The organism is Desulfosarcina widdelii, from assembly GCF_009688965.1.
GTDB lineage: Bacteria > Desulfobacterota > Desulfobacteria > Desulfobacterales > Desulfosarcinaceae > Desulfosarcina > Desulfosarcina widdelii.
The window spans coordinates 3513448-3628790 of sequence record NZ_AP021875.1; the positions used below are offsets into that span (position 1 = coordinate 3513448).

General features: G+C 55.0%; 94 protein-coding genes, 1 pseudogene and 1 riboswitch (2 of these 96 only partly in view). Of the genes and pseudogenes, 59 read left to right on the forward strand and 36 right to left on the reverse strand.

All coding sequences use genetic code 11. The features are described from left to right. Positions 1-715: the 3' portion of a DNA-formamidopyrimidine glycosylase gene (gene mutM / locus GN111_RS16295; protein WP_155304760.1), read on the forward strand. It extends 122 nt beyond the left edge of the window; 715 of the gene's 837 nt are visible here — the last part of the coding sequence; the start codon falls outside the window, past its left edge; the stop codon is at positions 713-715. Positions 716-727: 12 nt separating this feature from the next. Here mutM and GN111_RS16300 read toward each other — a convergent pair whose 3' ends face one another. Then, positions 728-994: a hypothetical protein gene (locus GN111_RS16300; RefSeq protein ID WP_155304761.1), complete on the reverse strand. Its 267-nt coding sequence runs from the start codon at positions 992-994 to the stop codon at positions 728-730. Positions 995-1295: 301 nt separating this feature from the next. Between GN111_RS16300 and GN111_RS16305 the strand changes: the two genes are divergently transcribed. Together GN111_RS16305 and GN111_RS16310 are read left to right on the forward strand one after the other, a co-directional pair. Continuing rightward, positions 1296-2540, forward strand: coding sequence for a beta-ketoacyl-[acyl-carrier-protein] synthase family protein (locus GN111_RS16305; protein ID WP_170302331.1), 1245 nt, complete (start codon positions 1296-1298; stop codon positions 2538-2540). Continuing rightward, complete coding sequence (locus tag GN111_RS16310; RefSeq protein ID WP_155304763.1) at positions 2537-3754, forward strand: beta-ketoacyl-[acyl-carrier-protein] synthase family protein; 1218 nt, start codon at positions 2537-2539, stop codon at positions 3752-3754. Before GN111_RS16305 ends, GN111_RS16310 begins: the two co-directional genes overlap by 4 nt. A 679-nt stretch (positions 3755-4433) precedes the next feature. Here GN111_RS16310 and GN111_RS16315 read toward each other — a convergent pair. From GN111_RS16315 to efpL, 3 genes are all read right to left on the reverse strand, one after another. Further along, positions 4434-5549, reverse strand: coding sequence for an IS110 family RNA-guided transposase (locus GN111_RS16315; RefSeq protein ID WP_155304764.1), 1116 nt, complete (start codon positions 5547-5549; stop codon positions 4434-4436). A 231-nt stretch (positions 5550-5780) separates the two neighbouring features. After that, a complete protein-coding gene (locus GN111_RS16320) occupies positions 5781-6701 on the reverse strand; it encodes an HD-GYP domain-containing protein (RefSeq protein WP_155304765.1) in 921 nt (306 codons plus the stop codon). Positions 6702-6746: 45 nt separating this feature from the next. Then, positions 6747-7319 carry an elongation factor P-like protein EfpL gene (efpL, locus tag GN111_RS16325; protein WP_155304766.1) on the reverse strand — a complete coding sequence of 191 codons (573 nt, stop codon included), beginning with the start codon at positions 7317-7319 and terminating at the stop codon, positions 6747-6749. A gap of 615 nt (positions 7320-7934) precedes the next feature. Here efpL and GN111_RS16330 point away from each other — a divergent pair. From GN111_RS16330 to GN111_RS16385, 13 genes are all read left to right on the forward strand, one after another. Continuing rightward, complete coding sequence (locus tag GN111_RS16330) at positions 7935-8759, forward strand: hypothetical protein (RefSeq protein ID WP_197740567.1); 825 nt, start codon at positions 7935-7937, stop codon at positions 8757-8759. Between the two features lie 105 nt (positions 8760-8864). Beyond that, positions 8865-10877 carry an amidohydrolase family protein gene (locus GN111_RS16335; RefSeq protein ID WP_155304767.1) on the forward strand — a complete coding sequence of 671 codons (2013 nt, stop codon included), beginning with the start codon at positions 8865-8867 and terminating at the stop codon, positions 10875-10877. Between the two features lie 61 nt (positions 10878-10938). Then, complete coding sequence (locus GN111_RS16340; RefSeq protein WP_155304768.1) at positions 10939-12243, forward strand: serine hydrolase domain-containing protein; 1305 nt, start codon at positions 10939-10941, stop codon at positions 12241-12243. Between the two features lie 138 nt (positions 12244-12381). Continuing rightward, on the forward strand, positions 12382-12855 hold the full coding sequence (locus GN111_RS16345; protein ID WP_155304769.1) for an ecotin: 474 nt from the start codon (positions 12382-12384) through the stop codon (positions 12853-12855). 157 nt (positions 12856-13012) lie between these two features. Next, positions 13013-14650: an amidohydrolase gene (locus GN111_RS16350; RefSeq protein ID WP_170302332.1), complete on the forward strand. Its 1638-nt coding sequence runs from the start codon at positions 13013-13015 to the stop codon at positions 14648-14650. Positions 14651-14751: 101 nt separating this feature from the next. Continuing rightward, positions 14752-16044 carry a serine hydrolase domain-containing protein gene (locus tag GN111_RS16355; RefSeq protein WP_197740568.1) on the forward strand — a complete coding sequence of 431 codons (1293 nt, stop codon included), beginning with the start codon at positions 14752-14754 and terminating at the stop codon, positions 16042-16044. 45 nt (positions 16045-16089) lie between these two features. Next, positions 16090-16860, forward strand: a complete 771-nt coding sequence (locus tag GN111_RS16360) for a BamA/TamA family outer membrane protein (RefSeq protein ID WP_155304772.1) — start codon at positions 16090-16092, stop codon at positions 16858-16860. A 94-nt stretch (positions 16861-16954) separates the two neighbouring features. Further along, positions 16955-17197 (forward strand): hypothetical protein, encoded by a 243-nt coding sequence (locus GN111_RS16365; protein WP_155304773.1) that lies wholly within the window; start codon positions 16955-16957, stop codon positions 17195-17197. A gap of 63 nt (positions 17198-17260) precedes the next feature. Beyond that, entirely contained in the window at positions 17261-18535 is a 1275-nt protein-coding gene (locus GN111_RS16370; RefSeq protein WP_197740569.1) for a dicarboxylate/amino acid:cation symporter, read from the forward strand. A gap of 110 nt (positions 18536-18645) precedes the next feature. Beyond that, complete coding sequence (locus tag GN111_RS33395) at positions 18646-21033, forward strand: hypothetical protein (protein ID WP_170302333.1); 2388 nt, start codon at positions 18646-18648, stop codon at positions 21031-21033. Continuing rightward, entirely contained in the window at positions 21033-21596 is a 564-nt protein-coding gene (locus GN111_RS33400) for a L,D-transpeptidase family protein (protein WP_170302334.1), read from the forward strand. The genes GN111_RS33395 and GN111_RS33400 overlap by 1 nt, the downstream gene beginning before the upstream one ends. 38 nt (positions 21597-21634) lie before the next feature. Then, positions 21635-22501 carry an alpha/beta hydrolase gene (locus tag GN111_RS16380; protein WP_155304775.1) on the forward strand — a complete coding sequence of 289 codons (867 nt, stop codon included), beginning with the start codon at positions 21635-21637 and terminating at the stop codon, positions 22499-22501. A gap of 141 nt (positions 22502-22642) precedes the next feature. Next, positions 22643-24166, forward strand: a complete 1524-nt coding sequence (locus GN111_RS16385; protein ID WP_170302335.1) for an RNA-binding domain-containing protein — start codon at positions 22643-22645, stop codon at positions 24164-24166. A 12-nt stretch (positions 24167-24178) separates the two neighbouring features. Here the strand turns inward: GN111_RS16385 and GN111_RS16390 are convergent, their stop codons facing one another. Further along, positions 24179-25762 (reverse strand): L,D-transpeptidase family protein, encoded by a 1584-nt coding sequence (locus tag GN111_RS16390; RefSeq protein WP_170302336.1) that lies wholly within the window; start codon positions 25760-25762, stop codon positions 24179-24181. Between the two features lie 661 nt (positions 25763-26423). Here GN111_RS16390 and GN111_RS16395 point away from each other — a divergent pair. Continuing rightward, the gene (locus tag GN111_RS16395) at positions 26424-26723 is read left to right on the forward strand and encodes a hypothetical protein (protein ID WP_155304778.1); all 300 of its coding nucleotides are present in this window, start codon (positions 26424-26426) and stop codon (positions 26721-26723) included. A gap of 39 nt (positions 26724-26762) precedes the next feature. On the opposite strand, the gene GN111_RS16400 is transcribed toward GN111_RS16395, so the two are convergent. The 4 genes from GN111_RS16400 to recD2 form a co-directional block, all read right to left on the reverse strand. Continuing rightward, positions 26763-27764, reverse strand: coding sequence for a GNAT family N-acetyltransferase (locus GN111_RS16400; protein ID WP_170302337.1), 1002 nt, complete (start codon positions 27762-27764; stop codon positions 26763-26765). Between the two features lie 158 nt (positions 27765-27922). Next, a complete protein-coding gene (purB, locus tag GN111_RS16405; protein ID WP_155304780.1) occupies positions 27923-29275 on the reverse strand; it encodes an adenylosuccinate lyase in 1353 nt (450 codons plus the stop codon). A gap of 90 nt (positions 29276-29365) precedes the next feature. Continuing rightward, the gene (locus GN111_RS16410) at positions 29366-30529 is read right to left on the reverse strand and encodes a Fic family protein (RefSeq protein WP_155304781.1); all 1164 of its coding nucleotides are present in this window, start codon (positions 30527-30529) and stop codon (positions 29366-29368) included. Between the two features lie 113 nt (positions 30530-30642). Continuing rightward, positions 30643-33189, reverse strand: coding sequence for an SF1B family DNA helicase RecD2 (recD2, locus tag GN111_RS16415; protein ID WP_231715762.1), 2547 nt, complete (start codon positions 33187-33189; stop codon positions 30643-30645). Between the two features lie 124 nt (positions 33190-33313). Here recD2 and GN111_RS16420 point away from each other — a divergent pair, with 124 nt between their 5' ends. The 18 genes from GN111_RS16420 to mnhG all read left to right on the forward strand — a co-directional run bounded on the left by GN111_RS16420 (position 33314) and on the right by mnhG (position 54004). Then, positions 33314-34114 (forward strand): class I SAM-dependent methyltransferase, encoded by an 801-nt coding sequence (locus tag GN111_RS16420; RefSeq protein WP_155304783.1) that lies wholly within the window; start codon positions 33314-33316, stop codon positions 34112-34114. 140 nt (positions 34115-34254) lie between these two features. Continuing rightward, the gene (locus tag GN111_RS16425; protein WP_155304784.1) at positions 34255-35163 is read left to right on the forward strand and encodes a serine/threonine-protein kinase; all 909 of its coding nucleotides are present in this window, start codon (positions 34255-34257) and stop codon (positions 35161-35163) included. Positions 35164-35170: 7 nt separating this feature from the next. Further along, positions 35171-37654, forward strand: a complete 2484-nt coding sequence (locus GN111_RS16430) for a nucleotidyl cyclase domain-containing protein (protein ID WP_155304785.1) — start codon at positions 35171-35173, stop codon at positions 37652-37654. A gap of 47 nt (positions 37655-37701) precedes the next feature. Further along, a complete protein-coding gene (locus tag GN111_RS16435) occupies positions 37702-38688 on the forward strand; it encodes a 4Fe-4S dicluster domain-containing protein (protein WP_155304786.1) in 987 nt (328 codons plus the stop codon). Then, entirely contained in the window at positions 38685-39143 is a 459-nt protein-coding gene (locus tag GN111_RS16440; RefSeq protein WP_155304787.1) for a FeS-binding protein, read from the forward strand. The genes GN111_RS16435 and GN111_RS16440 overlap by 4 nt, the downstream gene beginning before the upstream one ends. A gap of 178 nt (positions 39144-39321) precedes the next feature. Continuing rightward, the gene (locus tag GN111_RS16445; RefSeq protein ID WP_197740570.1) at positions 39322-41121 is read left to right on the forward strand and encodes a putative Na+/H+ antiporter; all 1800 of its coding nucleotides are present in this window, start codon (positions 39322-39324) and stop codon (positions 41119-41121) included. Between the two features lie 34 nt (positions 41122-41155). Continuing rightward, positions 41156-41695, forward strand: a complete 540-nt coding sequence (locus GN111_RS16450; protein ID WP_155304788.1) for a DUF2889 domain-containing protein — start codon at positions 41156-41158, stop codon at positions 41693-41695. 281 nt (positions 41696-41976) lie between these two features. Next, positions 41977-43770, forward strand: coding sequence for an AMP-dependent synthetase/ligase (locus GN111_RS16455; protein WP_155304789.1), 1794 nt, complete (start codon positions 41977-41979; stop codon positions 43768-43770). A gap of 84 nt (positions 43771-43854) precedes the next feature. Next, on the forward strand, positions 43855-44313 hold the full coding sequence (locus GN111_RS16460) for a phosphate-starvation-inducible PsiE family protein (protein ID WP_231715763.1): 459 nt from the start codon (positions 43855-43857) through the stop codon (positions 44311-44313). A 37-nt stretch (positions 44314-44350) separates the two neighbouring features. Beyond that, a complete protein-coding gene (locus tag GN111_RS16465) occupies positions 44351-47047 on the forward strand; it encodes a UPF0182 family protein (protein ID WP_155304790.1) in 2697 nt (898 codons plus the stop codon). Between the two features lie 372 nt (positions 47048-47419). Continuing rightward, positions 47420-48250 carry a universal stress protein gene (locus GN111_RS16470; RefSeq protein WP_155304791.1) on the forward strand — a complete coding sequence of 277 codons (831 nt, stop codon included), beginning with the start codon at positions 47420-47422 and terminating at the stop codon, positions 48248-48250. A 1-nt stretch (position 48251) separates the two neighbouring features. Then, on the forward strand, positions 48252-50525 hold the full coding sequence (gene mbhE / locus GN111_RS16475; RefSeq protein WP_231715764.1) for a hydrogen gas-evolving membrane-bound hydrogenase subunit E: 2274 nt from the start codon (positions 48252-48254) through the stop codon (positions 50523-50525). Next, positions 50522-50944: a Na+/H+ antiporter subunit B gene (locus GN111_RS16480; protein ID WP_231715765.1), complete on the forward strand. Its 423-nt coding sequence runs from the start codon at positions 50522-50524 to the stop codon at positions 50942-50944. The genes mbhE and GN111_RS16480 overlap by 4 nt, the downstream gene beginning before the upstream one ends. Before the next feature lies 1 nt (position 50945). Next, positions 50946-51332 (forward strand): Na+/H+ antiporter subunit C, encoded by a 387-nt coding sequence (locus tag GN111_RS16485; protein WP_155304792.1) that lies wholly within the window; start codon positions 50946-50948, stop codon positions 51330-51332. Then, entirely contained in the window at positions 51329-52828 is a 1500-nt protein-coding gene (locus tag GN111_RS16490; RefSeq protein ID WP_155304793.1) for a Na+/H+ antiporter subunit D, read from the forward strand. Before GN111_RS16485 ends, GN111_RS16490 begins: the two co-directional genes overlap by 4 nt. Continuing rightward, entirely contained in the window at positions 52825-53298 is a 474-nt protein-coding gene (locus tag GN111_RS16495; protein WP_155304794.1) for a Na+/H+ antiporter subunit E, read from the forward strand. The genes GN111_RS16490 and GN111_RS16495 overlap by 4 nt, the downstream gene beginning before the upstream one ends. Beyond that, positions 53295-53615 (forward strand): MrpF/PhaF family protein, encoded by a 321-nt coding sequence (locus GN111_RS16500; protein ID WP_155304795.1) that lies wholly within the window; start codon positions 53295-53297, stop codon positions 53613-53615. The genes GN111_RS16495 and GN111_RS16500 overlap by 4 nt, the downstream gene beginning before the upstream one ends. After that, positions 53612-54004: a monovalent cation/H(+) antiporter subunit G gene (gene mnhG, locus GN111_RS16505; RefSeq protein WP_155304796.1), complete on the forward strand. Its 393-nt coding sequence runs from the start codon at positions 53612-53614 to the stop codon at positions 54002-54004. Before GN111_RS16500 ends, mnhG begins: the two co-directional genes overlap by 4 nt. Positions 54005-54052: 48 nt before the next feature. Here the strand turns inward: mnhG and GN111_RS16510 are convergent, their stop codons facing one another. After that, positions 54053-54985 (reverse strand): universal stress protein, encoded by a 933-nt coding sequence (locus GN111_RS16510; protein ID WP_155304797.1) that lies wholly within the window; start codon positions 54983-54985, stop codon positions 54053-54055. Between GN111_RS16510 and GN111_RS34595 the strand changes: the two genes are divergently transcribed. The 8 genes from GN111_RS34595 to GN111_RS16550 all read left to right on the forward strand — a co-directional run bounded on the left by GN111_RS34595 (position 54984) and on the right by GN111_RS16550 (position 69262). Beyond that, positions 54984-55610, forward strand: a complete 627-nt coding sequence (locus tag GN111_RS34595) for a hypothetical protein (protein WP_231715766.1) — start codon at positions 54984-54986, stop codon at positions 55608-55610. The genes GN111_RS16510 and GN111_RS34595 overlap by 2 nt on opposite strands. A 65-nt stretch (positions 55611-55675) precedes the next feature. Then, positions 55676-56740 (forward strand): magnesium/cobalt transporter CorA, encoded by a 1065-nt coding sequence (corA, locus tag GN111_RS16520; RefSeq protein WP_155304799.1) that lies wholly within the window; start codon positions 55676-55678, stop codon positions 56738-56740. A 283-nt stretch (positions 56741-57023) separates the two neighbouring features. Further along, on the forward strand, positions 57024-57599 hold the full coding sequence (locus GN111_RS16525) for an acetate uptake transporter (RefSeq protein ID WP_155304800.1): 576 nt from the start codon (positions 57024-57026) through the stop codon (positions 57597-57599). Between the two features lie 209 nt (positions 57600-57808). Continuing rightward, positions 57809-58288, forward strand: coding sequence for a cache domain-containing protein (locus GN111_RS16530; protein WP_155304801.1), 480 nt, complete (start codon positions 57809-57811; stop codon positions 58286-58288). Between the two features lie 224 nt (positions 58289-58512). Further along, positions 58513-64242, forward strand: coding sequence for an alpha-2-macroglobulin (locus GN111_RS16535; protein ID WP_155304802.1), 5730 nt, complete (start codon positions 58513-58515; stop codon positions 64240-64242). Beyond that, a complete protein-coding gene (pbpC, locus tag GN111_RS16540) occupies positions 64239-66569 on the forward strand; it encodes a penicillin-binding protein 1C (RefSeq protein WP_155304803.1) in 2331 nt (776 codons plus the stop codon). The genes GN111_RS16535 and pbpC overlap by 4 nt, the downstream gene beginning before the upstream one ends. Before the next feature lie 12 nt (positions 66570-66581). After that, positions 66582-67826 (forward strand): MFS transporter, encoded by a 1245-nt coding sequence (locus tag GN111_RS16545; RefSeq protein ID WP_155304804.1) that lies wholly within the window; start codon positions 66582-66584, stop codon positions 67824-67826. Positions 67827-68485: 659 nt separating this feature from the next. Beyond that, positions 68486-69262, forward strand: a complete 777-nt coding sequence (locus GN111_RS16550; RefSeq protein ID WP_155304805.1) for an alpha/beta fold hydrolase — start codon at positions 68486-68488, stop codon at positions 69260-69262. Positions 69263-69323: 61 nt separating this feature from the next. On the opposite strand, the gene GN111_RS16555 is transcribed toward GN111_RS16550, so the two are convergent. The 18 genes and pseudogenes from GN111_RS16555 to GN111_RS16640 form a co-directional block, all read right to left on the reverse strand. Beyond that, positions 69324-70337 carry a zinc-dependent alcohol dehydrogenase family protein gene (locus tag GN111_RS16555; RefSeq protein ID WP_155304806.1) on the reverse strand — a complete coding sequence of 338 codons (1014 nt, stop codon included), beginning with the start codon at positions 70335-70337 and terminating at the stop codon, positions 69324-69326. A gap of 29 nt (positions 70338-70366) precedes the next feature. Next, complete coding sequence (locus GN111_RS16560; protein ID WP_155304807.1) at positions 70367-71749, reverse strand: IS4 family transposase; 1383 nt, start codon at positions 71747-71749, stop codon at positions 70367-70369. Positions 71750-71883: 134 nt separating this feature from the next. Further along, entirely contained in the window at positions 71884-72441 is a 558-nt protein-coding gene (locus GN111_RS16565) for a DUF2889 domain-containing protein (protein WP_155304808.1), read from the reverse strand. Between the two features lie 26 nt (positions 72442-72467). Continuing rightward, on the reverse strand, positions 72468-73958 hold the full coding sequence (locus GN111_RS16570; protein ID WP_155304809.1) for a 4-hydroxyphenylacetate 3-hydroxylase family protein: 1491 nt from the start codon (positions 73956-73958) through the stop codon (positions 72468-72470). A gap of 69 nt (positions 73959-74027) precedes the next feature. Next, a complete protein-coding gene (locus GN111_RS16575; RefSeq protein WP_155304810.1) occupies positions 74028-75149 on the reverse strand; it encodes a CaiB/BaiF CoA transferase family protein in 1122 nt (373 codons plus the stop codon). Between the two features lie 20 nt (positions 75150-75169). Continuing rightward, a complete protein-coding gene (locus GN111_RS16580; protein WP_231715767.1) occupies positions 75170-75331 on the reverse strand; it encodes a universal stress protein in 162 nt (53 codons plus the stop codon). A 4-nt stretch (positions 75332-75335) separates the two neighbouring features. Continuing rightward, positions 75336-76937, reverse strand: a complete 1602-nt coding sequence (locus tag GN111_RS16585; RefSeq protein WP_155304812.1) for a class I adenylate-forming enzyme family protein — start codon at positions 76935-76937, stop codon at positions 75336-75338. 46 nt (positions 76938-76983) lie between these two features. Further along, a complete protein-coding gene (locus tag GN111_RS16590; protein WP_155304813.1) occupies positions 76984-78270 on the reverse strand; it encodes a TRAP transporter large permease in 1287 nt (428 codons plus the stop codon). Between the two features lie 281 nt (positions 78271-78551). Then, positions 78552-79976 (reverse strand): annotated as a pseudogene (locus GN111_RS16595) (IS5 family transposase); the annotation flags it as partial. A gap of 123 nt (positions 79977-80099) precedes the next feature. Further along, entirely contained in the window at positions 80100-80483 is a 384-nt protein-coding gene (locus GN111_RS16600) for a TRAP transporter small permease (RefSeq protein ID WP_155304814.1), read from the reverse strand. Positions 80484-80573: 90 nt separating this feature from the next. Further along, on the reverse strand, positions 80574-81584 hold the full coding sequence (locus GN111_RS16605) for a TRAP transporter substrate-binding protein (protein ID WP_170302338.1): 1011 nt from the start codon (positions 81582-81584) through the stop codon (positions 80574-80576). 113 nt (positions 81585-81697) lie between these two features. Beyond that, the gene (locus GN111_RS16610) at positions 81698-82456 is read right to left on the reverse strand and encodes an SDR family NAD(P)-dependent oxidoreductase (RefSeq protein ID WP_155304816.1); all 759 of its coding nucleotides are present in this window, start codon (positions 82454-82456) and stop codon (positions 81698-81700) included. Between the two features lie 113 nt (positions 82457-82569). Continuing rightward, on the reverse strand, positions 82570-84165 hold the full coding sequence (locus GN111_RS16615; RefSeq protein ID WP_155304817.1) for a sodium:solute symporter family protein: 1596 nt from the start codon (positions 84163-84165) through the stop codon (positions 82570-82572). A 192-nt stretch (positions 84166-84357) separates the two neighbouring features. After that, the gene (locus tag GN111_RS16620; protein ID WP_155304818.1) at positions 84358-86019 is read right to left on the reverse strand and encodes a long-chain-fatty-acid--CoA ligase; all 1662 of its coding nucleotides are present in this window, start codon (positions 86017-86019) and stop codon (positions 84358-84360) included. A 124-nt stretch (positions 86020-86143) separates the two neighbouring features. Then, positions 86144-87376: a thiolase family protein gene (locus GN111_RS16625; RefSeq protein ID WP_155304819.1), complete on the reverse strand. Its 1233-nt coding sequence runs from the start codon at positions 87374-87376 to the stop codon at positions 86144-86146. A gap of 71 nt (positions 87377-87447) precedes the next feature. Next, entirely contained in the window at positions 87448-88299 is an 852-nt protein-coding gene (locus GN111_RS16630) for a 3-hydroxyacyl-CoA dehydrogenase family protein (protein WP_155304820.1), read from the reverse strand. 59 nt (positions 88300-88358) lie between these two features. Next, positions 88359-90206 carry an acyl-CoA dehydrogenase gene (locus GN111_RS16635; protein WP_170302339.1) on the reverse strand — a complete coding sequence of 616 codons (1848 nt, stop codon included), beginning with the start codon at positions 90204-90206 and terminating at the stop codon, positions 88359-88361. 45 nt (positions 90207-90251) lie between these two features. Then, positions 90252-91043 (reverse strand): enoyl-CoA hydratase/isomerase family protein, encoded by a 792-nt coding sequence (locus tag GN111_RS16640; protein WP_155304822.1) that lies wholly within the window; start codon positions 91041-91043, stop codon positions 90252-90254. A 350-nt stretch (positions 91044-91393) separates the two neighbouring features. Between GN111_RS16640 and GN111_RS16645 the strand changes: the two genes are divergently transcribed. From GN111_RS16645 to GN111_RS16660, 4 genes are all read left to right on the forward strand, one after another. Then, positions 91394-92026, forward strand: a complete 633-nt coding sequence (locus GN111_RS16645) for a TetR/AcrR family transcriptional regulator (RefSeq protein WP_170302340.1) — start codon at positions 91394-91396, stop codon at positions 92024-92026. A 138-nt stretch (positions 92027-92164) separates the two neighbouring features. Further along, on the forward strand, positions 92165-94102 hold the full coding sequence (locus GN111_RS16650) for a DUF294 nucleotidyltransferase-like domain-containing protein (RefSeq protein ID WP_155304824.1): 1938 nt from the start codon (positions 92165-92167) through the stop codon (positions 94100-94102). Positions 94103-94109: 7 nt separating this feature from the next. Then, complete coding sequence (locus GN111_RS16655; RefSeq protein WP_155304825.1) at positions 94110-94880, forward strand: 3'-5' exonuclease; 771 nt, start codon at positions 94110-94112, stop codon at positions 94878-94880. A gap of 836 nt (positions 94881-95716) precedes the next feature. Continuing rightward, positions 95717-96361, forward strand: a complete 645-nt coding sequence (locus GN111_RS16660) for a spondin domain-containing protein (RefSeq protein WP_231715794.1) — start codon at positions 95717-95719, stop codon at positions 96359-96361. 198 nt (positions 96362-96559) lie between these two features. Here GN111_RS16660 and GN111_RS16665 read toward each other — a convergent pair whose 3' ends face one another. The 3 genes from GN111_RS16665 to GN111_RS16675 are packed head-to-tail and all read right to left on the reverse strand — an operon-like array spanning position 96560 to position 98241. Next, positions 96560-96892 (reverse strand): polyphosphate kinase 2 family protein, encoded by a 333-nt coding sequence (locus tag GN111_RS16665; protein ID WP_331457728.1) that lies wholly within the window; start codon positions 96890-96892, stop codon positions 96560-96562. After that, on the reverse strand, positions 96876-97703 hold the full coding sequence (locus GN111_RS16670; RefSeq protein ID WP_155304828.1) for a 5'-nucleotidase, lipoprotein e(P4) family: 828 nt from the start codon (positions 97701-97703) through the stop codon (positions 96876-96878). Before GN111_RS16670 ends, GN111_RS16665 begins: the two co-directional genes overlap by 17 nt. Continuing rightward, positions 97687-98241 (reverse strand): hypothetical protein, encoded by a 555-nt coding sequence (locus GN111_RS16675; protein ID WP_155304829.1) that lies wholly within the window; start codon positions 98239-98241, stop codon positions 97687-97689. Before GN111_RS16675 ends, GN111_RS16670 begins: the two co-directional genes overlap by 17 nt. Before the next feature lie 318 nt (positions 98242-98559). Between GN111_RS16675 and GN111_RS16680 the strand changes: the two genes are divergently transcribed. From GN111_RS16680 to GN111_RS16725, 10 genes are all read left to right on the forward strand, one after another. Further along, a complete protein-coding gene (locus tag GN111_RS16680; RefSeq protein WP_155304830.1) occupies positions 98560-99363 on the forward strand; it encodes a DUF3786 domain-containing protein in 804 nt (267 codons plus the stop codon). Positions 99364-99558: 195 nt separating this feature from the next. Beyond that, positions 99559-99765: a hypothetical protein gene (locus GN111_RS16685; protein ID WP_155304831.1), complete on the forward strand. Its 207-nt coding sequence runs from the start codon at positions 99559-99561 to the stop codon at positions 99763-99765. Positions 99766-99776: 11 nt separating this feature from the next. After that, positions 99777-100607: an amino acid kinase family protein gene (locus tag GN111_RS16690; protein WP_155304832.1), complete on the forward strand. Its 831-nt coding sequence runs from the start codon at positions 99777-99779 to the stop codon at positions 100605-100607. Positions 100608-100865: 258 nt separating this feature from the next. Further along, on the forward strand, positions 100866-101768 hold the full coding sequence (locus tag GN111_RS16695) for a LuxR C-terminal-related transcriptional regulator (protein WP_231715768.1): 903 nt from the start codon (positions 100866-100868) through the stop codon (positions 101766-101768). 181 nt (positions 101769-101949) lie between these two features. Beyond that, positions 101950-103134: a class I SAM-dependent methyltransferase gene (locus GN111_RS16700; RefSeq protein WP_155304833.1), complete on the forward strand. Its 1185-nt coding sequence runs from the start codon at positions 101950-101952 to the stop codon at positions 103132-103134. A gap of 207 nt (positions 103135-103341) precedes the next feature. Beyond that, positions 103342-103728 carry a pyridoxamine 5'-phosphate oxidase family protein gene (locus GN111_RS16705; RefSeq protein ID WP_155304834.1) on the forward strand — a complete coding sequence of 129 codons (387 nt, stop codon included), beginning with the start codon at positions 103342-103344 and terminating at the stop codon, positions 103726-103728. Positions 103729-104090: 362 nt separating this feature from the next. After that, entirely contained in the window at positions 104091-105041 is a 951-nt protein-coding gene (locus tag GN111_RS16710; protein WP_155304835.1) for a YbgA family protein, read from the forward strand. A gap of 212 nt (positions 105042-105253) precedes the next feature. Further along, positions 105254-107464 carry a catalase/peroxidase HPI gene (katG, locus tag GN111_RS16715; RefSeq protein ID WP_155304836.1) on the forward strand — a complete coding sequence of 737 codons (2211 nt, stop codon included), beginning with the start codon at positions 105254-105256 and terminating at the stop codon, positions 107462-107464. Between the two features lie 111 nt (positions 107465-107575). Then, positions 107576-107782, forward strand: coding sequence for a hypothetical protein (locus GN111_RS16720; RefSeq protein ID WP_155304837.1), 207 nt, complete (start codon positions 107576-107578; stop codon positions 107780-107782). Between the two features lie 360 nt (positions 107783-108142). Further along, positions 108143-108343 (forward strand): cold-shock protein, encoded by a 201-nt coding sequence (locus GN111_RS16725; protein ID WP_155304838.1) that lies wholly within the window; start codon positions 108143-108145, stop codon positions 108341-108343. A 56-nt stretch (positions 108344-108399) separates the two neighbouring features. On the opposite strand, the gene GN111_RS16730 is transcribed toward GN111_RS16725, so the two are convergent. The 5 genes from GN111_RS16730 to GN111_RS16745 form a co-directional block, all read right to left on the reverse strand. Further along, entirely contained in the window at positions 108400-108789 is a 390-nt protein-coding gene (locus GN111_RS16730) for a hypothetical protein (protein WP_155304839.1), read from the reverse strand. A 22-nt stretch (positions 108790-108811) separates the two neighbouring features. Next, positions 108812-110734, reverse strand: coding sequence for an ATP-binding protein (locus tag GN111_RS16735; protein ID WP_170302341.1), 1923 nt, complete (start codon positions 110732-110734; stop codon positions 108812-108814). Between the two features lie 227 nt (positions 110735-110961). Beyond that, positions 110962-112164 (reverse strand): FAD-dependent oxidoreductase, encoded by a 1203-nt coding sequence (locus GN111_RS16740; protein WP_231715769.1) that lies wholly within the window; start codon positions 112162-112164, stop codon positions 110962-110964. A 15-nt stretch (positions 112165-112179) separates the two neighbouring features. Beyond that, positions 112180-112314, reverse strand: a complete 135-nt coding sequence (locus tag GN111_RS34215) for a hypothetical protein (RefSeq protein ID WP_269433842.1) — start codon at positions 112312-112314, stop codon at positions 112180-112182. Positions 112315-112418: 104 nt separating this feature from the next. Next, positions 112419-113453 carry a DUF933 domain-containing protein gene (locus GN111_RS16745; RefSeq protein WP_155304841.1) on the reverse strand — a complete coding sequence of 345 codons (1035 nt, stop codon included), beginning with the start codon at positions 113451-113453 and terminating at the stop codon, positions 112419-112421. 156 nt (positions 113454-113609) lie between these two features. Next, positions 113610-113795: riboswitch (cobalamin riboswitch) on the forward strand. A 210-nt stretch (positions 113796-114005) separates the two neighbouring features. Here GN111_RS16745 and GN111_RS16750 point away from each other — a divergent pair. Together GN111_RS16750 and GN111_RS16755 are read left to right on the forward strand one after the other, a co-directional pair. Beyond that, positions 114006-114887 (forward strand): sirohydrochlorin cobaltochelatase, encoded by an 882-nt coding sequence (locus GN111_RS16750; RefSeq protein ID WP_155304842.1) that lies wholly within the window; start codon positions 114006-114008, stop codon positions 114885-114887. A gap of 46 nt (positions 114888-114933) precedes the next feature. Beyond that, on the forward strand, positions 114934-115343 hold the 5' end (the start) of the coding sequence (locus tag GN111_RS16755) for a FecCD family ABC transporter permease (RefSeq protein WP_155304843.1). It continues 658 nt past the right edge of the window; only the first 410 of its 1068 coding nucleotides appear in the window; it begins with the start codon at positions 114934-114936; its stop codon lies beyond the right edge, outside the window.

The following is a 115343-nucleotide window of genomic DNA, read 5'->3' on the forward strand; positions in this document are numbered from 1 at the left end:
CAGCTTTCGGCGCCGCATTCAAGGCTGCCGGATTCTACGCATCAACCGCCGGGGCAAGTACATCATATTGCACCTGTCAGAAGGCCTGACCCTTTTGATTCACCTGCGAATGACCGGCCGCTTGAACTGGACCCGCCGGGACCGGGCGTTCAATGCCCATGAACACGTCATTCTAAAAATCGGTCCTCGCCATGAACTGCGATTCCAGGACACCCGCAAATTCGGGAGAATCGTCTTGACCGATGCGCCGCAGGCGGTTCTTGGCAAACTCGGCCCCGAACCGCTGGGCAAAAACTTTACCCGGGCGCGTTTTTTCAGCATGCTTCAGGCCCGAAAACGCCAACTCAAGCCGCTTCTGCTGGATCAGACCTTTCTGGCAGGTCTGGGCAATATCTACGTCGACGAAGCCCTGTGGCAGGCCGGCGTCCATCCCTGTCGCCGGTCCGACACCCTGGACCGGAAGGAAACCGATGCCCTGCATCGGGCCATCCGAAAGGTGTTGAACCAGGGGCTGAGAAATCAGGGCACCTCCCTGGGCAGCGGCCAGGGCAACTTTCATGCGGTGGGCGATCGTCCGGGACGCAATGCGGACAAACTCAACGTGTTCCGCCGAACCGCCGCCCCCTGCCCGCGCTGTTGTGCAACCATCCAACGCATTATCGTGGGGCAGCGCTCCAGCCACATCTGTCCGGTTTGTCAGAAGGCGCCGGGGTGATTCGGGTAACAATCAACGGAACAAATACAAAACAACCACCAGAACCAGAATGGCCAGGCCCATCCAGACCACTCGTTTTTTGGTGAACAGCGGCGGCGATGTGGAGGAAGCGGCCCTGTCCTTGGCTTTGAATGCCCGGATGCGCTCGATCTTTTCCCGTTCTTCCTCGATCTCCTGGCGCCGGTGACCTTTGTCCCTTCGATCAAATGGCCCCGACCGCCGGTCTTCGGAAACGAAGATGTGCTTATGTCTCCGGTCGGTGATTTTTCTTCTTTCCATCGGTCTCTCCCTACAGGGCCCAAAAGAGTATCGGGGGAACAGGGTTTGGGCGCCACAATATCAAACAATGGATGCCACGCCACGGGGGGTCGACAGCCTTAAAGGCAGGTACTTACAATAAAAGCACTTCTCCGCCGGTTGTCAACTGCAAACTGGATCGTGTCTGTTGATGGAAGACATCGGTGGCCTTCGAATTATTGACTTTCCAGAGGACTTCCGATTAAATCCTGGCGCGCCACGCCGCCACACGCAGGCGGGACTGAAGGTTATAAATTCCGAGAAAAAAGATATCCGATTCAAGATGAAATCAGATCGTGTCGTTGTTACAGGTCGTGGCACCGTCAATGCCATCGCCGAAAATATAGATGACTTTGCCGCCGCTCTGAAAAATGGCAAATGCGGCATCGGCCCGGTCACCCTTTTCGATACCGACGGATACCGTACCCGCATTGGGGCCCAGGTTAACGGTTTCGATGCCCGGCAGCACATTCCGACCGCCTACTCCCTCAAACGTATGTCCCGGTCGGACTGTATGGCCATGGCGGCCGCCTTACAAGCCCTGGCCGAAGCCGGTCTGCTGCCCATGGAAGAGCGAAGCACCGCGCGGACCGGCGTAGTCATTGGCGGCGGCGCCGGCGGCATGCTGGAGTGCGAGCCGGTCTTCGCCCGCTACCTGGAAACCGGCGCCGATCGGATGCCGGTCTCGTCCTTTGCCGCATTCTCCTGCGCTTCGTCGGCGGACCACATCGCCACCCACCTGAAACTATTCGGCCCTCGCACCACCTTTATGACCGCCTGCTCCTCCGGCGCTACGGCCATCGGGTTCGCTCGGGACCTGATCCGCAGCCATGCCGCCGACATCATGGTTTGCGGGGGAACGGAGCCGTTGTGCCGCATAACCTATTCCGCCTTCAACGCCCTGCAGGCCGTGGACCCCGAGCCCTGCAAGCCATTCGACCGCAACCGCCAGGGGCTTACCCTGGGAGAAGGCGCCGGCATCGTGATCCTGGAATCGCTGGACCACGCCCGCAAGCGGGGCGCGCCAATCTACGGAGAAATCCTCGGCTGCGGAATTACCTGCGATGCTCACCACATGACCGCCCCCGACATCGAAGGTGCCGGTGCCGCGGCAGCCATGGCGGCGGCCCTGGCTGATGCCGGCATCTCGGCCGATCGGGTGGACTACATCAACGCCCACGGCACCGCCACTCCCGCTAACGACCGCATGGAAGCCCATGCCATCGAACGGGTGTTCGGCAATCGAGCCCGGCACATCCCGGTGAGTTCCACCAAATCGATGATCGGCCACACCCTTGGAGCCGCCGGGGCCATCGAGGCCGTAGCCTGCCTGCTGGCCATCGAGCGGGATTTCATTCCGCCCACCATCCACCACAATGCTACCGACGACGATTGCCCCCTGGACGTCGTACCGAGCCATTCGCGGCCGGCGCGATCAGACACGGTGCTCTCCAATTCATTTGCCTTCGGCGGCAACAACACCGCCCTGGTTCTGGGGCGATTTACCGAAAACGGCGGTGATCCATGAGCCGGCGGGTGGCAGTTACCGGAATGGGGCTGGTGAGCCCCCTGGGCATCGGCCGGGAATGCTTCGCCGAAGCGCTGTTCGGCGGCGTCGGCGGCATCGGTCCCATCGAAAACTTCGATGCCGAAGTATTCAAATCAAAGTGCGCAGCGGAAGTTCGCGATTTTTCGGCCAAGGACTTCATCTCCCCGCGGCTCCTGCGGCGCATGGACCGCCTTTCCCAGATGGTGGCCGCATCGGCGCGCATGGCCATCGAAGACGCAGGCGTGGACCTTGCCTCCTCAGACCGGGACCGCATGGGCATCGTCATGGGCACGGCCTTTGGCGCAACCGATGTCGCCTCCCGGTTCGCCGGCACCCTGTTCACCGAGGGTCCCCGCCGGGTCAACCCGATCCTGGTGCCCAACACGGTGATGAACGCCCCGGCCGGCCACACGGCCATCGAGTTGGGACTGCGGGGGATCAACACCACCCTGAACCATCGGGAGGGCTCGGCGGAAACGGCCATTGCCTGCGCAGCCATGCAGATTCGCGAGGGTCGGGCGGATATGATTCTCACCGGCGGCGGGGACATTCTCTCGCCCTTTTTCTTCTCGGTCCTGGAGCGGTTCCGGGCCCTGTCGCCCCAAAACAACGGTGAAGAAGCGGCGCGCCCCTTCGACCGCCGGCGCAACGGACCGGTGGCGGGTGAAAGCGTGGGTGTACTCTGCCTGGAACCGCTGGAATCGGCCCGCGCCCGGGGAGCGACCGTCTATTGTGAAATCGCCGGGTGGGGAATGAGCGGCGCACCCGCGCCGGCCAACGACTGGCCCGACAATCCGGACGGCATGCTGCGGGCCATGCAGGCGGCCATGGCCATGGCCGGCGTGGATCCTGAATCCATCGATGCGGTTTCCGCCGCGGCCAGCGGCGGCGTTCGGTCGGATCGGTTGGAAGCCCTGGCCCTGGAGCGGTGTTTCACCGGCACCCGTCAGCCTGTGGTGACCAGCATCAAGGGCGCCTTGGGAGAGAACTTCGCCTCTGGAGGCATCCGAACGGCAGCCATGGCGCTCGGCATCCATAGCGGCAAGGTGCCGCCCACCCTTGGGTTGACGGAGCCCATCACGCCTCTGGCCATGGTATCGGCTGACAGCCGGGAGATGTCTGTCGGTTACGGTTTGGTAAATGCCTGCGCGTCCGGTGGGACTTGTGTCAGTCTGCTTTTAAAAAAGCCGTGACAGCATCGTAAAAATCCCGATATCTGCGTTACGCTTCAGCCCTCGTCACTGCGGAGTACGTTTATGTACGCCTCATTCCTCGAAACTCGCAAGCCTTGATCTCGGCCTTTTTACAAAGCCGTCCGAAATTCAACTTTTTAGATTTCATCGATGTTGGTTAGTGTTCATCCAGAAATAGGAAAATTTGGTCGAGATCGAGGCGCCCGAAAAATTTTAGCTCGGGTTTTACCGCAGACGCCCCGAAGGAAGTGCCCTTGGGGTGTATATAGTTGATATTTCGAGGATAAAATTTTTCGCGCAACAAAGATATCGGGCAAATTGGTCATTTCTGGACGGACACTGATATGGTTGACAGTTGTCAAGAGAGAAAAGAACTTCCTGCCAACTGTTTTTCAGCGGTCCTTGTCAGGGTTATGTTCCAAGGCACCCAAAGGGGCGGAACCGGTGTTGCGACGGTTGATCACTCTGATATTCGCGGGTTGGGTACCGCATGACTTAGCTTCGTCGCGGAGCTGCCTCGGTCTAGTTTCGGGAGTTCGGCCATACGGCTTATCCATTAGTGTCCTCGAGGGTTCTCCTGACCGTGGTTGCGCCCCTGTGGCTGCCTTGGAACTTTGTTCGATTCGTGCGTTAAACGGTCTCCGTTGGTTACATATTGTTCTTTGACTATTCGTTGCCGTTAGGCGTTTGCCGGGGCTTCGATTTCATTGGCGATGGCCCACATAAATCCACACAGCTCCCGTGCGATGGCCGTTACGATCACCTGTTTGGCTTTGCCTTTATTCCACAGGTGCCGGTAGCGCGAACAAAGCCGGAGCTGGGCTTTCCATGCAATGTCACAAACGGATTCAGATAGGTCTTCTTGCCGTTTTAGCAAGGCCCGACTGACTCGGGCCGGAAGCCGGTAGGACCACGCCGCCTCGGCCAGGATACGGCGTACATGCCCATTGCCGGCCTTGGTAATCGAACCTCGTTTTGTCTTTTGGCCACTGGAATGCTCCGACGGCACCAGACCCAGGTAGCTCATCAACTCGGAAGGTGTATGGAACCTTTTCAGGTCGCCAATTTCGGCAACGGTTGTGGCAGCCACGATGGTCGAGACACCGCGCATGCTTTGAAGGGCTTGAACGATCGGGAAGAGCTGCCAATCAGGCAAAAGTTGTTGGATCTGTTCGGTCAGCCGTTGCACGCGTTCTTTGCATTGGTTCACGGTACCGATATACTCTTGCAAGACGACCTGTTGGGATCGATGGGGCATCTTGATATCGGACAGCCAGCGTATATGGGCCTTGCTCCACGGCGATCCGCCCGTATATCGTATACCATTGCGCAGGAGAAAAGACAGCAGGCGTTGCTTACTTCTTTTCTCGTCGCCTTTGGTATCTTCCCTGGCGCGGGTCAAATCTCGGATGGCTTCGTCTTCTGCTCGGGGAACATAAACAGCAGTCAGGTCACCGGAACGATGCAATCGTGCCAGCATCATGGCATCCCGGCGATCATTTTTGATCTGTTTGCCACTTGGCTTGGGAATCCTGGACGGCGCTACCACCGAACAATCCAAGCCTTGAGCGGCAAGGTGGCGATAAATCTCATAACCGCAGGGGCCGGCTTCGTAGACAAAGTGCAATTTCTTATCGGTACTGACCAGTCTTCGAACCACTTTGTCCAAAGCTGCCAGGGTTCCATCGATTTTGCCGTAGTGCCGTATTTGGCCCTTACGGCCTTCTTCAGCGATTGCGATGTCGATGGAATTTTTATGGACGTCCATACCGATAAATATGCTATAATTTGTCATGACCTGCCTCCTTGGTTTTGGCTCTGTGTTGGGGTTTGCAAATGACATCTAACATAACCCACGTTTGCAAGGATGGCAGGTCTTTTTCTATCAATAAGCTTGCCGGCGTCAGCGAAATTCATCATGGCTGAGAATGGGCCCACAAAAGCTCGTCGGAGGCCATGATGAATTTTCGCGGAAGGAACCTACCGGCTCGCCGTATTACTCGGTCTAAACTGTCAACCATTATGTCTAGTGAGGGCCGTTCTTCTCGTTTGGTTGCGTAGTGCCGTAGACGTTGTCCTCCGGCGGAGCGCCCCGTTCTTCGGCAGATAAGACGCACTGGCTGAAATGCGGCCGGGAACGGCGATTCAGGGCCACGAGCACCCGGACCACGGTATGGCTGATACTGCCGGTTTCGGCCTGGCGGATCATCTCCTCCAGGGCGGTGCGGTTGTCGTAGGAGGACTTTCGGTAAGGCCGCGGAGATATCAGCGCGTCGTAAACATCGCTGACCATGATGATGTCGGTCGTAAGACTGTCCATGGCGATGCCCAGCGGATATCCGCTGCCATCCTTGCGTTCGTGATGGTCCCGGGCCACCCTGGCGGCAAGAATATCGGGATCTCGGAAATAGTGGCTTAAGAGTACGTAGCCTGCCAGTGTGTGGTGGTGGAGATGTTCGAGCTCGGACGGTGTAAGCGGCGTCTCCTTGGTGAGAATTTCAATCGGGACGCACCGTTTGCCGATGTCGTGGACGGGACCGGCCAAAACCTCCTGGATCATGGCCGTCCTGTCGGCGATCAACTCACGGGTGATGAGAATGGAGAGGGCGAAAACCAGCAGGGTGTGACGATAGGTATAAAAATCCAGCTTACGAAAGTGGTATAGCGCTTCCAGCAGCGGCTCGGGCATGGTCACCTCCCCGGCAATATCCAACAAGGCGCGCATGCGGTCAGTACCTTTGAAAATCACATCATAAGGCGGTGCGGCGAAAAAGTCGTTCAGATCCGATCCCACCTGATAAAAATCCATCAGACGACAGGTTCCAATGGATGCAGTCGCAACGCAGGCCACGGACTGCATCGCCTCCCGGCTGAGAACCGTTCCGGCATCCAGCAAAAGATCTCCACGATGATCGGTCACCGAATGGGTGAGTCGATACTCCGACATGATCGATTCCTTTCCGTCGCGGGTGCCGACTTACAGGTGCAACCGTCAGCTTTTTACACGGCTCATGTACTGGCCGGTTTCCGTGTTGACGCGAATGATTTCCCCCGCGGTCATGTATTCGGGAACCAGAACGGAAACGCCGTTGGAAAGCTCGGCCGGTTTGTTGCGGTTGGTGGCGGTGGCCCCCTTGATAGCCGGGGCGGTATCTACGATCTCAAGATCGATCGTCTGCGGCAGTTCGATGCACAACGGATGTCCGTCCCGGAGCAGTGCCGTGATGCCCTCCAATCCGTCCACCAGCCACTGAATCTGCCCTTCCAGGGCTTCCTCTGAAAGCGTGTATTGCTCATAGTTCTCACTGTCCATGAACGTGTAGAGGTTCTGATCCCGGTATAGGAAACTGACCCGACGCTTGTCGACCGTCATCTCCTCCAAATTGTCGTTTCCCTTGTAAGTCTGATCGAGTTTCTGTCCACTGATCAGAGAGGCGTAGCGAACCTTGTACAGGGTGTTGGCGCCCCGCGCCGACGGGGTATGGACGTCGATCTGCTTGACCTGATAGGGGTGGTTGTCGATATTAATGATATGGCCTTTCTGAAGATTGCTGGCTTTGGGCACGGTGGTTCTCCTGTGAATGAATCGGTTTTAAAACTGGCCGGATATTCCGATCCGCGGCCATCGGTAGGCAGCCGCAGAATTGCGGCAGCTTTCTTATAGCGCTTATTCGGTTTCAGGGCAATATGGCAATCATGTCCAACGATGGGCAAAAGGTGCTTGATCAATACTCCGTGCTATGAGATTTATACTTTTATCTTGAAATCCTTTCTGCACCGCAGCACCCGTAATTCATTTTTTATATCGATGTGGCAACAACTCAGGAAAAAAAGCGGAATGAGACAACCTTCAATCTGAGGTCAGGGCAGCCATCCGAACACCATCCAGACGATCCGCCCTGCCCGAACTGCATCGTCGATATCCAGGATCAGCCGCGTGTTAGGGTGTGGCCGGGCTATTTCTTTTAATGTGCTGCTAACTTCTTATTGGTACGCATTTTTAATTGCATCTTTAAAATTTATGATATCGTAAAAAGTCGCAAAAGCGTCATGCCGGACTTGATCCGGCATCCAGGACATATTGAAAAGACTGGATTCCGGCCTTCGCCGGAATGACGAAAATATGGAATTGGTTACTTTTTACGAACCTGTCAAAATTATATCCGGAAAGGTAGTGAACATGAAATTTCATTTGTTTTTCAATCTAGTAACCGGAATCATTCTTGCTGTCATGACGGTTTTTCCCTCGCCCGCCCTCGCCGAGACATCTGAAAGTGAACTCGACGAACTCGCCAAAGAGCTGGCCAATCCTGTTGCGGACCTGGCTTTTCTTCCGTTTCAATCCAATTACGACACGAACATCGGCCCGGAGGACCACGGTTACCGTTTCACCCTGAACATTCAACCGGTGTTGCCGTTTGAACTCAATGAGACATGGAATCTGATTTCCCGGACCATCCTTCCGGTTATTCATCAAGAGGATATCTATCCCGGTGCCGGGAGTCAGACCGGCTTTGGCGACACCGTGCAATCCCTCTTTTTTTCGCCCCGCCCCGGCCCCAGCGGTGTGATCTGGGGTGCCGGGCCGGTTTTCCTGTTGCCCACGGCAACAGATGATCTGCTCGGAACCGAGAAATGGGGTGCGGGTCCAACAGCGGTCCTCCTCAAACAGACCGGTCCCTGGACCTATGGTGCTTTAGCCAACTACATCGAGTCCTTCGCCGGAAAAGGCGGTCGCGCAGACGTTTCATCGACGTATATCAACCCGTTCGTTTCCCGGGTGTTCCACGGCGGCTGGACCCTCGGCCTGCAGCTCGAACACACCATCGACCATGAAAACGATCAGGATACCGGCCAATGCTCCATGTTTCTGTCCAAGGTCACGCAAATCGGTGGTCAGATGTTCAGCTTCACCGTTGTACCCAAGTACTGGTACGAGGACTCCGCATCGAGTCCTGAAGGCTTCGGATTTCGGTTTTCCGTTTCAGTTTTGTTCCCCCGGTAATGCAGGGAAATTCCCTTCCACAACAAAAGACAGAGTCAAAACCGCTTTTTGGAAGCCTGACCTCAAGCGGGATCGTTTCCAACCATTTCAACAAGGAGGAACACGATGTCAGAAAAACATGAAAAGGAACATGGTTGCAGTCATCAGGGCGGCTGTGGCTGTACGCCACCCCTGTTTGTCAACATGGTCGAAAAGGCCGGATTGGCGCTGTCGCGGCGTGATTTCATCAAGGGGACGACGGCGGTAGGCGGAATGTTTGCCATCGGCGGCCTTGCATCCCCCATGTTTGCCGGCTGCAAGGGCGGCGAAAAAGACAAACCCGCCGAGGCCGTCGCAAAGGACATCGCCGAGGCCATTTACCACGGCGGTCCGATCCTGACCATGGTCAGGGACGGCGACCGCGCGGAGGCCCTGGCGGTAAAGGACGGGCGGATCATGGCTGTGGGCGCCAAAGCCGACATCATGGCCAGAAAGGGAGATGCCACCAAGTTGATCGATCTGGGCGGGAAAACGCTCATGCCGGGGTTTTACGATCCCCACTCCCATGTAGTTTTGCAGTCAGTCAAGTTTGCCACGGCCAATCTCGATCCCATTCCCATCGGCAAGATCGGCTCCATCGCCGATATCCAGCAAACCTTGCGCGAATGGATCAAAGAAAAGAAACCTGCCCCCGGAAAGTGGGTCATCGGCTGGGGCTATGACGATACCGGCATCAAGGAACAGCGCCACCCGACCCGTGAGGACCTGGATGCGGTGTCCACCGAGCACCCGATTCTGCTGATGCACATTTCCGCCCATCTGATGGCCGGCAACAGCAGGCTCATGGAAGAGATCGGCGTCACGAAGGACACCAAGGATCCCGAGGGCGGGGTCATCCAGCGCAAGTCCGGAAGTAACGAACCCAACGGCGTGCTGGAAGAAAATGCCATGCTTCTGGTGCTGAAAAAGATACCTGCGCCTTCGCCGGAGCAGGCCATGGCTATGCTCGAAGAGGGGTTGCGTCACTATGCCAAGGCGGGAATCACCACCGCCCAGGACTGCGCCAGCGGCAAGGGCACATGGCAGCTTCTGGCGGCCATGGCACAGGCGAACAAGCTGCCCATCGATGTCAACGCCTGGGCGCTGTACAAGGGGGTTGACGACGCCACCTTCGATGCCATTGCGGCCCATAAAAACGACAACGGCCGCCTGAGACTGGGAGGTGTCAAAATTGTCCTGGACGGTTCTCTCCAGGGCTATACGGGTTACCTTTCCCGGCCCTACCATGTCCAGCCCGGCAAAACCCAAATCGCCACCGATCATTGCGACAGCGAGGAGGCTGAAAGCCTCTTCGTCAGCCCGGACAATCAAACCGACATATCGGAAGATCTGCAGGCGCCCGGTGAAGGCCATCGCGGCTACCCCAGCATGACTCAGGAACAGGTCGATACCTGGGTCCGGCGCTGCGATACCGCCAACGTTCAAATTCAGGCCCACACCAACGGGGACGCCGCCACGGACATGCTCATCGCGGCCGTGAAAAAGGCCCGGACGGACAAGCCCCGGCCGGAATTGCGTACCACCATCATCCACGCCCAGACCATGCGCGAGGATCAACTCGATTTCGCGGCCGAACATGGCCTTACGCCTTCGTTTTTCCCGATCCATGTTTATTTCTGGGGCGACCGCCATCGCGACCTGTTCCTCGGACCGGAGCGGGCAGCGCGCATCAACCCCTCCCGCTCGGCCCTGGACCGAAATATCAAGATCACCCTGCACCATGACGCGCCGGTGGCGGGCATCGACATGCTGGCGGTGGCCTGGACCGCTGTCAACCGCATGACCTCCGGCGGCAAGGACCTGGGGCCGGAGCAGCGCATTACGCCTTTCGAGGCTTTCCGTGCTATCACCGCAGATGCCGCCTGGCAGAATTTCGAGGAAGATCGCAAGGGCACGCTGGAAGCGGGAAAACTGGCGGACCTGGTGGTGCTCTCGGACGACCCGCTTTCCATCGATCCCATGAAGATCAGGGATATTCGGGTGTTGGAAACCATCAAGGACGGGCAAAGCATCTTCTCGGTCAAATGTAGAGCAACCGCTACGAAACCAATAAAATTTATTACGTTGGGACTAAGATAACCAGGGGCGATATACAAAAATTAGATCATGCGGGATTCAACGGCTTACAAGGAGACTGCCAATGCTAAAATCCCTGTTTTTTTGTTTTCTTTATCTGCTGTCTATTACTACTGCTTGCGCTCAGGAGCCCGAAGCGGCATCCAGACGGCCCGTTAATCCACTTTTTAAGGAATTTACAGCGGAAGAGTCGCACGGGTATATGAAAAATTTCGTCCTGAACGATGCACTTGCTGCGGGACGCGCCGCAATCTGGTTTGGCACGAACGCCGCACAGGTGCTTCCGACAGCGATTGTGCCCAATCGGCAAGCCGCCAGAGCATTGCAGTCCGAGCTAATGCCTCAGATCGGCAAGGTCACCACGACCACAAGCCTGGGTGAGATGATCCTTGATCAATTCCTCTATCATCCGAAAAGTTACGCGGAAGCGTTCATCGTCGTTCACAAGGGCCGTATCGTCTTCGAACAATATCCCGGCATGAAGGCGGCAGATGCCCATGTGACGTCTTCGGCCGCCAAAGTATTTGCATCTCTTCTGATTGATCTTCTCATTGAAGAGGGGAAGATCGACGAGCAGAAGACCATGGCCGATTATGTTCCCGAATTTGCAGGAACCGTCTGGGCCCCGATCAAAGTCATTGACGTTATGGATATGACCACGGGCCTGGATCCTGTTGACGGACCCGAGCATTTTGCCAACCCTGACACCGTTACCGCACGAATGCTAAGAGCTGAGCTTGGCGAGCCTTACAAGGGGAACGTCGAGACCCTGCTCGATGTCATGAATTCGGCAAAGCCTGTGAGTAAACCCGGTGAGTATTTCACCTATACCTCCACGGCAACCCAGGCCCTGGTCTTCCTGGCTGAAGCTGCCAGCGGTCAGACCTGGGCGGACGCCTTTGACCAGCGGATCTGGTCAAGGATGGGTGTCGAGGGGACGTTCCAGGTCCATCTCTCCCCTGATGGAATCGCCCTTGCCCACGGCCTTCTATCGGTGCGGCTGAGGGATCTTGCGCGTTTCGGAATGCTCTACACACCGAGCTGGAGCGAGATCACCGTGGAGCAGATCGTGACACCGAAGATACTGGGACGCACGCGCGTGCCCTATCGAAGCCGAAATTTTTACAGGGCCGGGCCGTCCGGCAAAAAATTCATGGAAAGACTCGGCGACGACAGCGTGCGATCCGCGGGGCGGCAATGGGATGCGGTCTGGGATGATGGCGACTTTTTCAAATCCGGTTTGAACACCCAGGGGATCTATGTTTCCCCGGCGCGAGACCTTGTCATCGCCTATTTTTCTGTAGAGCCGACACAGCAGATTCAGAAATATCTCCGTCCGCTCGTGACGTCGGGGTTGTTTGATAAGTAAATCGGTTCCATATTTGATTTTTAACGGAGAGAGGTGCCCGTTTACGCTCATTGTTGCAAGGCATAACCCGCGGTTCACAGGCCGCGCGTACCTCTCGGCCTGTGAATCGCAGCGTTCGGCAAGAGAAGGGAAAACCATATGACAAAGAGATGTTTGGTTACAATCGTCCTGATACTTGTCACGGCAGTTTTTGCCCAGGCGGCAGACAACATGAAAGCTTTCCCGCCTGCCGGGGAAGGCATGGTGAGGTATGTCCTGCAGCTACCCGAGCAGGCGGATGAGTCTGCATTCAGAGTGGAGTTGATCGTCGGCAAGACTGTCCGAATAGAAAAGGAAAACAGATATTTCTTCACTGGAGAAATCGAGGCACAGACAATCGCGGGGTGGGGATACACGCGATATACGGTCAGCAAGCTGGGAGCGATGGCAGGCACACTCATGGCGGTTGACCCGAATTCACCGAAGGTCGATCGGTTTGTCACACTGGGAGGAGAACCCTACCTTATTCGTTACAACAGTCGTTTGCCCGTGGTCATGTATGTCCCTGAAGGTGCGGAAGTGCGTTACCGGATATGGAGCGCCGGGGCCGAGATGAAGACAATGGAGAGATAAATGATGGTTAGATGGGTTTGCTGTTAAGCAAAAACAATTTCCCCCGGATAAGAGCCCAATTGTGGAGATAAAAATGAGAGCATTAAAGACAACTATTTTACTGACAGCAACTTTCTTATTAATAATTTCCTGCACCTTAAATCAAAAAATCAGAACGATGGATTCCGATAAGGGAATTACCCTGGTGGTAAGCGCTGATATCGTCACCATGAATCCGGAACAACCGTCGGCCGACGCTATGGCAGTGTCCGGGGACCGCATCGTTGCCATCGGGTCTGAATCCGAGGTGCGGGCAGCCATCGGCGACTATGCAAAATTTTACAATCTGGAAGGCCGGACAATCGTTCCCGGCTTTATCGAATCCCATGACCACATGTATATGTCCAGTTCCCAATATGTGGTGACGGATGTGACGCCCTTCACCACTCCTACGCTTGCGGCCGCGCTTGAGGAAATCAAACATTCCGAGCCCGATGAAGAGGGGTGGATTGTCGGATTCGGCGCGGATCAGCAATTGTACGAGGAGAAAAAAGGCCCCACGCGCGACCTGCTGGACGACCTGTTCCCCAACACGCCCGTGGTGATTTTTCACCTAAGCGGTCATGGGGCCTTCGTCAACAGCGTGGCCCTGCAGCGGGCCGGCGTGGACGAGACTACCCCCGATCCCCAGGGCGGATACTATGAAAAAGACAAAACCGGCCGGCTCACCGGTTATCTGTCCGGCCAGCCGGCGGTTTACACCGTAAAGAATTTTCCCAATCCAACACCTGAGATCGCCCGCCTGGCGGCGGAGGCAAGGGCGGCCAAGGGTGTGACCACGGCTTCCGAATTTGCCATCATGAATATCTTCGTGCTCGAAGGACTGCAGGAAGCAACCAACTCACCGGACTTTCCCGTGCGCATGGTCGGAGGACTGTTCTCCACCATTCCCGATTTCGAGGAGATCGCCCCGCGCTTGAAAAATTATGAAAACGACCTGTTTAAAATTCCGTTCATCAAAACCTGGACGGACGGCTCCATCCAGGGCGGGACAGGCCATCTTACCGAAGGGTATCACCACCACGGCATGGGCGGGGAAGGCGCCATCGGCTCACAGGATTTCTTCAACAAGCAGGTGCTGCGCATGTATGAACTCGGTTACTGGCCCGCCATCCATACCAACGGCGACGGCGCGGTGGATGTGGCATTGAATGCCATTGAATATGCCCAAAAGACCCTGGGGAATAAAGCCGCTAAGACCATCCGGCCCCAGCTCATTCACGTCCAGTACACGCGGCCCGGTCAGATTGAGCGGATGGCGGAACTGAAGGCCTATCCCACTTTTTTCACGACCCATGTCTATTACTACGGCGACACCCATTATGAAACCACCCTGGGACCCGAGCGCGCCCAGCGGCTCAGCGCCATGGCGGATGCTTTCCGCGCAGGTGTCAAACCCGCCATGCACAATGACCCGCCGGTCACCCCCGTGGACCCGCTGCTCAACATGTGGATCGCCGTGAAACGCCAATCCAAAAGCGGCCGGGTGCTCGGCGCCGATCAGGCCATCACGCCCCAACAGGCCCTGGAAGCCTACACCATCAATGCGGCGTATCAGTTCGGCATGGAAAAGGATGCGGGATCCCTTGAAGCCGGCAAGTACGCGGATTTTGTCGTGCTGGACCGCAACCCCCTGGAGGTCGATCCCGATGAGATCAGAAACATTCATGTGCTGGCCACCGTGCGCGGCGGCATGGTCACTTATGCTGATGTTCCGGAATATGACAGGATCGATCCGCCGGTTAAAAAACGGTAATTTTACTGTGTAAATGTTCCCATTAAAATAATCGGAGAATACTATAAAGGTAGAAAATGAAATCTCGCTTTTCGCTTTCACTTTTGATTGCAGCAGCCGTAATGTTTGCGGATTTATCGGGCACTGCGTTCGCTGAAAAAGCGTCCAAATCGGATTATGCCATTCCTGCGGAGCTGAAGCCGGTCTGGACTTGGAAAAAAGGCTATTCCGCCGAAGAAAGCCAATCCTTCCGCCGGGCATATCTGCCCGATTCGGGGGTGACGGCGAATGATATCGGCAGTTGGGCCGCATCGCGGATGAGTGAAATCGGGCCGTCGGCCATCGTACACCGCAATGGTCCGGTTTCCGCGCTCAAAACGAAACCGATGCCGGAAATAGCCGACGTCACGGCCACCACAGCCCTGGGAACCATGACCCTGCGCGAGATGATGGACGACTCGCGCTCTCGGTTTAAAGCGATTACCGTTGTTCATAAAGGCAAAGTGGTCTTTGAGAAATACATTGGCATCCGCGATTGGGACAATCACCTCTGGGCTTCGGCGACAAAGATATTTAACGGAACCCTGGGATATATAATCAGCGAAGAAGGATTGATCGACCTGGAAAAACCAGTGCCGTACTATTTGCCGGAACTGAAAGACACGGCCTGGGAAGGGGTCAAGGTAGCTGATGCGCTGCACCAGCGCTCAGGCCTCGATATCAGCGAAAGCCGCCTGGGCAGCGCACCCGATCATCCGGTAACCCTGTTTTATGCCATCATCGGGGGTGATCCGAACCTTCCTGCCGACGTCTCGCTGTTATACGCAGTCAAGGCCTCCCAAAAGCGCCTGGAGCCCGGCGAGACCTTCGAGTATTCGTCGATCAACACTCATGTAATCACGCTTATACTGGAAAAGGTTACCGGAAAACCGATTGAGGATCTGATTACGGAGAGGATATGGAGCAAAGCCGGCATGGAAGGAGACGGTGTGCTCGGCCTTTCGGCCGACGGCGAACCGATGGCGTTCGGAGCCTACGCCGCCCGCCTGCGCGACCTGGCGCGTTTCGGCATTCTGTTTACGCCCAGTTGGAACACGGTTGCCAAAGAGCGCGTTGTATCCGAAAACTACTTTAAAAAGGCAAACGCCGCCGCAAAGCGCGAGGCATACGGCAGGGACTATATGAGCCAGCGTCTTATAAAGGATTTCGGCGGAACGGATATTGGTGCTTCCTACCAGTGGGACGCGGTTTTCCCGGACGGCGACCTTTATAAGTCAGGACGCACCGGCCAGTGCCTGTACGTTTCGCCCGAAACCGACACGGTGGTCGTCTGGTACTCCTCCGCTTACAAGGCGGAAATCTGGGTGCACGCCTATGCCCGCGAAATAGTAAAACAGGTGTTTCGGAAAAAGTGATCCGAAATGTTAAGATATTTTTCTATGGTAAGTGGAGATAGCCATATGCGGCTCATTTTTTTAGTGCTGTTTGTGTTTGTATACTTTACAGTGCCTGCGATGGCTGAAGAAACTGCTATCAACGTGCCGGACACCGATGTTTCAGTCCAGTCGGATGATAAAGCGTCTGAGCCCAAGTCCAAATCTTCTCCCTGGCTGGCCGTTCCCATGGTCAGCAGCGACCCCAAGGTGGGCACTTCAGCAGGCGGCATGGTAGGCTACCTGTTCAAGCTGGACCCTGATTCCACGTCTTCAATGCTGGGTGTGGGAGGGACCTACAGCACAACGGATTCATTGCTGGGGGGTGTCTTTCTGCGTACCTATTGGGACCAGGACAGCAAACGATTCATCTTTTTCGGGGGTGGCGGCAAAATAGAAAATGACTATGAAGACTTCCTCGGCTCAGGGCTCCCCGCCCAGACCACCGACAATATGAAGGTCTTGCAGGCACGCTACCTGCAAAAGGTGAAGGGTAAATGGTTTGCCGGCGTAAAGGGAACATATACCAATTATCTGATTTCGTCGGAAGACGGCAATGTTAACAATGCACTGGATTCCCTTGGACTGACAGGGTTCGATTCGGTCGCCCTCGGTCTGATCGCCATGTACGATAGCCGGAACAATCAGAACTCCCCCAGCGAAGGCATTCGGTTGAACCTCGAAAATTTCGCTTACAGGGAAGCTCTGGGAGGTGAGGAAAATTTTGATGTCTATACCATGAAGTACCGCCACTACCTGCCTCATGGCAACGGTCATGTGCTTGGCCTACAGGGCTGAGGGTCGCTGGACATCGGACGCCAGCCCCGGGGGTTATTCCAGCGTTTATCTGAGGGGCTATACTCGCGGGCAATACCTGGCACCGCATTCAACCATGATTGAAATCGAAGAGCGACTGCATCTTAAAGGCCGCTTCGGCCTCAATGTCTTTGCCGGTCTGGCCTCTCTCTATGGTGACGGTTTGAATGCTTTTGACTCTGACAACCTGTATCCTTCCATCGGTGTGGGTGGACAGATCATGTTAAAAGAGGCGGAGCAGATAACAATGACATTTGACTTTGCTTTCGGGGAATCGGGCAACAACGGCTTTTATATGCGTTTCGGTCAGGCATTCTGATCCGTTTACACGGATGATCTGTCCGTCAGCTCGCGCAAAATCATAAAATCCAGAAAGGAGATCATGAAAAATCTGTACAAAGAGCTTTGGTTTCAGGTGATGACGGCGATGGTGATGGGATTGATTGTCGGCCTGGTTCTCTCGCCCTTTGGCTTAGGGGTGCTATCGGAAACAGTGGTCGAGCACGTTGCCCCCTGGATCGCCCTTCCCGGCAATCTGTTCCTCGCCATGATCAAAATGGTAGTCATTCCCCTGGTACTATCCTCCATCATACTGGGCATCACTTCGTCGGAAGACATCAATTTTCTCAAAAGAGTTTCTATGAGAATATTTCCCTATTTCGTCGCCACGACGATGGCGGCGACGGCCATCGGCGCCGGTACGGCGCTGGTAATCCAACCCGGCAATTACATCGATTCGACCCTGATCGCCGATGTGATGGAAAACAGCCCGGAAGTCGATACGCCCGTTGTAGAAACCGTGGAAGAGCAGCATCTCACCGATCGGCTGATCGATTTGATCCCTACGAACTACATCAAATCCGCGTTGAATCAGGACATGCTGGCCACGGTGATCCTGGCGCTTTTCATTGGCATGGCCATGGTGGCCGTTGCGCCGGATCGAATGAAGCCGATGTTCGAATTCATCGGCGCCGTCCAGGATATCTCGATGAAGATCATCGAATGGGCCATGAAACTGGCCCCCATTGCCGTCTTTGCCCTGATCTGTAACATCACCATGCGGGTGGGGGTCGGGGCCATTGTCGGCATGGCCGCATACATGGGAGCCGTAGTGCTTGGCCTGCTTTTGCTGCTGTTTCTTTACCTTTTCATCGTCTGGGCCTTGGGGAGAATGTCTCCCCTCGAATTTTTGAAAAATATCGGAAGCGTTCAGTTGCTGGCATTCTCCACGTCCAGTTCGGCAGCAACCATTCCCCTGGCCATGACCACCGCCGAAGAACGGTTGAAGGTGGATGGGCCGATCGCACGATTTATCATCCCGCTGGGTGCCACCATCAACATGGATGGTACGGCACTCTACCAAGTTTGCGCGACGGTGTTTCTCAGCCAGGTATACGGCGTGGCAATGGGTCCGGCAACGCTGGTGGCCGTGATCATCACCACCGTGGGCGCCTCCATCGGGACGCCGAGCACACCGGGGGTCGGCATCGTCATCCTGGCGACCATTCTTCAGGGAATCGGGATTCCACCTTCGGGCATTGCCCTGATCATCGGTGTGGATCGTATTCTGGACATGACCCGCACGACCGTGAACGTCTCCGGTGATCTTACGGCCAGCGTTGTCATGAATCGCCTGCTTAAAAATATCGAAAAGTAGCCGGATCGTTGGGCAATTGACAATTCCCGGGCATTTGAGTACATCTGTGGGAAATCATTCATTTTTTCTTTCTTGCTGTCTGATTCCCCTGTAACTATCAAGGTTTTTGAATGAAAAAAGTATGGAAACACCTGCCGGTCCTTTTCGTGGTCGTTTGTTGTCTCGCCATGCCCATTCATGCCCAAACGGAGGATGAGGCATCCGTGCCTTCGGAATTGAAATGGCCGCGTGTTATTGAAACGCCCCAGGCGAAAATTGTCATTTATCAACCACAAGTGGAGGATTTCTCCGGCAACCGCGTGCATGCCCGTTTTGCAGCCTCCGTCCAAGGAAAAAAAATTGAAGGTCCGGTATTTGGTGCCGTCTGGCTGGAGGCACTGATCGAAACCCTGCGAGACGAACGCACCGTCCACCTGCTTGCTATCAAAAATGTGCGATCCCGTTTTCCCAACAGCACCCCCGAAAAAGAAAAATGGTTTGCCGATGTCCTCAAACGGGAGATTCCGAAATGGGATATCGTGCTCTCCATCGATCAGCTTGTCGCCGGGCTGGAGATGGAAGAAGAACGAGTGAAAACCGAACAGGCCCTGAACAACACACCGCCTAAAATTCTTTATGTAAACAAGCCTGCGGCCCTGGTCCTGGTGGATGGCCAGCCGATATTGAAGCCCATCGAAAAAACGGAATTGATGGCCGTGATCAATACCCCGTTTCCCATGGTTTTCCGGAAAACGGACAAAACCTATTATCTGATCGGCAAGGAAACCTGGTACCGGTCTAAAAATGTATCGGGTCAATGGGAGGAGACGAACAATCCGCCGGCGGATGTGGCCGCGTTGGAGAGAGAGGCTTCCGACGATGAGGAGGCGGAATCGTCCGTCACCGCCGGCACGGTCGTGTTCGGCGCCACGGAGCCCACGGAGATCCTGGCCATCGACGGAGAGCCCCAGTTCATTCCATTTGCCGGCAACAACCTGATGTACGTGGAGAACACAGACAACGACCTTCTGTACGAGGTCGATACGGGGAAATACTACCTGCTGCTTTCCGGGCGCTGGTACAGGGCCGGGAAGCTGAACGGTTCCTGGTCGTATGTGCCGCCGGATCGATTGCCGGAAGCATTCGCCGAGATCCCCGCCGATTCGGAAAAAGGGGATCTGCGGGCCAGCGTTCCCGGAACCGACGAAGCCCTGGATGCCGTGATGGACGCCCAGATTCCGGAAACAGCCACCGTCCAGCGCTCGGAAGCGAAACTGACCGTGGAATATGACGGGGACCCTGAATTTGAAGCCATCAAGGGTACCGAAATCGATTACGCTATCAATACGGCCATCCCCGTAGTCCGGGTTAAAAGGAAGTACTACGCCGTGGACAACGGAATCTGGTTTGTGGCCTCTTCGGCCAAGGGTCCCTGGGCTGTGGCCGATTCCGTTCCGGCCGAGGTTCAGGACATCCCACCATCCTCGCCGGTGAATCATATCAAATACGTTTACGTCTACGATTCGACGCCGGAAGTTGTCTATGTGGGGTATACGCCCGGTTATATGGGCTGTTACATTCATCACGGTGTCGTCGTTTACGGCACCGGATATTACTATCGTCCCTGGCATCGGCATTACTACTATCCGAGGCCGTTTACCTATGGATTCAGCGTCCATTACAGCACGTATTACGGCTGGAGTTTCGGGTATTCCTTTTATCATGGCCCCTTCAGTTTCCATTTCGGGTATGCCTGGGGACCGCCACGCTACGGAGGATGGTGGGGACCGCCACGCTACCGGCCCCCTTACTACCGGCCGCCCCACCATCGTCCTCCACCTCAGCGACCGCCAGGACATCGTCCTCCGGGGAACAGGCCTCCGGTGGCCAAACCACCCATAGCCAAGCCGCCGGGCGGGGGAAAACCCGTCCAACTGCCGGCCGGCCAACGACCGTGTAATCGACCGGCCAGCGGCAATCTGTATGACAAGCGCCCCGGTCAGTCGGCCGGCGACAGCGGTCGCCCGGCCACAGCGGATCGTAAGACCAAACAACAGGCCGGCAAACCGGCCACGCTGCCCAACGATGTCTATACGGATCGACAGGGCAATGTGTATCGGAAAGGCAAGGACGGATGGGAACAGCGCCAGGGCGACCAATGGAAACGGCCGACGGAAAACCGACCGTCCGCCCCATCGCAGAAACCGGAGCAGCGTCCTTCCGGGTCGGACCAGAAGCCTGCAACGCCGCCCGCCGGTTCGGGTCAACGCCCGGCGCAACAGCCGACCCGGCCTTCTTCCGGAGAAAATCGGCAAACCGGCGAAAGACCATCCCGGAATGTTCAACAACAGCCGTCAAGGCCACAACAACCATCTCAGAACAACCAGCGCCGTTCTTTGGAACAGCAGCAGCGTTCCAGAGACCGCGGGAACCAGCGAACCAATCAGTACCACCAGAACCGGCAAAGGAATTCCGGCGGCAGAAACGTTCAGCGGCAGGGAAACCGGCGCAGGGGTTGATGATCGGGAACTGGCTAAAAAAAATATGGATTTCTGCAGTTCTGCTGTCGATCATCGTACCCATCTTAACCCTTGTCGCAACGAACGGCTGGTCACAGGAAGCATCGTCATTATCTGATGCTACCCGTTCATCTGTTCAAAAAGCTGACCGGGTAGTCGTGAAAAAGGAAGAACGAATTCTCATGCTGATGCAAGGGGACCGGGTTCTGTCCGTTTTCGACATCGTTTTGGGAGGCGCCCCAGAAGGAGACAAACTGGAGGAGGGGGATTGGCGCACTCCGGAAGGCCGATACACAATCGATTGGCGAAACCCTGACAGCCGTTTTTATAAATCTCTGCACATTTCCTATCCAAGCCCCAAGGACAAACGGCAGTCAGCCGCCGAGGGCGTTGATCCAGGGGGTATGATCATGGTCCACGGTTACCCGCCTGAAGCCAAAACCAATCCTGAAAAATATGAGGGACAGGATTGGACCGATGGTTGTATCGCACTAAAAAACAAGGATATGGATATTGTCTGGCAGGCAGTGGACGATGGCACGCCGATCGAGATTTATCCATAGCGCATACCCGTGGCTCTAAACATGGGAGGAAATCGCCTATGTCGCAAAGGATGATACATGAACCCAAAAGTGGCAAGGCCATTCGTGTCCTCGATGTGACCTACAGGCAGAGTACGGATGGGACCTGGCCAGCCCGCATCTATAGACCGGAACAACAGGGCCCCTTGCCTGCCCTTTTGGACGTTCATGGCGGTGCCTGGACTGTCGGTGGTCATACCGACAATGAGATGGTTGACCTGTACCTCGCTGCCAGCGGCCTGGTCGTTTTCGCCGTCGAGTGCAGAAAGGCACCGCGGCATACCTATCCGTCTCAGGTCGCCGATGTAAATTATGCCACACGATGGGTAAAGGCCCATGCGGGAGACTTCAATGCCTCCTCCAATGGCATCGGCGGGCTCGGCACATCCAGTGGCGGGCATTCGCTGCTACTCAGCGCCATGCGCCCTGACGACGCCCGCTATCAGGAACTTGATCTTCCAGGCGAAGAAGCACCAGATGCACGCCTATCCTATCTTATTGCTGCCTGGCCCGTGCTGGATCCCCACGGAAGATATTTATTTTCGAAAGAAAATCAGCGTGAATTTCTAGTCGAGGCGACCGACGCTTATTTTTTGAACCAGGAAGCCATGCAGGAGGGCAATCCGCTGCGCGCCCTGGAGCGTGGTGAATCGCTTGATCTGCCTCCGGTGATGATCATCCAGGGTACGGCCGACAACAACGTGCCATTGGACGCAGTAGACCGTTTCGTTGACGCCTACCGCAAAGCAGGCGGGATGATCGAACTAGCGTGGTTCCCGGACATGCCCCACGGATTTGCCAGCAAGCCAGGTACGGAAACTGACCATGCCTTGGAGATAATGAGAGACTTTGTGTACCGCCAGCATAACCGTCCGGCCGGTATCTAGGGTGACACCCTTTACTGAACTTGGGATAAAAACGGCATGTGACAGGTTTGAACAAAATCCATATTTTTCACCGGCCTCGAAAAGAGTATCTTCATAATGCACATTCCCCAGATAAAACGGTGGCAATTTGCCAGAGACCTCTTGCTGGTATTTTTGCTGCTCTCTGCGACTGTCATCGGATCAGTGGTATTTTTCTCCTCCCGTGCACGGGAGGATATCGCTCAAAAAACCATCGACAATGCCATTGTGAGTGCAGTGCGTCAGTTCGAGGCCATGGTCGATTCCATAACCCAGTCACTTGAACTGACCGGGGACTGGATCGATTCAGGCAAGCTGTCGTTAAATCGAACGAGTGCAATCAACGACCTGCTCTTCCCCCTGCTAAAGCGCGAGCGTATCCTATACGGTATTTCGGTGGCTGACACGCTGGGAAAAAGCTACTATCTGACCGCTCACGGCAACGGCTGGCGAGAAAGAATGATCGAGGATATCGGGGGACAGCGCCAATCCGTGCTATCTTATTGGGATGCTTCCCATCAGAAGGTTTCAGAAGAAACGCAACCGACCACCTATGACCCGCGCAACAGGCCATGGTTTTCCCCAGCCCTGTCGATCCAAGGCGTATTCTGGACGCAGCCCTACATTTTTTTCAATCGCAAAGTGGTGGGCATCACTGCCTCGATTGCTCGGGAGGCTGATGCCGGCAATGATAGGGTCGTGGTGGCGTTGGATATTCTGCTGGATGACCTGTTTAATGAAATCCAGCGCATGGGCCCGACCAAGCACAGCCGAGTCTTCGTTTTCAGAAACGACGCCCAGATCTATATTCCCGGAAACGGCAACCACGATCCCGATTTTTCATCTTTTAGCGAGGTCAACGATCCGCTGATCCGGAAAGTGGCCGAATCCTGGGAGGGACGTCATCTGCCATCCGAGGAGGTTTTCTTCATTAAGCACGAGGGGAGGACGTGGTGGTACGGTTTTCAGGCGATCAACAGCCCCAATCGCAGCATCTGGGTGGGTGTTATGGTGCCGGAATCGGACATTATCGGAGGTGTCAGCCAGAGGCGCACAGGGATCTGGGCCATCGGTGCGGTGATCGTTTCGTTGGCCGGCGCACTGGCATTTTTAATGGTCCGCCGATACGGCCGGTCTTTCGAACCGCCCAAAGACCGATACGATTACCGGAATCCTGAGGAAAGTATTCGACGATTGATCGCCAAAGGTGAAGGACGCACGATCGAGTTCAAGTCCACTATGCGCATGAATCTGCATACCCAGAAACCGGGCAAGGAGATCGAAGTCGCCTGGCTCAAGGCCGTAGCGGCCTTTATGAACACGGATGGCGGCACGCTGTTGCTCGGTGTATCAGATGACGGTATGATCAAGGGCCTGGACGCAGATGGTTTTGCCAGTGACGACAAATGCCGGCTGCATTTCAAGAACCTTATCAACCAACACATCGGAGCCGAACTGTATAAATATCTGCGCTTCGATCTCGTCAGGGTTGACGGCAGTCTAATCGGCGTTGTCTCGTGCAGCCGTTCTGTCGAGCCGGTTTACCTGAAGACGGCCAAATCCGAAGAATTCTACATCCGTAGCGGACCTTCCAGCGACGCGCTGCCCGTCAGTAAAATCATGGCCTATATCAAGAACAAAAGCTGATTAGTAGCTTATTCAGGGAACTTGACGTGCAGTTTTTCTCCACAAGCCCGCCGGTGCGTTGAGAGATTCCAACAAGTCTTTGTCCCGTTCATAAATGTCCGGGCGAAATGCAACCTCACCCTTTGCATCCACCGACACCGTACCGTAGAACAATATGACCGGAAAAGGATCGTTCAGGTTGATCCGCTCCGTAAGACCGGAGCCTAAAAGTGTCTGAAAGCGATTTTCTCCTTCTTGACCGTCGAGCCGCATGAGAATTACGGCCAGTTCGAAGGGTTTTTCAATGCGGATGCATCCGGCACTTAAGTCCCGCCTTTCCAGATCGAAAAAATCGCGATTGGGCGTATCGTGGATAAATACGAAATCGGGGTTGGGAAAAATGAACTTGATCTGGCCCATGGGATTGTCCGGCCCGGGCCGCTGGACCAATCGGTAAGGCAGTGTCCTGCCCGTGTATTGGTCCCAGGGGATTTTGGCCGGATCACCAACGGGCTTTCCATTGCGGTCATAAACAACATAGCGTTCAAGCAGTTTCCCATAGGGATTTTTTCCCAACCCGGGAAGCAGGCTGCTATCGAGAATTCCCGGCGGCACCGTCCATGAGGGATTGATTTCCATGTACCTGATCTTTGATCGAAACACCGGGGTCTTGCGGTAAGCGTCTCCCACTTGCGCCCGCGTGCGCCACACAACCTGATCTTCTTGGACCAGGACCACGCTGAAATCCGCGATGTCGGCGATCAGGTACGTTGAGGGAAGGTGGTGGAGGACCCATCTGGCCCGCTCTAAATTGACCCGGATCTGGTCAATGCGATGCGTCACGGGAACATTCATCTGCTCGCGGGTATCCTCACCGACAGCGCCATAGCAATCGTCGCTTCCCGGTGAAAACGTATCGATACGATGCCGATCCTGAAACCTGGCGGTTGCATTCACAAGGTCTTCGTCAAAAAAGTCTGCGTGGTCAACGGATGTGAGCGACAAATCGCCTGTGGCCATAAGGCGCTGTCTGATCAGAAGGACCCGCGGGTCACGGTCGCCTCTTTCGATTAGCGGCCCTGCTGGGATCTCGGGCCATCCGCCTTCATCGGCGACGCGATAATATCGGGAAAGGGCCGTCACCAAACGGCGATATAACGGGTGGCGGGGGCGCATTCTGTCGATGAACGCATCGATCCGCCCAGTGGTGATCTGCCGGATCAGGAGTGCGGCTGCCTTTTGTTTGCCGATATAGGCCGGAAGCGGCCAACGCGAATTCTGAGCGCGTGGATCGACTTTGCCGTAGTACAGGTGAAACGACAGGCGGATCAACGCGTCGCTGAGTACCAGGTCGCGTTCGGCGGTTTCGCTGGGCGTGTTGGAGCCGGCCTCCGTACTCGATCCGGTAGATGATAGAACACAAAAATGATAGTCTTCCGGCTCCAGCCCATCCAGCCGGCTTTGTTCAATCTCGGCAATCAGCTTCCGAACTGTGGATGGTTCCTGCCACAACGGTTGGTAGCGCGCCCGGGCATACATGTCGATCAGAACCCGGTTAGTCTCGATCTGTATACCCAAAGCCAGCAGCTTGCCGTTGATCCGGAGCTTGTCAACCATCGACCGCAGGTGATCCGAAAACGCCGGTGTCCTGTTCGAAGCATACGCGTTGCCAAGCGTCAGCAGACAAACTGTGGCGAGAGCTATCAATCTGTAGTCTCGAAAGGGAGTTGAAGTAAAACTGTAAGTCCGATATAGTTTTAGCACGTTCTTGCCCAAAGCAAAAATGGTCACCCGAAAAAAAACATTTGTCCTTTTTAAAACCATCAAGCTCTTTTCATCCTGTTAGGCAAAAGACAATTGACAGATCAATCGCAAATCAAGGGCAGAACTAAACCATCTGTCACCTCATGCGACAGTCCCCTCAAACTGAATCATGGATATGTAGATGCTTTTTTAGTGTTTACATAGCTTCAGCATCCAACCTATAGTTTAGATTGCCATCCGTTGATGAATTTGACCGTTGCACCTTGCCCCGAGTTGTTTTTGCCTCGCCCGATATTCGTTGCTCAATTATTTTCGACTGCCAGTATTTGGTAGCACCGATTCGACCATAAGTTTGCTTTTCCAAGGTGACCCAATGATCTACCGCGCTTCCATCAAATTGCCGATAGGCGGCCTTCAGGCGTGCTGCTGCGTCTGAAGGCCTCTGCCAAACCTTATGGAAACAACAAAGGATACCAGCAAATCCGGCATCCATTACCATGCAACAAGGAGGTGAATGATGGTTATCGTCAACTCGATCCGCTTTCCCCAGGAAAGCGCCAGCCAGGTGGGAAAACGCTTTCTAGAGGTCGCTCCGCCCCCGGATTACTTGAGCATGCAGGGGCCCTATATCAAAGGGACCGATCAGGGTATTAAGGCGTTAGAGATATTCAATCTGGACGAATCCAAGCTGGCACTGGGCCTCGATTATGTCACCCAGCGCTGCGTCTCCTATTTCGGGATCCCGGGATATACTTACGAGATCAACGTCTATTTCGAAGCCCAGGAATCTCTCAAACTGATCGGTCTGGCCTGATAGGAAACGGCGTATTGATTGGGGAGATGTCTAAAAACTTTACCCGATCTGCCTGAAATACATCTTTACATCCGGGCTCAGGGCCTGGCGCGGCTTATATTCCGGTCGGCTTTCCTGAACGAAACCCAGGTGCTGATATAGCGCCTCCAGACGGGGATTGTTGGTCAGGGAGATCAGGCGCGTATACCCCTGAGCCTTCATTTCGGCAAAAAAGCATTTCACCGTGTACACGCCCACCCGCTGGTTGCGGAAGCGGGTGGAAATGGCCAGCGCGCCCATCTCCACGGTTTTCTCATCGATGATCTTCTTCTCCACGCACCCTACTACGATACCGTCGATGGCAGTAACGTAAAAAGCATGGCGGTTTTTGCTCAGGTATGCCTTGCTGCGGGGCTTTAGAAACCCGGAGCGTTTGTACATATTGAGAATTCGGTGAACGATGGCCACGTCTTCGTCGGTGTTCACCTGCCGGAAATGCTCTTCAAAGTTGTTGGCGATGAGGCTGCCGGAGCCTTCCACGGTAAACAGCTCGTGCTTGACGGCGTTCTTCCCCGCCTGGAGAATGTGCACCCGGTCGCACTCCCCGGCCTCGATCTTGCGGCAGATCGCCTCCATGGCCCCTTTGAAATTGACATTGGCGATCAGGTCCCCGGACTCCTCGAACGATTGACGCGCACGGCCGGTGGTCACCGCGTTGATTTTATTTCCCTGGCTATCGATGAGATAGTGCCGCTCCAGGAAAATGACCTTATACATGGATCGGCGATGGTCGAGGACCGCTTCGTAAAAATCGATTTCCGGCGATATGCGGACAATGTCGGTGGTAGCCAGCCGCTGCTCCAGCCGGATGATCCACTGGCGGTTGGCGAAGCGGTTGGGCAGGTTGTGCAGCAGGGTGGTGTGCGCCCCATGGCGCACGAGAAATTTGATGTCGGCGATGATCTCCTGAAAGTGGTCGCGCAGGATGCCTTCCCGGCAGGCGATGAAAACCTGCTTGCCGGCGATGGCACGTCCGTATTCTTTGAGGTAGAGTTTGGGCATGGATGAATTGCTATTTTGCGCTATGCCGTATTTCAGGCGGCATCGAAAGAAGCCCGAGATCAAGGCTCGCGAGTCCCGAGGAGCGAGGCGTACCATAACGTACTCCGCAGTGCCGAGGGACGAAGCGTAGCGAAGATATCGGGTTTCTTCCGATGCCGCTAATAGTTGTGAATGCCGGTGTAAGTCTCCGGAGTAACCGCCAGCAGTTCTTCCCGGACAGCCGGGGACACGTCCAGACTTTCGATGAAAGCGGCAATGGCCTCCCGGTCGATGGCTGCGTGGGTGCGGGTGAGCTTCAGCAATGCCTCATAAGGCTTGGGGTAGCCCTCCCGCCGCAGGATGGTCTGGATGCCCTCGGCTACCACGGCCCAGTTGTCCTCCAGATCCTGCTGCAAGGCTTCTTCGTTGAGGATCAATTTGTCCAATCCTCGCTTGAGGGATTTTAGGGCGATGAGACTGTGGCCCAGCGGCACACCGATGTTGCGGCTGACCGTCGAATCGGTCAGATCCCGCTGCAGCCGGGAGATGGGCAGCTTGGCGGACAGATGCTCCAGCACGGCATTGGCGATGCCCAGGTTGCCTTCGGCGTTTTCGAAGTCGATGGGGTTGACCTTGTGGGGCATGGCGGAAGAGCCGATCTCGCCCTCTTTGATCTTCTGCTTGAAGTACTCCATGGAAATATAGGTCCACACATCCCGGCAAAGATCCAGCAAAATGGTGTTGATGCGTTTAAGGCCGTCAAAAAAGGCCGCCAGGTGATCGTAGTGTTCGATCTGGGTGGTGACCTGCGAGCGATGCAGACCTAATGTATCGTTGACCAGGCAGTTGCCGAAGGCGACCCAGTCCACATCGGGATAGGCCACGAAATGGGCGTTGAAATTGCCCGTGGCCCCGCCAAACTTGGCGGCGAAGGGAACGGCTTCCAGCAGTTTCATCTGCTCTTTGAGGCGGTCCACGAAAACGTAAATCTCCTTGCCCAGCCGTGTGGGCGAAGCGGGCTGGCCGTGGGTCCGGGCCAGCATGGGCACCGTCTTCCAGACCTGGGCCTTGGCGGCAAGATCCGCCACGGTTGCCTCCAGGGCCGGCCGCATGACCGTTTGCCAGGCCTCTTTCAGGGAGAGGGGCATGGCTGTGTTGTTGATGTCCTGGGACGTCAAGCCAAAGTGAATGAATTCTTTATAGGCAGACAGGTTCAGGCGGTCGAAGACCTCTTTCAGGAAGTACTCCACCGCCTTGACATCGTGGTTGGTGGTCCTTTCGATCTCCTTGATCCGGGCCGCGTCGGTCATTGAGAATGTCCGCCAGATCTCCCGCAGCGGATCGAACGCCGCCGGATCGACCTTGGCCAATTGGGGCAGGGGAAGCTGGCACAGGGCGATGAAGTATTCGATCTCCACCCGCACCCGGTAGCGGATCAGGGCGCCTTCGCTGAAGTAGTCGGCCAGCGGCTCGGTGGCCCTTCGGTAGCGGCCGTCCACCGGAGATACGGCGGTCAGGGGGGTCAGGGTCATGGTTGCTCCTCTGGGTTAACGGAATCGTAAAACAGCCGGTATCTGCATATCAAAATAATGATTGGAAAACGACGAAAAATAATTGTGCTGTCAGGCTACCTCCGCGCCGAAATTCAAAATCTCCACGTATTTGGCATAACTGAAGAGTCGATTGCGTTTCTTGGCGGTAAGTTCTTTTACGATGCCAACCCGTTCCAGATGGCTGAGCGCTTTATTCACCGTCGCGGGCGTGATACCGGTTTCTTCCACCAACCAACCGGATGTGGCGATGGGATGCTCCATCAGTGCTTTGTGAACCTTTAGCGTAGACGCCTCTGCACGACCAAGACCGTTTATCTTTTCCCGATCCTGTTTTGAAAGAGCGAGGAGTTGCTTTGCGGTCTCGACGGCCTGGTTGGCAGTAACAATCACGGCCTCGGCAAAAAAATCCATCCAGGATTCCCAATCCCCGGTTCGTCGAATATTATCGAGCAATTCATAGTAATGTTGGCGATGGGATTTGAAATAAAGGCTAAGGTACAGCATGGGTTCCCGCAGCACCTTCTGTTCGCATAACAACAGAGTGATCAGCAGGCGTCCAAGTCGTCCGTTGCCATCCAGGAAAGGATGGATCGTTTCGAACTGTACATGGGATAGGGCAGCCTTTACCAGCACCGGGGTCGGTTCGGGCTTGTCGTGTAAAAACAATTCGAGTTTGCTCATGCACTTCGGTACTTGTTCGGCCGGCGGTGGAACAAAGGCTGCATTGCCGGGTCGCGTACCGCCGATCCAGTTTTGGCTTTTTCGAAATTCACCCGGAGCTTGGTGGCGTCCTCTTGCCTTGTTTAGCAACACGGCGTGAATTTCTCGAAACAATCGTTGAGACAAAGGCATTCCGTCTTTCAACCGTTTCAGACCATATTGGAGGGCTGCGACATAGTTGCTCACTTCGCGGACATCGTCCAGCGGCACACCGGGCTCTTGATCGAGTTCGAAAAGCAGCAGGTCCGAAAGCGACGACTGAGTTCCTTCGATCATGGAGGAAAGAACCGCTTCCTTGCGGACGTACATGTAAAGGAATAAAGATGTTTCCGGAAGCAGCGTGGAAACGCTGTCCAATCGCCCGAGATCCATTAATGCCCGATCGAACTTCCCGTGCAATTCCGGTGCCCAGCGAATCGGCGGACGAGGAGGCAGCGGCTTGGGAACAAACGCCTGCGCTTTCTCCCCCGCAGTCGAAATCGTCACATATTTTCCTTGAAGCGCGCGTTTCATCCGATTCGTTTTGAACTTAAAATAAGATTTTTCATTATTTTACTTTATAGGTTTATTCTAAAATAGTACCCCTATATTAAAAAAGCAACCGCTTCCTGCCCCAATTGTTGTTTTCAATCTTCATCATCCGACCTCCATCTTCCATCTTCCGTCCTCTGTCCTCTGTCCTCCGACCTCAGTCCCACCAGCAACTCCCGAAGCGCAGTCTGCCGTCGGCTCGTGTCACGGTTGCGCACCGCCATGGCCATGGCCTTGCGGGTGCCCACCAACACGGCCAGCCGGCGGGCGCGCGTCAAGCCAGTATAAAGCAGGTTTCTGAAAAGCATTTTGAAATGCTGGGTCAGCACCGGCAGTATCACCACCTCGAATTCGCTGCCCTGGGACTTATGGATGGTAATGGCGTAGGCCAGATCCAACTCGGGGATGGCGTCGCGGCTGTATTCCACGACCCGGCCATCCGGGTAAAAGGAGACCGACAGTGTCAGGTTCTCGGTATCGATATCGCGAATATTCCCGATATCGCCGTTGAATACGTTCAGGTCATAATTGTTCCGGCGGTGAATCACCCGGTCGCCGACCCTGAAAACCCGCTCGCCTACCGTCAGTTCGTGTTTGCCCGTCCGGGCGGGATTGGCCGATTCCTGGATGGTCCGGTTCAGATTGACTGTACCCAGGCTGCCCCGGGTCATGGGCGAGAGAATCTGGATCTCGGTATTTTCCCCGAAATATTTGGGGATCCATTCCAGATAGAGCTTCCGCACCACTTCGGATGCCGACAGGCCGTAATGCAGCGACGACCAGGGGTGAACCTTTTTCAGAACGGACAACAGTTCCTCGACATCGCCTTCGGCCTCGACGACGTTTCTCAGGTCCACATGCTGGAATTTTTTCGGGACGATCAGTTCCGTCTCGTAAGGGGTGACCACCTCATGAATTCTGAACTCGTAAGGGTTTTCGGCCGGGTCTGCCGTGGCGTCCTGTTCCGGAGCCCGAGAATCGTAGAATCGCTTGACCCGAGCGATGAAATTGAGCTGCTCCTGCGTGGCCTCGTCCGAGTCCATGAACAGGCAGTCCACTTTTTGCTGCCAGATCTCGGGCTTTTTAAAGGGCGTATCGATGTAAGGCAGATCGCCGTGGTTGATCTGGTGGGCATATTGGATGATGAAAGATTCCCGGGCCTGCCGGAAAACGGTTTTGAGTTCGAAGCAGCGAACAACTCCGGAGGCAATAATATCGCGAAGGACGTTGCCGGCTCCGACCGATGGAAGCTGGTCGGCGTCACCGATAAAAAGGATCTGGCTCTTCTGCGGAATGGCTTTCAGCAGGGATGCGGCGAGGCTGATGTCCAGCATGGAGCATTCGTCGATGACGATAAAATCCACATCGAGCGGATGCTCCTCGTTCCTTTTGAAATTGCCGATCTGCCACTCCAGCAATCGATGGACGGTTTTCGACTCTCTCCCGATGACATCCATCATTCGTTGCGCCGCCCGGCCTGTCGGGGCGGCAAGCAGGATTTTCTTGCGCATCGCCTCGAGCAATTTGACGAGGACCAGGGTTGCCGTCGTTTTCCCGCATCCGGGACCGCCGGTCAGCACGGAAAATTTCTCGGATACGATGCCCCTGATGGCTTCCAACTGCTCATCACTCAAGCGAAATTGTTTTGCTTCGCAGTACCGGTTGAGCCAGTCTTCGACGCGCTCATGATCTACCTGCGGCGAATCGGTCGCATCGGAAACCCTTCTGGCGACGTACCGTTCGTCGAAATAAAGGGTTCTGGAATAATAGCAGGTTTCGACGCCTTCATCCAAAACGGGCAATTCACGGGCCATGACAAGGCCGTCTTTCTGCATCTGGCCGAGGTAGTCGGGTATCCGATCGTCAAGCCGCAACCCGAGCAGCTCATTCACTTGAGCGGTAATTTGCGACCGCCTCAGATAGCAATGGCCGAACTCCCTGCTGGCGGCCAGGACGTGATTGATGCCGGCCATGATTCTTTGGGGGCTGTCGGTTGCAAGACCGATACTCAAGGCGACCTTGTCCGCCGAAAAGAAGCCGATGCCATAAAAATCCCGGGCCAGCCGGTAGGGGTCCTCGTTGACGGTTTCAATGGCATCGTCACCGTATTCCTTGTAGATCCTCACAGCGAAAAGCGTGCTGATGCCGTGGGACTGCAGAAACATCATCACATTTCGGATGGCCCGGTGCTCAACCCAAGCCTGTCTGATCATCGCCAGTTTTTTTTGGGCAATCCCGGTAATCTCGGTGAGGCGTTCGATCTCGTTTTCAAACACGTCGAGCGTGTCGCTGCCGAAATATTTTACGATTTTCTTTGCCGTCTTCGGACCGACCCCTTTAATAAGTCCGGAGCCAAGGTATTTCTCCAATGCTGCGGCAGTGGCGGGTCTTTTTTCAACGGCCTTGATGGCCTTGAACTGGCGGCCGAACTTCGGGTGCACGGTCCACGCGCCATGGAATTCCATGGTGGCTCCGGCAAAGACCTTTGTTTGGTGAACCGTAACGGTCTCCTGCTGGTGGGGGTCGGCCAGTGGCCGCACACGCAGGACCGACCAGCCGTTGTCGGCATTGTGATAGGTGACCCGGTCCACAATGCCCCTCAGCTGTTCTATAATTTTCCCGGTTTTCGAATTGGAATCCATTGGCATGTGCATTCAACCAATTCTAGGCCATTGACAATCTGCTTGCAACCCGACGGCCAAGAAATATATTATATGCACAACAGTTACTTGATTAACCCGCTGGAACTGACTATACGGTTTTGCCATGGGCCATGTTTTCGATTTTAGAGATGCCACCCACTACAACGAGTGGTTCCTGAAGCGTAGAAACAGGTTCGCTGCCGACTTAGAAAGCCGCCTCATGCTGGGCATGCTCGATCCGGTCGCCGGCGAGTCCGTGCTGGACATCGGCTGCGGCACCGGGGCCTCCATCGAGCCCTTGCTGGAAAGAGGTCTCGATGTTACCGGCATCGATCCTTCCCCTTACATGCTGGACATCCTCGCACAAAATCAGGGCGAACGCGTTTCACTGTACCGGGGATATGCCGAGGACCTTCCCTTTGACGACAATTCGTTCAACCACGCCTGCCTGTTCACCACCCTGGAATTCGTGGACGATCCTTTCAAAGCTTTGGAAGAAGCCTTTCGGGTGGCCAAAGACCGGGTTTTCATCGGCTTTCTCAACCGTTACGCCCTTACGGGCATCGGCCGGCGGGTAAAGGGCATCTTCACGCCGACCATCTACAATCGAGCTACCTTTTTCAGTGTCTGGGAAATCAAGAGCATGGTCCGCAAGCTGATGGGACCGGTGCCGGTGTGCTGGCGAACCGTCTGCCAGTTTCCGGGCCCCTGGGCAGGCTGGATGAAAAACATCGAGGGGTCTCAACTGGTCCAACGCTTTCCTTTCGGGACCTTCGCCGGCATCGTGGTGACCCTGGTCCCCCGTTTCCGCACCCGTCCTCTGGCCATCCGCTACCAGCCCAAAAATGTCCGCGGCGTCGCCGCCGGTGCGGCCGGATGCTCCGGGATGGCTCCATCCAGAGGCTTCGGCAATACCCCGCGGTAAGGAAAAAGCCGGTTCGTAAAATTGTTTCAATGGAAGATCGAATCCATTTTTAGGTTCGTTTGACAAAAGTGTTAAATTTCTGTTTAAATTTATAACTTTTGGTTTTTCGCTGCAAAGCGCTTGGGAAAAGATAAAGAGCCATGGCTACCATCGGACAGCTCAACCTGGATTATCTGGTCGGCCAGCAGGTCGGCACCTCCGTGCTGCTGAAAAAACTGGGGCACGGCGCCATGTCCGCTGTATTCGTGGCCTTTCAGAAAACCCTCAAACGCCAGATTGCCGTTAAAATTCTCCCCAAATCCCTGCTCACCGAGAAAACGGCCGCCTTCTTCCAACAGGAGGCCGAATCGGCGGCCATTTTGTCTCACCCCCACATTATTCCGGTTTACGAGGTGGGGGAAACCGAGGAATTCCTTTTTTTCACCATGCAGTTGGTCAAGGGCAACGAGTTGTCCTACTTCATCCGCCAGGCCCAGAAAAACATCGTGCCCTCCAAGCGTTTCATGCCGATCAAGACGGTAATCGGCCTGATGGTCAAAATCCTCGATGCCCTGGCCTATGCCCACGACAACGACATCGTGCACCGCGATATCAAACCGGACAATATCATGATCGAGCGCCACAACAAACGGCCGCTGATTACCGACTTCGGCGTGGCGCGCGTATCGAGGACAAAGAGCAAGAGCGACCGGCTGCTGCTCGGAACGCCCATGTATATTCCACCGGAACAGATCCTTTCGGGAACCGTAGACGGCCGGGCGGACATGTACAGTGCCGGCGTGATGATGCTTGAAATGCTCATGGGCCGGCTGCCTTACCCGCCCTACCAGACCGCCATGGACCTTCTCAAGATGAAGATGGGACTCAAGGATCGCATTTTTCAGAAGCGCCCGTCCCAGGTTCATCCCGTGGCCAACCGCAAGCTGGATGAAATCCTGTTCAAGGCCCTGGCCTTCGACCGGGACAAGCGGTACGCTTCCTGCCGCGAATTCGCATCCAAGCTGGAAGCCTATTTGAATCAATTCAAACCATCATCTTCGCCCGGATGAGGACGCCATGCCATTAGATGCCGAAACCAAAAATCAGCTCGCCCAATTCGGAAGAACCATCGCCCTGCTCTTCAACCGCTCCATGATGTACCAACCCAACCACCCGTTTGTGGAGCAGTCCATCGACATGTTCTATAAAAGTGCCCTGGAATTGCTCAGGAAGGTCTCGCCCCTGGTCTTCATTCTCAATCGGGAGGAATTTTTCGTGGACGAGGAGCCCCTGGATCCCCGTCTCAATGTGAGCCGCCTGGTCTCGCTGTTCAAGAACAACGGCATTCAATCCATATCCTTAGAGCCGGGCCTTGAAAGACGCGAGATCAAGGTATTTCTGGAAATCTTAGGCAATATCAACAAGTACGACGCTGCCGAGGGGTTTAAAAAAGCGATCTTCGCCCGCGGCGTAACCAACATCAGGATCAACCACGTCCGGTACAAGAAAGTGACCGACGACGACGAGGTCATATCCAAGGATGCGCTCAAAGACCTGACGCCCCAGATGATGGCTGCCGAGGACGAGGCCCAGGCCCGCAAGATGTTCATGGACACCCTGTTGGAGAGCGTACTCACCGAGGAATTTGCCAAAACCCTGAACATCGAATCCCTCATGGCCAATCCCGGAGCCGTATCCAAAAACATGATCCAGGCAGACCTGGAAAGCGTTTCCGGCGGCGGGCCGGCTCAAGGTGCAGGTTCCGGACCCGGAGGCGGCGGGGGTGCCGGTGAAGGCACGGGCGTCTCTGGCGGCGGAGCAGGCCCGGGAGCCGGGCCTGGAATGGGACTGGGAGAGGGCGGTGGCGGTGGCCCTGGTGGAGGCGGGGGCACCGGCGGCGGCGGTGGTGGGGCCGGGTCCGGCGAAGGATCCGGTGCTGGCGAGGGAATGGGCTCGGGTGAAGGCACCGGCGGTGGACCGGGTACCGGTGAAGGCGGCGGGGGGCCGGGCGGACCGGGAGGGGGCGGCGGCCAACCCGGCGGTCTTTTGTTCCAGCAACTGGAAGTGATGCGCCTGGAAGTGGAAAAGCACATTGAAGGCAAGGGCTCCGTTGCCATAGCCGACTTGGCCGCTGCCGTCTTCGACATGAAAAAGCAGTTGCTGGAGGGTATCGAAGCCCAAAAAGCGCTGGGTGTGGCCTATGAGAACGAAGCGGCTATTTTAGAAAATGCCAACGAACTCACCGACCGGGTGCTGCTCCAGCTGGTCAAGGACGAATACCAGAATGGCCAGATCACGCCGGCCCGCATGGCGCAAATTCTCAGACGGCTGGTGCCCGAAGCTGCGGAACTCAAACGCCTGCTTCCCAAGATCAAAAACGTCCTTATCGAAGAGGGCATGAGCCATACCGAGTACCTGGAACTGGTGCAGGAACTGAGCAAGGAGCTGCAAAGCGAGGGGCTGGCCAGCATCCTTCAGGAAAGCGGCGAGGAAATCGGTGTGGACGGCGAGCAGTTGATCGCGGAGTTTAAAAACAATCCGGAGCAGGCGGCCCAGCTGATCTACCTGGCCTCGGAAATCCGCAAGGGTACCGGAGACGAGGATGCCCTGGCTGACATCCTGGCCGGTTACGTGGAACAGGTGGGGGGCCAGATGGCCCTGGAGCAGGCGGACAAGGACGATCCTGAGCACCTGAAAAAGGTGATGAGCAGCGTCGAGTCCAATATCGTCCAGCAACTGGGAAAAATGGACAAGGGCGGCGAGGTCATTGCCAAACTGGAAGAGCGCCTCAACTCCCGCATGGAATCGGTTATGGCCCAGATGCGTGCCGAGTGGATTAAAACCAGGGGAGCCGCCGCCGGAGAGGGGATGCCGGAAGCAGCGCCCCGCAAGGTTCTCAGTGTCCTCGAAACCCTGGAGCAAAGTGTCAGTGAACACGACGAACTGGGCGGAATTCTCAAAATTGTCCGCGGCAAGGTAGAGGCCGGCGAAATCGATGAGAACGACTATAAGAAAATCCAGGCTGAGATTTCCAACCAGAAACAGATAATCAAGGAAAGAGAGTCCAACCGGGTCATGCCCACCGGCGTCATCAAAGCGTCAGCCATGGCCTTCATTTTGGAAAAGGAGATCGCCCGGGCCAACCGCTACGATTACGGCTTCTCCGTTCTGGCCTTTTCCATGGTGCATATCAAGCCCCAGGGCAAAGTGCCGGCCGGCGTGAAAATCGACAACGAAGTTCTCATCGAATCCGTGCTGGCCATGTTGGCCGAAACCTTCCGGGAAGTCGATATCGTCGGTCAGTTGGGCAAAAACACCATCGTGGGGCTTTTGCCGCTGATCGACCGCGAAGCTTCCAAAAAAGCGCTCAACCGGGTGATGACGGCGCTTCAGGCCGGCCCCATCGATGTAAAGGGCGTTCCCGTGCTTTTCAAATTTGCCGGCATCGCCATGACCTTTGACGGAGAGCACACCCCGGACACCAAAAGCTTTATCCGGGTAATGTCCGGCCGCCTTCAGGACATGGCCAACCGCCTGAAGAATATCCAGACGTTCATGTAACGACAGCCTGTTTGAACATAGGCGGCATCGGCAACAGGAGCGCTTTTATGTCAGCATCCATATCGAGAAGATCGTTTATCAAGGCCGGCATGTTCACGGCCGGCGCAGTTGCGGCCTCCGGGTTCCCCCGCCCGCGGATGGCGCACGCCGCCGATGCGGAGTTGTGCACCCTGCTGGACCTTGGCAAATGCATTGCCTGTGGCGCCTGTGTGGAGGCCTGCCGGGAAGTAAACGAGGAAAAGTTTCCCCAACCCGAGGGCCCCATGCCCGATATGCTTCCACGAAGCAAAGTCAAAATTGCCGACTGGTCGTCGGAGGAAAAACAAGCCGTGGACGACCGCCTGACACCCTACAACTGGCTTTTCATTCAGGAGGCTTATGGCGAATACAACGGTGAAGAATTCGAAATCAATATCCCCCGCCGCTGCATGCACTGCCGCAACGCACCATGCAGCAACCTGTGCCCGTTCGGCGCCGCCTTCGCCCAGGAAAACGGCATTGTGCGCATTCACCCCGACATTTGCATGGGCGGTGCCAAGTGCAAGGCGGTGTGCCCCTGGCATATCCCGGAGCGCCAATCCGGCGTGGGGTTGCACCTGGAGCTGCTGCCCCAGTATGCCGGCAACGGAGTCATGTACAAATGCGATCGCTGTTACAACCGCATTGCCAAGGGCGAGCTGCCGGCCTGCATCGAGGCCTGCCCGGAAGATGTCCAACAGATCGGGCCTCGACGTGAAATCGTTGAAAAGGCCCATCGGCTGGCCGAAGAAACAAACGGTTTCATCTATGGAGAAACCGAAAACGGAGGCACCAATACCATCTATGTCTCACCGGTGCCCTTCGAGGTGCTGAACCGAGCCATCGACAAGGGCCCCGGATCACCGCACCTGGACCCGGTGCCCGACGCCATGACGTCGGCCAACAACATGGCCCTGGCCCTGGCCGTGGCGCCGGTAGCCGGTGCGGCCGGGGCTGTGCTCCGATTTCTCAGCCTCGGGGGAAACGATACTCGGGGGAAAGGGGCCCAGCGATGAGCACGAAATTCGGCCCGTTCCTGAAGGTCCTGTATGGCGTCGCTGTGATTACCGCCCTGTTTACAGGCTTTGGCAACATGCCCCTGTATGGACGCTACTACGTGGCCGATTTGCCCGGACTGGGATGGTCGGGCAACTTTTTTCTCAACGTCAATGTCCACATTTTGGCCGGCAGCGTGCTGCTGGCCGTCGCCGTTTATGCCTTTACCGCATCCCTGCTGATTCGGCGTTTGCCTGTCGACAGACTCTCTTTTTCCGGAAAGACGAGAGGGCTCCTGCTTGCACTTACCCTCCTCACCGGGGTCGTCATGGTCCTCAAAAATCTGCCGGCCGTTCATCTGCCGATGAAGGCCCTGATCGCATTCAACTTTCTGCACATGGGTGCTGCGGTCCTTTTTATGCTCGCAGCATTGATTTCGCTGATTTTCCGACGGCCCTGGACCAAAACCCGCTGAACAGGCATTCGCGACGTCGTTGGCCATCAAAGGCGGCCTTTCAGAGGTTGCTTTTTGGATGGTTCCCGTTACAATGGAATCAAATTTCGTATCGGCAAATTTCCAACAATCGGATGTCTGTCGCCTGTAATCATCGGCCAAAAACCCAAAAACCATCAAGAAAGGAGCGAGGCCAAATATGCAAATGCGCATGGTTGCCGTGGTTCTTCTATTGCTCACCCTTTCCGGATTCGTCGTTGCCGCCGTTGGACCGCCGGCCGATGCCCCGGATTTCCCACCCAGTCTGGAACGTTACAACGATCAGAAACTGGACAGCATTTTCGCAATCCTCGGCAATCGCATTCAGCAGCAGCCCTTCAATTTGGTGGCCTCCCTGATTTTTCTATGCGCCATCGTCCACACGTTTCTCACCGGACGGTTTATGGTCGTCGCCCACCGCTGGGCCCACAATCATGAGGAAAAGATAAAAACCGGAGCTGCGCCCCGGGGGTCGGTGCATCATGGGGCCGAACTCTTTCATTTTTTAGGCGAAGTGGAAGCCGTGTTCGGGATATGGGCGGCGATGCTGGTGGTTGCCATTACCTTTTTCTTCGACTGGACCACGGCCAAGAGCTATATCCTCTACCGGGTCAACTTCACCGAACCCATGTTTGTGGTGGTGATCATGACCCTGGCGGCCACCCGCCCCATTTTGATGGTGGCCGAGCGGGCCATGTGGAAAATCGCCAGCCTGCTGGGTGGCAGTATCACCGCCTGGTGGTGGGCCATCCTGACCGTTGCGCCCATACTGGGATCGTTTATCACCGAGCCGGCCGCCATGACCATCGCAGCCCTGCTGCTGGCCGATAAATTCTACAGCCTCGCGCCATCGCGCAAATTCAAATACGCAACGCTGGGACTGCTTTTTGTCAATATCTCCGTGGGCGGGACCCTGACCAGCTATGCTGCACCGCCGGTTCTCATGGTGGCAGCGCCCTGGCAGTGGGACTCCGCCTTCATGTTGACCCATTTCGGATGGAAGGCCGTTTTGGGCATCCTGGCGGCCAACCTGTCTTATTTTCTCGTTTTCCGCACAGAGCTAAACCGGCTGCAGGAAACCTTCGCCATGCAAAGCCTCAAGGATGAAATCCAGCAGCGCTATCTTAAGCGGGCCGATGTGGAAGCCATGGTGGATGAATGCGCCAGCCGACTCGGCGACCGCTTTCACTTTTTCGAGACCTTTTCCGAGGAGCTGAAAAAGGCCCGGCAGGAACTCAGCCAGCGCATGGAAGAACGGGTCCTTACCGAGATGGTCGCCAAAGGAATCGACCGCGAAATGGCTCGCCAGGCCTTTATGGAACGCAACCGGGAGATTCAACTGCGGCGCATGCGCCAGGATCTGCCCGGTCTGCTGCCGCCTGAGGATCGTCCCGAATTTTTAGATCCGGATTGGGACCATCGTGACGATCCCGTGCCCTGGTGGGTGACCCTGGTGCACATCGCTTTCATGGGATGGACTATTATCAACGCCCACTATCCCCCCTTCTTCATTCCGGGGATGCTCTTTTTTTTGGGGTTCGCCCAGGTCACCTCACCCTACCAGAACCGGCTGAACCTGAAACCGGCCCTGCTGGTCGGCTTTTTTCTCGGCGGTCTGGTGATCCACGGCGGCCTCCAGGGATGGTGGATCGAACCGGTTCTGGGCAACCTCGCCGAAATCCCCCTGATGCTGGGCGCCACAATTCTCACGGCGTTCAACGATAACGCGGCCATCACCTTTTTGAGCACTCTGGTGCCCGACTTCTCGGATGCCATGAAATACGCCGTGGTTGCCGGCGCCGTGGCAGGCGGCGGACTGACCATCATCGCCAACGCCCCCAACCCCGCCGGTTTGAGCATCCTGAAGTCCTACTTCGACGAGGAGGTCTCGCCGGGTGGCATCTTCCTGGCTGCTGCATTTCCTACAATCGTCCTATGGCTGACATTTCTCGTTTTTTAACGGAAAATCACACTGATGAGGAGTTCGAACCCCGATGATTCATTTGGACAGAACCAAGCAGCAGAAAATCCACAATCGCAGGATCAACACCGCCATTTATGAAGGCCAATCGGATACGATCATCGTCGAGGGTACACTCAAGGACGAACGGTTTTGCGATTCACACATGGTTACAGGAGAGATCCGACCGCCTTTTACCGTGCACCACATGATTGTCCGCATGGAGCTTCAACTGCCCGATCTCACCATTTTGGACATCGAAGTGGAAATGCCCTCGGTGCCCCATGAGTCCTGCCGCGAGATCCGCGAATGCTTAGAACCGCTCAAGGGGTTGTGCATCGCCGCAGGTTTTATCGCCAGGGTCAGAAAACGGATCGATCGGAAGCAGGCCTGCACCCACCTTCTGACCCTGGTGACCGCCATGGCACCGGCGGCTTTTCAGGGCGCCTGGAGTGCCAGAATCAGACAGCCCGTCGATCCGGAAACCTATGCCGGAATGCTGAGCAAGCTCAAGAACACCTGCTGGGCCTGGAGAGAAGACGGCCCGCTGGTCGAAAAGTTGACGAATTTGTAAGAAGGCCAATATCGGCGTTACGCTTCGCCCCTCGTCACTGCGGAGTAAAGTAAATACGCCTCATTCCTCGGGACTCGCAAGCCTTGATCTCGGCCTTATTACGAATCCGTCGGAAATGGAACTATTTACGAGTTCATTAAAAGTTAAAAAACTAGAAATAATCGACCCGCCCCCCCTGTTTCAACGGATTTTCCCCGATTGTCGGAAGCTATGTTACCGTTGACAACTTCTTTTTGAATCGATAAATGGCCATGCAGCCAAAATTTTAACTGGAGGAGCCCATGGCCTATCGATACGATCATCCCGACAACCTGGTATCCCTGATCGAAGACAGCGTAGAAAAGTTTGGCGACAATCCGCTCTTCGGCGCCAAAAACGCCGCCGGCCAATACGAGTGGGTCACCTACGCCGAAGTGGGCCGCCGGGTGGACAATCTCCGGGGCGGTCTGGCCCGCCTGGGCATCGGCAAGGACGACGCCGTTGGCATCATCGCCAACAACCGCGCCGAATGGGCCATCTGCGCTTTTGCGGCCTACGGGTTGGGCGCGCGCTATATCCCCATGTACGAAAAAGAGCTTCCCAAGGTTTGGAAATACATTATCAAGGACGCCAACGTGCGGGTCCTTTTCGTGGCCACACCGGAAATTTTCGAGCAGGTCAAGGGTTTCATGGCTGAAACGCCCGGCCTGGAAAAGGTGCTGCTCATCGGGGGACAGGACGAAGACAGCATGCCTGGGCTCGAGGGCATCGGCGAGGCCCATCCGACAGCCGCCATCCATCCCTCCCCTCACGACATCGCCGTGCTGATCTACACCTCCGGCACCACCGGCGACCCCAAGGGCGTCCTGCTCTCCCACGGCAATTTCACCACCAACTTTCTGGCCGGCGGGGCGCTTTACCCGGATTTGGGCCCCCACAGCCGCAGCCTATGCATTTTGCCCTGGGCCCACTCCTTCGGCCAGACCGGAGAATTGTACAACCTGATCCACCTCGGCGGATCCATGGGATTCATGGGCGACGTCACCACCTTGGCCGAGGACATGGGCAAGGTGCGCCCCACCCTGCTGGTTGCGGTTCCCCGGGTTTTCAACAAAATCTACGATGGCCTCTGGGCCAAAATGAATGAAACCGGCGGACTGGTCAAAAAATTGTTTGTCATGGGTGTCGATAGCGCCCGCAAGCGAAGAGAACTGGCGAAGAAAGGGCAGTCCGGTTTCCTGACCGACCTGAAGTTCAAGCTGGCCGACAAAATCGTCTTCAGCAAGATCCGGGCCCGCTTCGGCGGACGGCTAAAATACGCCATCACCGGCAGCGCCACCATGAATGTGGAGATCGGCCACTTCTTCGCAGACATTGGCATCCCGGTGTTCGACTGCTACGGCCTGACCGAAACCACCCCCGCCGTATCCATGAACTGCCCGGCAGCCCACCGGCCGGGAAGCGTGGGCCGCCCCTTGGACCAGGTTCGCGTGGAAATCGACCGGCTCTTTTTGGAGGAAAACGCCGACGACGGCGAAATTATCGTTTACGGCCCCAATGTCATGCAGGGCTACCACAACAAGCCAGACGCCACCCGCCAGGTGATGACCACCGACGGGGGCTTTCGCACCGGCGACCGCGGCCGACTGGACGAGGACGGATACCTGTTCATCACCGGCCGCATCAAGGAGCAGTACAAGCTGGAAAACGGAAAATATGTCTTCCCCGCCGCCATCGAAGAGGAGATCCGGCTACTGCCCTGGGTGGAAAACGCAATGATCTACGGCGAAGGGCGCCCCTACAATGTCTGCATCATCGTACCCGATTTCGAGGTCCTGGGAAAATACGCCCGGGAAAACCGGCTCCCCGAAGATCCGCAGCGATTGGTGGCCGACGACAGGATACAAAAGATGATCGGCGAGGAAATCGCCGCTTTTCTGAAAGGCAAATTCGGCGGATACGAAATCCCCAAAAAATTTCTGTGGGTGACGGAAAACTTCTCCCTGGAAAACGGCACCCTCACCCAGACCATGAAGCTGAAGCGCCGCAGCGTGATGGAGCAGTATCGGGACCGCCTAAGGGCGCTCTACGATTGACACCACGATTTCCGATGGTTACGATGCCAACTAACGGCAGTCTGTCGGACTGCCTTCATCCCATTCCTAACCCCAAGGAGCGCGATGATGACCAGATGGCTGAGAACCTTCGAACACACGATTATCCGGTGCCTCATCTACATGATGGCCCTCATTATCCTGATTTCAACCATCGAACTGGGCTATCTGCTGATCAAGGACATTGTCAGCCCACCGGTTTTCTTCCTGGAAATCGATGAACTGCTCGAACTGTTTGGCTTTTTCCTGTTGATTCTCATCGGCATCGAACTGCTGGAAACCATCAAGGCCTATCTCCAGGATCAGGTCGTGCACTCCGAAGTTGTCCTGGAGGTCGCCCTGATTGCCATCGCACGCAAAGTGATCATATTAGACCTGAAAGAGTACGACACCACCGTACTGATCGGTATCGCCGCACTGATTCTGGCCATTGCCGGTGCATACTACATCGTAAGGCGCAAACTGCGGATCGACCTCTCCCCCAATTGTGGCGTCCCGCAGGAAGAAAAAGAGGGATCGCAGTGAAACAGATCGCAACCTTGATTGGAAAGGCAGCTGTCCGATGAAATCCTGGAAAAAAAGGGTCCTGTTAACCGTTGGGGCATTGGTGGGGCTGGTCGTTGCGATCGGGCTCCTCAAGTTGGTTTTCGTCGATTTTGTCGTCGATTTCTGGTGGTTCCAATCCCAGGACATGGGCGTCTATTTTCTCATGCGCTGGCTCTATCGATATCTTGTGTTCCTGTTTTTTACGGTCCTTTTTTTCGGTATCTTTCTGGTCAACTTCTGGATCGCGACCCGACTTGTGGGGATGGCCGAAGGACAGGATGCTGAGGGGAAAAAGGACCTGTTCAAGCTGCTGCATACGGGCTTGCGCAGGTTCTATATACCGTTTTCGCTGGTCCTGGCGCTGCCCATCGCGATTCCCATGTATGCCAATTGGGAGGCGGCCCTGCTTTTCCTGTTCGGCAGCGCCAGCGGGGTGGCCGATCCACTGTTTTCCAAGGACATCAGTTTCTACCTGTTTTCCCTGCCGGTGTACAACCTGCTGCAAAAAGAGGTGTTGCTGACCTTCGTCGTGCTGTTTCTGGTGGTCGTCTTTCTCTACCGGGTTGAACATCGACTGCTGGCCGGAAGCGAACAGGCGCTGCCGCGGAGGGCCTACTGGCACATCAGCACCCTCGCACTGCTCATCGTTGCCATTATCTGTTGGGGATTTTTACTGGAGCGCTACAGCCTGCTCTACGAAACGACGAATCTGCCGGTTTTTTACGGACCGGGATACGTTGAGATGCGTATCGTGCTGCCCTTTATCTGGCTGGTGACAATTTTTCTCGCCGCAACGGGCATTTCGCTGATCGTCTCCTTCAATCGCGGCAAAGGATGGAAGATACCGGCCGTTTTCGCCCTGCTGTTCATTCTCAGCTTTGTCGGCAAGAACGCCGATTTTTTCGCCGACAGCGTCCGAAAATATGTGGTCGCCCCCAACCAGATCCTCCGCGAACGGCCGTACATCGATGCCAACATTCGATCGACCCTGGCCGCCTTCGATCTCGATGCTGTAGAAACCCGGGATTTTAAAACCGCCTCCCAGCCCGATTTCGATGCCACGGATCCGGATTTGGTCCGCCGGCTGCAGAACATCCCTGTCTGGGACCGTGAAATGCTGGGAAGTGTCTACGAAGAACTCCAGGGCATTCGGACCTATTACTCCTTTCCGACCATCGACGTCGACCGCTACCTTGTCGAAGACCGCTACCGCCAGGTCTATCTGGGAGCCCGGGAAATTCAGTTTTCCAAACTGCCCCAATCCGCACAGAACTGGATCAACCTGCACCTGCAGTACACCCACGGCCAGGGGGTGGCGATGATTCCGGCAGCCCAGGCCGGCGACGAATTCATGACCTGGTTCATCAAAGACGTCCCGCCCACCTCCGAATTCGGGTTGACCAGCAAACAGACGTCCATCTACTACGGCCTGGAAAACAAACCCTATGCGATCGTCCCCAACGATGCCGGCGAGATCGGCACGCCCGCCGGTGAAGATGAGACCATCGTGAACTACGGCGGAAACGGCGGCGTGAAAATCGATTCCCTGTGGCGCAAACTGCTCTTCGCGATCCAATTTAAAGACCGTAACATCTTCTTCACCACCAAAACCAACGATCACAGCCGGATCCTGTTCCGCCGCAACGTGATCGACCGGATCGGCTATATCACCCCCTTCCTGAAGCTCGATCAGGATCCCTACATCGTCATGACGGAACAGGGGCTGTTCTGGATCCAGGATGCCTATACCACGGCCGACAACTACCCGCTGGCACCTCCGGTGGAAGGGGGTTTCAACTACATCCGCAATGCGGTCAAAATCGTTGTCGATGCTTACAACGGGAAGGTTTCCTATTATATCGCCGATCCCGAAGACCCCATTGTCAACACGTATCGTCGGATGTATCCGGGTGTTTTCAGACCATTGGAAGAAATGCCCGAAGCCCTGCGCAAGCACATCCGCTACCCTCAGGACATGTTTCACACCCAGATATCCGTTTATGCCAAATATCACCAGCGTGATCCGGAACGCTTCTATCGCCAGGAAGATATCTGGGAATTTTCCAAAATGCCGCGGGGCCGGGATCTTGTTCCGGCCAAGCCCTACTATCTCACCTTGGACCTCATCGCCTCCGAAGAGGAGGATTTTCTCCTGTTCATGCCCATGTCGCCCTATGGCCGCGACAACCTCAGGGCCTTGATGATCGCCGGTAGCGACGGTGACAATTACGGCAAAATCTTTGCCTATCGCTTTTCCCGCGAACAGCAGGTATACGGCCCGGCACAGGTTCACTCGCTGGTCAACCAGGACGTGATCATCTCCGAGCAGTTTACCCTGTGGGATCAGGAAGGCTCCGAAGTGATTCTGGGCAAGATGGTCATCGAACCCACTGGCGGTTCACTGCTCTATATCCAGCCGGTCTATCTGCAGGAAGAAGGATCATTGAAAATTCCGCAGCTCAAACGGCTGATCATGGCCCTGGGCGATGCCGTTGTCATGGCTCCGAGCCTGGAAGAAGCGGCAGGTAAACTGGAAGCCGAACTGGCCCGCAAGTCGAACCGACGGATGAGGCAGCCGAAAATGGCGCCGCGGCCGGCGCCCGTGGAAGCGCCACCGGCAGCGGATACCCCGCAAAAGACACCGGAGAGCGACAGCCGGGAAAAAGCGCCCGCAACCGATGCGGGTGCCACCGGGAAAAATCCGCCGTCGTAGCCGTCAGACAAGGGGGGCGATTCGTTTTCGCCTTGCCGCCACGGCATGGATTCCCGGGGACACTGAAGGCCTGTCCTCTTGACATCGAACCCGGAAGGCCTCAATATTTACCTTACTGAACACAGCGCCGACGACTCTCCTCGGCAACCGGTCTGCAAACGTTGAGCGACACCTCCTGTTACGGGCAAGCCTTGCCCAATCCTGTGGCCCAGTAATGAATCGTGCTGTCGACGACCGGGTATAAAGCCTTTTGAACAAGGCTTGACATTCATCCAATCCGTATCCAGGCGGGCCTTTGAACAGCCTGCGCCCGCACCCCAACCAACAATGGCGGCCCTACGCGACACCACGCCGCTCAGGGAGGTGTGAACCATGATCAAACGAATCCTGGTTGGACTCGGCGGGACCCCCTACTCGAAGGTGAGCACACAGTGCGCAACGGAGCTTGCGCGCCTGCACCAGGCTCAGACCACCGGTGTAACCGTCGTGGATCTCGGCAAAATGGGTAAGATCGGTCCGGTGCCGGCCGGTGCCGGCTTTTATGCCCAACGGATGCGCGAAAGGCAGTTCCAGGTCACCCGCGAGGGCATCGAAGCGGCCGTTGCCGCTTTTAAAGAGCACTGTGGAAATCAGAAAGTGGTCTGCCGGCGCATCGAATACGAACAGAAAGATCCGTTTACCGCCATGATCGCCGAGGCGCGCTACAACGATCTGACCATATTCGGACTGCGCAGCATTTTCGATTACGGGTTTACCAGCGACCCGGACAAAGCCATCGTCAAACTGATCTCCCAGGGGGTGCGGCCGATTCTGGCCGTGGCCGAAACCTACCGACCCGTCAAAAAGGCCCTGGTGGCCTACAGTGGTTCCATGGAATCGGCCAAGGCCATCCGCCACTTCCTGCACCTGAAACCCTGGCCGGACGTAAGCCTGCACCTGGTGAATTTCAGGGAAGGGGCCGAACCGGAGCCCCACCTGCTCAAAGATGCCGCCGATTTTTGCATGGCCCACGGTTTCGAGGTGCAAACCGATCAGGTCGACGGGCAGGCGCGCAAAGATCTTTTGCCCTTTGCCCAAAAGATCGACGCCGATCTGATCGTGATGGGCAACAGTGTCCACAAAACCTTGATGAAACAACTGCTCGGCGACACGGTGCTGGAAACCATCAAGTCTGCCGACCGCCCCCTTTTCCTGTCCCAGTAACATGATGGCAAGACGGGCGAATCATTCCCATCACACCGGCGGCCACAGACCGTTAGGATTTGTCTCCACGCTCCTCCCACTCCTGCTGTTCGCCGGCCTGTGCACCCTGTGGCCCCACGTGGTCCGGGGAGAAATTTATTGCGTTCAATGGTCCTGGGCACCCAGCCTGGACTTGTATTTGCGTTTCCGGCTGGACGGCTTGAGCCTGCTGTTCGGCCTGATCGTTACCGGCGCCGGGGTCCTGGTCACGCTTTTCGCATCCAGCTATATGGCCGGCCATGCCCAAACCGGGCGCTTCTTCTTTTTTCTGCAGGCCTTCATGCTCGCCATGCTGGGCATCGTCATGGCCGACAACCTGCTCCTGCTGTTTGTCTTCTGGGAAGCGACCACCGTCTTTTCCTACCTGCTGATCGGATTCGACCACGAATCGGAAACCGCCCGTTTCAATGCCAGGCAGGCCATTCTGGTGACGGGCGCCGGTGGGCTGGCCCTGCTGGTGGGAATTCTCCTGCTGAAAACGGCCGGAGGACCGATGACCCTCAGCCAGTGGACGGCATCCGACCCCGGCATCCGCCAGCATCCGCTCTACCCGGCCATTTTTATCCTCTTTCTGCTGGGGGCCATGACCAAGTCGGCCCAGGTTCCGTTCCATTTCTGGCTTCCCAATGCCATGAGCGCCCCTACCCCCATCAGCGCCTTTCTGCACGCGGCGACCATGGTGAAAGCCGGGATCTACCTGCTGATGCGCCTGCACCCGCTGCTGGGCGGCACGCCGATGTGGATGGGCAGCCTGGTAATCATCGGGGGGGTGACCGCCCTGTGGGGGGCCCTTCAGTCCCTGAGTCCCTGCGATCTCAAACGCATGCTGGCCTACACCACCGTCATGGCCCTGGGAACGCTAACCATGTTTCTCGGCGGCAGCAGCATCGCCTCGCTGACCGCGGCGGCCACGTTTCTATTGGTCCACGCATTGTACAAGGCCGCCCTTTTCCTGGCGGTGGGCAGCATCGACCACCAGACCGGCACCCGCAGACGCGACCGACTGGCAGGCCTCTGGCGCGCCATGCCGCTGACCGCCATTGCGGTGGCCGCGGCCACCTTGTCCATGGCCGGCTTTCCGCTCTTTTTCGGATTCATCGGCAAGGAAATCATGTACCAGGGGGCCCTGGCCGAAAAGGTGTTTCCCCATTTTGCCACGACCATCGCCCTGCTCTCCAATGCCCTGATGACCGCCGTGGCCGGTATCATCCTAATCGGTCCTTTCGGCGGCAAGCGCCCCGACGATCTCGCGGATGTCGAGGAAGCGCCGTGGCCCATGCGATTGGGACCCGGGATCATGGGCGGGCTGTGCCTGCTGTTCGGCATTATTCCCGGATGGGTTTCAGCCAGCTTGATCCAGCCGGCGGTAGGGGCATTTTTCCCGGTCGAAGAAAAGGTGCACCTGGCCCTTTTTCATGGATTCAACCTGCCGCTGCTGCTCAGCGTTCTCACCCTGACCCTGGGAAGCGGCATCTACTTTCTCCGCAGGCCCATCGGCGATGGACTGACGATTTTCCTGGACCGGCTGCCCGTGACTGCCCGGCACGGCTATGATTGGTTCCTGCGTTCTTTTCTGGGCATTGCCCGCTGGACCATCGGCGGACTGCAGAACGGATCGCTGCATCGCTACCTGCTGATCACCATCGGGGTTTTTACACTGACCACCATCACTGTCTGGTGGTTCCACGGCGGCAGCATACCCGTGTCGCTGCCTCTTCCGGATCTGCCGCTGTCCCAGTGGCTGCTGGCAGCCGTTATGACAGCAGCGGTGGTCGCGGTGGTCATGGCCAGCTCCCGGATTCTGGCCGTATGCGCCCTGGGGGTGGTGGGCGGCGGTGCCGCGCTGGTTTTTCTGGTTTACGGCGCCCCGGACCTGGCTCTTACCCAGCTGCTGGTGGAAACCCTGACCCTGATTATCGTTTCCATCGTCCTGCTGCGACTGCCGCCGCTCGACGCCCGGAAATTACCGGCGTCGGGCCGGCGCTGGCTGGATGGAATGGTGTCCGTGGCCACCGGGGTCCTGGTCGCCGCGCTTTGCCTGGCCGCCACCAATGGCCCCGTCGATCGGCAACTGACGGCTTTTTTCGAAGAGAACAGCTATATCGCCGCCCATGGACGCAATATCGTCAACGTGATCCTGGTCGATTTTCGCAGCCTGGACACGCTGGGCGAAATCGTGGTGGTGGCCACCGCCGGCCTGGCCGGCTACGCATTGATCGCCCGGAGGCAAAAATGAAAAATGCCATGGACTCCTATATTCTGCGTGCGGCCACGCGCCTTCTGGTGGGGTTGATGCTTGTCTTCGCCGCGTATCTTCTTTTCCGGGGACACAACGCTCCGGGCGGCGGCTTCTCCGCAGCCCTAGTCGCCGGGACCGGCTTCGCCCTTTTTGCCATCACCGAAGGTCCGGCCGCAGTGCGGCGGGCCCTGCGCATCGATCCGCGGTCATGGATCGCATGGGGACTGATGCTGGCCTTGGGATCCGGTCTGGTGGCCGCGACGACGGGCCACCCCTATCTGACGGGCTTGTGGTGGACGCCGGACTGGCTGGACGGTTTACCGGCCTTCGGCACACCGCTGCTTTTCGATGTGGGCGTGTTTCTGGTGGTGCTGGGAACGATTTTGACCCTGGTACTGAAACTGGAGGAAGACTGAGATGGAAGCCGTCCTGGCAATTCTAACCGGCGCCATGGTGGCCGGCAGCGTCTATCTGATGCTCAGCCGGAACCTGATCCGGTTCATTTTCGGCCTGGTTCTGGCCAGCAATGCCGTCAACCTGCTGATCTTCGCCGCCGGCCGCCTGGAAACCGCCCGGCCGCCGCTGATTCCCGAAGACGCCTTGCGACTGGCCGCACCGGTGGCCAACAGCCTTCCCCAGGCCTTGATTCTGACGGCCATCGTCATCGGCTTCGCGCTGCTGGCTTTCATTTTCATTCTCTTTTCGAAGACGTATGCCAAACTCGGAACGGTGGATACCGAAGCCATGACCGATGCCGAACCGCCGGCTGAAAAAAATGCATTAAACCAAGGAAAACGAAGATGAACGGTTGGCTGGCCGCACCCATTCTGATTCCCTTCGCCGCAGCCGCCCTGGCGCTGCTGGGCCGCCGTCTGCCGTTGCTCCAGAGCGCTGCCGCCCTGCTGGGGGCGGCCCTGCATCTGGCGGCAGGCGTCTGGCTGCTCTGCGAAGTGCAGGGCAGCGGAATCCAGGTGCTGCATGTGGCCGGCTGGCCGGCCCCCTTCGGCATTGCCCTGGTCGCGGACCCGCTCAGCGCCCTGATGGTGCTGGTCACCGGCGTGGTGTACGCAGCGGTGGCCGTCTATTCCCGGGCGGACATTCACACGGACGATATCGCGCGGGGCTACTACCCGCTACTGAACATTCTGGTGGGCGGCATCAGCGGGGCATTTCTCACCGGAGACCTCTTCAATCTCTATGTCTGGTTCGAAGTCATGCTGATGGCCTCCTTTGCCCTGCTGGTAATGGGAAGAACCCGCGCACAGCTGGACGGCGGAGTCAAGTATGTGGTCATCAACCTCATTGCAACCCTGCTGTTTCTTACCGGTCTGGGACTGATCTTCGGCATGACCGGAACGCTCAACATGGCCCATCTGCATGTCAAACTTCGCATGGCTTCCGATCCGGGCGTCGTGGCGGCCGTGGCCGTGCTGTTTCTGACCGCATTCGGCATCAAGGCCGGGCTCTTTCCCCTGTTCTTCTGGCTTCCGGCCTCCTACCATACCCCACCGGTGGCCGTATCGGCAATCTTTTCCGGCCTTTTGACCAAGGTGGGCGTTTACGCACTGATTCGCACCTTTACCCTGATCTTCCCCTTCGAAAACAACGGTCTTCGGACCCTGGTGCTGGCAGCGGCGGCGGCCACGATGATCGTCGGCGTCCTCGGCGCCGCGACCCACAGCCATGTGCGCCGCATCCTTTCCTTTCACATTGTCAGCCAGGTCGGCTACATGGTTCTGGGACTGGGGCTGTTTACTCCGCTTGCCCTGGCGGGAGCGGTGTTCTACCTGATTCATCATATCATCGTCAAAGCCAACCTCTTTCTGATCAGCGGCTTGATGCAAAGAACCGGCGGCGCCTTCGAACTGTCCCGGGTGGGCGGCATGTACCGCCGCCACGGATGGCTGGCCCTTTTGTTTTTCATTCCTGCCTTTTCGCTGGCCGGGTTTCCGCCGTTGTCGGGATTCTGGGCCAAAATGATCCTCATCCGGGCCAGCCTGGAGGCGGGGCAGTTCGCTCTGGCCGGTGTGGCCGCCGTCGTCGGCCTGTTGACCGTCTACTCCATGACCAAGATCTGGAACGAAGCCTTCTGGAAACCGCAACCGGAAACCGGTGGGACAAGCGACGCTGCATCGGCCCCGCTGAGCGGCTGGATGGTGGCGCCCGTTGCGGTCATGGCAGGGTTGACCATCTTCATCGGACTTGCTCCGGAAACGCTGGTTCAGTTGGCCCGGTCCGCCGCCGACGCACTGCTCGAGCCTGCCGCCTATGTATACACGGTAATTGGAGAGATGCGATGAACCTGTTTTTCGTCAATCTATTTATCGCTTTAGGATACATGGGGGTACAGGGGCAGTTCAGCCTGTACGGGCTGGGGACCGGTTTTATTCTGGGGTACCTGGCCCTGTGGATCACGCAGCCGCTGTACGGCAGTTCCCGCTATTTTAGCCGCCTGCCCAGAGCCATCCGGCTGGCGGCCTATTTTCTCGTTGAACTGCTGCTGTCCAACCTGCGGGTGTTCTGGGATGTGGTCACCCCGGGGCAGATCAGCCGTCCCGGCATCGTGGGTGTTCCCTTAAACGCCGAAACCGAAATGGAAATTCTGCTGGTGGCCAACCTGATCTCGCTGACCCCCGGAACCCTCAGCGTCGATCTGTCCGAGGACCACCGCACTCTTTTCGTGCATGTCATGTTTCTGGACGACCCGGAGCGGTTTCGAAAAACCATTCGGGAAGGACTGGAACGGCGTGTGCTGGAGGTGACCCGATGATCATCGACGGCCAGACGATTCTCCACGCGGCCGGCCGCTTGACGCTGGCCCTGTTGATTCTCAGCATCGCCCTGGCGTTCGTGCGCCTGGTCCGGGGGCCCCAGGCGGCGGACCGCATCGTCTCCCTGGATCTGATTGCCGTGCTGACCGTTGCGTTTCTGGGTGCTTATGCCGTCCACAGTAAGGAAAGTGCTTTTTTGGACGTGGCCATTGCCTATGCCCTGATCGCTTTTCTGGGCACCGTGGCCCTGTCCCGTTTTCTGCTGCGCTCCCGCAAAACTTCGGAAGAAAAGCCGCCGCAGGAGGAAAACCGATGAGCGCCCTCATCGCCGCCGCCCTGCTGCTCATGGGCAGCGTCTTCTGCCTGGTCGCAGCGGTGGGCATGCTGCGTCTGCCCGACACGCTCATCCGCATGCACGCCGCCACCAAAGCCGGAACCCTGGGTGCGGGATGCATCCTCGCGGCTGAAGCCGTGATGGCTGCGGATTTGGGAACGACGCTGAAAGTTGCTGCAGTGATCGTTTTTCTGCTGCTCACCGCGCCGGTGGGGGCCCATCTGATCGGTCGGGCGGCGTATCATCGCGGCATTCGGCTCTTCGAAAAAACCTGGATCGACGAACTGGGCGATGCCATGCAGCGCGCCCCTAATGGCGGGAAGGACGCCGATCCCATCCACGCCCATGAACCGGACGGCCCCCGGTCGTAACTCCGGTTTGGGCCGTTCAAGCAGCCTGGGATCGCCGCGACAGCCGTCTCAGGGAACCACCCAGAGCGCCCCGTTCGAAAAACGGTTGACCAGATAGCGGCTGACGCTGCCGGTAAAAAACTTCTTGTCCATTCCCCGCCGGCCGACGACCAGGGTGCCGAATTTCCCTTTGCGAAAGGCATCCAGCACGGCTTTGCCCACCTTGAAGCCCCCCTGCTTTACATCAATGTGAATCCGGTCTTCTGCGATTCCGGCCTCCTTGAGTTTGTTCAGGGCATGGGCGTAAAACCGGTCGATGCATGCTTTATCTCCCTCCTGGATGACCGCTTCGAGCGAGGATGTTTCGGTCTCCGAAAAATCGATGGGGCAGAAATCGGCCAGCCGGGGAGCGATGTGGAAAAAGGAGATGGCAACGTCCGGATTCCCGCCATAGATAAAGGCCAGATGATCCACCGCCCGCAGCGAACTTGCCGATCCGTCGACGGCGACCATGACCGAACGCGAGGGCCCCTTTTCGTCCACCAGCCAGACGGGAAGCAGTTGGGAATTGTCGACGATATTGGTGCTGACGCTGCCGACAAAGGTCTCCGCCAGACCGGAAATCCCCCGCCGTCCGACGATGATGGCGTCGTACAGCAGGGCCGTGCCGTACTCCAGGATGTCCTTGGCCACGCCGAATTTCCGGGGCAGCGAAATGGACTGCACTTCCGCTTCGGCAATCCCTGATGAAATCATCAGGGATCGGTGTTTTTCCAGCAGCGCCTGGGACGCCTCATGGCTTTTTTTCATCAGCCGATCCAGCTCGCGGCGGGCGCTAGGCTTGGTTCTGGCCTCATCCAACAGGTATTGGGAAATGGTCGGCTCCACATGAAAAAGGACGTACTTGATCGGCGACACCGTTTCATGCAGGCTGGCTGCGTAGCGGATCGCATTTTCCGAATGCCGCGAATCGTCCACGGCGATCAGCACTTTTTTTTCCATGATCGCACCTCCTCAAGATGTGGGTTCGGATCGGGGGCTGAAGGCGTCCGGCGCCTTTACCACGGGTTCGGTTTTCCCGCTTAAAAATAGTGTAAATGCAGTCGGGTTTCGCTGTAAAGCGGAAACGAACGATAGTCAATGGCCAGCGCTATTTGAATCGCCGTTCGCGGATGCGCTTGTCTTTATCGGTACTAACGGAATTGACGGGGATCTCTTCCGTTTCCGTCTCTTTGCAGGTGGAAATGTTCATGACAGACCAGATCGGGCACCAGGCGATAAGGCCGGAAAAAAAAACAACCGCCGCAATCCAATAAAACCCCCGCCACCACGTGGCTCCCAGTGCGAAAAACACCAGGCCGGCGATGGTGCGGACGATTCGTTCTGTCCTGCCGACATTGCTTTTCATGGACTCCTCCTTTGGTTCGAAAAAGAGTCGATCAGTTCCACGATAGAAAAAGCAAAACAAATGCCAGACAAAATAGTTAATATTCCCTTATATTCTAATTTATTGGCAAACCAAGAAACAAATTTCACCGACTTCGGTGTCAACCCTTTTTACAATCTGGCAAACCTCTCCATCGAAGCGGCCGGCGACTTGCGGTTGATAACAAAATTTACAAAATGAATTCATTACGGTAGGCTTTAACCGTCCCGATCCATCGCGGGCCGAATTTGCATAAAGGAGGTTCCATGTCCCGTTTCACCCACAGAGCGTTGAAAAAGGTCGGCAGTTCTCCAGGCACCCTGGTCCACGTGGGCGAGCGGAAACTCGACAAGGTTCGCCTGTCCGTGATGCACTACACGGCCGACAGCCTGACCGAACGCACCATCGACGAAGTCGAAGAAGGGTTGGACCTGGTAAAAGAAGGCACCACTACCTGGCTCAACATCGATGGCACCCATGACGTGGCCTTGATGGAGAATATCGGCAGGCGGCAGGGCATTCATCCGCTGACCCTGGAGGACGTGCTAAACACCACCCAGCGCCCCAAGTCCGAAGTGTTCGACGACTACCTGTTCGTGGTGCTGAAAATGCTGCGCTACGATACCGACGAGGAGTCCATCGCTTCCGAGCAGATCAGCCTGATCCTCGGTGAGAATATCCTGATTTCTTTTCAGGAGGCGGCCGGAGATGTGTTCGAACCGGTTCGCGAACGCATCCGCAAGGGCAAAGGGCGTATTCGCGGCTTCGGCTGCGACTATCTGACCTACGCCCTGATCGACGCCATTGTGGACCACTATTTCGTCATCCTCGACCACGTGGGCCGGCGGCTGGAGCAACTGGAAGAAGGCATTGACAATCACCCCGACGCCGGTCTGCTCGATGAGATCCACGCGGTTCGAAGGGAGCTGATCTACCTGAGAAAACAGGTCTGGCCGCTGCGCGACATCATCTCCCTTCTGCTCAAAGAGGAGTCGTCTTTCTTCAGCGATACCACGCGCCTGTTCATCCGCGACGTATACGACCACACCATCCAGACCATCGATACCATCGAATCGTTCCGGGACATCCTTTCCGGCCTTCAGGACCTGTATCTTTCCATCATCAGCAACCGCATGAACGAAGTGATGAAGGTACTGACCGTCATCGCTACCATCTTTATTCCGGTTACCTTCATCGCCGGCATCTACGGCATGAATTTTACGCACATGCCCGAACTGGAGTGGCGCTGGGGATATCCGCTGTTCTGGATCGTGGTTGTCGCTGTCGTTGTCGGTATGATTTTCTTTTTCCGAAAAAAGCGGTGGCTGTAAAACGGGTTCCTCTCGATCTTCTCCCCTTGACCATCGAAACAGATCCATACTATTTATAGAAAGAATGGTACCCGACAGCCGTTCTTTCCCTCTCCATCTGGCGCCTCTTGCGACGCCTGCGACACACGCCGACTGACATCGCCCGCTGCCCCGTTATCCGCTTGCGGAGATTGTGTACCCTTCACGATATTTTATTACTGATCGTCCGTCATCTTTAAGCGATTCGGCGATCATTGAAATCGGTCAAATTTGATTAAAATTTATAGGGGAAGGAGAGTTAATCATGGCAAACGAAGCGCCGGTTGGCAATCCGGGGGTGGTCGGTCTGGCGGGTTTTGGCATTACGACAATGTTGTTGCAGTTTCACAACGTGGGATGGTGCGGGGTCGGCCCCATCGTCTCCATGGGTTTTGTTTTCGGAGGACTGGCACAACTGATCGCCGGTTATCAGGAATTCAAATGCGGGAACAACTTCGGGTACAGTGCCTTCGTGTCCTATGGTGCGTTCTGGATCTCGCTGGGCGTTATTTTCATGCTAAACCACTTCAACATCTATCACGCCAGCACCACGGATGTCGGGTGGTTTCTGGTGGCCTGGACGATTTACACGGCCATTTTGTGGATACCCGCCATGCGGATCCATGGCGCCATGGCAACGACATTTACCCTGCTGCTGATCGGGTTCATCCTGCTGGACCTGGCCCATTTCGGTTATCCGTCCTTGACAAAAGTTGCCGGCTACGAACTGATGCTGTGCGCCGCATCGGCCCTCTACATGATGGCCCATGTGATTTATGCCCAGGTTTTCGGAAGGGATGTTCTCCCCGTGGGCGATCCCTGGATCAAGCCTAAAGAGTAAACGCGTAAATACGGATGCGTTTTAATGCTAAATAGTGCCCATCCAGAAATAGGCAAATTTGGTCGAGATCGAGGCGCACGAAAAATTTTACCGCAGTCATATGGATGATATTTCGAGGATAAAATTTTTCGCGCAACAAAGATATCGGGCGAATTGGCCAATTCTGGATGGGCACTGAATAAACCCGAACCATTGCGGAGGGGAATGCGATGAAAAAAATTACTATCGTTGCGATTTGCCTGATTGTCGGCCTGTTGTCCAGCAACGCAGGCGCGGAAGAATGGGCGACCAAGGAAGAATGCGTGGTCAAATGCCATGAAGCGGCGGCCCTGATCAACTCCAAAGGATTGGATGCCGCGATCAAAGAAATATCCAACCCCAAGGGGGCATTCGTCTGGAAAGATTCCTATGTGTTCTTGATGAACTTGGACGGAAAGATGCTGGCCCATCCTTTTCGACCGGAACTCACCAAGCAGGAGCATGTCCTGCTGATGACCGATCCGACCGACAAGGCCCTGTTCGTGCATTTTGTCAACCTGGCCCGCAAGGTGGGGCATGGATGGGTCGAGTACATGTGGCCCAAGCCCGGGAAAACGACGCCGTCCAAAAAGCTGAGCTATATCTACCGGGTTCCCGGTCAGGATGTTTTCGTGGGTGCGGGGGTTTATGTCGGCGGCATGATGTATTAACAGTGTTCAACCAGAAATGGCCGATCTGCCCGATATCGAAGAGAAAAGCCTCGCTTTGGCGGGGCTTTTTGTCTTCAGATCCAAACCCCTTGTTTCGCCGGCATCCCCTGTGTCATAGTGATCGATAATTGAGCTCTCAGGCGCGGCCGGAACCCAGGCCCCCGCGCCGCTGCCATCGACCCAAACAACCGCGCCGGAAGGTGCGCTGCATCGGGGATAAAACCATGAACGCCTTTTCGAAACTGTTCGGCCTGCTGCTGGGACGCATTGCATACACCCCGCCGCCGTGGATCAGTGCCATCAACAATTTCAGGAAACGCAAGCCCATCGTTTTCTGGGCCATCGGTTTCCTGCTCCTGGCGGCCGGTGCGGCCGCGGGTTATTACCTGAGCCAACCCGCCCCCATACAGGTGGCGGCGCAGATTAACCCGCCGGGACCGCCGGCCGATGTCGATGACCCCGCTCCGGACCGCCTGGAAATAGCCTTCGCCTATGCCTTTGACGATCTGGACCCCGACCGGCCATTGCCGGAAGGCGATCCCAGCGTTGCGCGCATCGACCGTATCGACAAACCGCTGGATGGTATCCGCATGGCCCCGACCCTGCCGGGCCGCTGGCAGTGGGCCGACGACCGGACTTTGATTTTCGAACCGGAGCGCCCCTGGCCGGCCGGCACCCGCTTTACGGTGTCTTTTCCGCCGGCGATCTTCTCGCCCGAAACCCGGCTGAAATCGGATTCGGCCGAATTCGAGACGCCGGCTTTCGAGGCGGCCATCGAATCCCTAGAGTTCTACCAGGATCCCACGGACAGCGCCGTGCGCCGGGTGGTGGCCACGGTAGGTTTTTCTCATCCCGTGGACCCGTCCAACCTGGAAAGCCATCTGACCATGGCCATGCGGCCCTCGGACGAATCGATCCAGACGCCCCCGGTGGCCAGGAAGATGACGGTACGATACGACGAGCACCGCCACCAGGCCTACCTCTCCTCCGAGCCGATCCGCCTGCCGCCGAATCCCAACATCATGCGGTTGACCGTGGCTAAGGGGGTCATGCCGGCCAGCGGCGGCCAACCCATTGCCGAGGACCTGACCGACACGGTACTCATCCCCGACCGCACCAGTTTTCTCAAGGTCGACCAGACCGATTTGCGCATCGTGGTCAACGACCGCCAGGAGCCCGAACAGGTGCTCACCCTGGCCTTTACCGACGAAATCGATGCCCGGGAACTGGAGAAAAAACTTCAACTGTATCTCCTCCCGGAATTCAACAGCAAACGCAAAAACCGCTACTGGAAAAGCCCACGGGAAGTCAGCGCCCAGGTCCTGGCCGCTTCCCAAAGGCTGAACGTAAAGGCCCTGCCCAACGCCCGCCCGGCCTCGACCACCTACCATTTCGTCCTCGATGTGCCGGAAGGCCGCTACCTGTACCTGCGCATCGAACCGGGCCTCACCTCGGTCAACGATTTCGTGCAGAATTCCTTTTACGACAACGTGATGGCCACACCGACCTATCCCCGGCAGGTTCAAATGACCGGCGACGGATCGCTGCTGGCCCTGTCCGGCAAGCGGCGGCTGGGGATGATGGCCCGCGGGCTGAGCGCCCTGAGAATCAGCGTGGGGCGTCTGCTGCCTAACCAGATCGTTCACCTGGTCACCCAGACCGGCGGCGACATCCGCGACCCGTACTTTTCCAATCGCAACTTCGATGCGGAGAACATCGCCGAAACCACCCGAAAAATCCTGGACCTCAAACCCCTGCATCCCAAACAGGCCAATTACGCTTCCCTGGACCTGTCGGAATTCCTGCGCGAGGAAGACCGCGGATACGGCCTGTTTTTCGTCAACGTCGAGGGCTGGGACAAAAAGCGCAACCGCCGGGTCCACGGGGCCGAAGATCAGCGGCTGATCCTGATCAGCGACCTGGGGCTGCTGGTCAAGAACAACGCCGACGGCTCCCATGAACTCTTCGTCCAGTCCATTGCCACCGGCCGGCCGGTGGCCGGCGCCATGGTTCAACTGCTGGGTAAAAACGGCCTGCCGCTGTTTCGCCGCACCACCTCGGCCGAGGGGCTTGCCCGCATCCCCGTCACCCGGGATTTCAAGGGCGAGCAGCGGCCCAGCGTCTATCTGGTGAAAACGGAGACGGACACCGCCTTCATCCCCTTTGGCAGCCATTCGCGCCAAGTCGATTTCTCCCGATTCGAGGTAGGGGGCCTGCGCGGACGCCAGGCCAAACCGGGCGCTTTGACCGCTTTTCTCTTCTCGGACCGGGGCATTTATCGGCCCGGAGAGACGGTCCATCTGGGCATGATCGTCAAGAACGCCCCGCTGGACAACGTCACCGGCATCCCTATGGAAGCGGTGATCCGGGACCCGCGCCGCAACACGGTGAAAACCGAGAAAATCACCCTGCCGGAAAAGGGCTTCTTCGAGGTGGACTACGTTACCGACGCCACCTCCAACACCGGGCGCTACCAGGTGTCCCTCTACCTGGTGCGGGACAACCGCAACCGCGGCCCCCTGCTGGGATCGACCGACTTTACGGTGGAGGAGTTCATCCCCGACACCATGAAGATCGCCAGCACCCTGCTGGACGTAACGGATCGCGGCTGGACCGCCGCGCCGTCCTTGACGGCCCGGGTCTCCCTCCAAAACCTGTTCGGTGCACCGGCCGGGGACCGGCGCGTCCAGGCGACCATCGGCGTGCAGCCGACCCGGTTCCGGTTTGACGAATTCGCCGACTACCGCTTTGCTGATCCTTTTGCCGATGCAGCGCAAAGGCCCCTGCGAATCGACGAAGCCCTGGAGCCGGCGGTAACCGACGCCGACGGCCAGGTCCGTTTCACCATTCCCCTGGACCGTTTTCGCGAAGGCACCTATCGGCTGAATTTAACCGTCGAGGGCTTCGATCCCGGCGGCGGGCGCAGCGTGTCGGCCCAGAACTGGGTGCTGATATCTCCGCTGCCCCACCTGGTGGGATTCAAGAGCGACGGCGACCTGGACTTCATCCATGCCGGCGGCCAGCGCCGCATCGACTGGATCGCCATCGACCCCGCGCTGAAACCTCTGGCCCTTGCCGACCTGACGGTAAAGCGCCTGGAAATCCAGCACCTCTCCACCCTGGTCAAACAGCCCAACGGCACATTCAAATACCAGACCGTGGACCGGGAGCGCGAAATCGACAGCCAGCCCTTTGCCATCGCTGAATCGGGGACCGGCTACCCACTGCCAACGCAGGAGCCGGGAGACTACGCCATCGAGGTGCATGATCCGGCCGGCGTCCGTCTGGCCCGCCTGAACTATACGGTGGTGGGTCACGGGAACCTCACCGGCCGCCTGGAAAAGGAGGCCGCCCTGCAGCTCAAGCTGGACCGCAGCGACTACCGGGCCGGCGACACCATCGAAATGAGCGTCACGGCCCCGTATACGGGCACCGGGTTGATCACCATCGAAAGCGACCGGGTGCATGCCTTCAAATGGTTTACCGCCGAGACGACCGGCACCCTCGCATCCATCCGCGTGCCCGACGGTCTGGAGGGCAACGCCTATGTCTGTGTTTCCTTTGTTCGCGATGCCGGCTCAAAGGAGATCTTCACCAGCCCGCTGAGTACGGCCGTGGCGCCTTTCACCATCGACCGCAGCCGCCGTCAGCTGGAAGTCTCCCTGGAGGTGGACAAACGGGTGCGTCCGGGCAAAGCCATGACCATCGGCTATGCCACCGAAAAACCGTCGCGGGTGGCGGTGTTCGCCGTGGACGAGGGCATCCTCCAGGTGGCCGGCTACCATACGCCCAAGCCCATCGACCATTTCATGAGAAAACGGGCCCTGGAAGTAACCACCTTGCAGATGCTGGACCTGATCCTGCCCGAGTATAATCTGATCCGGGAGGCCATGGCCAGCGGCGGGGGGGCCATGCGCAAGGCCCTGGCCGCCAACCTGAACCCCTTTGCGCGGCTGACAGACACGCCGGCGGTTTTCTGGTCCGGCATCGTGGACGGAGGGCCCGACCGGCGCACGGTATCCTTTACCGTGCCGGACACCTTCGACGGCAACCTCAAAGTCATGGCCGTGGCCGTGGGCGAGGATGCCATTGGAACGGCCGAGGCCGACACCCTGGTGCGCGGCCCCTTTGTGCTCTCGCCCAGCGTGCTGCTCCAGACCGCCCCCGACGACGAATTTGTCGCCACGGTGGGTGTGGCCAACCTGGTGGAAGGCAGCGGCAAGCAGGCCGCGGTGGATGTCCGTATCGAAGCTTCCGACAACCTGAAAATCCTCGGGGAACACACCCTGCGCCTGACCATCGACGAGGAAGGCGAAGGCCGTGCTTCCTTTACGGTCCGGGCCGGCCAGGCCCCCGGAGCGGCCACGCTTACCTTTTCCGCGCAATTGGGCGACGAGGAGGGCCGGCGCACGGTAGGCCTGAGCATCCGGCCGGCCGTACCCTATGGAACTACCTTCGTCAGCGGCCATGAGAAAGACGGTTCCGTCCGGCTGACCCTGCCGCGGCAGCTGTTTCCCCAACTGGCCGAGCAGCGCGTATCGGCGTCGGCCAGCCCGCTGGTGCTGGTGGATGCCCTTGTCGCCTACCTGGATCATTTTCCCCACGGCTGCACCGAGCAGGTGGTCAGCCAGGTGTTTCCCCTGGTGGGCCTGCTGGGCCATCCGGGTTATCGTTCCCGGGTGACGGACATCGACCAGCGTTTTGCCGCGGTAATCGACCGCCTGCGCGAACGGCAGCTTGCCGGCGGCGGATTCTGCTTCTGGCCCGGCGGGTCGGTTGCCGCCGATTTCCCCAGCGTCTATGTGATGCACTTTCTGATCGAATCCCGAGAGCTGGGCTATGTAGTGCCGGCGGACATGCTGCGCCGGGGGACCAACTACCTGCAGGAGGCGGCTTCCCGGGATGTCGGGGACCTGACCGAGGCCGGCGTGCAGGCCCAGGCCATCTACCTGCTAACCCGACTGGGTAAAACCACCACCAACTATCTGGTCCGCCTCCAGGAAACCTTGCAACACCGCCATCCGGACGCCTGGGAAACGGACCTGGCGGCCGTTTACATGGCCGCCGCCTACCAACTGTTGAAGATGGATGCCGAAGCCGACCGTCTGGCCGGCCAATACCGCATCGGTGCGGACAAACTTGAGAAGTTGAACGACTTCAACTGGCCCCTGACCCGGGATGCCCAGGCCCTCTATCTGCTGTGCCGGCATTTCGAGAAGCGGGCCGCCGCCATCGACGGCGAGACGGTGCTGAAATTCATCGATCCCATCTTCAAGGGCGAGACCAACACCATCGGAGCCAGCTACGCCATCCTGGCCCTGGGCGCCTATGGCCGGCTGCAATCCACGGACGGCCAGCCGGAAACGGTCCGTTTTGAAATGGAGACGGCCGACGGGGCCAAACAGGCGCTGGACGGTCGATCCGACCCCTTCCCCACGGCGACCTACGGGACCGATGCCCGCAAAATCGGCATCGACGGGACCGGCCCGCTCTTTTACCTGAACGTTCAATCCGGTTTCGACCACAGCCTGCCCACCCAGCCCCTGCGCAGCGGACTGGAAATTTATCGCGAGTATACCGATGCCTCGGGCGAAGCTGTAGAAACCTTCACCCAGGGTCAGGAGGTCACTGTGCACCTGAGGATTCGCTCGCTGAAATCGCCTCTGGTGACCAACGTAGCCATCGTCGACCTGCTGCCCGGCGGGTTCGAGGTGATCCGCAGCTCCGTGCAGCGAACCGTCGGCCGCTGGACAGCCGACTATGTGGATGTGCGCGAGGACCGGGTCGTCTTCTACGGAAATGTGGGCACCTCGGTGCGCGATCTGACCTATCGGGTGAAAGTGGTTGCCGCCGGCAGCTTCAGCCTGCCCGCAGCGGCGGCCGAATCCATGTACGACCGCAGCCTCAAGGCCGCCACGGCCGGCGGACGGATAACGGTGGCGCCGGCCCCATGAAGCGCGGGCTGCTTGTTCTGGCGGCGGCGTTCGTTCTGGCCGCCGCCGGCTATCTGCTGTGCCCCCGCCCGGAGCTGGAAGCCGCCTATCCCCAGTCCCGGGCCTTTTTCGACAGCCAGGGCCGCCTGCTGCGCCTGACGTTGGCCGACGACGACCGCTACAGGCTGCACTGCCCCCTGGAGCGGATGGAGCCCCGCCTGATCCAGGCCACCCTGTTTTACGAGGACAAGGACTTTTACCGCCATCCCGGCGTGGATGCCCTGGCCCTGGCCCGGGCATTCTGGGCCACCTACATCGCCCGCAGCCGGCGGGTGGGAGCGTCCACCATCGCCATGCAGGTGGCCCGGCTGCGCTGGCGCCTTCACACGGGCAGCCTGCCCGGCAAACTGCACCAGATCCTGCGGGCCTTGCAGCTCACGCGCCATTACGACAAGGACCGCATCCTGGAAGCCTACCTGAACCTGGCACCTTACGGGGGCAATATCGAAGGCATCCAGGCCGCCAGCCTGATCTATTTCAACAAGACCGCCGACCGGTTGACTCTTCCCGAGGCCCTGACCCTGGCGGTAGTGCCCCAGAACCCCGTGCACCGCAATCCGGCCACCACCAACGGCTTTGCCAACCTGCAGGCCGCCCGGAACCATCTTCTGGATCGCTGGCTAAGGGCCCACCCCAAGGACTGCCACCTGAACGGCTTTTTCGATCTACCCCTGTCGGTCCGCCATCCGTCCCGACTGCCTTTCCAGGCGCCCCATTTCGTGAATCATCTCGATGCCGAACTCCTGCCGACAAAATGCCGGATCATCCATACGACCCTGGATCTGCACCGGCAGCAGACCGTTGAAGCCCTGGTTCGCGCCCATATCGCCCGGCATGCGTCCGAAGGCCTCCACAATGCGGCGGTACTGGTGCTGGACCGGCGCAGTATGGCACTAAAAGCCATGGTGGGGTCGGCAGACTTTTTCGATGACGCCATTTTCGGCCAGGTCAACGGAACCGCGGCCCGGCGCTCGCCGGGATCGGCGCTCAAGCCTTTCGTCTACGCCCTGGCCATGGACAAGGGCCTGATCCATCCGGCCAGCCTGATGAAGGACGCTCCCCGGCGCTACGGCGGCTTCACCCCAGAAAACTACGACCAGCGCTTTCTGGGGCCGGTCTCGGCCCATGACGCCCTGATTTTAAGCCGCAACCTGCCGGCGACCCGCCTCCAGGCCCTTTTGGGTGAGCCCGGTTTCCAGGGCTTTTTGCAGCAGGCGGGCATCGGGAACCTCAAACCGGCCGAATTTTACGGCCTGGCCCTGTGCCTCGGCGGGGTCGAGGTGACCATGCTGGAACTGACCTCGCTTTACGCCGCCCTGGCCAATGGCGGGGAGCTGCGATCCATCCGCATGCTCGCCGATGGAAAGGATGCGGCGGAGCCCCGGCGCCTCCTGAGTGCGGAGGCCAGCTTCCTGACGATGGACATTCTCAAGGACAATCCGCCACCGGAGAGCCACCGCATAGCTGCCATGGCCCACGGCGCCAATCAGGTGGCCTGGAAAACCGGCACATCCCACGGATTCCGGGATGCCTGGGCCGTGGGAATCTGTGACGGCCTTGTGGTGGCCGTGTGGGTGGGTAACTTCGACGGCCAGGGCAATCGGGCCTTCGTGGGCCGCAGCGCCGCCGGTCCCCTGCTCTTCGAAGTTCTCGCCGCCCTGGCGCCCGACCGGGGCTGGACCGTTGAAAAAGATGTCAACTTCTCACAACTCAACTTGCGGCAGGTGGATGTGTGCGCCCTTACCGGCGAGCTTCCCGGCAAATACTGCCGACACACGAAGAAAAGCGGGTTCATTCCCGGCGTTTCGCCCATCCGGGTCTGCAGCATTCATCGGGCCATCCCCGTGGATACTGCCACTGGCCGCCGGGCCTGTATGCATATGCCGGGGAAAACCGAGATGCGGGTGTTCGAGTTCTGGCCTTCGGACCTGCTGTCCATTTTCCGCACGGCAGGCATTGTACTCAAGGACCCACCGCCTTTTGGCGAAGATTGCCGTCTCGACCAACAGGCCACCTCCGGCCTCCCGCCGTCCATCACTTCGCCGCAAGCCGGGCTGGTGGCGGCCATGAACAGCGAATCGACCTCCACCCGCCAGGTGCCCTTCCTTGCGGTCGCCGACGGGGATGTCCGGCGACTTTACTGGTTCGTGGACAATCGCTACGTGGGCGCATCACCCCCCGGCCAGCCGCTGATGTGGACCGCCCGAAGCGGTACCTTCGATGTCCGCGTGGTGGACGACCACGGACGCGCCGCTTCAACTACCTTGACCGTTGAGTGGGTCCGATAGTATTAACGAGGAATGACCCTGATAAAATATCGCCGGTGGATGATCTATTTTATATCTTGCATTCTTTTCGTCTTTTCACAGTTTTACCGCTCTTCAATCGCTGTGATCACGCCCAATCTGGTTACCGAGCTTCACTTCGACCCCGAAGAATTAGGACTCATCTCTGCGGCTTTCTTTTATTCGTTTGCCGCAATGCAAATACCGGTGGGATTGTATCTTGATCGGGTCGGGCCTCGATTACTCATGACCGCACTTTCATTATTGGCTGCCGTTGGGGCCCTTGTATTTGCTTATGGGAATTCAAGTGAAGTGCTGATCGTTGGCCGGATACTCCTTGGCATTGGCATGTCCTGCAATCTGATGGGGCCATTGAAACTGGTCACCACCTGGTTTTCTCCGGCTTATTTTGCGACGCTATCCGCCATATTCGTATCGGTGGGGACAGCCGGAAATATAATGGCCGCGACACCATTGGTGTGGTTCACCAATCATTTTGGATGGCGAACCACGTTTTTACTCTTTGCCATCTGCAACCTGTTCATCACAATCCTGTTTTTTTTGGTTGTAAAAGATCGTCCCGATGACGAGCCAGCAAAGCTTCCAAAAGAAAAATCGATTGGACTGTCCGTGTTTACGAATGACATTATGCAGCTTTTTTTTCGAAAAGATTACTGGCTGATATCAATGGGCACCTTTTTTCGCTATGGAATCTATGCGTCCGTACAGGCGCTTTGGGCAGCACCTTTTCTAATGACAGTTTTGGGTTTTTCCCAATTAATGACCGGCAACCTTTTATTTGCCATGAGTATCGGCATGATCATTGGCAGTCCGATTTGCGGGTGGATTTCGGACAGGGTGCTTCTTTCGCGAAAAAATGTCATCATCACCGGGTTGGCTATCATGGCGGGCATTTTGATCGTATTGTCTCTGTTATCCAGGGGTGTCTCGACAATAATTATTTTTGCATTGTTCTTTGGATTTGGATTTTCCAGCGGTTCGGGCCAGATCATGTATGCTCACATAAAGGAACGCATGCCTCTGAAAAATGCGGGGAGCGCAATGACGGGAATCAATTTTTTTACAATGATCGGCGGCGCTTTTTTTCTTCATGGTATTGGCTGGGCGATAGAGGCGTTCTATTCCGGAAGCGTGCTTGGGCCTGAAGCGCTTAAACTGGTATTTGCCTTTTTTGGGCTCAGCCTTGTCTTTACGGCTTTGTTCTATATGTTAACGGTCGATGACAAGCAAACTAATTAAAGCATTGCTCTACGCAATACCTATCATGGGATGTTTTTCATGATCGGGGGTGCTGGCCAATTTGCATAGTATGGTAAGTATCATAGCTCTCTTAATTAAGACCAACCACAATATCTTGAGGTTCCCAAGTCCGACTTTAGAATGCAGATGTTGGCAAGATATGCCAGGTTCAGGTGAGGTCCGTTTTTGTGGGATAGCCAGAACGTACTTGTGAGGCCATGAAAATTCTTGCTGCTGATCCAGGGAGGATCTATCACAACATTTGACGAGGATGCGACTTGGAAACCACTCTCAATTAATCTGAATTTGGCCTTCCCTTATAAGTAACGGACTCCCCGTAGTTAAATACTCTGCAGGATAAAGCCGGGTTGCAATTAGTTTGCTGCAAAATAATATGCAGAATTGGTACAAATATTCGCATTCTAAATTTTGTCAAAACGCAAGTCATATAAATGATAGTCCGGTTCACCGAGATTTGCTGGATTTCTGTTGAATAATCAATTGGATATGATAATGAGCATAAAAAAATAACTGCCATTCACATGGATTCATCCGTTTTTATGGCAAATCTGCATTTTTTTCGCCGCGAATGAATAACTTAGGCGCTGGCACGTCCTTATTGATTTATATTCGCACCAACGCGTAAAAAGATAGAAGAGATGGATAGTTTTAAACGACAAGGTTACCAAATTGCGTACGAGGTTCATGGCAGCGGAAAGCCCACCATTCTGCTCCATGGTGTGACAGCCAGCTTTGCTGGCAACTACGCTGAATGGGGCTGGATTCAAAGGCTCAACGCTGTCGGATGCCAAGTCATCGGTATGGATTTTCGTGGTCACGGCAAGAGCGACAAGCCGCGCGATCCAGCTGCGTATGGGACTGGGAACTTGAGTGCTGACGTTCTTGCGCTGCTCGATCACCTTGGTCACCAAAAAGCGTCAATAATAGGCTACGCGCTAGGCAGTGTGATTGGTCTCAATCTCCTTCACAAGGCTCCGGCCCGCATTGGTCCAAGCGTCTTGATCGCCACTGGCGATGGGCTTCTTGGTGACGCACCTTTCTCCATTGCTGAAGTTTTCGGTAGACTGGAGAATGCATTGGAGCGCGGCGACTTTCCAGCAGATCTCCCGCCACACGAGTCAATGTACTGGACACTATCAGTTAAGGTTGGCGGGGACAGACTTGCGGCGCTGGCAGCGGTGCAAGCGAACTACCCAGCCTGCTCGCTCGAAGACGCCCGCTCTATTCAATCTCCCGTACTTGTGGTGAGTGGCGAGACCGACCCAATTCTTGGGCGTGGCCCGCGATTAGCTGAAAGCATCCCTAATGGTAGTTACATTGAAGTGCCGGGCGCCGATCATTTCGCACTTAGTATGCACGAGGATGCCTTTACAGCAGTTGGGATGTTCTTCCGACTCCAAGAAGAAGGTGCCTGATATCGGCCTGATGCGGAGTCCGTTACCTCGCCGAAGGGGCCGGACGCTATTCCCTCCAAAATTAAATACGGATACAAATCTTACCGAAATGATTTCCCTCCCGTAGATATTCCAATGCTTCTTTAAGCTCCTCAAAAGGAAAAACTCGATCTATTACCGGCTTAACCCGGTGTTGGACTATGGCGCGTGTCATGGCTTCAAATGAATTCCGATGTCCTACAGTTATTCCTTGAAGACGTACCTTACGTGTAACGATTAACCCCAGCCCCACTCCCATTTTTGAACCAGAAAGGACACCGATCATACTGATTGTTCCTCCTGGCCGAATTGCCTTTAAGGACTGCGGCAATGTTTTCTCGCCTCCCACTTCAATGATGTGGTCAACCCCTTTACCTATAGTTAGATCCTTCACCACCTTACCCCACTCAGAAGTGGTCGTGTAGTTTATACCTTCATCTGCACCTAATGCAGCTGCTCGCTTAAGCTTGTCTTCGCTGCTGGAGATGATAATCACCTTGGCCCCCAGCAGTTTGCTGAACTGTAAAGCGAACAAGGATACGCCTCCGGTTCCCTGCAACAGCACCGTGTCTCCTGCCTTGACACTCCCTTCCGTAACCAGTGCGCTCCAAGCGGTAAGCGCAGCACAAGGTAGGGTTGCAGCTTCCTCGTCCGAAAGGAATTCGGGAGCTTTCGCCAACCCGCCTTCATTCAAGACCATGTACTCTTGCATTACACCGTCGATAGGTCCGCCTAAAGCAGACGTTATCTCATCCAGATCAGGTTCTCCGGCAATCCATTTTTGCATAAACATGGGGCAAACTCGATCACCAGGAGTCGTCCGGGTTACACCGGCACCGACCTCCACAACCTCACCAACACCGTCCGAGATTGGAACGAGAGGTAGCTTTCCGGTAAAAGACCCATATCCCTTAAATGGTACCAAAAGATCACGGTAGTTGATAGATGCGGCTTTCATTTTCAATAAAACCTCACCGGGACCTGGCTCCGGTTGTTCACGTTCTGCAATTTTCAAATGGTCCATGGACCAGTCATCCTGTATCTGAAAGATTTTCATGATACTCTTCCCTCAACTACTGGTTATAACTAAAGTTTCGCAGTAACCCATCGACTTTGTTCAGCGATGAGATCTTCTATGATATCAATAAAATGAAAAAGTAAATCAGGTTCGATACGGTACGAAAGTATATCGCTTGACTTAAAAATTAGTTCTTTGACACGGTCCCAGACGGCACGGCTGAACATCCACAATGACTGATCGTCCGACGTTTGCCGAAACAGCGGACCAACGCAGGCGTTCAGCCCGTGTTTTATCTGGATGTAGACCAATAGCAGATACCGAATCATAACCAGGCTCTGGCTGGCAATCAAAGCGTCAAACGTATTGCTTTGCTCTTTTCCCATGTAAAGCATCTGCTTGGCATCTTTAAAGTATACTTCGATGGACCAACGGCGGGCGTAATAGTCAAGAATCCGGGATGGCTCCAGCTCGGTATCGGTGCAAAGCAGAGCCTGCCACTGTTTGCGACCATCGGAAACGAACAGTACCCGAACCGAGCCGGTCTTTTTCAACGTGACATTGAGGCATACGCCCTTAATCGTGCGATTCTTGATCCAGACAGTCTGTTTCTTGGCGACCTGCTGCCATAGTTGTTTGAGCGTATATGCGCCGCCTTGATAACCGTATTTGACCCGGTTGCGCTTTAATCGGCAGATGACGCCATAACCGACATCAACGATGCGACGGATAATATCGTCGTGGGCAAACCAGCTGTCGAACAAGACGAAGCTGGCATCGAGGCCCGACTTCCAGGCTCTGTCGAGCATCTGAACCAGAACGTCGGTTTTTTTACTCAGCGTTTCCTTGCGTCGTTTCCAGCCGTTGGTACGCTTGTCGATATTCCGCATATCAGTGTTGGGCCGGTGACTGGATGTATGAAAGGCACCATCGATAGGGAAAAAATGTAACCCGTCATGAAAGCCCAATTGCAGATACTGATTGCCAAGAATGGAACGCCTGACTTTGTGATCGAAATGATAGCTGACCAATTCGATCTCTTTGCCCGATTTGGGACAGATGGAGTCATCGGCGATCAATACTTTTTCTTTCAATGGGACATTCTTACGCATGGCTATGATCTTTGATGCCAACATCTGGACCAGCTTTCTCCAATTGAAGTGTTCATTGTTCAAGAACCGGTAGAACGTGTCTTTATGGGCCTGGACGTAGTTTTGTATATAGCCGCCATTACAGAAACTGTTGAGGCTTCGCTTGAGAAAAGGCAGTAGTACGAAAACAAATATGAGCGAGAGTGTTTCATAACCTCTTTTTTTGGTGATGTTGCTTTGTCGGGCCAATGAACGGAACTTGAGTTCGGTGAACGCACGATTGAGTTCATGGTCGTCAATGATCCGGCCCGAATCAGATTGTTTTTGCAAGGAGAGGGAAAATGTATTAGGGTAATTCATAGCGGTTCTTTCTTTAGTGATATTAGGTGTTTGGCGATGTCTAATATACTAAACTCAGAGCCGCTTTTCAATTATTTTCCTAATATTTTCAACTTATTATCCCTCTAAAATATCCAAAAATTAGCTGCGAAACTTCAGTTATAATTAGGTTGTTGGTTGCCTTCCCTTATTTTTTCCATTAACGGACCTTCTCTTCGCAAGGTCCAGCAGGTGTCCTCTATCTCGCTCATCATTTCGGCATAGGTTTTCGTGTCAACGGGTTCTCTGATCCTGGAGCTCCAGGCACCCTGAAAGGCTGCTTGTGCCATGGCTGTTACCAACGTCAATAGGTGCGTACACGCTTTTTTTCGATCAATCCGTTTTCTGACATTGGCAGTAAAACCGGAGGCGATACACAATCCCTTGAGGGGTTCAAGGCATCCACGGGTGTCACGACAAGACGCATGGGGCACCGATGGCAACTCTACTTCAATGTCTATAATAGTAAGAACTGGAAGCTGAAGCTCTATCCGGATAATCATTTGGTGTACGGTATAGGGTGGGCGGACCTCTCCTGAAGGCATATGTGAATTGCACAGCCTCTTATCCTGAAGAGAGCCCTCGACAATTATAGAGTCCGCTTCGCCTTCATAAATGACGGTATTGATCATGCGGTCATGGATTTTTTTTGTTTTTTTGTCCAAACGGATCATGGGTGTTGGGACTCCTGATAAACATTCTATTTTTCTCTGGAAATTAGTTGCGGATAGACTTCCTTTTCTTTTCGCGAAGGGATTCCCGCCAGTGCCTTGGCCAGTTTTATCTTTTCGTTCAATTTGCCTTCACGAAAAATCATGATGCGCTGGGCCTGGGGAGAACCGGCACCGTGCATGGACTCTACCATGGCCGTACCGCCGGTCATCGCCTCGATCAGTCGACCGATTTTCATCCGGTCCTCCACGGGAATTCCTTCAACCCCCGAAAAATATTTTTTAACCAGATGACCGACATCCTCGTTGCGCAGGTCGTGCTCACTGGGCAGGGTGGCAATGAAGCCACCAGCCAAGTCCACGGCCAAGCGGGCCACTTCGAAATGAAAACGGGTGACATTCTGTTTGCAGACATTCGCCAGCATGGTGTCCACCATATATGCCCCGGATGGAGTAGGCACCCCTTCGGCCGAACAGGCGATCGAAGAACTGTAAAGCGTCTCACTCAAATGAATCATTTCGGTCACTTTGTCCCGTACGTGGGATCCCTTGGCCGTACCCTGGATCTGCGCCAGGTATGTAACCGCACCAGTGAGCACATCCATAAGACCGGTTTTGCAGGCTCCGTAATTGGCTCGATGGTGGGCCGCAAAACGATGAACGATCAGTCCTGAAAAATCAGTCTCTCCGTCCATGTACACATTTTCCCTGGGCACGAAAACATCCTCGAAAACGAGTACGGCCTCACCACCCACAACACCGAAGGAGGGCTTGCCCACGTCGAGATTCTCCTGCAGATCCCGACGGCTGTCGTTGGCCTGACGACCAAAAATCATGGTTACACCGGGGGCGTCGATGGGCAGGGAACATATCACGGCATAATCCTTGGACGCCTCGTTCATGGCGGCTGTCGGCATCACCAGAATCTCATGCGAATTGACCGCGCCGGTCATGTGAACTTTTGCGCCTCGAATCACGATCCCGTCATCCCTGCGCTCAACGACATGAACATATTGATCGGGATCCGGCTGATCGGCTGGCGACTTGGACCGATCGCCTTTCGGATCGGTCATTGCTCCAACCACCATCAGGTTCTCATCCTGAATTCGAATCAGCCATTTTTTAAACCGTTCAAGGTAATTTGTTCCATGCTTTTTATCGATCTCGTATACCGTGGCGTATGTGGCGTTAATCCCGTCGAAACCCACACAACGCTGGAAGCAGGTGCCGGTCTTTTGACCCAGCACGCGCAACAGTTTGACTTTCTTGATGAGGTCTTCGACATTCTGGTGGACATGGGTGAAGCGGCTGATCTCCCGGCCTGTGAGATGGGAGGTCGCCGTTGCCAGGTCGTGGTACTCATCCTGGGAAGCCAGGGCGTAGGTCATGGCCGCCGCCCGCACATGGGGCGCCGTGGCCGGATGTACGGTGACGTCTTCGATCTTCTCGCCCTTGTAATAAATGACTGGATTGGTGGCCTGCAGGCTGGACATGTATTCCGAACCGGTTTTGATTTTCATTGGCTTTCCTTTGCGTAGATTTTCCGCGGATGCTTAGTTTGAATTTCAATGCAAATTAGAGAGGCTTTCCTACAAAATTTCCATTATCTCACTGCGGTTGAATCCCCATTGCAATAGCGATTCTTCTATATTTTCTTTTGGTTCCGTTGGTGGTTGCTTTATTTCTGGTTGGGTGCGGGAGAATCTTGGGGTAGGGGCGGGCTGGGTTACCCCCCCAATTTCAACAAATGTATTGCGGGCCCTATTGTGAGGGTGCTCGAAGGCCTCACTAAAAGACAGAACCGGTGCAATGCAGGTATCGAATCCTTCAAAAAAGGCACACCACTCATCCCTGGTCCTGGCTTTAAATGCTAAACGCAACCTCTCTTTCAGGGCCGGCCAATGCCTTTCATCAGCATAGTCTTCAAACTCGAAACCATCAATGCCCAGACGCTGCAGTACCGTCTGGAAAAACTCGGGTTCGAAAGCCCCGAGTGCAATATACTTCCCGTCAGCCGTTTGGTAGGTATCGTAGAATGGGGCGCCACTATCTAACAGATTCACGCCTCTGCGATCTTTCCATACATTGGCCGCCCACCAACCATAAAACGCGCCGAACAATGCGGCACAGCCATCAACCATGGCTGAATCGACAACCTGCCCCTTTCCGGATTTAGTACGTTCCAAAAGCGCACAGACCATTCCAAATGCCAGCATGAGACCACCGCCACCCAGATCCGCCAGGATGTTCAGCGGTGGAACCGGGCGGCTCTCTTTGTGCCCGATTGCACCTAAGCCGCCTGATATGGCCAGATAGTTAATGTCGTGGCCCGCGGCCATGCAGAGTGGACCTTCGCGGCCATAGCCGGTCAGGCGCCCGTAAATCAGTTTGGGGTTGCGCAACAGGCATTCATCGGGACCGATCCCCAAACGTTCCATTACCCCAGGCCGAAAGCCCTCAATTGTTCCGTCGGCGGATTCAATGAGTTTGAGAATCGCTTCTATTCCCTGTTTTTTTTTGAAATCGATATAGATTGCCGGGCGGTTTCGGAACCAGATATTGAATTTTGCCTCGCCCAGTCTTGCCATAGGTCCGCCTTTACGCTCGATGCGCAACAGCGTGGCCCCCATGTCGGCAAGCATCTGACCGCAAAAGGGAATCGCTCCGATGCCGCCGAATTCGAGTATTTTAATTCCTTCCAAAGGCCCCATGGACTGAATCTCCGTAATAATTAGGGTGCGGACTCTTGTGGCAAAACATGCAAAAGAGCAATCCGGGCATTAACCATTTCTGCCAGACTAACCGCATAGGCAAAGGCATGACGGGCGTTATCGGAAAGATCCGTGGCGTGTAGGATCTTTTTTATGCTAATCTTTGGCAGCAACGTTTCCACTCCTTTATTGCTTCAATTTACTTTTAATCACCTTTCCGGTCGGTGTTCGTGGCAACTCTTTCACGAATGCATAAAATTCCGGAACCTTATAATCGGCCAAATGTTCCTTGCAGAAAGACTTTACCTCTTCTTCAGTCAGCTCCACACCTGCTTTGGGAACAATTACGGCTTTGACCTTCTCACCGAAAATTTTATCCTGAACGCCACATACCGCAGCCTCCAATATCTTCGGATGCGCATAAAGCGTGTTTTCAAGCTCCACGCAGTATATGTTCTCTCCGCCCCTGATAATCATGTCTTTCTTTCTGTCCATGATGTATAAATAACCGTCATCGTCGAACTTTCCTAAATCTCCGGTGTGAAACCATCCATCCGTGAACGACGCTTCGGTTGCCTCGGGCATGTTCCAATAGCCTTTGAAAACGGAAGCCCCTTTGTACAAAAACTCACCGGTTTCATTGGCCACGGCCGGCTCCCCGTTTTCCCTGGCAACCTTGATTTCCATACATGGCGTGCTCCATCCAATGGATCCAAGTTTTTTCAACGCAGCTTCAGGAGGTAACGCAAACGTAAAAGACCCCGCCTCGGTCATGCCACCGGCATTGATGAACTTCGAGTTGGGGAACATCACCGACAGGCGTTTGATCAATTCCGGGGCAGCCGGGGCAGCGCCGGAGATGGTGTATTTCAACGAAGAAAAGTCATATTGGTCAAAATCTTCGAGGTTGGCCCAAAACCAGTACATCGTCGGTACCGCAATAACCAGATTGACTTTTTCTCTGGCCATCAACTCTAAAGATTCACGGGTTTTGAATGCCTTCATGATGACAATCGTTCCGCCTTTCAGCACGGATGTCATCAATTGGCTATACAGCGCCGACGCATGGAACAGGGGGGTGAGAATGAGTTGTTTCGTATCGGATTCTATTTCCATGACATATGCGGCTGACATGGCATTGCAAATGAGATTTCGGTGGCACAGCATTGCACCTTTCGGTTTACCGGTGGTGCCTGAAGTATACATGATGGCTGCCACGTCTTCCTCATCAATTTCAACCGGCAGATAGTCTTTACCTTTCCATTCCATCAACTCGTTAATGTTGGGAATGTTTTTATCGGTTGCATCGCCTGCAGTGAACAGCTTTTTCAAGGAATCCAATCGGTCACGGAAACGGTTGATTTGATCCATGTAGATGGATTCAAAAATCAATGCACTGGCCCCGGTATCATTCAACTGATACACCATCTCATCCGGACTCAACCTGTAATTGAGCGGTTGACAGATGGCACCAATTTGAGCGACCGCGAAAAAACACACGCAAAATTCGATGGTATTGGTAAAAAGGATAGCGACCCGATCTCCTTTTTGCACATCGTGCTGCAATTGAAGGGCTGAAGAAAGTTTATTGGCCAGACTGCTGAATTCGCCATACGTAATTGAATTCTGGTCATAAATTAAAGCTGTCCGATCGGGATATTGTGCTGCCGTTCGCTGCAGCATCTCTCCGAGGGAGAGCGGACGATCCGCATAAACATTGATTTGCGTATCCCCAATGGTTTTAGAAATGATATTCAGCCCTTCTTCGCTCCAGGAACCGGCTTTCATCGTTGTTCTCCTTTGTTCAAATAATGGACACCGAGAGTATCGTTCATCATTTAATCGGCCCCATAATCATTTCCGGGAAAAAGGTTGTCAAGGTCGGTATATACGTCAGTATGAGTATGGATAAAAACATGATCAAAAGCGTCGGTAAAACTGCCCGGAAGACCTTGCTGAGCGGACGATCGAACATGGATGCCGCCAGAAAACAATTCACGCCAATCGGCGGCGTAATATAGCCAACCCCCAAATTGAGAATCAGGATCAGGCCGAAATGGATGGGATCGACCCCCATGGCGATGGCAACCGGGTATAGGATGGGAGCCATGATCAGGATTCCGGCAATAATTTCAATGAAGGTGCCGAGGACCAGCAGCATGACATTGACGACCAGCAGAAAGAACAGTTTGTTGTTCAGTGTGGCCACGGTCCACTCGGTGATCTGATTGGGGATCTGCATATACGTCAGGAATTCACTCATCAAAAGGGAACCGGCGGTGATGATCAGCAGAACCCCGATGGTAACCCCGGAGTCGATGGTAATGCGGCATATCTCGCGTGGAGATAATTTTCTATAGATACACAGTTCGACAAAGTATGCGTACACTGCCGCGATGACTGCAGCTTCAGTGGCGGTAAACACGCCGGAAAAGATCCCGCCGAAAATAATCAGCGGCATTAACAGTCCCCAAATACCGCTTTTAAAGGATTCCCAGAGGGTGCGTGTGCTGTAAGTCGTCTCTGAGATGGTTCCATCCCGCCGGGCGGTATATATGGCATACAGACACAAGGCGAAAACGATAAATATGGCAGGAATAAACCCGGATAGAAACATCCGGGCAATGGAATTGTCCGTCACCAGACAGTAAAGAATCATCGGGATGCTGGGTGGCACGATGATACCCAGAATGGATGAAGACGTCAGAAGTCCGACTGAAAAGTTTTCGGATGCCCCCTGTTTTCTCAAGGCAGGTACCATCAAACCGCCGATGGCTGCCAACGTTGCCAGTGCCGAACCGGAAACGGCACCGAAGAGGGCGCAAGAAACGATTGCTGCGATAGCCATTCCTGCCTTGAAATGGCCGACCAGTGCTTCGGCAAATTCCACAATCTTTTTGGCAATAACCCCGCTGGTCATCAAATTCCCTGCCAAGACGAAAAACAGCACGCACAACAGAGAGAACTTGTCCAGTTTCAGGAACATGGCCTGGCCGATCATCATCAGAGGGATATCTGTGAACCACACAAATCCGCAAAACGCCGCTAAAAAGAGTGAGACCCCCACGGGAACACTGATCAAGGTGAGGCCGAAAAACACTACAAGTACAATGAGTTCCATCCAATTGTCTCCGGCAGTTAGCTGGTTTTAGCTGATAAATGTTCCCGGACGGTTTGAACTGTGGCTGCGGCGTAGCGGAGGCACATCAGCAGGCCACCCAAAGGGACGACAGCGTAGGCAATATACATAGGGCTTCCTGAATTAGTAAAGATGCCGCATTAGCATGGGTAAATTCACCCTCTCAACAGTGACAGGTGCATTTTAGCCTGAAAATATTTACCGACTAATCGACCCAAAAGCCCGTTAAATCGTCTCTGAAGCACTCTGATATGGACCATGAACAGCAACGAGGAAGTAAAAAAGAGAGAAGAAAGGCCTTTCAGCCATTTCTCCAAGTTCATGACGATGAAGGATACCGCGATCGCCGTCTCGGATGTCACTGCCAGCTTACACATGATTCTGGATAGACTGAAGCGCCGCTTGCCCTGGCCGAACTTTCCCTCGATCGGGATCCGATCGAGCTCATCCTGACGGACCTGCTTTTTGATCTCTTTCTGTATCTCGACAGCGGCCGGTGGCCGGCCCAGCGGGGGACCCGAAAGGCGGATTCCATGTTTCTTGCAGAACCGGCGATTATCTTGGTTACGGTAAATCCGATCCACATGAACCGATGCCGGATAGTGCCCAAATCGTTTTCGAAATGCCTTGATCTGATCGATCAGATCCCCGGATTCATTGAAGGCATCCCAACTGATGCGGTCCACGAATGAAATGCCATTGATGAGACTGACCGATATCTTGGCACCAAATTCGGTAGCCGCACCGGCCTTACCCCGTTTGATCGGACGCACATGGGGTTGGCTGATGCTGACGATGCGATCATCGATACGATTTTCATGCTGGTCATACATCCATTGCTGCTGGCGATAGACTTCGTGAATGACCAGCAGCTCTTTGTACTGACGGGGACTGAGCTTCGTTAGCGGCGTTCGTTGGGATAGCTTGGTTATGCTTTTCAAGTTGCGCTTGAGATATCCCAACTGTTTCCGAATGGCCTTACGCCTCTTGCTCTTTGACAATCTTTTGCTTTTGGCTGCAGATAGAAACGCTTTGCGGGCTAACTTACGGTAGGTACGCGGTTTGGGATATTTCCCCTTGAATGGACTGTGTAGGATATCAATGATCCCTTCACTCTTCTCCCGGGCGGTATTCAACAACTTGAGGTCGGTTGGGAAAGTAATATCCGCGGGGGTACATGTGGCATCCAGAAGTAATTTGCCCTGGTTTTCACTACCTCCACCTGTAGGCGTGGAATCATCGTCATTTTTGGTTTGGGAACGGTCTTTCGATTGTTTTTCTTGTTCAAGTGCCTTGCGGGCAATCGACTCATTGATCTTGGCCAGCATCTTTTTGCCAAACCGCTTGCGGAAGTATACGAACAGGGACGGATCAAAGGGCTTTTCGTCCTCATAGGCCTTGTAGCCTAAAAAGTATTGGAGATACGGATTTTCCCGGATCTGTTCTACCGTCTCTTCATCGCTGGTTCCCAAGCGCTCCTTGATAATCAGGGCGCCCAAGGCGACTCTTACCGATTTGGCCGGAGGGCCCAAACCGGAGTTGGTCAACGATTTACTGTAGGCCGGTTCGAACTGACCCCATGGAATAAACTTGGCTAATTTCACCCAGCGATTGTCGCTTCGCAGTTTTCCGCCGAAAGGCAATTCGAAAGTTTCGAATTCCAGCTGCTTTTGATTATGTCGATACATGATAGGACCGAGAAAAGTGCAAGGGTTTTGAGGGGTAAAGCGTGGTTATATTTGCATTTAGCTCGATCCTCAATACCATAAAATGTATAGTATTTCAAGTGTTTATCTTTAATTCAGGAAACCCTACATAGGGAGTTCCATGGCGACGGAAACCTGGCCGGTGGTGTATTGATAGACGGTGAATTTTAAACCCAGTACAATCAGCAAGACGCCCATGAAAAAAGAGAATCCATTGGACAGCAGGGTGAAAACGACCCTGCCTCGTTTGAACATATCCGGAACGATATCGACCTTGATCATGCTATTCTTTTTAACGGCCTGGCTGACTGCCAAGTAGACCAGCAGCACCAGTGCATACCGGGCATATTCCTCCACGAATACGAACCCCGTATGAAATATATAACGCAGGACGATATTCAGGAAAACCACGGCGACGGAGCTTAAAATCAGTATCAGGATCAGAAATTCTTCAACATGTGACGCCATTTTTTCGAATTTAGATAGCATGATGCTTTCCCCATGGCGGTGTTTTTATGGGTGCTTTCCGAAGAAACAGCATATCGAAAAGCACCCGGAGGAGCTTGAATCTTTAAAAAATCAACGTTGATAATTGACCACCTCAAAGACCTTTTCCGCTATGGCTTTTCCTTTGGCGTCATATTCACCTAAGCGCCATTCGACAACACTTTTGGTTGCATCAACGAACTTTTGCATCTCTTCCGGTGGAAGATCGATTGTCTGGATACCTTTTTCCTCAAATATTTCTAATGCTCTTTGTTCGGCTTTTTTTTCTCCTTCCCAGTGTTCCCGGCATGCCCTGTCGATCGCCGCATCGAATTTTACTCTGACGTCATCGGGGATTTTGTCGTACCAGCCCTTGTTGACCATAAACATGTACAACCCGAAGGTATGACCCGTCTTGACAAAATATTTGATTACTTCGGTGTATTTGACAAGAACGGCCACATTGGGCGGCAGGTCGCACCCATCTACAACCCCCTGCTTGAGTGATTCATAAAGATCTGGAAATTGAATGACCATGGGTTCGATATCCAGAGCTTTGAACGTCTTCAATAAAATCGGCGATGGCGCGACCCGAAATTTGAGTTTGCTGATTTCCTCAAGGGTGCGCGCTTCTTTATTAAGCTCCAATCCGTACAAACCGAAGGTGCAAAATCCCATTCCCTTAAATCCATAAGATTCGACGCCTTTAAGAAATTCCTGGGAAACCGGACTGTCGAGAAAAGTCTCGGCCTTTTCCCAGGAATTGACCACAAAGGGCAGGACCAAGGAATCCGTGTAAGGAATGGTCGTCCCGAGAACGGCTATGGGCATGATCACACCCTGAAGCGCGCCCATCCGGGTTTTATCGATCATTTCAGGATCGGTACCCATCACGGCGTTCGGAAAAAATTTTGCTTCAATTTCACCGGCACAGGATTCGTTGATGTATTTTTCCGCCAGAACCCCTGCAGTTCCACCACCGACTTTGGGATTGGTGTCAAATCCGAAGCGGAATTGCATTTTTTTAGCTTCAGCGTTAATCGGTGAGGACAAAACCAGCGTGGCGGTTAACATGAAAGCACCAATAAAAACGATGGAACGCATCCCCTTTATGCAAAGCCCCATTCTAACTCTACCCATTTTTTCCTCCTGCAATATTTGTGTTTAAAACGTCTTTTCTTTTTATTGCTGAAACACGATAATGCCCGGTGTGCTCGTTACCAGATTGAGTAACCGCCATCAATAAACAGAGTAGATCCGGTAACATATTGTGATGCGGCGGAAGATAAAAACAGCACGCTTCCAACGATTTCTTCCGGTTTGCCAAACCTTCTCAAAGGAATTTTCTCCATTAGAAAGTTATAATGTTTTTCGTTGCTTTGTTGTTCTGCTGTCATATCCGTCTGGAAAAAACCGGGTGCGATACAATTTACTCTTATGTTGAAAGGCGCCCATTCCAGAGCCAATGCCTTCGTCATTTGAATGATCGCGGCTTTGGAGGCGCAATAATGCAATGATCGGTTGGAAGCCATTTTCCCGTATACAGAAGCGATATTAATAATGTTCCCGGTCTTTTTTTCGATCATTTGCCGACCTACTGTCCGGGATAGCAAGAAAACAGCATTCAGGTTGATATCTATAACGCGGTCCCATTCTGCTTTGGATATCTCCGTGGTGCGTTCCATAGGAGCGATGCCCGCATTATTGACGAGAATATCTATTCTGCCGAGCATTTTGATTGTCGCTTGAACCATGTCTTTAACGGCCGTATCATCACATAAATCAGCTTGAAAAACAGTAGACGTCCCGCCGGCCGCAGAAATTTCTTTTGCTGTTTCCGCCAATGATTGATTATCCCTGCCAATGGCAACAATATGGGCGCCGGCGCCGGCCATCCCTATTGCCATTGCACGCCCCAGGCCTCTACTTGCACCTGTTACCATTGCGATTCGATTCTCAAGCGTGAACTGATTCATTTCTCATCCGTAGAGCCGAAAGTTAATGTCAAAAAGGGAAAGCGCCTTCCTTCAGCCGTTGCCCGTGTCAGGCCGCAGAGTGGAAGGCGCTGTTCGGGATATCCGCCGGTCTGTCAGGACACCGCAGGAACGATCTTGAGAATCAGGTACCCGAAAAAGACAACACTGATAATAATCAGACCCCACGCGGTCAATTTCGTGGTTCGGATTTCATTTGCCAGAATATCGGGCGAGTATGCGGTAATTGCCTCTTTGGACAGGCTCGTGCCCCGCAAGGTGTCGAAGGTTTCCATATCCTCTTGCTTTGGTTTGGTGATCGCGGAGACGAACCACATCACAATACAAGATAGCAAAAGGCAGTAGATCACCGGGTCAAGATTGAGCGGCAACGCAAACAGTTTCGCTTTCTTAACCAACTGGTATAGCAAGATATAGGAGCCTACCCCAACAATCATCGACGCGATCGCACCTTGCCGCGTGACCTTTTTGAACTCGAAGCCACCGACGATCATAGGCATCCAGGAGGTGCAAAAGAGAGCGCCGGCCCAGGCTCCGATCCAATAGATGGCCAACGGTTTTGTTAAAGCGATCACCAGTATCACCAGACCGATAAAAATTTGAGCATATCTGGCGTATAACACCTTCTGATTTTCGGTGAGGGTTCGTGAAGAGGCCCGTTCGAACAAATCCCTGGAGAGAGCAAACCCCGCCGCGATGAAAATCGACGCAGCCGTAGAAAGAATTGCCGCCATGATTCCGGCGATCCCAATTCCCCCTAAAAAGGAAGGAACCAGGTTTTGCGAGGCCCAGATAAACACTTGATCCGCTGGCTTGATGTCGGGGTTGATGAGAAATACGGCCGAACATCCCAGAAACAACACGGTCACGCCCGCTGTTGCCATAAACGTCGACCATGCGATCGACCGCATGAGGACAAAATCATCCTTGGCCGGAAAGGCTCTCATGGCAATCCATGGCGCGACCGGGAAAAAGACCATCCATAGGATCAGCTGGCCGAGTGTCCAACCTACCGGCATTTTGTAAAGAGCTCCACCCGAACTCCAAAACAGCTCGTTCTTCTGCATCAATCCTGTCGTTATGGCTTCGAATCCGCCGGCTTTGACCACCAGTAAAGGCGCCACGACAAAACAGCCGATGAGGATGGTGACCAGCATGATGGTGTCGTTAACGACCACACTCCACATTCCTGCGGCGGAACAAAATATCACCAGCGCCAGGGCAAAAATGATGACGACCCAGGTGTAAGGGATTCCGGTAATCGAACTCAGCAGTACCCCGGCCCCCATAAACTGTACGAGTCCATAACCCATCAGGCCGACGATCATGATGATGGTTGCGATGATCCGGGTCGTTGAACCGTACCGCTGTTGAATAAAGTCCGGCATGGTCATCGAGCCATAGGCTCGCAGTTTCCTGCCGACGTAAAGCATCGCGATCACCATTCCAACCCAGCTTCCATACGCGAGCAGAAAAATCGGCGGCCCATTCAGGTATTCGATGCCGGCGATTCCCACGAAGGTAACGGCGCTGGTGTAACTTGCTGTCAACGCTCCAGCGACCCACAGTGTGGTCGCCCTATTGCCCATCACGTAGTAATCTTTGGAGTTTTTAATGTATCGGGTGACATAGAAGGAAACAATCACATATAGCAGAAGTGTACCGAAAAATATTGCATTGGTCAGATTCATAAGGCCCTCCCCTCCCCTGTTTGTAAAACGCTAATCTTCTATTTGTATTTCGACCCGTTTTTCATTGATAACTTCCTTCGAATAATCTTTTTTCAGAATCCAAAGGATCCAGACACCGCAGATGATACAAGCCAGCATGGGATGTAAGAATGATAAAAACGCTGCCCAATTCATAGAATCTCCTCCTGTGTGTTACGGGTTGATGTATTCTTCTGCATAATCATTTCTAATCCGCTTTTTATCGAATTTCCCAACACTTGTTTTTTTGATCGCTTCTACGAATTTGACTTTATCGGGAAGCTGCCACCGGGCAAATTTTGGGGCAATGAAATCAATGATATCCTGCTCCGTAACCGTTGAATGCTGTTCCCCCTGCATTTTGACGACCAGAGCCAAAGGACGTTCTTCCCATTTGGGATGCTTCAATCCGATCACCGTTGCCTCCTCAACGGATGGATGTGCGGCGATGGCATTTTCCAGGTCGACCGATGAAATCCATTCACCGCCACTTTTAATGAGGTCTTTGTAACGATCGACAATTTTTACATAGCCGTTTTCATCGATGGCACCGGCATCTGCACTCTTCCAGTATCCGTCGACGAATGACGCCTGGCTGCGGTCGTCATTATAATAAGAGCCAGTGATCCAAGGACCTTTGACCAGTATCTCCCCGGCTGTTTTGCCGTCGCGAGGCACCTCTTTCCCCTCGACGTCGACCAGTTTGACGTCTATCCCCGTGACCGGAATGCCCTGTTTTTTCATCAGCTCCCATTTCTCATCGTCTGACAGTCGCGCCTCCAGATCGGGACTCAAAACGTTACAAAGGCAGATCGGAGCGGTCTCTGTAGCACCGTATATATGGATGAATTTCGCACCGGTGAGATCCCGCCACCCTTTCATGGTCGATAACGGCGGCTCCGTAGCGCCGCTGATGATTCTGGCCCCTGTGAAATCGGGCTTTTTCTCCATTCGCTCAATGTAATTCAGAAACGGCGTGAAAAGAGCCGGTGCGCCGTTCGTTACGGTCATCTTTTCCTCCACCATCAGCCTCACGATAGAATCCACATCCTCGAGACTGTATCTTCCAGGCAATACGATTTTGGCCCCCATAAAAACGGCGGACTGCCATATCCCCCAACCCTGAGCGTGGAACATCGGAACGAGTTGGACAAGCGTATCGCGACAGCTTAAGCCCGCATAGAGCGCGTACATCATGGCATGGATATAAATGCACCGATGAGAATAGTAGACTCCTTTCGGCTTCCCCGTGGTTCCGGACGTGTAGCAGGCGCTGTAAGCGGAGGTCTCATCGATCACCGGCCACTCATAGCCGGCAGATGCGTTTTGGAGCATTTCCTCGTAATAGTAGACCGGGGAAAGCGACGTCTTCAGTTCATCGGGTTTTTTATCCGTCATCACTACGAACGCGACGACATTGCTCAGCTTGGGCGCCATTTCCTCAGCCAGTGATAGAAGCGATTCGTCTACAAAAAGATATTTGGCTTCGCTGTGATTTGCGACATAGACCAACTCGTCGGGGCTGACACGCAGGTTCAGTTGCAGCAGGACGGCACCGATGCCCGGGATGGCGAAGTAGGATTCGAAAAACCGTCTGGAATTCCAATCTAGAACGCCGACCCGCTCCCCTGGCTTAACGCCCAACTGTACCAGCGCATTCGCCAAGCGCTCAATTCGGTTATACGCCTCTTTATAACTATAGCGTTCAACGCCTTTGGCTGTTTTGTAAACAACTTCTCTTTCCGGAAAATTTCTCGCTGCGTGCCGTATGATGGTCGTATGATTCAGTTGATAATCATCCATTGATGTCGATGGGCAACCTCTGATCATTTTCATCGTTTTCCCCTTCTCCTTTTGGATTTCGATATTCTGAAACTACCGTTTGGCATCATGTTTATTGTCAGCGTTCATCCTTCGTTATTGCCGTATAATTGTTTTTTACAGAATCCAAACGCGAATGTTATATGTCACACGTTTCATCCACCCGTAGAACGACTGAATCACCCTGGGCCAGCCCCCCGCAGATGCCGACAGCGCCAACTCCGCCGCCGCGTCGGCGGAGTTCGTACATGGCAGTCATCAGGATTCTGGCGCCGCTTGCACCAACGGGATGACCGATAGCGATGGCACCGCCATTGGGATTGGTCATGGTCTTGATCGTCTCCCACTTCGCTGGATCGTTATCGGCCAGAATTTTGGTCGAAACCAATGGGACGGCTGCGAACGCCTCATTGATTTCGATCAGGTCGAGATCGTCTACCGAGAGACCGGCCCGGTCAAGGGCTTGCTGGATAGCATAGGCGGGAACTTCAGCCATCAGGTGGGGTTCCCTCGCAGCGCTTCCGACTGAGAGAATGATACCTAGCGGCGAAATCCCCAGCGATTCGGCGGTGGAACGCTTGGTAATGACCAGGGCAGCCGCCCCTGCATCAAGGCCTGGTGAATTACCTGCGGTTACCGTGGGGCTTTCATAAACGGTTTTCAGGGTTGCCAGCTTCTCCTGCGTTGTGTGGGGCTTGGGGAATTCATCCTCTTCGAAAAGAAGGTCCTCCCCTTTTCTCTGGGGAATGGAGACGGAAGTGAGTTCTTCACCAATCTTGAATTTACCTGCCTTTTTTGCGTCCTGGTATCTCATCTGGGAGTTGAAAGCCCACTCATCCTGCATTTCCCGCGAGACATCGTGTTCCAGGGCGACTTCGCCAGCATCGGCAGCAATCGATTTAAAACCCACGTACATGATCGGATTCAAATGATCCACCATGGTTGGTTTGCCCAGGCGGGTTCCCCATCGATGCCCATTGAGTACCACCGGGGTGTTGCTCATATTCTCGGCGCCCACCGCCATGCAGATGGCCGCTTCACCCAGTAAAATCGATTTGCGTCCCAGTTGGACCCCGGTGAGCGACGAGCAGCAGGCACGGTCAATGGTCAGGGAAATGGTTTTTGAAGACAGGCCGGCATGAATCAGCGCCTGCCTGCCGATAACATTGTACAGCAGTGCCGCTTCGGACTGGATGCACATGCCGTAATACAACTCATCGATGGCATCGCCCTGAAGTCCGGTACGGGATAACACCTCTTTAATGACCAGCGTGCCGAGAGCGGAGCTATGCAGTTCTTTCAACATGCCACCGAAGCGGCCGAAGGGAGTTCGTGCAGCACTGACAATAACAAGATCATTCGGATCGCTCATCTTATTCATCTCCAATTGTTCCCGTGAGGTTTCTTAGTTGGGTATTTTCTTGGATGATTAAAACATTCTTATTATTCGTAGTCGTACCAGCCTCTGCCTGTTTTTCTTCCAAACCGTCCTGCTTTTACCCGCTGCAGCAGTGCCTGAGGCGGCCGGAAGCGATCCCCGAAAACTTTGGCCAGTGACTCGCAGGAAGGGACTTCGATATCCAAACCAGAGAAATCGGCCAATTCGAACTGTCCCATGGGATGGCCGAAGGCCAGCTTAAGGGTTTTGTCGATATCTTCTTTGGTGGCGATACCTTCTTCAAGAAGTCGATAGCACTCAAGCCTGAGAGCAAGAAGGACACGGGTGCTGATGAAACCTGTCGAGTCCTTGCACACGACGATATCTTTGCCCACTTTGGCAGCAAAGGCGCGGATCGATTCCACCACAGTATCGGACGTGTCCAGGGCACGTACTATTTCAATCAACTTCATGATTACCGGCGGATTGAACCAATGCATGCCGATCACGCGGGAAGGATCGGAAACAACGCTGGCGATTTCGGTGATGCTGTACTGGGAGGTGTTGGACGCCAGGATCGTATCCGAACTGCTAAATTGATCGAGTTTCTGGAAAATCTGGCTTTTCAGTTCGATGTTTTCCGGAACGGCTTCCACCACCAGATCAACATTCTCAACTGCTTTTTTGAAGTCGCACTCGAAACAGATCCGTCCGAGGATACCTGCCTTGTCGTCCTGGCTGATTTTTCCTCTTTTAATTCCTTTATCTAAAGACCGATCGATATTGGTTCTGGCTTTTTCCAGGACGCTTTCCGATATATCGTTGAGTTTTACGGGGATGCCTGCAGTGGCTGCCACCTGTGCAATACCATGGCCCATGATACCCGATCCGATGACGCCAATGGTTTTGATATCCATTTTTTCTCCTTCAATTAAAATAGTCCAAGAACCTGTGATTTGATGCGCCGGATGATTTTTCAACCCGTAAAGGCTTTTTCGAAAATGTCGACTACAGGATCAGATGATGATTTCAGTTCTTTCAGCTTGCCATCTGTTCTCTTTAACAGCGTCCCAATATAAAACTGCGCGCTGGAGATCTTGCCGTAGTAAAAGGCAAGGTTTTTCTTCTTTTTCATGGATTGGATTGCCTCCGATTGGGCCTTGCCTTCCATTTCCTTCGATAATTTCGGCACGACGATGGACAATTGCCACAAATGCAGCCATCCCAACACAACATCTCCCATGGCCTCTAAAAATGGACTGGCCTTGGCATAAACATGGTCGCTTCGGCCACTTTCAGAAAGGTCCGCGAGATGGTGCACGACTCCTTCAAGATCCTGCCGGGCCTGTTGTACTATGGCTGCGTAGGCGGCCAGCGCTTCCGTTGTTTCTGCCTGACGGATGGTCTGGTCCATACACGCCATCAGATGGTCGAAATTGACGGAGCGGTTTCCTATGATTTTCCTGAACACCAGATCGATGGCCTGTATCCCATTGGCCCCTTCATAGATGCTGGAGACTTTGCAGTCCCTGGCAAGCCTTTCGAAGGGATAATCCGAGCAGTATCCGTAACCGCCGGCGCATTGGATGGCCATGCCGGTGTCTTCCCAGGCATTGTTGGTCAGATATGCCTTGACGATGGGGGTCAACAGTTCAACCAGTCCCTGCCAGCGGGAACGTGTCTCGCCTTCCGTTGCAGCGGCGTAATCCATGCACATGCTGGTGAAATAGGCCAATGCCCGGCCGCCTTCCACATGGGACTTGAGTGTTAGAAGCATCCTCTTGATATCCGGATGTTCGATGATGGCTGCCGATCCTTTATCTCGTCGATCCGGATAAACCGAGAGCCCCTGTTTGCGTGTGCCTGCATAATCCACGGCATGCAAGAATGCGGCTGAAGAATAGGAGAGGCCTTGCAGCCCGACCAGAAGCCGTTGCTCGTTCATCATGTTAAACATTTCGACGATGCCTTTGCCCCGATCTCCCAGCAGATATCCGGTACACGCGTCATTGTTGCCGAAAGCCATGGTGCAGGTAACCAGACCATGCAATCCCATTTTGTGCTCAATGCCCATGCATTTCACATCGTTGCGTGTCGTGATGGTGCCGTTTTCGTCGGACAGGAACTTTGGAACGATAAACAGAGAAAGTCCCTTCGTACCAGGGGGATCTCCTTTTACACGAGCCAAAACCATGTGGATGATATTTGGGGTCAGATCATGTTCACCGGCGGTGATAAAAATTTTCGTACCGGTTATGATGTAGGTCCCGTCAGGTTGAGGTATTGCACGGGTTTCTACCTTGCCCACATCGCTGCCTGCATCCGGCTCGGTCAGACACATGGTACCCATCCATTCCCCTGAAAAAAGCCGGGTCATGTACAGTTCCTTCTGGGATTCGGTACCGTACTTTTCTAGAACTTTTGCACCGGCGTGGCTCAACTCTGCGGCGCCATATATGTAAAAACCCGAGGCATAAAAAATTTCAGAAACGGCCGTTCCAATGGTGAGGGGGAAACCGTCTCCGCCAACCACCGGGCTGTCGCACATGGCCAGCCAGCCCCCTTCCCTGAAATTCTGGTAGGGCTTTTTAAAACACTCAGGAAAACGAACGGTTTGGGTTTGGGGATCGTAAACACACCCTTGCCGGTCACCGTCCTGAAGGGTGGGATAAAATTCATTCTTGGCAAAGCGGTGGGCTTCGGTCAGGACCATATCGAATCCGGTATGCTCGGCAAACTTCTCGAGTTCGCACATTTTATTGAGTTCCAACATTTCATTGAGCACAAAAAGCTGATCCCGTTTGTCTACTAAAAACGCTGCCACGAACACCTCCTTAGAAACCGACCAAATCCGAATCAAACCCTATCGTTATTTGCCCTTGAATTGTGGCTGCCTCTTATCAAGGAACGCCTGCGTTCCTTCCCTGGCATCCTCAGTCAAAAGGATTTCGCAAAACTGCTGCTTTTCATACTCGATGCCCTTGCGGATCGGCAGCGCACCCCCTTCATAAATCAACCGCTTGCATGTGGCCAAAGCTGATGTGCTTTGAACGATCAATCCTTGGGCAAACCGTTCCACAGCCTCCCGTAGGCCGGCTTCATCGTCAGCCAACACATTGATTAAGCCGATCCGGTGAGCCTCCGTCGCGTCGATTGGATCACCAAAAGAAATCATCTCCAGAGCGCGGGCGGCGCCGACGATGTGGAACAGACGCTGACTGCCTCCCCCGCCTGGTACGAGGCCGAGTTTCACCTCCGGCAAGGCAAATTTCGCTTTTTTGATGGCGATTCGATAATCACAGGCCAACGCGATCTCGAAACCCATGCCAAATGCGATTCCGTTTACTGCAGCGATGACTGGTTTTGGACAGTCCTCAAGCATGTTCGGATTGAGCAGGGAGGATAAGTGGGCGTTTATTTTAGAAGGGTCGCCCTGTTCGGCCCAAGCGTTGACCATTTTGATGTCTGCCCCGGCCATAAAAGCCCGACCGCTGCCGGTAAATACGATTACCCTTACGGACTCGTCCTTGGCCAGGGCATTGAAAGCTTTAAGAATCTCTCCGGCAAGGGTTTCGTTGTAGGCGTTGAGTACATCCGGCCGGTTAAAAATGATTTTCCCTAGTCCCTCTTCCTTTTCGACAATGATCGTTTCGAATTTCATTGATGCTGAGCCTTCTTTATTTAGAGATCATTTGAATCAAATCTTTTCACGTATACGCAGACGCCTTTCAGTACCTTCGGACGCTCAGCTTTGCGCCGAAAGTCTTCACATATTTTGGTGGAGACAGGATGGCATGTGATTGAATGTAAATAATACTTGCTTTTTTGCAAGTGTCACTATACATAAAGGCAGAATTCTCATCTGTCAATATTTTTTTAAAAAAAGAAAAATTACTGGGCCCCATTTTATCCTTAATAAAAAAGGATGGTTGACAATAAATGGGGCCCATGTAATTGTTACTTACATTTTTTAAATGGGTTATGGAAATCGAGGAGGGTAGGAATCAGTCAATGGTTTCAAAAGAAAAAAGTCATTTCCTTTTCGAAAGGGTGCAGTCCACACCCCGGGGAAAAATCAAACTTGCTATAGCTCTTGAAGAACTCTTGGAGAAAAAAAGTTTCAATTCGATTACCACAGCCGAAATATCCAGGCAATCTGGCGTCAACGAGTCCCTTATCTACAGGTACTTTAAAGATAAAAGAGGTTTGCTCCACTATGTGTTGGCCGAACACCAAAAAAAATCCTTGCAGCAGTTCTATTCGGACCTGGTAGCCATCACAGGGGCGGTCAACAAGTTGAAACATCTGATATGGCGGACCCTGGACAACTGGAACAATGACCGGGTGCATGCGAAAATCCTTCTCATCGAAGTAAGAAACTTCAAAGGATACTATAAAAGTGAGACATACCTGATCGTCAAGGAGTATTGCCAACTCATTCGCTCGATAATTAAGGAAGGAATAAACAGCGGTGAAATTCGAGATGACATTTCGCCGTGGTTTCTTATGCAAATCTTCCTTGGAAGTATTGAGCATGTTGTTCTTCCAAGCATCATCTTCGATAAAGCCTATGATGCGGACCAATTTGCGGAAAATATTTATCGGATAATTTTTAATGGCGTGCTAACGAATAAAACTCAATAGCTGTGGTTTCTGATTTTCCGGGTTTGATATATTCTGAGCGCCAAGCATGATTTCTTACGGATGTAGTAAGGGCTGATGATGTCGCGAAACAGATGTCGCCGAGCGTACCGGCGCCATTCATCGTGAGCCAGAATTGCCATGAATACCAATCCCCTGCCAGGAATCATCGAATTTCTCAAAACCGTTGTGCCGTTCAACACCCTTGACAACGACACCCTGGGTAAAGTCGTCACCGCCATTCAGGTGGCCTTTTATCCGGCGGGCCAGCAAATCATCCACAAAGGCGAGCCGTCCGGTGGTTTCCTCTACATCGTTGAGACGGGTTGCGCCCGCATCTCCATCACCGACGAATCAGCCGAGGAGATTTTGGTTGATTTGCGGGGTGAGGGGGACAGTTTCGGTGCCGTAAGCCTTATTGAGGGTAAGAACGCATTGTTCAACATTACCGCCCAGGAGGACTTGATCGCCTTCCTCGTCCCGAAGGCGACCGTGGACCGTCTGCTGGCGGATTACTCACAGTTTCGCCGTTATCTCGGTTTCTCGCTGGCCCGCAATTTCAAGGCTGTGCGCAGATCCGCCGACGCTCAACTCGATCTGTTGACCATAGAAAATCAGATTCAATTCGACCAGTTCATGACAGGCAAACGCGTCCGCGAACTGATGTCGCGGAATCTTTTGACCTGCGATCGGCAGACGTCTGTGCGGCTCGCGGCGCAGCGAATGAAGGCACGCGGCGTCGGGTCTATTATCATCCTCGACACTCAGGACCAACCTACAGGTATTCTTACGGACACCGATCTACGTAACCAGATCGTTGCCGACGGACACGGTCTGGACATCCCTGTTGGCCGGATCATGACCACACCAGTGCGCAATATCGCACCCGATGCCTTTGCATTCGATGCGCTGTTGGATATGAGCCGCTTTGCCATCAACCATATCGTCGTAACCAAGAACCAGCGTGCGATGGGCATCATCAGCGAGCATGATTTTCAGTTGGCTACCGGCACGACCCCGGTAGGCATGATCGGAGACATCACTAATGCCACCAGCATCGACGAACTGGTCGGCAAACGGGCACATATTGACCGGGTCCTGGAAATGGCTATGCAGCGAAGCGGCGCTGTCAAACCCATGATAGCGCTGGTCGCCGAGCTGAACGACCGCGTCACTCGTCAGTTTATCCGCGTCATCGAAGGGGAGATGGCAGCGGACAAATGGGGGCCGCCGCCTGTCCCTTACTGCTGGCTGGCCATGGGCAGCGAAGGACGTCGGGAGCAAACGCTTTGCACCGATCAGGACAATGCACTGCTCTACCAGGATATCGATCCGTCGAGGGAGTCGGCCACGCGGGAGTGGTTTCTGACCTTGGCCAAAAAGGTGGTGGATGCTCTGGCGCGGTTCGGCATTCCCCGCTGCAAGGGTGGTGTGATGGCGAGCAATCCTCAATGGTGCCTGGGACAGAGCGCCTGGCGGCAAATGTTCGCCGACTGGATAGACAACCCCACACCGGAGAGAATGCGCCTAGCAACCGTCTTTTTCGACTTCCGCAGCATCAGCGATGGCTTCGACGGAGCCCGCCAATTGCGCCGACAACTAACCGAGATGGCTGTAGGGAAGAGACACTACGCCCGCCAGATGACGGCTAACGCTCTGACCAATCGGCCCCCCCTGGGGTTCTTGCGTCAGTTTGTTGTGGAGACCTCCGGTGCGCACAGCCGCGGGTTAAACCTGAAGCTGCACGGCCTGACGCCAGTGGTGGATGCGGCCCGGATCATAGCTTTGGAAACCGGTATCCCGGAAACCAATACCATGGCCCGCCTCCATAAGATTCAACAGCAGCAAGTCCTCGACGCCGATTTTACGGCAGCCATCGATGACGCATACGACTACATCAATTTCATCCGAATCAGCCACCATCTACTCGCCCGCGGACAAGGACTGCAGATGAACAACTTCGTAGATCCGGCCCAGCTCAATCCCATGGAACGCAAGGTGCTCAAAGAGAGCTTCACCATCGTCAGGCAATTGCAGGATCTTTTGTCCAGAAGGTACCAATTCTGGAGCATGGGGTAGGCGTACCATGCTTCTGCCCGCCCGCTTCATGAATCGTCTGCTACGCTTCAAACTGCGCCGCCGAACCCTACCGCCCCTGGCGGCCGCAAATCTGGATGCGCTGGACCATCTGGATATCACCCGGCCTGCCGCAAGCTATACATATACGGTGGTTGACCTGGAGACCACCGGTCTGGATACCCGAAAGAGCAGCGTGGTCAGCATCGGGGCGTTCAAAGTGATCGACGGGCGAATCCATCTCGGTCGAATGTTCGATCAACTGGTCAACCCAGGCCATACTGTGGTTTCCGAGGCCATTAAAGTTCACGGCCTCGTCCCTTCGATGCTGGTTTCCGCACCGTCCGGTCCGGAAGCGCTGGACCGGTTTCTGACATTCTTGGGCAGTGATATTATGGTGGCACATCCGGCCTGGTTCGATATCGCCTTTTTGAACCGCCTGATGCTGGCCCGGTATGGGTTCAGGCTGCAGAATATAGTTATAGACAGCCGGTTGCTATGCGAGCGCCTGCTGCTACCTCACATCCTGCCCCTGCCCCGAAAACCCGGCCTGCAGGAAAACAGAATAACGAACCCGGCCCGCAGTTTCCCCACTGCGAATCTCGAAACCATCTCCCAACATCTGGGAATCCGGATCTACCGGCGACACAGCGCCACCGGCGATGCCCTAGCCACTGCGATGATCCTGCAGCGATGCCTGATGAAGCTTAAGCAGAATGGGCAGGAGCAGCTTGGCGATCTGATTCGGGTTGGTACGCTGGGCCTTATGAATACAAAGTAACATCCATCGCTGGGCAGTCGAAGCATAGGACCACAGTAAATATTCGACAGCGCCATCCATATCGTCTATCTACTGCTTGAATCCAAGTCCGGCAGTCACGCCTTGAAGATTGGCCTCGTCTATTGCTCGAAGCAGTTTGGTTGCCTGACCTTTGACAACTGTTGGATAAAAGTGGTTTTGCGAGTGATTGAGTTGCTTTGACTTAACAGAAAATAATCCACGGAATGCGAAACGTGTGGTTACTGCTATTAAAACGAACATTTCAACAAAAAAAGCCACCCCAATATATGGTGGTTGACCTCTTATTTTTGAGAACTATGAACAGGTCTCATTATCCGTTTCGATACAGTGAAGGAAAACAATATGACCGTTGGATAAAGCTGAGGCATTTTTATATGTAAGTTCGAATCCTGCTATTTGCAGGGAATTTTGGTTCGTTAATCCTCGTTTTTCCAACATTTTTCGCATCTCGGAAAATTTGTACCTTACCTCGGAACTGACTTTCGGATATTCCTGCCCACGCTTCTCAAAATCCATTCCTCATCACGTGCGACCTTCGGTGCAATCTTTATCATATCTTTAACCAAGCTTTAATCCATCTTTACACAGAACCCCTAACTTAAAAACCATAGAGGCGGTTTTTCCAACGATTTGTGTCGGCAGGGAAAACCTGTTCGTTTCTTTAAGGGTGCCCGATATTGGGGTGAAAGGAGATCGCTATGTACAAAAAGGCAGTAGTTTCGAAAATCGCTTTGCTGGCGGCCATTGCTGTCGCCGGCGCCATTGTATTTGCACCCGCAGCAATGGCGCGTTTCAACAAGCACCGGGGAAAACCCATGTACCGCGTCACGATCACGAACGCTACCTTGGGCCAGCCGGTCGCGCCATCGGTAATTACGACGCATACCAACGCGTTCCGGCTTTTCGAGTTGGGTCCAGCCCCCGAACCAGGAGATTCCGACTACTCATTATACTTCGGCATTGCAACGGCGGCGGAGACCGGCTCTCCGGTTCCCCTGGTGGATGAGGTCGCCACTTACGACGGCGTCTGGGAAGCGGTGGCGTTACCGACGGATCGTACGCCGCCCATCCTGCTACCAGGGGAGTCCAATTCAATCATCATTCGCGCCTCGCACAAAGCCAGGTACCTGAGCGCCGCAGCCATGCTGGGGGCAACCAACGACGCCTTCTACGCCGTGCGCGGTATACTGCTGCCGACGCGTGTCGGTGAGATCACACGTGTTTATGCCAATGCCTATGATGCCGGTAGCGAGCTGAACGAGGAAAGCGCAGACACGGTGGGTGCCCTGGGTGCTACGGAAGACGACCCTGCAACGGGCAACGGCATTAACGAGAACGGTGAGGGCTACATCCACGTTCATGCAGGTATCCACGGCACAGGCGGTCCGGACGGCCTTGATGCGGCCACCCACGACTGGCGGAATCCGGTGGTCGAGGTGGCTATCGAACGCATCCGTTAATCTGATCGACGAAGGGAATCGATTTGAGATTCGTACCCTCTGCTAAAACGAAATGTTAAGCTTGGCCCTGTTGGACCCTTATCGGTCTGCGGGGCCAGCTTTTACGCCCGAGAGTACGAACCGAAAAGATTCATCATCAAACACGATGAAGTTATTCTGGAGATGGAATGCGGTCCAAAAAAGCGTTTTGCGAAGCCATTAATCTTCGTTTTCCAGCATTCTCCACATCTCGGAAAACTTGGTTTTTACCTCGAAACCGACATGCGGATATTCCAACCCAAGCTTGGTAAGTATTTTTACGATGATCTCGGCCACCGCAACGCGCATAAACGGCTTGTTGTCCACTGGGATGGCATACCAGGGAGCCCAGGGGCGGGAGGCTTCGTTAATCGCTTCTTCATAGGCACTCATGCATTTATCCCAAAAACCGCGTTCACGAACATCGTCGATTTCGAATTTCCGATTCTTTTTGAACATGTTTGCTGTCCTTCGTTGAATCGGACACTTCAGGCGGTTAATACCCTTTGAGATAGCTTGATTTAGGGTCGCTTAATATTCCCATCCAGGATCCATAAATGGGATTGCTGAAAACAAACCACTTGACGCCCCAATTGTCCTTATATTCGTTCACCAAGTCGTCTCTTTGCATCGGTGTGATATTTTTCTTCACGTCCGGTAAAAAGTCCCCCAGATCGTCACCGAACAGCATCAGTATCCGATAGCGTGATGCGACTTCTTCTCTTCTGGATTTTTTTTCGGATGACCACTCGGGCTTTTCTCTCCTTAACAGAACGTTTTCCGGTTTTACTTCTTTAATTCCGACTTCAAGCAGATTATCTATCGTATCCGTTTCCTGGGGGCATGGCGGGCCGGCTTCCGATCGCGGCTTGCATTCGCGATTGGTTATATAAAAGACCTCTACCCCCATCGCAGATACGCTGTTGATAAAATTGACCGCCCCGGGCAAGGCCGGTGCGGAGGCCATGGCCATCCATTGGTTCCAGGTCTCCGGATCGAACGCGGCGCCGTCCATCATCAACTGAGCCTGATATTGAGAATTGTTGAGCACCGTTTCATCGACATCCAGAATAATGGCGGGGGGCAGCGATGAATAATTCGGCCCCTGCTCAAGGGCAGCCGTCCAGGATTGATCCGTTATGGCTTGGCGAATGTTGTGGGCAGCACTATTATACGCCTGGATCGCATTCGCTTTATATTCCGATGCCGTTTGGAGCCAAAGCGTACTGTTGAAAGTATTGTTGTCATTTGACTGGGGGACTGCACAACCCATCGTAAAGATGGCGATAGAGAGGAAACAAACCATCTTAAAGTTGATTTTCATGCGATAGCCTTTCCTGAATTTTTGCCATTATATCACGGGCCACGTCGTGGACATTTTCCTTCACCGACGCGCCGGAAATCGCATCGAAATCACGCCCGCCCTCGTCGGGGAGCCATGTTCCTTCGGCCGAAGTCGTAAAAAGAATGATATTACCGGTTGACTGCTGGCGGTTCAGGAAGTCGCTGACCTCATCGTCAAGGCCCCACGCCAGGCAGGTGTTGATAATGACAATCACGGCATAGTCGTTTGGGTCAATCTTCTCCAACGGTGAAACACCGATAATGATGTGCGAAATCTTCGCGGCGGAGAGTTCCTTCTGTAGCTCCTTCACGAGCTGTTCTTTATACTCGCTGTCGCGCGATGCGACAAGAACCGTGGGGTGCCCCGGGATTGTGTTCTCACCCGACGCGGCGATGTCCTTCTGCGGCCAATAATGTTGCGGCAGCGCGCACCCGGCCATGAAAAAAAGGCCCAACAATAAAATTGCGCAAAAGCGGTTCGGTTCCGACTTCGTGTTCGGCTCCGCTTGCTTTCTCATAAGGGGCACCTTCTTCTGGCTTCCATTTCTACTGTTGATCCAATCCCCCTTGAATGACTGAATACCCATTTAGACAGATTATAGGCAAAATCAAAATAGGTCAACGGGCGGATAAAATCGAATAGAATTTCCGGGCTGATCTTACCTTTGTCCGCATCTTCGAGGTTTGCCGCCGTGGCGAACGTAGGGGCGACCGGCCGGTCGCCCTTACTCCAGAGGCTGCCATGAATTTGCGGAGAGCTCGACAATCGCCTCTTTTAGGTGCTATTGTGCCCAAATTAGTGTAAATCGATGAAATCTAAAAAAGGACTTTTTTGAATGGCATATATCAATAATCCCATGGAAGTCTACAAACTGCTGAACGGTTCCAACTGCGGAGAATGTCATGAAAAAACCTGCCTGGCATTTGCAGTGGCTGTCTTTAAAGGGAAGAAAACGATCCATGCGTGTCCTTATTTGGATAAAGAAGTGGTTGACCGGTATGGGGAGGCAATTGAGAAGCCCAATACCATCGATGAAAATAAAGCCGAAGCCATTGAACTGCTAAAACAAAAGATATCTTCGATCGATCTTTCCGAAGCCGCAAAACGTTTGGGCGCCCGGTTTTCAAACAATCATCTGACCCTGAAAATTTTTGGCAAGAATTTCAGCGTTGACACCCGGGGCAACCTATCATCTGAAGTCCATATCAATGCCTATATAGCCGTGCCGGTATTGAACCACATCCTTAACGGGTCGGGAAAAACCCCGAAGGGGAATTGGATCACATTTCGGGAGTTGAATGGCGGGCCTTCCCGATATGCTCATTTTCAGCAATGTTGTGAAAAACCATTAAAACAGGTTGCCGATACCTATACGGATCTTTTCAAAGATATGCTGGAAATTTTCGATGGAAAAGAAATTGCCAGTCATATCGATTCTGATGTTTCAATTGTTTTGCACCCCTTGCCTCTTTTCCCGATCATGGTTTGCTACTGGAAACCGGAAGACGGTCTTGAGTCCGATCTTTACATCTATTTCGATTCCGCATCAGATGATAATCTTGACATCGAATCCATCTATACACTCAGCGAAGGGTTGGCTTTGATGTTCAAGAAGATCGCCTTGCGTCATGGTGTTTGACCATGCAACCGAATGCAGGCGAACGGTTCAGGAAAGCTCGGAAAGGATGGCCGGGAGACGTCTGTCTGTTTTCGCATCGCCCAATTCAGCCCCGACATATCTTCTTTCGGTACTGCTCTTTACACCATCGAATTACTGTTTTACCATTCTGATTCAGAAATGCTTTTACATTGACTTTAAAATAAGGAGCGACCCATGAGCGGACAAATATTTTATCGTGAACGGCAGAAGGTCAAGGACGGATCCAAAACTCCGCGCTTCAGGATTGCCGCCGTGGCCGGCGTGGATCTCAAGGTTTACGCCGACCATCTTCGACGGGGAGAACTCGAACAAATCGCCGATGCCGTCGGTGCAGATCTGGTCGAATTGAAAGGCGGCGGAGGCAAAGGCAAACATAAATAGAAGGAGATGCCATGCCCCTTGTAAGAGACAAAGACGGCAAACGACTGCACGTCAAGAGCCGCCTCATGGGCGAAAGCCTGGTGAGCCGGGAGTTTATCGACAGCCTGGACGTCGCACCCCAGCAGCGGCTTTATCCGGATGTGGCCGTGGTGAAAATCGGCGGCCAGTCCATCTGCGACAGGGGCGTCAAAGCCCTGCCTGCTATTTTGAAAGAGCTTGTCAAAGTCCGCCAGCAGTACAAGCTGATAATCACCACCGGCGGCGGAACACGCAGCCGTCACATCTACACCATTGGCCTGGAAATGGGCATGCCTACGGGAATCATCGCCAAATTCGGCAGTATGATCTCCGAACAGAATGCCCTGATGGTTGCTACCCTGCTTTCCCCCTGGGGCGGCATCAAGATGTCCCACTCGGACATCGTCAAACTGCCCACCTATTTCGCCGAAGGCATCATTCCGGTGATGCACGGTATGCCGCCCTACGACTATTTCGCCATTAAGCCCAAAACGGGCCGCATTCCCATTCACCGCACAGATGTGGGCCTGGTGATTCTGGCCGACCTGCTGGGCTCGAAGACTGTCCTGTTCATCAAGGACGAAGACGGCCTTTATACAGCCGACCCCAAAAAAAAGCCCGACGCCGAATTCATCCCCGAGATCGGGGCCAGGGATCTGATGGAACGGGACCTGGACGATCTGGTTATCGAACGGCCCTGCCTCGAAATCATCCAGAACAGCGAAGTCATCGAGCGGGTGCAGGTCATCAACGGCATGGTTCCGGGCAACATTACCCGCGCCATGAACGGTGAGCACGTGGGCACTTTCATTTACCGCCAATAAACTTGACGGGCTCGTAAAAAGGCCGAGATCAAGGCTTGCGAATCCTGAGGAAGGAGGCGTATTTTGGCGTACGCCGCAGTGACGAAGGATACGCGTAACGCCGATATCGGCATTTTTACGAGTCCGTCTAACTTGAATTTGCATTTTTCCCGGCTATACTTATAGTATAATCCTACCAGCGAGAGTGCACTTCAAGACTGGTATTTTGTTTCGCAGGGAATGCGAGATTGGCAATCCTTTTCAGCGTTAGGTGAAGCCATGAACGATAGAAACGTAGTTACCGGAAAAAATGAAATGCCAATATGCTACTCCAGCGAAGAAGCCCGCACGGTTCTGGATTCCCTTTCGGCCCACATCGCCATTGTGGACGAAGACGGCATCATTCTGGACACCAACCGTGCCTGGCGAGCCTTTGCAGTGAAGAGCGGCATGCCTGACGATTACGATTCCATCGGCGAAAACTACCTGGACGTCTGCGAAGCTGCCACAGGAGAGGAAGGCGAACATACCCGGGCGGTGGCGGCCGGAATTCGGGACGTGATCGCCGGCCGGGTGGACGAATTTCTGCACGACTATCCCTGCCACAGTCCCGACGGTCCCCACTGGTACTACCTGCGCGCCATTCGCATGTCCGGGGAAGGTCCGGTCCGGGTGGTGGTCAGCCATGAGGAAATCACCGCCCTCAAGCAGACCGAAGAAGCGCTGCGGGAAAGCGAGGCCCAACTCAAACAGCAGAAGGTGGAACTGGAAGAGGCCAACATCGCCTTGAAAGTTTTGCTGAAGCAGCGAGAGGACGATAAAACCGAAATCGAACAGAAGGTAATCGCCAACGTCAAGGAGATGGTGATGCCCTATGTGGAAAAGCTCAAGCGGGTCAGTCTGAAGCCCAAGGACAAACGAGTGGTGGAAATCATTGATTCCCATCTGCAGGACATCATCTCACCGATGATACAGAAGCTGACCAACGCCAACATCATCCTGACTCCCCAGGAAATCCAGGTAGCTTCTCTGGTCAAAGACGGTAAGGCCAGCAAGGAAATTGCCGATATTCTCAATGTCGCCGAAACCACGGTGCATTTTCACCGCAAAAACCTGCGCAAAAAATTCGGATTGAGCAACAGCCAGACCAATTTGCGGAGCTATCTGATTTCCATTTCTTAGCAGGCGACGACCAACATCTCGATTTGACCAAAAACACCCGTTTCCGGCTATAATGCCACCTGCCTTTTTGGGTAGGTTTGGCCTATCATTGTGCTGTTATCCGTTTCACATGGTTTTCCTCCGGCAACATGATTACCCTATCTCAACGAATTAAAACGAAGAAGTTACGGGAGGCAACACCATGGAACGCATTGAGCGCGACAGCATAGCGGATATTTTCTTCCATCTGAAATGGGAGAGCGAACACGCCCATCATCTGGAAGGATATTCCGCCAGAAACGTAAATTTGTGGCGGGACTGGCTTCCAGACCGGGTGAACCGGGCAGTGCTGGGCAAGCCGGTCTGGGAGCAGGCTCGGGTCAGCTTTGAGCCCGGCGTACTTTTCGGTAACAGTCGGAAGCCCTTTAAAATAGATCGCAAGCGCTTCAGCATGGCCCCCCGGGCTGGACGGTTTTATCCCCAGGGGCGCCTGAGCGGCATAGCCGGCGTTTTTCCCCAGAACATTCAGCCTTTTCGGTGCGTCGGCATCCATAACGGACACATGGAGGTCGATTTGGGACATCCGCTGGCCAGCTACCCGTTGTCCCTCTCCATGACGGTCGGGCAGGTTTCGGCCAAAACCGACGAACGCGGCGGCAGCAGCGCCGACTGGGTGGGTCTGCTCACCGACGGTCCCGGCATGCAGGCGCGGTGGCAGGACATACCCACCGACTTTTTCAGCGATGCACCCTTTGTCCGCCAGAACGAACAGGCCGACAGCCGCTTCTATGCCCAGCCCCGGCTGGTGCACCATCTGGACGAAACGGCCCGGGACATGGTGGCCAACCTGTACAAACGTTTCGTCAAGGACGATATGCAGGTGCTGGATCTGATGAGCAGTTGGGCTTCCCATCTTCCCGAAGATGTGAAGCCGGCCGGTGTGAGCGGCCTGGGACTCAACCGCATCGAACTGGAGCAAAATCCCCGACTGACCGACATCCGTGTTCACGACCTCAACACCAATCCGGTGCTGCCCTATGACGAAGCGTCTTTCGATGTGGTTATCTGCAGCCTCTCGGTAGAGTATCTGACCCAACCCCTGGAGGTTTTCGCCGATGTGGCGCGGGTACTCAAGCCCGGCGGGATCTTCGTGGTCAGCTTCTCCAACCGCTGGTTCCCGCCGAAGGCCGTCCAGATCTGGGAGCGGATCCACGAATTCGAACGGGTAGGACTGGTCATGGAGTACTTTCTGCGAAGTGCTCGTTTCGACAACCTGGGTACCTACTCCATGCGGGGGCTGCCCCGCCCACGCAAGGACAAATACGCCGGCGAACTGGTTTTCTCCGACCCGGTATACGCGGTCTGGGGATCGCGGGTTCAAGGATAGAAAAGTTATTCGCATTCACCTGCACTTGGCAGAATCTCAAAATGATTGCACCGAAAATTTGATGGTCCTTTGAAAAGTGGGGGTTTAAAGTTAGTCGTCATTCCGGCGCAGGCCGGGATACAGGCAGTTCGTTTGTTCTGGATGCCGGATCAAGTCCGGCATGACGAAACCATAGATGCTTTTCTGAAAAGTTTAAAGGAGATGCCAATGAACCTGAAAGACTATTTTGAAGCCAACAAGGGAATGGGCGTGCTGTCCACTGCTGACGACCAGGGCCGAGTCAACGCCGCCGTCTATGCGCGTCCCCACGTACTTGACGACGGCAGCCTGGCGTTTATTATGAGGGACCGCCTATCCCACGCGAATTTACAGTCCAATGCCAAGGCTGCCTACCTGTTTCGGGAAGAGGGGGGCGGCTACAAGGGCCTCCGCCTGCACCTTACCAAGACCCGGGAAGAGAGCGGCACCCCGTTGGTCGCAGAGCTTTGCCGCCGCTGCAAGATCGCTGACAAGCCCGACGCAGTCCGTCACCTGGTAGCGTTTAAAGTGGACAAGGAACTGCCCCTGATCGGTGCCGGCGAATCGCCGGAATAGTGGTGCCCGATTTACAGCAGGTTGCATGGGTGTAGTGGCAAGGTTTATCCCCGCCTTTGTCGACCCGGTGCGGGTTGACCACACCCCTACGCCTCCTGGCAAGATGCGATTTCCCTGCAGGAGTATCGGTTCCTGTTTTGCAGTTCCTGAAAAAGCATGGTATATAAAAAGTTAATCGTTCCGAAAGACAAAAATCCCTTCAACCGCTGGCACGGTGGTGCGATCTCGCAATGAGCATCGCACCACCTTTTGCGCTTTGTTATAGCTAATTCTCTTTCATTCATAACATAGAAGGTCAAAAGGCGTAACGCGATGTTGACCCTTAACCGGCCGTCACCGCAGTGATCGCCTATAGGAAAATCATGCAGCCAACGATCAAAATCGGTGTCAGTTCCTGCCTGCTGGGGGAAAAGGTTCGCTTCGACGGCGGCCACAAACATGACCGCTATATCACCGGGACATTGGGAAAATTTTTTACTTACGTGCCCGTATGTCCGGAAACCGAATGCGGCCTGGGGATTCCCAGGGAAGCCATGCGCCTGGTGGGGCTTGCGGACAACCCGCGTCTGGTCACCAACAAGACCGGCATCGATCATACCGAGCGCATGCAGACCTGGGTGGAAAAGAGGCTGGATGCACTGGACCGGGAAAACCTGTACGGCTTCATCTTTAAAAAAGATTCCCCCAGCAGCGGTCTGCACCGGGTCCGGGTCTATTCGGACAAAGGCCCGCCGGCAAGAACCGGAAGGGGGATCTTTGCCGCCGCCTTCACTCGGCGCTTTCCCCGCATCCCTGTGGAAGAAGAGGGAAGGCTGCATGATCCCGGTTTAAGGGAAAACTTTATCGAACGGATATTCGCACTTAGGCGCTGGCGCGAAGCCCTGGATGAAAAACGGAGCCTCGGGGGTCTGGTGGCGTTTCACACCCGTGAAAAGTTGCTGCTCATGGCCCACAGCCAGAAGCACTACCGGCAGATGGGGCGCCTGGTGGCTACGGGGAAAACCATGGCGGCAGCCCGCCTTTACGACGATTACGAAACTTCGTTGATGGAAGCCCTGCACCTGAAAGCCACCGTCTCCAAGCACACTAACGTGCTCATGCACATCCTGGGCTATTTCAAGAAACAACTGTCCGGCGACGAAAAACAGGAAGTGCTGAGCGTGATTGACAATTACCGCAGCGGTCATCTGCCGCTGATCGTTCCCGTAACCCTGCTGAACCATTTCGTGCGAAAGTACCGCCAGCCCTATTTATCCGATCAAACGTACCTGCAGCCGCACCCGCTGGAGCTGGCCCTGCGCAATCATGTTTAACGGCCGTACGCCGCAGATTCATCTATAGATCTCCATGCGCCCCGACATGGGTAGATCCACCTTGAGGAATAAAAATTTTTGTTGATAATTATTTTCCTTTAGTTATAATTCTTTCATATAACCCTTATTTCGGTGACGCGTACTGTCACCCGAGTCAGGTTTTCGTTCGTTTAACAACCCACCCCCCAAAAAACGACGAAGGAGGAAACGTTATGAATGAAGCCAGCAAATGCCCGGTAACGGGCGCAACGAGAAAACCCATTGCCGGCGGTGGCACCTCGAATCGGGACTGGTGGCCGAACCAGTTGAATCTCAAGATTCTTCACCAGCACTCCGACCTCGGCAATCCCATGGGCCGGACGTTCAACTACGCCGAAGAATTTAAGAAACTCGACCTGAAGGCCATCAAGGAGGACCTTTATAAGCTGATGACCGACTCCCAGGACTGGTGGCCGGCAGACTACGGTCACTATGGAGGACTTTTCATTCGCATGGCCTGGCATAGTGCCGGCACCTACCGCATGGGTGACGGCCGCGGGGGCGCCGGCTCCGGTAGCCAGCGCTTTGCGCCCCTGAACAGTTGGCCGGACAACGTGAACCTGGACAAGGCGCGCCGGCTGCTCTGGCCGATCAAACAAAAATATGGCCGCAAAATCTCCTGGGCTGACCTGATGATCCTGGCCGGCAACTGCTCGCTGGAATCCATGGGATTCAAGACCTTTGGTTTCGCCGGCGGCCGCGAGGACATCTGGGAGCCGGAAGAGGACGTCTACTGGGGCTCCGAAGAGGAATGGCTGGCGACGAGCGACAAGCCCAAGAGCCGTTACAGCGGCGACCGAGATCTGGAAAATCCCCTGGCGGCCGTGCAGATGGGACTGATCTACGTGAACCCGGAAGGCCCGGACGGGAATCCTGATCCCGTGGCCTCGGGCCGTGACGTCCGCGAAACCTTCGCACGCATGGCCATGAACGACGAGGAGACCGTTGCCCTCGTGGCCGGTGGGCACACCTTCGGCAAGTGTCACGGCGCCGGCGACGCGGCGCTGGTCGGCCCGGAGCCCGAAGCCGCACCCATCGAGGAGATGGGCCTGGGTTGGAAAAGCAGCCACGGCAGCGGCAAGGGCGGCGATACCATCGGCAGCGGGATCGAGGGCGCCTGGAAGCCCAACCCGACGAAATGGGATATGGGCTACCTGAAAGTGCTGTTCAAATACGATTGGGAACTGGTCAAAAGCCCGGCCGGCGCGAATCAGTGGCTGGCCAAGGATGTGGACGACGAGGACATGGTGGTCGATGCCCACGACCCGTCGAAAAAGCACCGTCCCATGATGACCACCGCGGACCTCTCCCTGAAGTTCGACTCCATCTACGAGCCCATCGCGCGGAACTACCTGGAAAATCCTGAAAAATTCGCCGATGCCTTTGCTCGGGCCTGGTTTAAGCTGACCCACCGGGACATGGGCCCCCGCTCGCGCTATCTCGGTGCCGAGGTTCCGGCCGAGGAGTTGATCTGGCAGGACCCGGTACCCGCCGCGGATCATGCGCTGATCGACGAAAAGGACATCGCCGACCTCAAGGCCAAGATTCTGGCCTCGGGCCTTTCGGTCTCCCAACTGGTTTCGACTGCCTGGGCCTCGGCGTCCACGTTCCGCGGCTCGGACATGCGCGGGGGTGCCAACGGAGCCCGCATCCGCCTCGCCCCGCAAAAGGACTGGAAAGTCAACCAGCCGCAGCAGCTCAAGTCGGTGCTGGAAACCCTTGAAGGCGTCCAAAAGGAATTCAACGGCGCGAAGTCCGGCGGGAAGAAGGTGTCCCTGGCCGATCTCATTGTATTGGGCGGATGCGCCGGGGTCGAGCAGGCCGCGAAGAATGCCGGTTTCGACGTGATCGTTCCTTTCACACCGGGCCGCACGGATGCGACCCCGGAGCAAACCGACGTGGAAGCCTTCAAGGTGCTCGAGCCGAAAGCAGACGGATTCCGCAACTATCTCAAAGCCAAGTACAGTGTATCGGCCGAAGAACTGCTGGTGGACAAGGCGCAGTTGCTGACGCTGACCGCGCCCGAGATGACGGTGCTCATCGGCGGCATGCGTGTTTTGAATGCCAACTTCGGGCAGTCCCCGCACGGCGTCTTCACTCAGCGGCCCGAGACGCTCACCAATGACTTCTTCGTGAATCTGCTGGACATGGGCACGGTGTGGAAGCCAACCGGCCAAGACGAAGATGTGTTCGAAGGTTTTGATCGTGCCAGCGGCGAACGCAAGTGGACCGGCACCCGCGTCGATCTCATCTTCGGTTCGAACTCCCAGCTGCGTGCTTTGGCAGAAGTCTATGGATGCGAGGACTCTAAAGAGAAGTTCGTCAATGACTTTGTCGCGGCTTGGAACAAGGTCATGAACCTGGACCGCTTCGATATCGTGTAACAGAATGACGCGGCCGATGAGCAGGCATCGCTGGAAAAAATGAAATAATGGTCTATAGTATAGGGAAAGGGGTCAACCGATCCCTTTCCCACCATCTTCAAGGAGGTTTTCATGGCAGAGAAGAAATTCAAACAGGTCTGCGGATGCAAACACTGCGGAAACGAAGCCGAAATGGAGATTACCTGTACACTGGAAGAGCAGAAAGCGGGCGACGCCAACCTCGAGCCTCACGTGGTGCCCAAAGAAAAGGGCAAAACGCGCGGCCATGCCGTGTGCAGTCACTGCGGCGGGGAGGCGGATATCTGGCTGGATGTCTGACTTTTCGGTAGGCCGAAAACGCTTGAGTAAGGGCAATCATCGTCAACCGTCAGTAGCCGTCGACAAACCGCCGTATAGCGGGTTTTTCATGCTCCTGCGGCGTTTTTTTCCAGCGTTGGGGATTTCTTTCCGGCGGAGGATGCTTTGCGGGTCCACATGCTTGCGGCCGAATATAAACCGCGTGCAATCCATCGCAAAATGGCCTATGATGGGTTTTATTGAGGCTGAAGCCCCCTCACATTTGTGCATCACCGGGTATCTATCCTGGATCTGATCTGACCGGACAACAATCAGATCTTCTGTTTCAGAAAGACATCCTGAGTCACTGCGCAAGAACCCCAATAAAGGAGAGTTTTTCCGATGGAAGGTCACATTAAGTGGTACGACGAGAAAAAGAAGTTCGGATTTGTCACCACCCAGGAAAACGAGGACATTTTCCTGCATGTCTCCGGCATTAAAGAGTATGGCCATTTCGGTCTGCAGCGCGATGACCGGGTGGAATTCGAAATCCGGGAAACCCCCAAAGGAAAGCAAGCCGTCAACCTGCGACCCATTCAATAACCCATTTTGCGGCATGCGTCACCAAGCCAGTGCCGGTGACGTTCCAAGAAGAGGGGTCACCCGGCAATGGGTGCCCCCTTTGTTCTTTTCACATCAAGCCACCTGTAACCTTCTGCCAAGGTGGTGAACACGCGAATATTTCCCCCGAGACTGACCGCAGTTTTTTCACCGAAACGATTGGGGTCTATGAGAGACTCATTCAGGACAAACGCAGCTTTGAGCCCTTGAAATTTTTCGGCGATTCGAGATCCATATTGAAACCGCTGCAAGGTGTCGAGCTGACCGGTTACATCGCGCGCATCGCAAAGTATCTTGGAGATATCCGCATTGCGGGCCTCATCGGGCACCTGTGAAAAAAAGAGCTGTATGGATACTAAAGATACGGGCTCGGCGAAAACGACGTGAACCAAGTCGGCTTCCACCCTGATTGTGAAACCGTCTGCCACCTTCGTCCTCCTTCCAACCATTTCATTTGCCGGATATAGACCCACCAACCTGCCGCGGTAATTCAATTTCGAATCGGCTGCCTTCGCCCGGCCGGCTGTTTACCGCAACCGTGCCGCCATGCTTCTGGACGATCTTGCGCGTAACGTAAAGCCCGATGCCGGTGCCTTGGCGGCCTTTGGTGGACGAGAACAGGTCGAAAACGGTTTTGGCTTTTTCGGGGCTCATGCCACCGCCGGTATCCTCGACGATGAAGGCAATGCGGTCCGGATGCACCTCGGTTAGAAAGTCGATGCGATGTTGGTCCGGCGCCGGACTTTCGATGCAGGCTTCCACGGCGTTGTCGATGATGTTGTACAGGGCGGTTCGAAGCAGATCCGCATCAATGGGCATCTCCACCGGCACATCGGAAATTTGGGGATTGAACTGGATATTGGCGCCCTTCACCTTGGTTGCCACGTTGGCTGCCACATCCCCGGCAAATTGCTGAATGTCGGTCGGGACCGGATGAATATCCCGCTCCTTGGCGTAGTAGAGAATGTCCGTGACCAGTTTTCGGATGCGCTCGGTCATGAGACGGACCGTGTCCAACCCCTCCTCGATGCGCGCCGGTCGGTCGCGGTAAAAACCGGAATCGATCATGTACACACCGGCGTCCAGTCCGGTCAGGCTGCCTTTCAGATCGTGGGACAGGGTGCTGACCATCAACCCCAGATTGGCCAGATTGGTTTGCAGCTTGCGCAGTTGGGTCACGTCGGCAAAAATCGCCAGCACCTGGATCAGTTTCCCGGTGGCCGTCTTGATCGGCGAAGTCCAGGCCATTACATTGGTTTTCATCCCTTCGTTGTTGGTCAGCACCATGTCTCCCTGATGTGCCTCGCCGCTGCGCACGGTCAGCGAGATGGGGTCCCGATAGGCCGGAAAAATGCCCGGCCGGAATACGTCGAAAAACAGCCGGCCGGTGTGATCGCCGTAGTTCTCCCTGAAAGCGCGATTGGCCGCGTTGATGCGAAATCGTCGGTCCAGCACCACGATGCTGGACGGCACTGCGTTGAAAAGCTGTTCGTAGCGCTGGTGGGTCCGGCGGCTCTCTGCTGCCAGCCGTTCGATCTCCTTGGTGCCGGCAAAAATTTCGATGACCAGGTCGATGTTGCCGTCGTTGTCGTAGATCGGCGCCGTATGCACCGTTACAGGAACCCGGGCGCCGCTGGCGTAGCGGACCAGTGCCCGCGTTTTCATTACGCTTTCGTGGCGCAGGGTCCGGCCTACGGGGCAGCCGTTGCGGGTAGCCCGGCGGCCCGCATAGATCCCCCAACTGTTCTGGTAGAGCCGATTGCCCAGGTAGCGGTTGTAAATGCCGTTGGCGGCCAGCAGCGTGCACTGTTTGTCATGGATGGAGACAAAATAGGGCAGTTCGTTGAAATAACGCATGCCTCCCTGGGCATCGCTGGCGACCTGGCTGATGAAGGCCGACATTTTTTCCACGATCTGGCGCACGGCCAGAAAACGCTCGGTTTCGACGGTGGCCTGCAAGCGCTCCCGATCTCGGGCTTCCGGATTGTCGGAAAGAGAGCGAATTTGCCTGCGCATGTGCACAACTTTTTCCATGCGCCGCAGCACGACCGACAGCATTGGGGCAGCCGCCGGCAAAACGATGAACTCGTCGGCTCGATATTTGAAGTCCGCGACGGCGGCTTCCAGTTTCCCGGTGGTGGTCACCAGGATCTGAACCTCTTTGTCCTGCAGACGGATGCCGTCCACCAGCGCCAAGGCGTCATGGACCCCGTCGCCGACAACCACCCAGGCCGGCTGCATGGTTTCGAATTTCCGGAGTCCCTCGGCACCGCTGTGCACCAAAACCACGCCATAGTCCAGGGCCGCCAGTGCCGGCGCCAGCGTCTGCTCATAAGGGGCATCGTCGATAACAAGAACAGGTTCTTTGACCATGGAGCGTCCGTCAGATCCTCTCATACGGTTTTAACGATTTTCATCCATACCTCTTCACCGTGATCTTTTTTCAAGGTGCTTTTTCTAAACCGAAGGCTTCCGAAGCACAACATTTATTGAAAAAAAATCAGGGCCCGGGGAAAACAGGCAAAAGCCGCTCCCCGGACCCTGACATGTGCTCAACAGTATTTCAGGCAGTCTGAATGGCTGTCGAATCCGACCCTTCCCTATTTCAGTTTTTGCAGTGCCTGCTCGGCCGCAATCGTAATCGGTTCCGCACTGGGCTCCGATGAAATATCCGGATTGCAGGCGGAAGTAAACGTGGTCAGGTCGCCGATGGTCTTTTTGCCGAGAATGAAGGCGCTGACCGCATCGATCTCCCTGGCGGGGCCGATTGTATGGCTTACGATCTGGCCGCCGATCAGCACCTGGCTTTCGCGTTCGAACACCAGTTTGATTTTCCAGGGCTGCATTCCCGGGATCATGCCGTGTTTGCTGCGGGAATCGACAACGGCGCTGACGGTCTCGATACCATGGCGCCGGGCATCGGTTTCGGTGAGACCGGTGGCGGTGACCACCAGGTCGAAAACCTGGCACCCGCCGGCATTGAGCACGCCGGGGAACTTGATGTCGTAACCGGCCAGCCGCTTGGCCGCCAGGCGCCCCTGCATCACCGCCGGTCCCCTCAGCCGCCCGCCTTCGGGCTTGCCGGTGACAAAATTGATCTTCTCCACGCAGTCTCCGCCGGCCAAGATGTCGGGATCGGAGGTCTCCTGAAAAGCGTTGACCTTGATGCCGAAATCGCCCATTTCAAGGCCGATGGACTCGGCCAGCTCGGTATTCGGCCGCACTCCCACATTGACAAACACCATATCCGCCTCGAGCGTTTCGCCGGAATCAAGCTGCACACCGGTGACCGTGCCGTTGCTGCCGACGATCCGGCTGACCTTTTTGCCGGTCAACAGGGTCAGCCCCTTTTCCTTGAGGTAGTCGGCCACCGGTGCGGCCATATCCGCATCCAGCATCAGCGGCAGGGGGCGGTCCATCAACTCTACGATGGTCACCGGCTTGCCGCCATGGGCCAGCGATGCGAAAAGCGAGGCAACTTCCAGGCTGATGAACCCCGCTCCGATGAAAACCAGATGACGGGGATTTTTCTCGGCCATGTAGGTCCGGATTTTCTCCGCGTCTTCAAGGCCGCGCAGGGCCAGGACCCCTTTCAGGTCGATCCCTTCGATGGGAGGGATCATGGATTTGGCGCCCATCCCTAAAAAGAGCTTGTCGTAGTCAAGCTCACGGCCATCGGACAGGTGGACCTTTTTTTGGGCGGCATCGACGCGGGTGACCGCTTCGACGATGATATGAATACCCGGACCTTCAAGCATCTTGTCGGGTACCACGATGGATTCGGGCGCGGCCAGACCGGCCACGACATGGGGCAGGGCTCAACGGACGATAAAACAGGGTTCTTTGCGAATGACGGTTACGTCCACATCCGGCATCAACTTCTTGGCCATCATGGCCGCCGGCCCCCCGGCCCCGCTGCAACCTACAATGACGAGCTTTTCACCTTTTTTCATGACGACTCCATAAATTGGGGTTAATAGAACATGAAAAACGGGATCCAGAACCTACCGGTCAATCAAACCGATCTTTCTAGAAATTGCAAGCATATCCTCAAAAATCATACGTTGAAGCGAAAGTTGATGATGTCCCCATCCTGCACCGTGTAGGTTTTGCCCTCCAGACGCACGGTCCCCTTCTTGCGGGCCTCGGCATAGGTCCCGGCATCCATGAGGTCATCGTAGGCCAGCACTTCGGCCCGGATAAAGCCTTTCTTGATGTCCGAGTGAATCACCTCGGCGGCATCGACGGCGGCCGTTTCACGGGGGATGGTCCAGGCCCGCACCTCGTCCTCGCCCACCGTGAAAAACGAGATCAGCCCCATCAGTTCGTAGGAGTGCTGGATCACCCGGTCGGTGGCCGAGGCGCTGATGTTGAACTCGGCCAGAAATTCGTCGGCCTCTTCATCGGACATCTGGGCCAGTTCCTGCTCAAGCTTGGCCCGGATCACCAGGCAGGTCTCTTCTTCGGGCAGCCGTTCGGCGTCGGGCAGCGCATCGTCCTCATCGTCGTTGTTGAGCAGGATCAGCATGGGCTTGGCGGACAGAAACGCGAAGCCGCGCAGCACTTTAGCCGCGACAATATCGGCAAACCGACGCAGCGGAATCTCCTGGTCCAGGGCCTTCTTGCAGCGATCGAGCAGGTCCATCTCCTCGGGATCGGGCTTCTTGCCCCGGCGTGCGTCCAATGCCAGACGCTCCAGCCGTTTTTCAACCACCACCAGGTCGGAAATGATCAACTCCTGGTCGATCGCCGTCACATCCGCTTTTGGATCTGGATCGTCAAGCCCGTAGCCGCTGAAATTGCGCACCGTGTGAATCAGGGCGTCGCAGTCGCGCACCTGGGTCCAGATGCTCTGGTCTTTTTGGGCACCGGCGCCGTGATCCCCCTTGCCGGGGAGAAAATACTCCACCCGTGCAAAGATGGTCTTGCGCGGGTTGTACATCTCGCTCAGGACGTCGACCCGCCGGTCCGGCACGGTGATCGTGCCGATGCGGCTCTCCTGGCGGTTGCCGTCAGCGGCGACGCTGCGGGTCAATGCTTCGAACACGGTGGCCTTGCCTGACTGGGGCAGACCGATAATGCCGAGTCTCATCGTCTTTTCACTCCTTGTCCTCCCTTGCGGTCGGAGGATATTTTATGGTTGGAAAGGACATGTATGGTAATTTTTTACGGATACGTCAACACTTTGTCCGGAGCCATCAGTCGTTCAGCTCAATTTTCTCTTGACCCCTGCACCAAAACGTCCTAACGATTGAACCGTTTATTAGGTGCTCTGTAGAGCTTGAAAGGGAACTCCGTGAGAATCGGAGACAGGCCCGCTGCTGTAATCGGGGACGAAATTCGCCTTATACCACTGTTTTCAAGCGGAAATGGGAAGGTGCGAAGAGTAGGATGATCCGAGAGTCAGAAGACCTGCCTGATGAATAGAGCGACAACGTCGTTGACGGAAGTGTGCTCGGCCCATGTCTGCGGATAAAACAGGGATATCCCGGATTGATCTCAGATCGATCCGGGATATTTTTTTCTGTGGGTTCTGCGGGTACGACTGCTTCTACCGGTATTGCCGAAACTCTCTTCGTTTTTTCCCTTGATGGCTCCGGAAGCATTTCACAAACCATGTGTTTTACAAGAAAGGGAGAAAACAATGAAAACCAGGTTGATGTCCGTTGTCGTCGTCGTTACGCTGATTCTGTTCACCGCAGTTGCCGGTTTTGCTTCCGGCGGTCACGGCCACAAGGCCCCCAAGAAAGTGGGTATCCTGCTGGTGGCCTTCGGATCGAGCGAGGCATCGGCGCAAGTCTCCTTCGACAAGCTCGATGCAAAGGTCAAGCAGAAGTATCCCGAGATTCCCGTTCGATGGGCGTTTACGTCCCATATCATCCGGGAAAAACTCGCCGGCCAGGGCAAACATTTCGACTCTCCGGAAGTCGCTCTGGCAAGGATGCTGGATGAAAAGTTCACCCATGTCGCGGTGCAGTCGCTGCACACCATCGGCGGAGCCGAGTACCACGACCTGCGCAAAACCGTCGGCGGATTCAAGGCGATGGGTGGATTCCAGAAAATCATTTTAGGGTACCCTTTGATGTCCACGCAGGAAGACATGGAGAAAATCGTCGATGCATTGATCGACATCATCCCCGAAAAACGCAAAAAAGACGAGGCCGTCGTTTTGATGGGACATGGCACGCATCATCCCTCCAATGCGTTTTACGCGGCCCTGATGTTTCAACTGCAGCTTAAAGACCCCAATATCATCGTGGGAACCGTCGAAGGGTATCCGGGGATCGATCTGGTGCAGGACCTGATCCTCGCAAAGAAAATCAAGAGGGTTTGGTTGATGCCGTTCATGTCCGTGGCCGGCGACCATGCCAAAAACGACATGGCAGGAGACGAAGCGGATTCCTGGAAATCGATTCTGACCCAGGCGGGAATCCAATGTATACCGGTTCTCAAGGGAACGGCCGAATACGACAGCTTTGCCGATATCTGGGTCAGCCACATCGAAGGACCGCTCAGCCATTTTTAGTCCGATGCTGATCCGGCGGTTCGACCGGGATTGAAATGGTCCGCCCATGACCGAGAAAAGAGAAACCACAACTACCGTTCGACGGGGCCGGCGTCTGCCTTTGGCGGGGGTGGTCCTTTTCATGACGGTTCTGCTTGTTGCGGTCATCGTCATTTCAACCGGCTCGGGCTTCGTTCGCATTCCGCTTCCGGATGTCGCCCGGATTATCGCCGCGCAATTGACGGGGCTGGAGGGTCTGGCTGCCCGGCTGGACCCTCTGGCGCCGGTGGTGGTCATGGATGTTCGCCTGCCGCGCATCCTCACCGCCGCCCTGGTGGGCAGCGGGTTGGCCATCTCCGGCGCAGTGTTTCAGGGCATTTTGCTCAATCCACTGGCCGATCCATACACCCTCGGGGTTTCTGCCGGGGCTGCCTTCGGCGCCTCTGTCGCCCTGTTGATCGACTTTACCCTGCTGGG

What these genes read in the sequence shown, in the direction of transcription:
- GN111_RS16300 (WP_155304761.1), bottom strand. Translation starts at nt 994, where the DNA reads ATGGAAAGAAGAAAAATCACCGACCGGAGACATAAGCACATCTTCGTT.
- GN111_RS16305 (WP_170302331.1), top strand. Translation starts at nt 1,296, where the DNA reads ATGAAATCAGATCGTGTCGTTGTTACAGGTCGTGGCACCGTCAATGCC.
- GN111_RS16310 (WP_155304763.1), top strand. Translation starts at nt 2,537, where the DNA reads ATGAGCCGGCGGGTGGCAGTTACCGGAATGGGGCTGGTGAGCCCCCTG.
- GN111_RS16315 (WP_155304764.1), bottom strand. Translation starts at nt 5,549, where the DNA reads ATGACAAATTATAGCATATTTATCGGTATGGACGTCCATAAAAATTCC.
- GN111_RS16320 (WP_155304765.1), bottom strand. Translation starts at nt 6,701, where the DNA reads ATGTCGGAGTATCGACTCACCCATTCGGTGACCGATCATCGTGGAGAT.
- GN111_RS16330 (WP_197740567.1), top strand. Translation starts at nt 7,935, where the DNA reads ATGAAATTTCATTTGTTTTTCAATCTAGTAACCGGAATCATTCTTGCT.
- GN111_RS16335 (WP_155304767.1), top strand. Translation starts at nt 8,865, where the DNA reads ATGTCAGAAAAACATGAAAAGGAACATGGTTGCAGTCATCAGGGCGGC.
- GN111_RS16340 (WP_155304768.1), top strand. Translation starts at nt 10,939, where the DNA reads ATGCTAAAATCCCTGTTTTTTTGTTTTCTTTATCTGCTGTCTATTACT.
- GN111_RS16345 (WP_155304769.1), top strand. Translation starts at nt 12,382, where the DNA reads ATGACAAAGAGATGTTTGGTTACAATCGTCCTGATACTTGTCACGGCA.
- GN111_RS16350 (WP_170302332.1), top strand. Translation starts at nt 13,013, where the DNA reads ATGGATTCCGATAAGGGAATTACCCTGGTGGTAAGCGCTGATATCGTC.
- GN111_RS16355 (WP_197740568.1), top strand. Translation starts at nt 14,752, where the DNA reads ATGTTTGCGGATTTATCGGGCACTGCGTTCGCTGAAAAAGCGTCCAAA.
- GN111_RS16360 (WP_155304772.1), top strand. Translation starts at nt 16,090, where the DNA reads ATGCGGCTCATTTTTTTAGTGCTGTTTGTGTTTGTATACTTTACAGTG.
- GN111_RS16365 (WP_155304773.1), top strand. Translation starts at nt 16,955, where the DNA reads ATGATTGAAATCGAAGAGCGACTGCATCTTAAAGGCCGCTTCGGCCTC.
- GN111_RS16370 (WP_197740569.1), top strand. Translation starts at nt 17,261, where the DNA reads ATGAAAAATCTGTACAAAGAGCTTTGGTTTCAGGTGATGACGGCGATG.
- GN111_RS33395 (WP_170302333.1), top strand. Translation starts at nt 18,646, where the DNA reads ATGAAAAAAGTATGGAAACACCTGCCGGTCCTTTTCGTGGTCGTTTGT.
- GN111_RS33400 (WP_170302334.1), top strand. Translation starts at nt 21,033, where the DNA reads ATGATCGGGAACTGGCTAAAAAAAATATGGATTTCTGCAGTTCTGCTG.
- GN111_RS16380 (WP_155304775.1), top strand. Translation starts at nt 21,635, where the DNA reads ATGTCGCAAAGGATGATACATGAACCCAAAAGTGGCAAGGCCATTCGT.
- GN111_RS16390 (WP_170302336.1), bottom strand. Translation starts at nt 25,762, where the DNA reads ATGGTTGACAAGCTCCGGATCAACGGCAAGCTGCTGGCTTTGGGTATA.
- GN111_RS16395 (WP_155304778.1), top strand. Translation starts at nt 26,424, where the DNA reads ATGATGGTTATCGTCAACTCGATCCGCTTTCCCCAGGAAAGCGCCAGC.
- GN111_RS16400 (WP_170302337.1), bottom strand. Translation starts at nt 27,764, where the DNA reads ATGCCCAAACTCTACCTCAAAGAATACGGACGTGCCATCGCCGGCAAG.
- purB (WP_155304780.1), bottom strand. Translation starts at nt 29,275, where the DNA reads ATGACCCTGACCCCCCTGACCGCCGTATCTCCGGTGGACGGCCGCTAC.
- GN111_RS16410 (WP_155304781.1), bottom strand. Translation starts at nt 30,529, where the DNA reads ATGAAACGCGCGCTTCAAGGAAAATATGTGACGATTTCGACTGCGGGG.
- recD2 (WP_231715762.1), bottom strand. Translation starts at nt 33,189, where the DNA reads ATGGATTCCAATTCGAAAACCGGGAAAATTATAGAACAGCTGAGGGGC.
- GN111_RS16420 (WP_155304783.1), top strand. Translation starts at nt 33,314, where the DNA reads ATGGGCCATGTTTTCGATTTTAGAGATGCCACCCACTACAACGAGTGG.
- GN111_RS16425 (WP_155304784.1), top strand. Translation starts at nt 34,255, where the DNA reads ATGGCTACCATCGGACAGCTCAACCTGGATTATCTGGTCGGCCAGCAG.
- GN111_RS16430 (WP_155304785.1), top strand. Translation starts at nt 35,171, where the DNA reads ATGCCATTAGATGCCGAAACCAAAAATCAGCTCGCCCAATTCGGAAGA.
- GN111_RS16435 (WP_155304786.1), top strand. Translation starts at nt 37,702, where the DNA reads ATGTCAGCATCCATATCGAGAAGATCGTTTATCAAGGCCGGCATGTTC.
- GN111_RS16440 (WP_155304787.1), top strand. Translation starts at nt 38,685, where the DNA reads ATGAGCACGAAATTCGGCCCGTTCCTGAAGGTCCTGTATGGCGTCGCT.
- GN111_RS16445 (WP_197740570.1), top strand. Translation starts at nt 39,322, where the DNA reads ATGCAAATGCGCATGGTTGCCGTGGTTCTTCTATTGCTCACCCTTTCC.
- GN111_RS16450 (WP_155304788.1), top strand. Translation starts at nt 41,156, where the DNA reads ATGATTCATTTGGACAGAACCAAGCAGCAGAAAATCCACAATCGCAGG.
- GN111_RS16455 (WP_155304789.1), top strand. Translation starts at nt 41,977, where the DNA reads ATGGCCTATCGATACGATCATCCCGACAACCTGGTATCCCTGATCGAA.
- GN111_RS16460 (WP_231715763.1), top strand. Translation starts at nt 43,855, where the DNA reads ATGATGACCAGATGGCTGAGAACCTTCGAACACACGATTATCCGGTGC.
- GN111_RS16465 (WP_155304790.1), top strand. Translation starts at nt 44,351, where the DNA reads ATGAAATCCTGGAAAAAAAGGGTCCTGTTAACCGTTGGGGCATTGGTG.
- GN111_RS16470 (WP_155304791.1), top strand. Translation starts at nt 47,420, where the DNA reads ATGATCAAACGAATCCTGGTTGGACTCGGCGGGACCCCCTACTCGAAG.
- mbhE (WP_231715764.1), top strand. Translation starts at nt 48,252, where the DNA reads ATGATGGCAAGACGGGCGAATCATTCCCATCACACCGGCGGCCACAGA.
- GN111_RS16480 (WP_231715765.1), top strand. Translation starts at nt 50,522, where the DNA reads ATGAAAAATGCCATGGACTCCTATATTCTGCGTGCGGCCACGCGCCTT.
- GN111_RS16485 (WP_155304792.1), top strand. Translation starts at nt 50,946, where the DNA reads ATGGAAGCCGTCCTGGCAATTCTAACCGGCGCCATGGTGGCCGGCAGC.
- GN111_RS16490 (WP_155304793.1), top strand. Translation starts at nt 51,329, where the DNA reads ATGAACGGTTGGCTGGCCGCACCCATTCTGATTCCCTTCGCCGCAGCC.
- GN111_RS16495 (WP_155304794.1), top strand. Translation starts at nt 52,825, where the DNA reads ATGAACCTGTTTTTCGTCAATCTATTTATCGCTTTAGGATACATGGGG.
- GN111_RS16500 (WP_155304795.1), top strand. Translation starts at nt 53,295, where the DNA reads ATGATCATCGACGGCCAGACGATTCTCCACGCGGCCGGCCGCTTGACG.
- mnhG (WP_155304796.1), top strand. Translation starts at nt 53,612, where the DNA reads ATGAGCGCCCTCATCGCCGCCGCCCTGCTGCTCATGGGCAGCGTCTTC.
- GN111_RS34595 (WP_231715766.1), top strand. Translation starts at nt 54,984, where the DNA reads ATGATCGCACCTCCTCAAGATGTGGGTTCGGATCGGGGGCTGAAGGCG.
- GN111_RS16510 (WP_155304797.1), bottom strand. Translation starts at nt 54,985, where the DNA reads ATGGAAAAAAAAGTGCTGATCGCCGTGGACGATTCGCGGCATTCGGAA.
- corA (WP_155304799.1), top strand. Translation starts at nt 55,676, where the DNA reads ATGTCCCGTTTCACCCACAGAGCGTTGAAAAAGGTCGGCAGTTCTCCA.
- GN111_RS16525 (WP_155304800.1), top strand. Translation starts at nt 57,024, where the DNA reads ATGGCAAACGAAGCGCCGGTTGGCAATCCGGGGGTGGTCGGTCTGGCG.
- GN111_RS16530 (WP_155304801.1), top strand. Translation starts at nt 57,809, where the DNA reads ATGAAAAAAATTACTATCGTTGCGATTTGCCTGATTGTCGGCCTGTTG.
- GN111_RS16535 (WP_155304802.1), top strand. Translation starts at nt 58,513, where the DNA reads ATGAACGCCTTTTCGAAACTGTTCGGCCTGCTGCTGGGACGCATTGCA.
- pbpC (WP_155304803.1), top strand. Translation starts at nt 64,239, where the DNA reads ATGAAGCGCGGGCTGCTTGTTCTGGCGGCGGCGTTCGTTCTGGCCGCC.
- GN111_RS16545 (WP_155304804.1), top strand. Translation starts at nt 66,582, where the DNA reads ATGACCCTGATAAAATATCGCCGGTGGATGATCTATTTTATATCTTGC.
- GN111_RS16550 (WP_155304805.1), top strand. Translation starts at nt 68,486, where the DNA reads ATGGATAGTTTTAAACGACAAGGTTACCAAATTGCGTACGAGGTTCAT.
- GN111_RS16555 (WP_155304806.1), bottom strand. Translation starts at nt 70,337, where the DNA reads ATGAAAATCTTTCAGATACAGGATGACTGGTCCATGGACCATTTGAAA.
- GN111_RS16560 (WP_155304807.1), bottom strand. Translation starts at nt 71,749, where the DNA reads ATGAATTACCCTAATACATTTTCCCTCTCCTTGCAAAAACAATCTGAT.
- GN111_RS16565 (WP_155304808.1), bottom strand. Translation starts at nt 72,441, where the DNA reads ATGATCCGTTTGGACAAAAAAACAAAAAAAATCCATGACCGCATGATC.
- GN111_RS16570 (WP_155304809.1), bottom strand. Translation starts at nt 73,958, where the DNA reads ATGAAAATCAAAACCGGTTCGGAATACATGTCCAGCCTGCAGGCCACC.
- GN111_RS16575 (WP_155304810.1), bottom strand. Translation starts at nt 75,149, where the DNA reads ATGGGGCCTTTGGAAGGAATTAAAATACTCGAATTCGGCGGCATCGGA.
- GN111_RS16585 (WP_155304812.1), bottom strand. Translation starts at nt 76,937, where the DNA reads ATGAAAGCCGGTTCCTGGAGCGAAGAAGGGCTGAATATCATTTCTAAA.
- GN111_RS16590 (WP_155304813.1), bottom strand. Translation starts at nt 78,270, where the DNA reads ATGGAACTCATTGTACTTGTAGTGTTTTTCGGCCTCACCTTGATCAGT.
- GN111_RS16600 (WP_155304814.1), bottom strand. Translation starts at nt 80,483, where the DNA reads ATGCTATCTAAATTCGAAAAAATGGCGTCACATGTTGAAGAATTTCTG.
- GN111_RS16605 (WP_170302338.1), bottom strand. Translation starts at nt 81,584, where the DNA reads ATGCGTTCCATCGTTTTTATTGGTGCTTTCATGTTAACCGCCACGCTG.
- GN111_RS16610 (WP_155304816.1), bottom strand. Translation starts at nt 82,456, where the DNA reads ATGAATCAGTTCACGCTTGAGAATCGAATCGCAATGGTAACAGGTGCA.
- GN111_RS16615 (WP_155304817.1), bottom strand. Translation starts at nt 84,165, where the DNA reads ATGAATCTGACCAATGCAATATTTTTCGGTACACTTCTGCTATATGTG.
- GN111_RS16620 (WP_155304818.1), bottom strand. Translation starts at nt 86,019, where the DNA reads ATGAAAATGATCAGAGGTTGCCCATCGACATCAATGGATGATTATCAA.
- GN111_RS16625 (WP_155304819.1), bottom strand. Translation starts at nt 87,376, where the DNA reads ATGAGCGATCCGAATGATCTTGTTATTGTCAGTGCTGCACGAACTCCC.
- GN111_RS16630 (WP_155304820.1), bottom strand. Translation starts at nt 88,299, where the DNA reads ATGGATATCAAAACCATTGGCGTCATCGGATCGGGTATCATGGGCCAT.
- GN111_RS16640 (WP_155304822.1), bottom strand. Translation starts at nt 91,043, where the DNA reads ATGAAATTCGAAACGATCATTGTCGAAAAGGAAGAGGGACTAGGGAAA.
- GN111_RS16645 (WP_170302340.1), top strand. Translation starts at nt 91,394, where the DNA reads ATGGTTTCAAAAGAAAAAAGTCATTTCCTTTTCGAAAGGGTGCAGTCC.
- GN111_RS16650 (WP_155304824.1), top strand. Translation starts at nt 92,165, where the DNA reads ATGAATACCAATCCCCTGCCAGGAATCATCGAATTTCTCAAAACCGTT.
- GN111_RS16655 (WP_155304825.1), top strand. Translation starts at nt 94,110, where the DNA reads ATGCTTCTGCCCGCCCGCTTCATGAATCGTCTGCTACGCTTCAAACTG.
- GN111_RS16660 (WP_231715794.1), top strand. Translation starts at nt 95,717, where the DNA reads ATGTACCGCGTCACGATCACGAACGCTACCTTGGGCCAGCCGGTCGCG.
- GN111_RS16670 (WP_155304828.1), bottom strand. Translation starts at nt 97,703, where the DNA reads ATGAAAATCAACTTTAAGATGGTTTGTTTCCTCTCTATCGCCATCTTT.
- GN111_RS16675 (WP_155304829.1), bottom strand. Translation starts at nt 98,241, where the DNA reads ATGAGAAAGCAAGCGGAGCCGAACACGAAGTCGGAACCGAACCGCTTT.
- GN111_RS16680 (WP_155304830.1), top strand. Translation starts at nt 98,560, where the DNA reads ATGGCATATATCAATAATCCCATGGAAGTCTACAAACTGCTGAACGGT.
- GN111_RS16685 (WP_155304831.1), top strand. Translation starts at nt 99,559, where the DNA reads ATGAGCGGACAAATATTTTATCGTGAACGGCAGAAGGTCAAGGACGGA.
- GN111_RS16690 (WP_155304832.1), top strand. Translation starts at nt 99,777, where the DNA reads ATGCCCCTTGTAAGAGACAAAGACGGCAAACGACTGCACGTCAAGAGC.
- GN111_RS16695 (WP_231715768.1), top strand. Translation starts at nt 100,866, where the DNA reads ATGAACGATAGAAACGTAGTTACCGGAAAAAATGAAATGCCAATATGC.
- GN111_RS16700 (WP_155304833.1), top strand. Translation starts at nt 101,950, where the DNA reads ATGGAACGCATTGAGCGCGACAGCATAGCGGATATTTTCTTCCATCTG.
- GN111_RS16705 (WP_155304834.1), top strand. Translation starts at nt 103,342, where the DNA reads ATGAACCTGAAAGACTATTTTGAAGCCAACAAGGGAATGGGCGTGCTG.
- GN111_RS16710 (WP_155304835.1), top strand. Translation starts at nt 104,091, where the DNA reads ATGCAGCCAACGATCAAAATCGGTGTCAGTTCCTGCCTGCTGGGGGAA.
- katG (WP_155304836.1), top strand. Translation starts at nt 105,254, where the DNA reads ATGAATGAAGCCAGCAAATGCCCGGTAACGGGCGCAACGAGAAAACCC.
- GN111_RS16720 (WP_155304837.1), top strand. Translation starts at nt 107,576, where the DNA reads ATGGCAGAGAAGAAATTCAAACAGGTCTGCGGATGCAAACACTGCGGA.
- GN111_RS16725 (WP_155304838.1), top strand. Translation starts at nt 108,143, where the DNA reads ATGGAAGGTCACATTAAGTGGTACGACGAGAAAAAGAAGTTCGGATTT.
- GN111_RS16735 (WP_170302341.1), bottom strand. Translation starts at nt 110,734, where the DNA reads ATGGTCAAAGAACCTGTTCTTGTTATCGACGATGCCCCTTATGAGCAG.
- GN111_RS34215 (WP_269433842.1), bottom strand. Translation starts at nt 112,314, where the DNA reads ATGAAAAAAGGTGAAAAGCTCGTCATTGTAGGTTGCAGCGGGGCCGGG.
- GN111_RS16745 (WP_155304841.1), bottom strand. Translation starts at nt 113,453, where the DNA reads ATGAGACTCGGCATTATCGGTCTGCCCCAGTCAGGCAAGGCCACCGTG.
- GN111_RS16750 (WP_155304842.1), top strand. Translation starts at nt 114,006, where the DNA reads ATGAAAACCAGGTTGATGTCCGTTGTCGTCGTCGTTACGCTGATTCTG.